A 115343-nucleotide genomic window follows, 5' to 3' on the forward strand; every position below is an offset into this window, starting at 1 on the left:
GGAAAGTCCGGGCTCCCACATGGTCAGGCTTGCTGGGTAATTCCCAGTGCGGGCAACCGTGAGGATAGTGCCACAGAAACATACCGCCTAATACTTTTTGTATGGTAAGGGTGCAAGGGTGTGGTAAGAGCGCACCAGCAACATTGAGAAGTGTTGGCTAGGTAAACCCCGGCTGGGAGCAAGGCTTAGTAGATTTTTGACCATTACTTAATCTACTTTTAAGCGCCGCTTGAGACTGTGAAGTAATTCCAGTCCTAGATAGATGATTGCCCATCTTAATTAAGATGAACAGAACCCGGCTTATGACCTGCTTTCTAATTGTTGTGATTATTCAAATCAGATGACATATATAATTAATACAAAGAGAATTAATCAAATAACTACTTTTTTAAAATCTTTAAATATTAAATCAAAAAGATTTTCGGAAATAATTAGAAATCAAAATCCTTCAGTAATTCAAGATTTTAATAAAGCATTTGTCCATTCCTCAGAGGACAAAATAATCAATTACGAAAAACTAGAATTTTTCGGAGATGCAGTCCTCAGATTAGCTGCTTCTGCTTTTATTGAACAAAAATATCCTCAAATGAGTGTAGGAGAAAGATCAGAGCTAAGAGCACAAATTGTAAGTGATGAATGGTTAACTAGATTAGGGGAAAAAATTGATATAGAGAAATTAATAATTAAAGGACCTAAAGCTCTTGGGGATGAAAATTCAAAAAATACTATTATTGGTGAATCAACAGAAGCTTTAATCGGTGCTCTTTACAAGTGCTTTAATTCAATTAAAGAAGTAAATCTTTGGTTAGATGATATTTGGGAAGAAGATTCAGAAATATTTTTAAAAGCTCCATATAAATTCAAATCTAAGACAGTATTGCAAGAGTGGTGTCAAAGTAAGGGTTTTGATTTGCCAGTCTACAAAATACTTGAAGTCTCTAAGAAAAATGGAGACCCTAAAAGGTTTTCTTGCGACATATTTATCGAAGGATTAAAAGAATCATCTGCATTCGGCAAATCCCATAAACAAGCTGAAACCAATGCAGCTAGAGTGTTGATAGAAAAATTTATAACTATAGGTAAAATCTAATTTTTATACTATTTCTAAATTCGTTAGCTGAAAAGTTATGAGTTTATCCCAATTACCCCCTTCAAACAGAACGGCTGCTCTTTTTTTTGTAACTCTTTGTACAAACCCTTTATATCCTCTGTATATAGAGTTAGTGTCTTTTACAACAACAAAAGCCCCAGGGAGTATAGGTTTAGTAGATAATTCCATAAAAAACTTTTTCTAATACAATATATGATAAATAAAAATGAATGGTTGACTGTTGGATTAATAACATCATGTCATGGAATTAATGGACAAGTAAAGGTTAAATCTTTAAGTGACTTTGAAGAAAGATTTTTAAAACCTGGAATAAGATGGTTGCAAAAAGAAAATGAACCTCCTTCAAAAATTGAACTTATATCTGGTTTCAAACAGCCTGGTAAAGAAACATTTATAGTTAAATTGCTAGGAATAAATACAAGAAATCATGCAGAGCAACTGAAAAAATTTAAGATTCTTGTCAAAACCGATAAACTACCAAAACTTAAAAAGGAAGAATTCCACTTGTTGGAACTTATAAATCTTGAAGTCAAGACTGTAGAAAATAATGAATCAAAAACAATTGGGAAAGTTATAGATTTAGAAAATGAGAAAAATAATTTACTTGTTATTGAACTTTTTAAAAATCAAAAAAAAGTTCTCATACCATTTGTTAAAGAAATAGTTCCATTAGTGGACATAAAAAATAATTTTCTAATCATCAATCCTCCAAATGGACTTTTAGAGTTATAAATTTAAAAAATAAAATTTTGTAAGAAACTTATCATTCCACAGTTACACTTTTAGCTAAATTTCTTGGTTGATCCACGTCAAGTCCTCTATGAGCTGCAATATGGTAACTCAATAATTGTAAAGGCACTATGTTAAGCAAAGGTGAAATCCATTCATTTGAGGGAGGAACTTTCATTAAATAATCAAAAATTTCAGTTCCATTACATTCAGGTGCAACTCCAATCAAATATGAATCTCTAGCTTTTGCTTCTTGAGCATTACTGATAACTTTATCGAAAACTTCACCAGGGGAAGCAATAGAAATTACAGGTACTTTTTTATCTAACAAAGCTATTGGACCATGTTTCATTTCACCAGCTGGATATCCAGCAGCATGTATGTAACTAATTTCTTTGAGTTTTAACGCTCCTTCAAGAGCAATAGGATAATTTATACCTCTCCCTAAAAAAATAACATCTTTTATATTAAAAAAATCATGTGCTAGCTTTTCTGAAGATTTATTATGTTGCTCTAAAAGATCTTCTATTAATGGAGGCAGTTTTATAAGTTCTGTTATTAAATTACTTATTTCATCTAAGTTTTGACTACCTTTAATTTCTGCAAATTTAATAGCTAATCCATAAAAAGAAAGTAATTGAGCAAAAAAAGTTTTTGTGGCTGCAACTCCCACTTCTATTCCTGCGCAAATATCAATTATATTTGAGACCTGCCTTCCTATAGAGCTCTCTTTTCTATTTGTTATTGCAATAAGATTGGGTTTAAAATTTAAATCTTCAATCGAAGACCGTCTTTTAATTTCCATATCGATAGCTGCAATTGTATCAGCAGTTTCTCCAGATTGAGTGACTCCAATAGTTAATGTATTTGGCAGCAATGGGGGGGGTGAATATCTGAATTCACTTGCGTAAAAGACATTTGTAGGAATACCTGAAAATTGTTCCAGTAAAAAGCTACCCACCATTGCGGCATGTTTACTTGTACCACAAGCGATAATTTCAATTCTTTCTATTGATTCAAAAAACTTTGTATCAAAAGGATAATTAATTTGATACTTGCCTTCTTCTAAGTTTTGAATTAAATAATTATCCAACCAGTTTTTTGCAGTCTGTGGCTGATCATATATCTCTTTTAACATATAGTGTTTAAAATTCATCTTATCCATTATTTGCTCTGAGACTTTTAGAGAAACTGGATTTCGATATTGTCTTTCATTATTTGCGTCATAAATTTCTATTCCAAGAGGAGTCAATAAAGCTATTTCATCATCCTCCATAGGCAAAATAATATTTGTAAAATTTGCAATAGCTGGAGTATCACTTGCACAAATAAATTCTCCTTCGCCCAAACCAATAATCAGAGGTGCTTGTCTCCTTGCGACTACCAGGGAGGTTGGAGCATCAGCCCATAAAACGGCTAAGGCATAAGATCCTTCCAGATCAGATATTACATTTCTCACAGCCACTAAAAGTGTTGAGCTGTTATTTTCAAGGTTGAGTTTACTTAATATATTTAATTCTCTTTTAATTAGATGAGGAATTACCTCTGTATCTGTATCAGAATTGAAAATAACGCCTTCTTTCTCTAATTTAATTTTTAAGTCTTGGAAATTTTCAATAATGCCATTTTGAACAACCGCTATAGTTCCTGAACCATCGATGTGAGGATGGGCATTTTTAAACTCAGGTTTTCCATGAGTTGCCCATCTAGTATGACCAATACCAACAGTTCCTGGAATATTGTCATTGTTAAGATTATTTATTAAGTTCTTAAGTTTTCCCTCTGCTTTTTTACAAGTAATAGAATTAGTTTCAGAATTTATTACTGCAATACCTGCAGAATCATATCCTCTATATTCAAGTTTCTCTAAGCCATTAATTAATAATGGTAAAGCTTTTTTATAACCTGTTACAGCAACTATTCCACACATACAAGATTTTTTTTTCAATTATATTTGAAAAAAAAAAAGTATTTTTAAAACATGGACTCTCTTAAAACTGCACTATATAAGTTAATATGCTAAGCCCATGCTCCTAGAAGTTTCATCTCCTAAATAAACACGAATACTTAAGAAATCAGTGGGACATGCGGTTTCGCATCTCTTGCAACCTACACAATCTTCAGTTCTTGGCGATGAGGCAATTTGGCCAGCTTTGCAGCCATCCCATGGAACCATCTCTAAAACATCAAGTGGGCAAGCCCTTACACATTGGGTACATCCAATGCAAGTGTCATAAATTTTAACTGCGTGTGACATGTAAAAATTGTCTTTTGAACCTCGTTTTATAATACTATTGTCTTACAAAGAAATTAAAAAAATTAAGATATGCTTCACTCTTGTTAACTCTAGGGCATAAAATCATAAAGATAATTAGTAATTTCCATAAACTATGTCACAAGAAATCCTCGAAAAAGTTTGTTCTATTGTTTCAGAACAATTAAGTGTTGAAGCAGGAGAAGTCAAATCAGATTCAAATTTCCAAAATGATTTAGGTGCAGATTCTCTTGATACCGTTGAATTAGTAATGGCTCTTGAAGAAGCATTTGATATTGAAATCCCTGATGAAGCAGCAGAAGGAATAGCAACTGTTGGCGATGCAGTAAAATTCATCGAAGAAAAAAAAGGGTAGTAAAGGATGCCAAATTTCCATCGAGTAGTTATTACCGGTATCGGAGCAGTAACTCCAATTGGTAATAACATTGATGAATATTTAGTTGGTCTTCAAAAAGGTACTAATGGAGTCTCGGATATTACGCTCTTTAATCCCGAACAACATCCTTGCAAATTTGCAGCAGAAGTAAAAAATCTTCAAGCTGAAAATTTTATTGAAGCTAAAGAATCCAAAAGATGGGATCGTTTTTCCCAGTTTGGAGTTATTGCTGCTAAGCAAGCCTTTAGTGATTCTGGACTTGAAATTACTGAAGCTAATTCTTCAAGAATTGGTGTAATTATAGGCTCTGGTGTTGGTGGCTTACTAACTATGGAAAGTCAAGCTCAAATTCTCAGTCATAAAGGACCTAAAAGAGTAAGTCCATTTACCGTCCCAATGATGATTCCAAATATGGCAACTGGATTAGCTGCTATTGCTTTGGGCGCAAAAGGACCAAGTTCCTCTGTTTCAACCGCCTGCGCTGCCGGTTCAAATGCAATTGGTGATTCTTTTAGATTACTTCAACTTGGAAAGGCAGATGCAATGATCTGTGGAGGAGCAGAAGCAAGCATTACGCCTCTCGGAGTAGCTGGTTTTGCCAGTGCCAAAGCTCTTTCTTGCAGAAATGAAAGTCCTCAAACTGCTAGCAGGCCTTTTGATGCAGAAAGAGATGGATTTGTTATTGGAGAGGGAGCTGGGATTCTTGTTCTAGAAACTTTAGAAAATGCACAAAAAAGAAATGCAAGGATTTATGCAGAAATAATTGGATATGGAACAACATGTGATGCTCATCACATTACTGCTCCATCGCCAGGGGGGGTAGGAGGCGCCAAAGCTATCAAACTAGCAATTGAAGACGCTTCTCTTAAACTTGAAGAAGTTGATTACATCAATGCTCATGGAACGAGTACATCAGCTAATGACAAAAATGAAACTTCTGCAATTAAATCTATTTTTAAAGACAGATCTTACCTCATTCCTGTAAGCTCTACTAAGTCGATGACTGGTCATCTCTTAGGAGGCTCAGGAGGTATAGAAGCTGTAGCTTGTATACTTTCTTTGACACATAATTTTATCCCTCCTACAATTAACTACGTCAATCCAGATCCTGAATGTGATCTTGATTATGTACCAAATAATGCAAGAGAAGCTCAAATAGGAGTTGCTCTTTCAAATTCTTTCGGATTTGGTGGTCACAATGTTTGCCTTGCTTTCAGCAAAATGAATTGAAGACAACCAATTCTGTATTTCCAACTTAACTTAATTTAAAACAATGGTCGCTGCATCTGTTTCATTAGAATCACTTTGTGTAAATAGTATAAGAATGCTTGCTGTAGATGCAGTAAATAAATCTAATAGTGGACATCCTGGATTGCCAATGGGTTGCGCTCCTATGGGTTATGCATTATGGCAAAACATACTTAATCACAACCCTAATAATCCAAAATGGTTCAACAGAGACCGTTTTGTATTATCGGCTGGTCATGGCTGTATGCTGTTATATTCTTTGCTTCATTTGACAGGATACAAATCAGTTACAATAGAAGATATCAAAGAATTTAGACAATGGGGATCTAAAACTCCTGGACACCCAGAAACATTTGAAACTGAAGGAGTTGAAGTTACAGCTGGGCCTCTTGGAGCTGGAATTTCTAATGCAGTTGGTCTAGCAATAGCTGAAACTCACTTGGCAGCTAAATTTAATAAGCCTGATTGTAACATCGTTGATCACTATACTTACGTCATAATGGGTGATGGCTGTAATCAAGAAGGTATCGCATCAGAGGCTTGCTCATTAGCTGGTCATTTGAAGCTTGGAAAATTAATTGCACTCTATGACGATAATCAAATCACAATTGATGGGAGAACAGATGTTTCCTTCACTGAAGATGTCTTAAAAAGATACGAGGCTTATGGATGGCATATACAACATGTCGAAGATGGTAATCATGATGTTAAAGGAATCACTGAAGCAATAGAAAAAGCAAAATTAATTAAAGACAAACCTTCAATTATAAAGATTTCTACAACAATAGGCTATGGATCGCCTAATAAATCAGACACTGCTGGAATTCATGGAGCAGCAGTTGGTGAAGAAGAAGCTGCATTAACTAGAGAGTTTCTAAATTGGGAATATCCTCCATTTGAGATACCAGATGAAGTATATACACATTTTAGAAAATCAATAGATAAAGGCGAAAACTTAGAGAAAGAGTGGGATTGTAGATTTGAAGAATATCAAAAAAAATATCCCTCTGAAGGAGCAGAGTTAAAAAGAATGTTAAAAGGCCAACTACCTGAGAATTGGGACTCAGATCTCCCTTCTTATTCACCTGATGATAAAGGGTTAGCCACCAGAAAGCATTCACAAATATGTTTAGGTGCTTTAGGTCCTAACCTACCTGAATTAATTGGCGGATCTGCAGATTTAACTCACTCTAATTACACAGATATCAAAGGGGAAACTGGATCATTCCAGCCACATAGCCCTGAAAAACGATATTTACATTTTGGAGTACGAGAGCATGCAATGGCAGCTGTACTTAATGGTATTGCCTATCATAATAGTGGTCTTATTCCTTATGGTGGAACCTTCCTTGTTTTCGCCGACTATATGAGAGGCTCAATGAGGCTTTCAGCACTCAGCGAATTAGGAGTGATCTATGTATTAACTCATGATTCAATTGGTGTAGGAGAAGACGGCCCAACACATCAACCTATCGAAACTATCCCTTCTCTTCGTGCAATGCCTAACATGCTAGTTTTCAGACCAGGAGATGGCAATGAGACGAGTGGAGCTTATAAGCTTGCTATTCTAAATCGTAAAAGACCTTCTGCCCTTTGTTTAAGTAGACAAGGTATGCACAATCAAGAAAATACTTCGATCGACAAAGTTGCTCTAGGAGGATATGTAGTTTCCGATTGCGAAGGCACACCAGATCTAATATTTATTGGTACTGGAAGCGAACTCAATCTTTGCATTGAAGCAAGCAAGCAAATTTCAAACTTAGGTAAAAAAATTAGAGTTGTTTCTATGCCTTGTGTCGAACTTTTCGAAGAGCAAGAAGAATCTTATAAAGAAAGTGTTTTACCTAGTTGCGTGAAAAAGAGAGTAGTAGTAGAAGCTGCCCATTCATTTGGTTGGCATAAATATACAGGTTTTGATGGGATTTGTATTACTATGGATAGGTTTGGTGCATCAGCACCAGGTGGTGAATGTATGAAAAATTTTGGATTTACAGTCGAAAACGTTGTCAATAAGACAAAGGAAATACTATAAGTATTAATTTATAACTAAACTGAAGTATTACATTCTTCAAGTTTATCCTTTAACTGATCAAGAGATTCATCAGAAATCTTTGAATTCATTGGACAATGTTTAGGTCCACACATTGAACAAAACTCAGCCTTTTTAAAGATTTCTTCAGGTAAAGTTTCATCATGGTACTGCTTTGCCCTTTCCGGATCTAATGAAAGTTCGAATTGTTTATTCCAATCAAAGTTATACCTTGCATGACTAAGTTCATCATCTCGATCACGAGCTCCAGCTCTATGTCTCGCTATATCGGCAGCGTGAGCAGCTATTTTATAAGCAATTAAACCTTCTCTGACATCTTCTGCATTTGGTAGACCTAGATGTTCTTTTGGGGTTACATAACATAACATAGAAGTTCCATACCACCCTGCCATTGCAGCCCCGATAGCACTTGATATATGGTCGTAACCAGGAGATATATCTGTCACTAATGGACCGAGCACATAAAAGGGGGCTTCTGAACATTCTTCCATTTGCTTTCGCACATTAAACTCAATTTGGTCCATAGGTACATGCCCAGGACCCTCAACCATGACTTGAACATTATGTTCCCATGCTCTTCGAGTAAGCTCGCCTAAAGTCTTCAATTCAGCTAGCTGAGCATCATCAGAAGCATCATGCAAGCATCCAGGCCTTAATGAATCTCCAAGAGAAAAAGTACAATCATATTTCTTAAAAATCTCACAAATGTCATCAAACCTTGTGTAAAGAGGATTTTGCTTAAAGTGATGTAACATCCATTGGGCTAAAATACCTCCCCCCCTACTAACAATTCCAGTAATTCTTCCTTTGACTTTTGGCAAATGCTCTATTAATAGCCCAGCATGAATAGTTTGATAATCTACGCCCTGCTGACAATGTTTTTCAATAATATGAAGAAAATCGTCTTCAGTTAATCTATCTATTGAACCATGAACACTTTCTAAAGCTTGATAAACAGGAACAGTTCCTATGGGAACAGGAGACTCGTGAATAATTGCTTGCCGCACTTCATCTAAATTTACTCCTCCTGTAGAAAGATCCATAACCGTATCAGCCCCATATTTAACCGCTAGTTTTAGCTTCTCTACTTCTTCATTGATATCACTTGCATTAGGGGAAGCACCAATATTGGCATTAACTTTGCATCTAGAAGCAATGCCTATAGACATTGGCTCAAGATTCAAATGATTTATATTAGCTGGAATAATTAATCTTCCTCTTGCTACTTCTTCCATTATCAAAGAAGAAGGAAGATTTTCTTTTTTAGCAACAAAATCCATTTCTTCAGTGATATGTCCGTTTCTCGCAAAATTCATCTGAGTTACATTATCTTTCCCAAGGCGAGGCTTAATCCAAGAACTTCTCATGATTTATAAATTTTTAAAAAGTGTATTACTAAAGTTTGATCAAATCTCCACTTCCCTGCATCAATATTAATGATTCAGGTTCAAAGGGTATGATCTCAGCTAAGTTAAAATTTCTTAGCACCCCTAGTATTAACCTTATTAATAGCTCTTTTCTAAAAAATAGTCATCTCATGTTGCGTAAAAATAAATAAATTGGTTTTATTTAACTTTTTGATAAGACTTTATCTTTTTGAAGATATTCTTCCTTTCCAATTGTCTGCTTATGCCCTTCTCCAAAATAATTACAATCCCCATTAAGCCAATAGGTAAATAAAAAATCTTCCTGGAATTGTCCCTAAATAACAATCCAATAGTGGATATAAGGATCATAAAAGGAGCCACAAAAGATAAAATGAATCTTTTATTAATTTTCATTTACCTATTGTCTTAATTTTTTCATTGTTTAATTTTACTATGGATTCTGTTATGACTTTAATTCCAACAGCAATAGCTCTTTCATCTGGATTGAATTTAGAACTATGAAGAGGAGCACAACTATTTGAACTAGAAACACCTAGCCTAAACATAGCTCCTGGAATCTCATTTAAGAATTCAGCAAAATCCTCAGCTCCTAATGATGGCTTTTGTAATTCGATAACATTTTCTTGACCTAAAACTTTAATTCCCGAATCTCTGAAGACTCTATTAATTTCAGAATTATTATTAACTGCTGGAGTTATTTCTCTAAAAACTACTTTTGCATCAGCTCCGCAACTATTAGCTAAAGAAATGATATTTTCATTAAGCCAATTACCAATATTCTTAAATACTTTAAGATTAGTGCATCTAACCGTACCAATTAAATTAACCTTTTCTGCAAGAACATTGAATGCATTACCGCCATTAATTTTCCCAAAAGTTATAACTACAGGATCTAAAGGATCTAACTTCCGTGTTATTGATTCTTGAATTCCCGAGATAACTTTAGATGCCGCCCAAATAGCATCAACTCCTTCATGAGGTCGAGCACCATGGCCTGATTTTCCTTTAATCTCTACCTTAATTTCTCCCGCAGCTGCAGTTAAACTCCCCTCTTTAATACCAATAGTCCCTACGGATAAATCAGGATACACATGCACTCCCAAAATATGGGTCAACCCATTAGTTGCACCATCCTTAATCATCCATCTAGCTCCACTTGCTATTTCTTCAGCAGGCTGAAAAATTATCCGAGTACCAAAATTTAATTTTAAATCCTTTATGATCTTTGCCACACCCAATCCAATCGATATATGCAAATCGTGACCACAAGCATGCATAACACCATCTACTTTTGAAGAAAAACTTAATTTAGTTTCTTCAAATATTGGCAACGCATCCATGTCCACCCTTAAACCTATAATACCCTTATCTAAGGGCCCAAAATCAGCTATAACTCCTGTCCTACCTATAGATTCTCTGACATTCCAACCAATATTCTTTAAAAAACCACTTATCAAGATCGCTGTTTGATTTTCAAGTCCACTTAATTCCGGATGTGCATGGATATGTCTTCTTAAGTTAATTAATTCATCACTAAACGAATCAATTTTTTTATAAAACTGATCTCTAATCATGACTTATTTTAAATTGATAAAGTTCATTAACTCTTTAATTGGTTGTGGAGGCCATCTTCTAATTTTTTTTAACCACTCTTCATCACTATATCTAGGATCTAATTCAGTTACCGCTATCCAATTACTCTCTGCGTTGCCAGATTGACCCTTGGACCAATTCAAAGCTGTTAAAGCTGCCCTAGCATCTGCAAAAGTTGGATAACGTCTAATTAATTTTTTTAATTCTTTTTCAGATTCATTAATATTACCCAACTGAAAATCTGCTAACGCCATACTTGACCTAGCCATAGCAAATCCAGGATTATATAAAGCAGCTTTTGAAAAAAAATCTCTTGCTTTTTCCCAATCTGATGTAGATCCCTCTACATTAGCCAAATTATATAATGCAGAAAAATTTGTACTATCTTGCGAAATAACGAAAACATAATCTTTTTTGGCTTGTGACCATAGACCCAATGCTTCCTCTGCTATTCCCCTGTTAATGTAAGGATCTATTTCACTAGGATTCAGACTTATCGCCTTATTTTGATCCTCTATTGATCCATCTACATCTCCTATAACAAGTCTTACATTTCCTCTATTACTGAAACCTGCAGCATCATCAGGATAAGAATCGAGATATTGATTCCATTTTTGTAAAGCGAGATTAAATTGCCCGCCTGAACTTAAATCTAACGCATTTTTAAACAAATCCTCTCTCAAAGATGATGAATAGCATGGCGCAATAAAAAAAATATTTGAAAAAACAAAAATTAATACAAAACAAACCTTAACTTTTTTAAAAGTTATCATTTTTTGAATCAATGTACTTCTTTCCTAAAGCAGTAAGCAATCTTCCTCTAGGAGTTCTCATGAGAAAACCAATTTTGATTAAGTATGGCTCAACTATAAATTCTAACATTGAAGAATCATCACCCAAGCCAGCTGCAATTGAATCAAGGCCAATTGGACTATTATTGTTTTGATTAAGAAAAGATAAATAGTGTCTATCTAGAGAATCCAAACCTTTTTCGTCTATTTGGTATGAATTTAAAGCTTTTTTTATTAAATTCGCAGAGATCATATTAGTTTTCTTGACAACTTGAGCATAATCTCTAATTCGTCTTAATAATCTTAAAGCAATTCTTGGAGTCCCTCGAGATATCTTTGCTAAATCATAAGATGCTTCATCATCTAAATTAAGGTTTATTAATCGGGAAAAATTAAAAATAATTTGTTTTAATTCATCATAAGTATAAAATTCAATTTTCTGAGATATACCAAATCTATCTCTTAGAGGGGCACTTATTGAGGATAATTTAGTAGTCGCGCCAATCAGAGTGAACCTAGGAAGATTTATAGTTCTGCAACGGGTTCCTCGATTAGATCCCATAGTTAAGTCGAGTCTAAAATCTTCCATTGCAGAATATAACAACTCTTCAGTTAGTCTATTTAAGCGATGTATCTCATCGATAAATAAAACTTCACCTTCTTTTAATCCAAGAAGTAAACCTACAATATCTCTAGGTCTTTCAATAGCTGGTGCAGTTGCTATCCTACATTTTGTATTCAATTCATTGGCTATCAAAAAAGCAAGAGTAGTCTTACCTAAACCAGGCTGTCCATATAAAAGAGTATGCTCCAAAGGTTCTTTTCTAAAAATTGAAGCATCTATGGCTATTCTTAAAGATGATTTTAGTTTTTCTTGGCCAATAAATTCTTTAAAAGTAAGAGGCCGAGCTAAGTTAAGATTTTTATTTCTCTTTTCTTCTGGAATGATTTTTGAATCAACTAACCTAAGCTCTTTTTTACGAAGAGAAAACTCATTATCGCCTATATTGGAAGAAATTATTGCCATAATGAAAGGTTAATTGCAATTGTTCTGAGTAGAAAGATTTTTTACAACAAAAATGGCAAAAAATTCAAACAAAGTTAAAAAAAATACTAATAAAGAAAATAATTTTAAACTTCTAGCTGAGAATAGATATGCAAAATTTCAATATGCAATATCTGAAACAATCGAAGCTGGAATTGAGCTTTTAGGGACTGAAGTAAAGTCCATTAGAAACGGAAAAGCAAATTTAAGAGATGGGTACTGTTCATTCAGAGATGGTGAGATCTTATTATTAAATGTTCACATTTCACCACATAAAAATGTGGGGTCTTTCTTTAATCATGATCCATTAAGAAATAGAAAGTTGCTATTACATAAAAAAGAAATAATAAAAATGAAATCCAATACTGAAAAAAAAGGAATGACTATTGTTCCACTATCTCTTTATTTAAAAGGCTCATGGATCAAACTAACTATTGGAGTCGGCAAAGGGAAAAAATTACATGACAAACGCCAAGATGAAAAACAAAAAAGTATAAACAAAGAAATTAACTCTGCACTAAAAAGATAAAAATATTACGCAGAATTATTGAAACTATTAATATAAACTGACTGAACTTGGAGGTGGGGAAGGATCTGGATCTGCAATTAGCATATGCTGTAATACAGTTTCAGGCCTCTCACTATCTCTCCAGCGAATTTTGTATGCAGGCATTTTTGTACCTCTACTTGTAGTTTGCTCTACTGGTTCAATAACCCATCCTCTTCTTGATCGACCTTGAGGATTTCTTTTTACTACTGCATCCGCGTGTTTGAAACGGAAACCAACACGTTCACCACTCATTTAAAAATTTCGTATTGGATTAATTTATTTATTTTACTTCATTCAAGGGTAATTTTTCAGTTTTTTTTGAAGTTATTTCTGGTTTTAACAATGGGAAAGGGATTACATCTCTAATTGATGCGCTGTTAGTAATTAACATAATTAGCCTATCAATGCCTATGCCTAATCCTCCAGTAGGAGGCATGCCAATCTCTAAAGCATTCAAGAAATCTTCATCTATACAGTGAGCCTCAAGATCTCCCTCATCTCTAAGAGATTGCTGTAATTGCATTCTTTCTCTTTGATCTACTGGATCTATTAACTCACTAAAGGCATTTGCTAGCTCTCTTCCAACAATGAATAATTCAAATCTCTGAACCATCTCTTTATTATCAAGATGAGGCCTAGCTAAAGGAGAAATTTCAACAGGATAATCAATAACAAAAGTGGGTTCTATAAGTTTTGATTCTACTTTTTGCTCGAAGACTTCATTTAAAAGTCTTCCCATAGTATTGACTTTATTGGATAATTCAACATTTATACTTTTAACGGCTTGTTTTGCTGCTTGAAAGTCTCCCCTGAAAGAATCAAAATCAATCCCTGTATATTTTTTGACAATATCTTTCATGGATATTCTTGACCAGGGTTTAGAAAAATCAATTTCTTTATTTTGATAATTTATAATTAGAGACCCACATGCATCAGCTACGACATCTTTAACCAATTCTTCTGTTAAATTCATCATATCGACATAGTCAGAAAAAGCTTGATAAATTTCAACTGAGGTGAATTCTGGATTATGCCTTGTACTTATACCCTCATTACGGAAGATTCTTCCCAATTCATATACTTTCTCAAATCCTCCAACAACCATCCTTTTTAAATGTAATTCTGTAGCTATTCTTAGATACAGCGGAATATCTAATGTATTATGATGAGTAATAAATGGTCTTGCTTCAGCACCACCAGCTTCAGATTGCAGAATTGGAGTCTCTATTTCTAAAAAATTTCTATTATCTAGCCATTTTCTTATAAAAGTTATACATTTTGCTCTTGTTTTAAATACATTTTTAGAGTGAGGATTCACTATTAAATCTAGATAACGTTGCCTATATCTTTTTTCAATATCAGTCAATCCATGCCATTTATCTGGTAAAGGTTGTAATGATTTGGATAACATTTCCCATTTTTCTACTTTAATTGAAAGCTCACCTTTATTAGTTTTTTTAATAGTTCCGTGGACGCCTATCCAATCACCAATATCTACTATTTCCTTGATATCTTCAAAAGAAAGTAATTTTTGTTTTTCTAAATTTAAATTAATAACCTTTTTTTCTAGATAAAGCTGAATCTGACCATCTTGATCGCTTATTGTGAAAAAGGCAATTTTACCCATTACCCTTTTTGCCATGACTCTACCAGCGAGAGAAACGCTAAAGTCTTCCTCTTGACCATTTTCTAAATAATCAAATTTTTGAATAAGAAATTTTGTAGTATTTGAAACTCTAAAACTCTGTGCGTAAGAAGCAAATCCTTTACTAGCGAGTGAATTAGCTTTTTGTAAGCGTGCTTCTTTTATTTCAGACAAAATTTATTTTAATATATTTGTTTTATTTAATAAAATTATCAAACTATGGCTCAACTTGCCAAAGATGTTGCAGTTTCGCCAACTCTCTGAGATGCGTAACCAATTCCCCTAACAGTTAATATTAATTCTGGATTTCTTGGATCTGGTTCTAATTTCCCTCTTAATCTAGCTACATATACATCTACAACTCTTAAATCTGCAGCTCTACGAGGAGGGTAACCCCATAGCTGTTCTAATATTTCTGCTCTAGGAACAACCTTTCCAGGCTCATCAAACAATAGTTCTAAGAGGCTAAATTCAGTGTAAGTTAAACTAATTCTTTCTCCCGCTCTAGAAACTTGTCTGCGATTAGTATCAACAACTAAACTTCCAAATTTCATAACTCCTTTTCCTGAAGGAACTTCTTTAGTTTCAGTAACCGATACAGTTGGGCCCATTCTTCTCAAGATGGTAGCTATTCTAGCCTCTAACTCTTTTGGGCTAAATGGTTTAGATAAGTAATCATCAGCACCTAAATCCAAACCTGCAACTCTCTCTGAAATAGCCTCTAAAGCGGTTAGGAATATTATTGGGACTACTGATTCAGCTCTAATTCTTCTACAAACAGCAAATCCATCCATTTTTGGAAGCATAACATCAAGAACTATCAAATCTGGGGAATCCCTGTGAAAAGACTCTAGAGCTTCTTCGCCGTTAGTGGCTGAATAAACTTGATATCCAGCTAGTTGAAGCCTCGTAACTAATACCTTCAAAACTGCTGGTTCATCATCAACAACTAAAATTCTTGCTTTTGACATAGTTAAAAAAGATTTCTCGATATTTCAAAGCAAAGAACTATTGCATTGAATGTTTATTCTAACAATTAAAAATATAACATTACGAACCCTCAAAGAGATATTCCTAAGGTTTACAAATATTTTAAATAATTTGAAGATAAAAATTTTTTTAAACACTTTTTCTTATTGAAAAAATTTATTACTGCAATTTTCTTCTTGAAAATTTAAACATTCTTAAAAATTGGGAGCAAATAAAAGGGGCAAAAAACCCTGTCAAAAAAACTTCAGCTAAGATATTTTTAACACTAGGAATCAACATTAAAAAATTACTATCTGAAAAATCTCTAAACAAAATTTGTAAAAAATAAAGAGTCCCACATAAGAAACTTCCAATAGAACAAATTAAACCATACCTAAAATGTCCCACCAAATTATCACTATGTAATTTAATTCTCCCAAACCAAAATCCACAAAAAATTAAGCCTGGTATCTGAGTAAAACTATTATCTAAAGTAAGAGAATCTAAAATTAGACCTAAAAACAAACCAAATATTAATCCATTGATTGATCCATTAATCATTGACCAAGGCAATAACCAAAATAACGGCCAATATGGCTGAACACCTAAAAATCCAAGCCAACTAGGGTGCCACAAAAAAATAATTGGGATAAGAATAAAGTTTATTATGGATAATTTTTTTAAAAAAAATTTATTCATTAAATATTTACTTTCAAAATTTGCACCCAATCAATTACATGAGGTTTTGCCAAAAGTGAAATTTTTGCCGTTTTTTTTGCTTTCAATGTCTCATCTACAGATTGGACAATACCAATAGGGATATTTGGAGGTAATAATGTACTAGCAGGAGATGATGATACAACATCTCCGACCTCAATATCAGCATCTTTTGAATAAAGTATTAGGCTAGGATAATCATCTCCTAAACCTACCAATAATCCATTCATTTGAATTCTATCCACCCAAACGCCTAACTTACTTTCTGGAGAAGTTATTAAAGTTACCGACGAAGTGAATAGAGAGGTCTCTTTTACTCTTCCTAATAATCCACCCGGACCAATCACAATATTTCCAATATCTACTCCATCCTTTGAACCTTTGTTCAAAATTATTTGTCTCCACCAACTACCTGTTTTTCTCGAAATAACTGCAGCTGAAATATGATATTCACTAGATGATCCTTGAAGAGATAAGATTTGCCGCAATCTTATATTATCTTTTTTAAGAAGATTTAACTTTATTAAATATTCTTGGTCTATACTCTCAAGAACAATATCTTTTTGATATTGACCAGGCCAAAAAGGCTTTGAAACAAAATAATAAAAATCTTTATAAAAAGATCCTTTTGATATCCTTACAAAAACCAAAAATAAAAAAATTACAAACAATAGCCAATTTCTCTTTTTATGCCACCAACGACTAGTAGAAATTCGTCGGATACCAAACATAACATTAATCTCTTATGGCATTCCTTATAAATTCTGGAGTGTCAACAACTCTTTTCAGTTTTTTAAAATCATCTAAAACCTCTCCACAACCATTTACTACGCAAAGCAGTGGGTTTTCTGCTATGTGAGTAAAAATTCCTGTTTCATCGCTCAATAAATCATTAATGCCTCTCACTAAAGCTCCACCTCCTGCAAGCATAATCCCCCTATCAACTATGTCTGCAGCAAGTTCCGGGGGGGTTCGCTCTAAAGTTCTTTTTACAGCTTCCACTATTTTGCTAAGTGTTTCAGCCATGGCTTCTCTAATTTCTCCTGATGTCAAAGTGACTGACCTAGGTAGACCAGATAAAAGATGTAGACCTCTAACCTCTAAAGTAGTTTTATCAAAATCGTCATCTGGAAATGCAGATCCAATTTTAATTTTGATATCTTCTGCAGTTCTCTCTCCAACAACTAAGTTGTGAACTTTTTTAAGATATAGTGCAATTGATTCATTTATTTCATCACCAGCAATTCGAACCGACTCACTCAATACAGTTCCACCTAAACTTAATACTGCAACTTCAGTAGTACCTCCACCAATATCGACAATCATAGTTCCAATTGGCTCTGTTACTGGCAATGATGCTCCTATTGCTGCTGCAACGGGTTCATCAATTAAATGAACTTCTCTAGCTCCGGCTAATCCAGCTTCTCTTACTGCTCTTCGCTCAACACTAGTAACTCCACTTGGAATACCAATCACTATTCTTGGGGCTACTATCCCCTTGCCTTCGTTACATTTTTGGATAAATGTTTTTATCATTTGTTCTGCAGCATCAAAATCTGCGATAACACCATCCCTTAGTGGTCTTACTGCTCTTATATTGCCAGGGGTCCTTCCAAGCATTAACTTTGCTTCTTGACCAACAGCTAATGGTATACCTTCTTCTAAATCCATAGCTACCACAGAAGGCTCTTGTAAAACAACGCCCTTTCCTGATACGTGTATAAGAGTATTGGCCGTTCCCAAATCTATGCCAATATCTCTAGAAAATTTAAATCTGTTAAAAATCACAATAAGAATTCCTTTTATAAATAATATATCTATTTTTTAGTAAGCTCTCATAATTCTGTCGTTTAGTTATGAATAGCACGCAAAACTTTGAGCAGAACCTGGAAATATGAGTAGTATAAAAAAAAAAAATTATGGAAATTAACACTATTAACCTTGTAGGCAGAGCAGGGCGAGAACCAGATGTCAGATATTTTGAATCTGGCAGTATCGTAGCAAATTTCACTCTTGCAGTTAACAGAAGAAGCAGAGATGAAGAGCCCGACTGGTTTAATTTAGAAATATGGGGTAAGCAAGCACAAATAGCCGCAGATTACGTTAAAAAAGGATCTTTAATTGGAATTACAGGAAGCTTTAAAATTGATAGTTGGAAAGATAAAAATACTGGGGAAGATAGATATAAGCCAGTTGTTAGGGTAGATAGATTAAACTTACTAGGCTCCCGAAAAGAGTCCGATAATAACCAATATTCTAATAGTAGTAATTCAAGTGAAATCCCTTTTTAAGCTCTCTTTTTTTTAAAAAATCTAATAAATATTCTTATAAAAAAATATAAGAAAATTAAAATTAAAATTGGCTTTAAAACATATTTGATTTGATCTAAGTAAGTTTCAATGATTGTATAATTTTCACCAAATAAATAACCTGCATAAGTTAGAAGTGCTACCCATATCAAGCTCCCACATGTAGTCCAAATCAAAAATTTTCTTAATGGCATAAGTTCTATACCAGCGGGAACTGAGATTAAAGTTCTTATACCTGGTACTAATCGACCCCAAAAAACTAAAGAAACCCCGTATTTATCAAACCACCTTTTACTTTTACTTAAATCATTAGAAGATATACCCAGATATTTTCCTTTTTTATTTAGAAAAGTTGAAAGTCTTTTTTCATTTACTAATCTACCTAAATAATACCAAGGCAATGACCCTAAAATAGTTCCAATTAATCCGGAAAAAACTAAAATATAGAAATTTAATTTTTGTTGATAAACGAAAAACCCTCCCAAGGGCATTATTATTTCCGAAGGAATTGGAGGTATTATGTTTTCTAAAAACATAGCCAAACAAATAGTAAGGTATGCAATTGTTGAATTCTTTTCAACAGCCAAACTAATATAGTCGGGTATTGAAGTAAGAAAATTTACAAAAATTAAACTCAAACTTAATATCTATAAAGCTCTGGTTTATAAGGTCCTTCAACAGAAACATTAATATAATCAGCTTGTTCCTTAGTTAATTTTGTTAATTTTGCGCCAATTTTATCAAGATGTAATCTAGCTACCATTTCGTCTAAATGTTTTGGTAAAACATAAACCTCATTTGTATATTTTTCTGACTTATTGAAAAGTTCAATTTGAGCTAATACTTGATTAGTAAAAGAATTACTCATAACAAAACTTGGATGTCCAGTAGCACATCCTAAGTTAACTAATCTACCTTCAGCTAAAAGAATTATTTTATTGCCACTCGGTAAAGTTATGTGATCAACCTGCGGCTTAATATTTTCCCATGGATAATCTTTCAATGAAGCCACATCAATTTCATTATCAAAATGGCCGATATTACATACTATGGCCTCATCTTTCATCTTGACAAGATTTTCGTTTGTTATTACCTGATAGTTCCCAGTTGCAGTAACAAATATATCTATATCTTCCACGACATCGTCTAGTGTAACTACGCTAAAACCTTCCATTGCTGCTTGAAGAGCACAAATTGGATCCACTTCAGCAACTTTTACAATTGCACCAAGTCCTCTTAAAGACTGGGCTGATCCTTTACCTACATCTCCAAAACCCATTACTAAAGCAACCTTCCCAGCAATCATCACATCAGTGGCACGCTTTATGCTGTCAACTAGAGATTCTCGACAGCCATATAAATTATCAAATTTGCTCTTAGTTACTGAATCATTAACGTTGATAGCAGGAAATGGTAAAGCATTTTGCTTTTGAAGTTGATAAAGTCTTGCAACTCCCGTTGTAGTTTCTTCAGTAACACCAATGATATTACTCTTAATTCTAGAATAAAAGTCACTATCATTTTTCAACTTGGACTTAATAGAATTGAATAAAGCAATTTCTTCTTCATTACCGGGATTATCTAAAACAGATAAATCTTTTTCTGCTTTACTACCAAGTATTAATAAGCCAGTTGCATCTCCCCCATCATCAAGAATCATGTTTGGAGAGTCTGAACCCCAATCAAGGATATAGTGGGTATACTGCCAGTATTCAACAAGAGTCTCACCTTTTTTTGCATATACAGAAATTCCTTGATCTGCTATGGCAGCAGCCGCATGATCTTGAGTTGAAAAAATATTACATGAAGCCCATTTTACTTCTGCACCAAGATCAACAAGAGTTTCTATTAATACTGCTGTCTGAATAGTCATATGAAGACTCCCAGCTATTTTCGCACCTTTGAGTGGCTTCTCAGATTGATATTTATCTCTAAGTGCCATTAATCCTGGCATTTCCGTTTCGGCAATCTTAATTTCTTTACGGCCAAAATCTGATAAGGAGATATCAGCAATAACGTAGTTTGGTGTAGAGGTTTTAACTGAATTGGCTATAACCATATCTAATAAATTGTTTTTCTATTAAACTATAGATGATTTTTGTACAATTTTGTGTTTGTTGAGAATTTAAAAGAAACTATAAATTTAGGAAAAAAACTCTCACACAAATTAAATCCCCAATCAATTGTTTTATTACAGGGTCCTATTGGGGCTGGGAAAACTTCATTTGTGCAAGGGATTGCTCAAGGCTTATCAATCTCTGAGGACATTACAAGCCCTACATTTGCTTTATCGCATCACTATAACTCTGGAAAAATCCCACTAATTCACCTTGATTTATACAGGTTAGAAAATGTTTCTTCAGCAAAAGAAGTTTTTTTTTCAGAAGAAGAAGAGGCAATACAAAGACGAGCTATTTTAGTTGTTGAATGGCCAGAATTGGTAGAACCAGTTATTAATAATTTTTGGAAAATAGAAATTAGTTACGCAAAAAATTATGGAAGACACTACGAAATAAGAGATCCCAAAAATTTATTAACCTTCTCATAATATGGCTGTTGCTCGATGGCGCCTTCACCAAGACAAGTTAATAATCCACAAACACCTGCGAACTTAATAAAATCTTCTATCTCTAGTTGCTTTGAAGGATAGCCAAAAGAAATTAATTTTGAAATTAAGCCTGCTAAAAAAGCATCGCCTGCACCAGTTGTATCAACAATTTTTTGTGAAGCAGGAATTTCGGTAATTCCCTGTAATCCATTGATATACCATACAACGGGATTTTTTCCATCAGTTATTACTACATCTGGTCTGTTAGACAATTGTTGAGATATTAACAAGGGATTTTCATCCTCAAAAAACAAAGTTGCTTCTTCCTTAGCAAGTTTTAAAACATTTGCATGATTTAAAAATTTCTTTATTAAATTAACTCTCGCGGCTTTACTAATTTCTGATGAAAAACTTGAATGATCCCAAAAGACCTCTCTCCAATTCAAATCAATGACTATTTTGACTTCAAATTTTTTAGCCTGTTCAAGAAGAAAAAAAATAGTCTCTGCCGATATTGGAGATGATAATAAAATCGTTCCCGTAACCAAATATTTTGTTTCTAGAAAAGATTTCTCCAAATTTAAAATTTCTTTTTCAATTAATTTCTTACTAAGAACTTCGTCTGCAAAGCATGCATGTGAACTTTCCTCAAAGCCTGAAAAAAAACGATCTCCAAATTGATCTCTATCTACATTAACCACGCGAGTAGATGAATCATTATCTAATTGCAAGAAATCTAAATTAACGTCCAATTTATTAAATTGCTTAATAAATTTTTTTCCATAATCATCACTACCCAAACATCCTATGAATGTTGAATCAATTTTTAATTTTCTTAATGCACAAGCAACATTAGCCGGCGCACCACCCAAAAAATCTGTAAATCCCTGATTTGACTTATTTCTTATTCTGTCTATTAAAGCCTCTCCAATACATATGACCTTTTTCTTTTTCATAAAATGAACGCTTTTTCTTAACTAAGAATAATTTATTAAAAACGAATAATTTTTTTTTGAATTAAAGTTTAATTAAAAGAATTTTCATAGTGTCTTTAAATAAATCTGAAATTTGGGAGTGGAAAAATTGGGAAATTTCTTGGTCTTTATCAAGAGAATCTACTTCTGAAAAAAATATTAAAATTTTATTAGTTCATGGGTTTGGGGCATCAAAAAACCATTGGAGATATAATCAAGATTTTCTTGGTAAACTTTCTAACTGCTACGCAATTGACTTATTAGGATTTGGGAAAAGCAGTCAGCCTAGTGCTTTATTAAATTATGAACCTTATAAAGAAAACTCAATTAAATATTCTTTTGACTTATGGGGTAATCAAATATCAACGTTTTGTGCAGAGGTAATAAAATCTCCTGTTTACTTGGTAGGAAATTCAATTGGTGGTGTTATTGCATTGAAAGCTGCTGAAATCCTCAAAGATAGTTGCAAAGGTGTCATTTTGATTGATTGTGCACAAAGAACTATGGATGATAAACGTTTACAAAAAAGTGATATCTTAATGAATCTACTTAGACCCATCCTTAAAACAATAGTCAGACAAAGAGTAATTAGTAATACACTTTTTACAAGAGCTGCTAATCCAAAAGTTATAAAGAAAATACTTGAACAAGCCTACCCTTCAGGAAAGAATATCGATAAAGAATTGATTGAAATACTTTATCAACCCTCACAAAGGGAAAACTCTAAAGAAGCATTTCGTGGTTTTATTAACTTATTTGATGACTATCTTGCTACTGACCTTTTTGATAAAGTTGATGCCCCCATTCAATTAATTTGGGGAGAAAAAGATCCTTGGGAATCTTTAAATGAAGCAAAAGAGTGGAAGAAAGAATTCAAAAATATTAAGAGATTAGATATTATTAATGGGGCTGGTCATTGTCCTCATGATGAAGAACCTGAAAAAACAAATAAATTAATAAATGAATTTATTCAAGAAACAAAATAAGCTTCGACATTATCACTAAGTCTTCTCAAGCCTCTTAATCCATCTCTTTCTAGGTTTCTTACTCGATCTCTGCTTATCCCTAGTACCCTTCCTATCCCTGTAAGAGACATTGGCTCATCGCCATCCATTCCGTATCTCATCCTTAAAACTCTACATTGCAGATCAGGTAATTGATGTAAAAGAGAATGCAAATCACCTCTCATACAATCCATCTCTATTTGTTCGTCTGGCAAATCCTCGCCCCCTGCCAGTAAATCTAACAAAACAGTGTCTTCACCATCACCAACTTTAGTTTCAAGACTGACTGGCTGCCCAGCTTTACACATTAAATCTTTAACGTCATCTTCGGGAAGCTCTACGTATTTCGCAAGCTCGCTTACAGTTGGAGTTCTAGACATTTCTTGACTGAGCTCTCTTTGACCTTTTTTTAACTTATTCAACATTTCAGTTATATGAATTGGCAGCCTTATTGCCCGACTTTTTTCAGCTATTGCTCTTGTAATACCTTGCCTAATCCACCAATATGCATATGTTGAAAACTTGTATCCTCTGGCCGGATCAAATTTTTCAACTCCCCTCACTAGTCCTATAGTTCCCTCCTGAATTAAGTCCAAAAGTTCCATATTTCTTTTTGTATATTTTTTTGCAACACTTACAACCAATCTTAAGTTAGCTGCAACCATCCTTTCTTTAGCTCTCTGTCCAGCTCTCAATCTTTTTTTTATTATTGACGTAGATAAGTCTAATTTATTTGATAAATCATCAATACTAGGCTTATCTCCTGTAAATTCAATAATTTCCAATTCTGCTCTTTCAACTTCCATGTACTCTTGAACTTGTCGACCTAGAGTAATTTCTTGCTCATGCGAGAGTAAAGGAACTCTTCCAATATCCCTTAAGTATGATCGAACAAGATCTACATCATTACTAGCTTTTATAGTTGCGATTGATGCTAATTTATTTTCACTTATTGTTTCAGAAGACATGAAGATTAAATGTTGTTTTGTAAACAATACCATTAAGAAATGTAAAGTTAAACAAAAAAATCCACATTTTTACAAAAATGAGAATAAATACCTAGTCAATTCAGACTAATGAAGAGCTTAATAGCCATTTTGCCGTACTGAGATAAATAAATACACCAGCAATATCAGTGACAGTTGTAATAAAAGGAGAAGACATTAAAGCTGGATCCAATTTCATTCTGTCAAACAACAAAGGGAGGATCGCTCCTGTTGTAGCAGCTAAAGTTGTTATAGATATTAAACTTATCCCCACCGCAGAGGCGATCAAAGGTCCTTCTCCTTGCCACCAAGCGAAGGGAAATACTACAAGCATCATTAAAACTCCTAAAAGAGCGCCTGTTATTGCCTCCTTAAATACTGCCTTAATTGCACCAAGAGACTTCAATTTTTGAGTACTTAAACCTCTAATGACAACCGTTGAACTTTGAGCTCCAACATTTCCCCCAGTGCCTATAAGAAGTGGAATAAATGCAGCTAATAAAACTATTTCCTTTAATATTTGGTCATTCATAGCTATAACTTTTGTCGTTAAACCATTTGCAAAAACCAAAATTAATAACCATAAAATTCTTCTTCGAGCAATCGTAAACAAACTACTTTGGAAATAATCATCTTCATCTCCAGGTTGTACTGCCCCTGCTGCATAAATATCTCTTGTAGCTTCTTGTTCTATAACATCAATTAAATCATCGACAGTTACTATCCCAACAAGTCTTTTTTCTCTATCAACAACCGGGAGTGCTAAAAAATCATATCTTTGTATTGCTCGAGCAACCTCTTCTTGATTCGTATTGGTAGAAATATTAACTACATCTCTTGTCATAACGTCTCCAATTGGCTTAGAAGGATCAGCAGTTACAAGGTCTCTTAAAGAAAGAATACCAGTTAAATGTCTTTCTTTATCTGTAACGTATAGGCTATAGATAGTTTCAGTAAATGGAGCTCTTTTTCTAACTATGGCAAGAGCCTCAGATGCTGTTTGCATCTCTTTAAGATCTATAAATTCAGTTGTCATTAATCTTCCAGCAGTTTCAGGCTCATATCCAAGTAATTCAGCTGTTACTTTTCTTTCACCAGGACTAAGAGCAGATAGAAATTTGCGTACAACTTTTGCAGGTAATTCATCAAAGAGTTGAACCCTATCATCAGGAGACATTTTTTCAACGATTTCTAAAACTTCTCCTGAACGAAGTCTTTCTAATAAAGTTTGCTGAACTACTGGATCTAAATATTCATAAACCTCAATTGCTTCATTTTTCTTTAATAATCGAAATGCTAATGCCTGCAATATTTGTGGAAGGCTTCCAATAGCATCTGCAATATCAACCGGTTGAGAAGGCTCTAAAAGCAGCTTTGCCTCATCATAATTTCCCGCGATAAGCAATTCTTCAAGTTGTATAGTAATGTTTTCTCGTGTACTTAAATCAGTAGATAAGGATGTAACTGTTTCAAGATTATTTTCCTTCATAAATATAATCCCTGTTCAAAGTAACAACACTATTATATGAAATCTAAGTAATTTTTCTACTTATCCAGAACCCGCAAAACATTGTGAATAAATTTACAATAATGATTAAATTAAAAAAAATTATAAATCTTATCCAATCCCCTTGATTAAAAATTTTGTACAAAAAATATATAAATCCGCTAAATGATGTAAAGCAAGAAAAAAAACCACTGAATAAAATTTTTTTTATTGAATTACTTAATCTTTTACTGATAAAAAAACCCACCATAAATGATCCAATTATTGAAATAATAAAGTTATTATTTATAAATAATCTCAGGAAAGTTGCCAAGTAGGCAGCCAAAAGAACATAAATAAAATTATTTATTTTCACTTCAAAAAAAATTGAATAAGAAAATAACCAAAACAAAAGAATAAGAAAGTAAAAATTATCACTTCAATGTAGTGGAAAAATAATCTTAAGAATTGTCTCTTTTTAAATAGGATAAATAGTTGATATATAAAGGAAGAAAATGTACTAAAACATCCTAAAAAACCGCTATAAAATAACACTAATATTTCGTTATTAATAAAATTTAATGCTATTAAAATTCCTAAAAAAAAAGATGATAAAAAATTTACTATTGAAGTATATTGAATATTAAAACCTATACTTTTTTTAAAATTATTCTTTATGGATATTCTCAGTATTAATCCTAAAGTGCTGCCAAGTAAAATAATAACTATTGAACTAAAATCCAAAATTTACATTTTGATCCAGCCTTTTAAAATCTTATTAGGATGATCTAAAAATTTATTAGAAGCTAATTCAACCCTAACCCAAGTTTCATTTTTGCTTACTTTCCAATGACGTAATACGGATAAAGTTGCACCTACATCAAGAACTAATAATTCCTTAGCATGAATTTGAGGATAAGAAAAAAGAGAAGCATTGGAACTCAATATAATTTCATTCGTATTTTGAAGGAATTTATTTTGATTTAAACTTTTTTGGATCCCACCAGCAGGTAATGTAATTGGAGCAATTAATGCAAAAGTAATTAAACAAAAATTCTTTAGAAGATTATTAATCATATATCTAAAGTTGCCATATCTAAGTTGCTACTATGAGTTTCAATAAATTCTCTTCTTGGTGCCACTTTATCTCCCATTAAAATATTAAATATTCTGTCAGCTTCAAGTGCATCTTCAATTTCAACCCTTTTCATCATCCTCGTTTGAGGATTCATAGTTGTATCCCATAATTGTTTAGGCATCATCTCACCTAATCCCTTAAACCTTTGGATATTATAATTTGCATTTTCTCCAAAACTAGCAATTGTATCCTTTAATTGATTCTCGTTATAACAGTAATTATGATTCTTACCTCTTTCAACTTTATATAGAGGGGGACAAGCAATGTATATAAAACCTTTCTCAACAAGTTCTCTTTGGTATCTATAAAAAAATGTCAATAATAAAGTTCTTATATGCGCACCATCAACATCAGCATCCGTCATAATTACGACTCTATGATATCTCAAAGAGCTCACGTCGAACTCCTCTCCTTTTATTCCTAATCCTAGAGCTGTTATTAATGACTGTATTTCTGTATTTTTATATATTTTAGTATCATCAGTTTTTTCAATATTAAGAATTTTACCCCTGAGAGGCAAAATAGCCTGAAAGTTTCTATCTCGTCCTTGTTTTGCGGAACCACCAGCTGAATCTCCCTCAACTATATAAATTTCTGATTCTGAGGGATCTCTAGAGCTACAATCTGCTAATTTACCAGGCAATGTAGAACTTTCTAAAACACTTTTTCTTCTTACTAATTCTCTAGCTCTTCTCGCAGCTTCTGCTGCATTAAATGATTGAATTGCTTTTTCAAGAATCAAGTCCAAGATTCCAGGATTGAATTCCATATATTTTGTAAGAGCCTCCCCAATGAGAGAATCCACAATTCCTCTTACCTCAGTATTTCCTAATTTTGTTTTTGTTTGTCCTTCAAATTCAGGATCTGGAACTTTTACCGATAAAACAACAGTCAAGCCCTCCCTAATATTTTCGCCAGCTAAATTTTTTTCAATATCTTTTCTTTTTCCTCTCTTTTTTGCAAGATTATTAAAAGTTCTAGTCAGAACTGTTTTAAGCCCTTCAATATGAGTTCCTCCATCAATAGTTCGAATATTATTTGCAAATCCTAAAATATTATCTGAATATACATCTGAACACCACTGTAAAGCTGCCTCTACATATACATTTTCTTTCTGTGAATCAACATAAATTATTTCAGGATGAATCGACTCTTTTTCTGCATTCATGTACTCCACATATTCTTTAATACCTCCTTGATATAAGTAAATTTCTTCTTTAAAAGAACCATCTGATGATTGATTTCTTTCGTCTCTAAAAACAATTTTTACACCACCGTTAAGATAAGCTAGTTCTCTTAACCTCGATGAGAGAAGAGCATATTCAAATTCAATTCCTCCAGAAAAAATCGTTTTGTCGGGTTTAAAGCAAATAGTTGTTCCTTTCTTAAATGGTTTATCAATCTGTTTTTTAGTTTGCAACTCACCCTTTGATACACCTTTTTCAAATCTTTGATTAAATTCGCTACCATCCCTGTAAACAGTCACATTGACCCATTCGCTTAAAGCATTAACTACAGAAATTCCTACTCCATGCAAACCCCCTGAAACTTTATAACCACCACTTCCAAATTTACCTCCTGCATGAAGAACAGTCAGTACAGTCTCTAAGGCACTTTTGCCAGTTCTTGGATGAATATCTGTTGGAATACCTCGTCCATTATCAGAAATTAAAGCAGAACCATCTGCTCGAAGAACTATTTCTATGTGATCACAATGTCCTGCAAGTGCTTCATCAACTGAGTTATCAACTACCTCATATACTAAATGATGTAATCCCCTAGGCCCTGTAGAGCCTATATACATGCCAGGTCGTTTACGAACTGGTTCTAACCCTTCTAAAACCTGAATTTGTTCCGCGCCATAATCATTTGAGATTTTATTAGATCTTTTGTCCTCACTCATTTAATATAAAAAAAATATTAAACTTTTAAAATGTTATTTTTAAAAGGTCTTTCATTAAACTTACCACTGCAATAAGATAAAGGCTCGAAGTCAATGAAAAATTTAATCACTTTCATTATATAGCTAATATTTTTTTCTTCAAAAATTCATATGTCTTCATATCCGCCTCGTGTAATAACTTTAATTGGGCCTACTGCAAGTGGCAAAACAGAATTAGCTATTGAAATTGCAGAATATTTTAAAACTCGTATACACAACATCGATTCAAGGCAAATTTATAAGTCAATGGATATTGGAACAGCCAAGCCATCTAAAAACCAGCAAAAACGAATAAAACATTTTTTAATAGATATTGAAGAGCCAATCCATCAAATTAATGTAAAACAATTTCAAGAAATTGCCCAAAAATCAATAAAAAGAGAAATTAGACAAAATAATCTCCCTTTTCTTGTTGGAGGGAGTGGGTTGTATATGAACTCAATAACAAAAGGTTTTTTTGCACCAGATGTCCCTCCTCAAAATAATTTGAGACAACAATTAGAAGAACTTGGTCAGAAAAAATGTTGGGAAATTTTAAAAAATTGTGATCCATTATCAACAAAAAAAATCAATTTTGCTGATCAAATTAGAACAATAAGAGCTATAGAAGTCTTCTACGTAACAGGTAAACCTTTGTCAACTCTTAAAGTTCAAAAACCACCTGACTGGAGAATATTAGAGCTTGGATTAGATAGAGATAATTTAAAAGAAAGAATTTTACAAAGAACAAAAAATATGTTTTCATCTGGAATTATTGAGGAGACGAACGATCTTATCTCTAAATACGGATTTGATTTGCCAATACTAGAAACCATTGGTTATCGGGAAGCTAAGGATGTTTTAAAAAACAATTCGACATTTGACAAAGCGATTGAGTTAACTACGACAAAAACGATCCAATTTGCCAAAAGACAAAAAACATGGTTTCGCAATAAAAATAATCCTCTTTGGCTGAATAACAAAAACCTACTAAAAGATGCAATAATTAAAATAGAGTCTTTTTTAAGCTAACTTTATAAAAATAGATTTTGTTCATCATCCAATCAATTTATTAAATTAACTGAATGCCACCACGCCCACGCTTTGATCGCCGAGCTCCCGTTAGAGAGCTACCAAATATAAATGAAAGAATAAAATACCCTCAATTGAGAGTCGTTGATTCAGATGGGAAACAATTAGGTGTTATAGATAGATTAAAAGCATTAGAAATAGCATCTCAAAGAGAACTTGATTTAGTTTTGGTGAGCGAAAAAGCAAATCCTCCTGTTTGTAGAATAATGGACTACGGAAAATATAAATTTGAACAAGAAAAGAAAGCTAAAGAAGCAAAGAAAAAGTCACATCAAACAGAAGTTAAAGAAGTAAAAATGAGGTACAAAATTGACAAGCATGATTATGATGTCCGCATAGGTCAAGCTACTAAATTTTTAAAATCGGGAGACAAAGTAAAATGTACCGTAATTTTTAGGGGTAGAGAAATTCAACACTCAAATTTAGCCGAAACACTTCTTTTAAAAATGGCTGATGATTTAGAAGAGCAATCAGAAGTTCAACAAAAACCAAAAAGAGAAGGGAGAAACATGATTATGTTTTTAAGCCCTCGAAAAACTCCTCTAATAAAAAAAGATGATGGGTGAAAACTATTATCAAAAAATATGACGAATGTTAAAGTGTCACTATGGATAAAATAAATTAGTCAGGGTTTTAAAAAGTGAGATTCCATATTCAACAAGAAAGTGATATCCCAGCATCGACTCAACTTTATAATCAAATTTGTTTTGCAATTGCTGCAAGACACTATCCTCCCGGACACAGACTTCCCAGTACAAGGCAACTTGCAATGCAGACTGGACTCCACCGAAATACTATAAGCAAAGTATATAGACAACTGGAAATAGATGGAGTAGTTGAAGCAATAGCTGGATCAGGGATTTATGTAAGAGATAATCTTACTAAAAGAGAATTTAAAAAATCAGTTTACTCAAAAGATAAAAAAAGTAAACCACCAGATCAAGAAGCAAAGAAGGTAATTGACAACTTGATCAATCTTGGATGCACTTTACAAGAAACGAGAGATATATTGACCAATGAAATTGATTGGCGTATAAAGTGCGGATCAAGAATCATAGTCAGTACTCCTAGAGAAGATATTGGCGCTTCTATGTTAATAGCAGAAGACCTTTCCACAACAGTTAATGTACCTGTTGAGGTTGTTCCCATGGAAGAATTAGAAAAAGTTTTGAGTAATTCAAATAGTGGTACGATTGTCACAAGCAGGTATTTTTTACAGCCTCTAGAAAAAGTTGCTAAACAGCATGGGGTTCGAGCTATTGCAGTCGACTTGAGCGACTTTCAAAAGGAATTAAAAATTCTCAAAGAATTAAATGCTGGAAGTTGTGTAGGTATTGTTAGCATAAGTCCTGGTTTATTGAGAGCAGCAGAAGTGATTATACACAGTATGCGAGGTAATGAATTAATGCTAATGACAGCAATCTCAGACAATAACAGTAGATTACTATCACTCTTAAAAGCTTCGAACCATATAGTGTGTGATGGACCTAGTTTATCAGTTGTAGAAAACACATTATTAAAAAATCGTTCTCAGTTAATGAGATTACCTCAAATAATATGTGCTAAAAATTATTTAAGTATAGAAACAATAAATCAATTAAAAAAAGAAATAGGAGTTATTAATTAGACAAAGATGCTAAGAACTTTAAAATCAGATATAGAAATTATCAGAGAGAGAGATCCTGCCGCTAGAGGAATAATAGAGATATTTCTTTGCTACCCGGGCTTTCAATCAATAGTTATTCATAGGTTTACGCATAAATTATGGAAATTAAATATTCCTTTGATTCCACGTTTGTTAAGTCATACCAATAGGCTAATAACAGGCATTGAAATACATCCTGGAGCTAAAATTGGTAAACGGGTTTTTATAGATCATGGAATGGGAGTTGTAATTGGAGAAACAGCGGAGATAGGAAATAATTGTCTTCTATATCAGGGGGTTACATTAGGAGGTACTGGCAAAAGTCATGGGAAAAGACACCCCACCTTAATGGAAAATGTTGTAGTTGGGGCAGGTGCAAAAGTTCTTGGATCTATTACAGTAGGCTCTAATACACGTATTGGTGCAGGTTCAGTAGTTGTTCGGAATGTTGAAGGGAATAGTACAGTGGTTGGCGTTCCTGGCAGAGTCGTACATCAAAGTGGTGTAAAAGTGAACCCATTAGCTCACTCTGCTTTGCCAGATGCAGAAGCTAATGTGATAAAAAATTTAATGGATAGAATAGACCTCCTTGAAAATCAAATTCTTAAATTACAAAAAACTCTTAAATGTTTAGTTAACTCAGAATCCATTGATATCTCTAAACTAGGTGACGCTCAAAATCTTAAAGATAAAGAAATTATAGAATTTATTGGAGATGATTAAGTCTTTATTTAATTTTTTTCATTAACGTCAGTTTTAGGTTGAAACATAAACATTGAATAAATAACATTTCTCCTCATATTAGTCATCATTTCTAGAAACATATCATATCCTTCATTTTTGTACTCTATTAGAGGATCTTTTTGGCCGTAACCTCTCAATCCAACTGATTCCCTTAAGGAATCCATTGATTGAAGATGTTCTCGCCATAAATTATCTATTTGCTGTAAGATGAAAAATCTTTCAGCTTCTCTCATTAATCCTGGACGAATCTTCTCTATTTGAGATTCCTTCAAATCATAAGATATTCGTAATTGTTCTTGCAAATAGTTTTTTAATTCTTCTATGGAAAGTAAATTAACATCTTCAACTTTAAGATCATCTAATAAATATATAAATTCCTTGACTTTAGAAATTAATTGATCAATATTCCATTCTTCAGGTGGAAGATCAGGATTAATATAAGCCTCTACAATTTCACTCATTGTTCTTTCTCCGTACCCTATTACTTGTCTCTTTAAATCAATTCCCTGTAAAACTCTTATTCTTTCGCTATATACAGCTTTTCTTTGATTATTCATTACCTCATCATATTCGAAAACTTGTTTTCTAATATCGTAATAATAAGTTTCTACTTTCTTTTGAGCACTTTCTAAAGACCTAGTAAGCATTCCTGATTCGATAGGCATATCTTCGTCAACTCTAAATGCATTCATTAAATTTGCTACCCTATCTCCTCCAAAAATTCTTAATAAATTATCTTCCAAAGATAAAAAGAATCTAGTACTTCCAAGATCACCTTGCCTTCCAGCTCTACCTCTAAGTTGGTTATCTACTCTTCTTGATTCATGCCTCTCAGTACCGATAACATGTAAACCGCCAGCCTCTCTCACTTTTTTCTCTTCATTAATCAAAACTTGTTCATATTCTTTCTTGACATCTGATAATGATTCTCTCAAAAGCTTTATCAAGTTATCTTTAGTTGGTGCTTTTTCTGCAGCTGTAGCTATTCTGTCATCTAGTTCTAAGATAGAAAGTTGTCTCTCTCCCCAATTTTCAACAAGTTTATTAGATAAAAGAGAAAGTTTTTTTTCAATTGCTTCATCTAGTTTGCAAGGGAATAGACTGGTTGAAGTGTCTGCAATATTCTTTTTCAGATTTGAGACCACCTTTGAAGAAAAACCGCCCTTAGATTTTGAAGTTCTTTGCTTAGGAATTGGAGGTTTATGCTCATTATCTGGCTTTACTAGCAAAGGAACTAAAATCTCTTTTAATTTAAGTCTTGCCATATAGTCACTGTTACCACCGAGGATTATATCTGTGCCCCTTCCAGCCATATTAGTCGCAATAGTAACAGCACCTGCTCTTCCTGCCTGAGCAACAATTTCCGCCTCACGTTCAACATTCTCTGGCTTAGCATTTAACAAATTATGCGGGATTTTTTCTTCCGATAAAAGTGAACTCAATAGCTCACTTTTTTCGACACTTGTTGTGCCAACTAAAACAGGTCTACCATCTTTATGAATTTGTGCAGTTTCTTTGGCAACGGCTTTCCATTTACCTATCTCGGTCTTAAATACTTGATCAGACCAATCTTGTCTCTTCCTTATTTGATTTGTCGGTATAACAGTTGATTCTAATTTATAAGTTTTTTCAAATTCGACTTCCTCAGTTTTTGCAGTTCCTGTCATACCTGCTAGACCAGGATATAGGAGAAAAAAATTCTGATAAGTAATGGATGCTAATGTTTGAGTTTCAGGCTGAATTTTAAGATTCTCTTTTGCTTCTATTGCTTGATGTTGTCCATCACTCCAACGCCTTCCTGGCATTACCCTACCAGTAAATTCATCGACTATCACAGCCTCATCATTTTTAATGATGTAATTTACATCCTTGATAAAAAGTTCTTTAGCTTTTAAAGCATTAGTTATGTAGTGTGCCCAAGGATCTTGAGGATTATATAGATCACTAACTCCCAAATAATCCTCACATTTAGCAAAACCCTGATCGGTTAAAATGCAGCTTCTTTGTTTTTCATCAACTTCATAATCCCCTTCTGGATCAATCCCATCTTTACTCAATTCTTTTGCTTTAATAAGAGATGATGATAATTCTGCAGCTTTTTGATATTTTTCTTGAGGTCTCTCAACCTGTCCTGATATGATGAGCGGTGTTCTTGCTTCGTCAATTAAAATTGAATCTACTTCATCAATAACACAATAATTAAATTTTCTTTGCACTACCTCATCAATATTAGTAGCCATATTATCTCTCAAATAATCAAATCCAAGCTCAGAATTAGTAGCATATGTAATGTCGCAATCATAATTTTTTTTCCTCTCCGAAGGACTCATATCTTGTTGAATCAAGCCAACTGATAAGCCCAAAAAACGATGTACTTGTCCCATCCATTCAGCGTCTCTACGCGCTAAATAGTCATTTACAGTAACGACATGAACTCCTTTACCAGTTAAAGCATTCAAATAGCAAGGCAAAGTTGCAACAAGTGTTTTCCCTTCACCTGTTTTCATCTCAGCTATTTGACACTCATGTAAAACCATTCCACCTATCAACTGAACGTCAAAATGCCTCATATCTAATACTCTTTTACCTGCTTCCCTCACAATCGCAAAAGCTTTAGGAAGAGCTTCCTGCAAAGCTTCTTTTTGTTTATTAATACTTTTTTCGTTAGAAATACTTGATTTTAGTTTACTAGTTTCGCTACGTAATGCTTCATCAGTAAATTGAGCTATTTCTTCTTCTAAAAAGTTTATTTCTTCTACTATTGGCTGATATCGCTTTAACTTTCGGGTATTCGGATCTCCCAACAAAAGTTTTAGCATGATTGTATTCCTTAAAAAATTATCCTATTACAAACATTATAAATTAGTGCGTTACAACTCAATGAGGAAATCCTATTTTTTTTATTTTTGTAGAAAATGTACATTATGGTATTGAAATAGAAATAACCAAAAATGCTTGATAATCATCAATATTTAATTTTTGAATAATTATGCGAGAATTTTTTTTAGTTAAACATTCGAAAGGAGCAATAGGGTTAAGATTTTTTGGATTGGGGCCAAATTTTAAGCCAAATAATGGATTACGAAAGCTACAATCTTTTCTGAATATTAATACTTTCTGGGCCCAAAATAGAACAATTAAGGATCTTAAGAAATGTCTATCTAATAGCGATGTAATCATAAGTATTTGGGTTGGTTCTGAAATAGTTGGTTTTGGCAGAGCTTTATCAGATGGGGTTTATCGAGGAGTACTTTGGGATATTGTCATAGATCAGAATTATCAAGGAAAAGGATACGGTAAATTAATTGTCCAAAGTCTTTTAAATTCAAAAAAAATAAGAAATACAAAAAAAGTATATTTAATGACTACAAATAAAAAATTATTTTATTCGCAAATAGAATTTAAAGAAGTTCACTCTCAAAACTTACTAATTCGTGAAATATGATTAATTCCTAAATGAAAAATATTTTGATCCTAAAAAGTTATTCAAAGAAGCTACAAAAGCTCCAAAAAACCAAGCAATCTTATAATTTTTAGTTATGAGATTAACCAAATAAATTACAAAAGACATTTCTATTGCCCCTAAAAAATAAATCAAACAAAAAATCGAAAAAGACTTGATTAGCGGTTGCTTTGATGCAGAGCTAAACACCCAAATTTTAGCAAAAATGAATGAAATTAAAATTCCCGCAGAATAACCTAAGAAGGATGCAAATACAATATTTTTATAAACAAAATATAAAAGTGAAAAAATAATAAAATTTAAAATGGACGCTAAAAATCCAGTAATTACAAATTTAATAATTTGAAAATTATTGGTTTTTATGAATTTATACAATAAAAAAATTTTTATATCATTATATCCTAATTCAAGATACAAACCTTGAGTAAAGCCATCTTATAAATGGCCCTAATATTGGGACTGGACCAAAAGTGGGTCCACAAAAATCAAAGTAATCTCGATGTTCCTTAATTAATCCATTTTTAGAAAAAATTAGTCTTGTTATACCTGGATAAATAAATTCTATACCCTTTATTTTCAACCCCATTGTCCATTCAACAAATCCATATTTTCCAGTAATAGAAATTGCATGAGTCTCTAAGTAAACATCATCACATCTTTTAACCAAGTTTTCTTGTGCTTCGATATAAGAATTTAAGCCTTTTTTTTCCTGAGTTGGATCAATGAAAATAACATCATCATTATAAAATTCTGCCCATTTTTGTTTTGATGGAGCATCTTGACCATAAGATTTAGTAAACAACTCTTTTAAATCTTTAACAGAAATCACTTTAGACATTTCACAACATTATTTTTACCTAATCTAAGGCAAATTGGCCTTTTCAGCGGATGAAGAGATACAAACTTTCGATATTATTACTTAACCGAAAGTATAATATTTGTTTAATTGCTCTATTTAAATTAACTAATTAAATTAATTCACTAATTAACCCTTTGTATGCTTTTATCTTAAATTAGGTAATTATGATGAAAAGAGAATCCAAAAAATATATTTGAACTTTAAATTAAAATAAATGACAAGATTTGGTTAATTAAGAAGATAAAGTGAAGTGAAAATTTTTCTATTAGATAAGTTAATTAACCATACAAAGAAATTATCTTTAAAAGGAAAAATTAAAAAAAAATTTAATAGCAAAGTTTAAAATTGAAAGTTTATAGTATAATTTACCAAGATATTTTAGTGTTCACACTAACAATGAATGGATAAATATATATTAGGTATTTCTTGCTTTTATCATGATAGTGCAGCTTCATTAATTCTGAATGGCGAAATAGTTGCTGCTGTACAAGAAGAAAGATTTTCTAGAAAAAAGCATGATGCAAGATTTCCTAAAAATGCCATAAGATATTGTCTGAAATCTCAGAATATTGGCCTTCGCGATATTGAATTTATTGTTTATTATGAAAAACCTCTTCTAACCTTTGAGCGCTTGTTAGAAACTTATCTTGGAGCGGCGCCAAGAGGTATAAGGTCATTTATAGCTGCTATGCAAGTATGGTTAAAAGAAAAATTATTTTTAAAATCTCAATTAAAAAAAGAGCTTGAATCTTTAAATAGAGAATTTTGCCCTCAAAAAAAGTTTTCTATTCCAAATCTTCTATTTTCAGAACATCATTACTCACACGCTGCTGCTGCATTTTATCCAAGTCCCTTTGAAGATGCAGCAATACTTTGCATGGATGGAGTGGGAGAGTGGGCTACAACATCTGCTTGGATTGGTGAAAGTAATAAAATCAATTCCCTTTGGGAAATCAGTTTTCCTCACTCTCTTGGTCTTCTTTATTCAGCCTTCACTTATTACTGCGGATTTAAAGTAAATTCTGGAGAATATAAATTAATGGGTTTAGCTCCTTATGGAAAACCAAAATATTCAAAACTTATAAAAGATCATCTAATTGAGATTAAACAAGATGGATCTTTTAAATTAAACATAAGTTACTTTAAATATCACCGTGGATTTGAAATGACAAGTAAAAAATTTCATAAATTATTTGGAGCAAAACCAAGACAAAAAGAGGAGGAATTAAATCAATTTCACATGGACTTAGCTTCTTCAATTCAAGAAGTAACAGAGGAAATAGTTATAAAACTAGCAAAATCTTTAAAAAAAGAAACGAATAAAAAAAATCTTTGCCTCGCTGGTGGAGTTGCTCTCAATTGTGTAGCTAATGGCAAGTTACTGAAAGAAAAAATATTTGAAAATATTTGGATTCAGCCAGCAAGTGGGGATGCAGGGTCTTCTATCGGTGCAGCTCTTATTGCGTGGCATCAACATTTAGATCAGCCGCGAGAAGTAAAAGAAAATGACTCCATGAAAGGTACATATCTAGGATGTGAATTTTCAAATAATGAAATCACAAAATATTTAAATGAGATTAATGCACCTTTTAAATCATTAAAGGATAAAGATTTATTTTTATTACTTGCAGATTTACTAAATAAAGGGAAAGTTATTGGTTGGTTTAATGGTCCTATGGAGTTCGGGCCAAGAGCCTTAGGTGGGAGGTCTATCATTGGAGATCCTCGCAACCAAAATATGCAAAGTGTGATGAACTTAAAAATAAAGTATAGAGAAAGTTTTCGTCCATTTGCGCCCTCAATTCTTGAAGAAGATCTTTCAACTCAATTTGAACTAAATCAAAAAAGTCCTTACATGTTATTAGTTTCACCGGTTAAAAAAGATTTATGCAAAGAGATGACATCAGAACAAAAAAAACTTTTTGGAATAGAAAAATTGAACATACCAAGATCATCGATTCCTGCAGTAACACATATAGATTTCTCAGCAAGAATACAAACTGTCAGCGAAAAAACAAATCCCCGTTACTATCAATTAATTAATGCCTTTAAGCAAAAAACAGGATGTCCTTCAGTTGTTAATACATCATTTAATGTTAGAGGAGAGCCAATTGTTTGTACGCCTCAAGATGCTTATAGATGTTTTATGAGAACAGAGATGGATGTACTTGTTCTCCAAAATCAAATTTTATTAAAATCTGAACAAAAAACTAAAGGTAATAATGAAAACTGGCAACAGGAGTTTGAATTAGATTAAAAATGAATAATTTAAGCAAAAAACAACTCCGTAACTTTGGATATCTAATTGGGTTTGGAATTCCCCTTATCATAGGATGGTTTATCCCAATAATTTGGGGCCATAGCTTTAGATTCTGGACCATATGGGTTGGAATAATATCAATACTTCTAGCTATTTTTAAGCCAGGCTTATTAGATTATCCATATAGATTTTGGATGAAGATAGGTCATGTTTTAGGATGGATAAATAGTCGTATTATTCTTGGAATAGTTTTCATATTTATATTGCAACCTATAGCAATGATTATGAAGCTAACAGGTTATGATCCTCTTCAAAAAAAGAGAGGCAAAAAATCATACAAAGAATATAAAACAAATCGCAAATGCAACCTTACAAAAATTTTTTAAGATGAAAGACTTTTTAGAACTAATAAATGATATTTGGGATTTTTTAAAGGTTCGAAAAAAATACTGGTTAGCTCCTCTAATCATTACTCTTATTCTGATGGGGGCACTCATTATTTTTACTCAAGGATCAGTTGTAGCTCCTTTTATATATTCCATTTTCTAATTAGTAAAGTTTTTATGGAAAGCAAAAAAATAAAATATTTAAGTATTGGCATTGTAATAGTATTTTTCTCATCATTAATTGCTATTTTTGATCAGCTTCTCTTGAATTACTCAAATAGAGATAAAAGAATAATATCAGAAACAGTTATACCCAAAAAACTCAAAAAATATTTCAAAGACAAAACTTATACAAAGCACAATATTGGCTTAATTATCAATGAAGGTTCTTTTGTGAGACAAGATTTAATAGATCATAGGCATCATGATGACACAGATCTTGACCACAAAATTACTTTAACGAACAACAAGTCCAATAATTCAATTTGGATTTTTGGAGATTCTTGGGGTGAGGGGTTGATAACTAATGAAATTAAGAACCGTACTTTAGAAAAAACGATTAATAAAAAAAGGGAAGGAAAATTAAGAATCTTTGGTCATGCTTCATGGTCCCCATTATTATTCAATTTAGTTTATAGGCATAGAAGAAACTTCTATAATGAAAAGCCAAATATAATTGTATTTTTTATTGATCAAACTGATATTGGAGATGATTTTTGTAGATATAGGCCATACACCATTCGTTCAAAAGAAAATGAATTAATAGGAGTATTAGATGAAAATAATGCAGGTGGTCACGCAGATGCGGGAGTAATTCTTGGCAACTACAAAGCATTTGGAGAAGAAAAATCAGGAATCGCTTATTCCTTAATTTGGATAGCCCAGAAATTTATTTCCCAAAAAACATCTATTCCAGGACTGAATAGTTGCAATTATTTTGATATTGTACCTTATCAGTTAGGTCAAAATAGCTCACCAAATGGTACTAATATTAATGATTATATTTCCTATTTTCGCTCAAACGTTATTGACTTAGTTAATGAAATTAATAATGATTTAGAAAATACAAAAATTGTATTTATCACTCATGACTGGGCACAACATAATTTAAAGGAAAATCACTCTGATTTTATGCCAAATAATATAAAAAATATCTTTGCAAGTATCGTAAAAGAAAATGACCTAAACATTCATCATTATCATCTGGATTTCAATACTTTTTATAGAAATTCCACTCTAAAAAAAACTTTTCAATATCCCAAAGATAAATTTAGTCATTTAAACGATTACAGTACATTAGGTAAATTTATTGGCAATAAAATTAATAGTTTTAATTAAATACACTACTTCCTGGGTAATTCGTAAATTTAAAACAAGTTTTATAAATTTTGAATTAATAGCTTATTAATACTTTAAAAAATTTTAAATTTTCTATGCTTTTTTTTAAGCAGTATCATTTCTCTACAATTATCAAAAACGTTTCTTTGGCAAATTTAACCAATTGAAAAAGTTCTCATATATTTTCTAAGTAAGCGGATGAAGAGATTCGAACTCTCGACATTCTCCTTGGCAAGGAGATGCTCTACCACTGAGCTACATCCGCAGAACAATATCATTTTATCTCAAAGGAGGGATCAATGATAGAAATAATTAATTTTTTCAACTAATTTAAATTTTTAATTAAAGATCCCATCTCAATTGCTTGCAAAGCATAATTCCAACCAAGATTATTCTTAATCCCAGCTCTTTCTAGGGCCTGCTGCATAGTATCGGTAGTTAAAACTCCAAAAATAATTGGAACATTATTTTCGTTTGCAACTTTTGAAATACCTTTGCTAGCCTCAGATATAACTACATCATAGTGAGAAGTTTCACCACGGATAACAGCTCCAAGAGCAATTACAACATCATAAGTCTTGTTTTTCATGAGCGTTTTTGCTGCAATTGGTAATTCAAATGAACCCGGAACCCATACTATATCTACTTGATTACTTAATTCAGAAGTATCTAAACCATGTCTTTTAAGACAATCAAGACAACCAGATAGAATTTTGTTTGTAATTAAATCATTAAATCTTGCTATTACAATCCCTACTTTTAAAGTAGATGCATTAGTAAAAGTACCCTCAAAAATAGACATTAAATTTCACTTTATTATATTAATAGACTCTCACGAAAAGGTACTAAGTTCAAACTAATGAAGAAACAATTCCCGTAACAAAAACCAAAACAATCCAAACAGCAGCGATGGAGTAAATTTTTCTCCGACTTTCTCTTTGTCCTTCTTCAGTAGAAGGTTGAGTCACATATAAAACAGGTACTCCTACTACCGCTATTAAAGAAGCGAATAATAGAGCATTTACGAAGAAAAAGTTAACAGCCTGCATAATTCAGTCTTAAGTTTAAAATTTATTATAAATAATATAATCTCATGAAAATGATTATTTTTTTAGAAAATTTACATACTTTTAGCTACTTTAGATGCAAAAAAAATTTTTCTACCTAATATCTATGTAAGAATTAAAAAAATATGCAAGAAGATACGATAATTCAAAAAAATTTATTTGCGATTGATAATGAAAATAATGAGCATAAAGAATTAACAAAATTTACAGAAGATTTATCTTGGGAAGATTTAAAAAAAGAATCGCAAAATAGGCCTCGACAGAGAAAAAATTCAACCAATTTAATAAATAAATTCAATCATGATTTAATTTCAAATAACAAAAATATCTGCATCAATGAAAAATCTTTTAGTTACAAAACAGTCTCAAAACTGAAATTAACTCCTGTAATGAAGCATTATGTAACTCTAAAAGAGAAAAATGAAGATAGGTTATTGCTATATAGACTGGGAGATTTTTTTGAATGTTTTTTTGAGGATGCTGTATTAGTATCTAATATTTTAGAAATAACACTAACCAGTAAAGATGCTGGCAAAGAAATCGGTAAGATCCCTATGGCAGGAGTTCCTCATCATGCAATGGAGAGATACTGTGCCGACTTAATTAAAAAAAATTATTCCGTGGTTATATGCGACCAATTAGAAAAAAGTTCTGGAAATTATGGGACCCCAATTAAAAGAGGAATAACAAGGATCATTACTCCTGGAACTGTAATTGAAGAAGGAATGTTGATAGCAAAAAAAAATAATTGGATTACTGCTATTTACTTATCGGAAGAAAAATCAAATGAATCTTATGAATGGGGTATATCAAAAGCAGATGTAAGTACAGGAGAATTAATAACTATGGAAGGTCAATCTCTATCAAAACTATTTGATGAAATAATTAATTTAGATTCTTCAGAAATTATTGTAGGAAGCAATGAAGTAAGAAATTTATTAATTAAAGGAAATGATCAAATCTCATATACTGTTTCACAAGAGACTACTTTCGGCATTAATGAAGCAAATTATTTAATAAAAAAATATTTCAACCTTGCAAGCCTTGAAGGAATAGGACTTAAAAATTTAAACAATGCGACTAGATCACTGGGAGGTTTGTTAAATTATTTAGAAAAAATTAATCCTTCCAATTTAGACAAGGATTCTTGTGTAAGGATCTCACTAGACTTTCCACAAATTCAATTTTGTCACAACAAATTAATTATCGATTATCAAACTAAAAAAAATTTAGAAATAAAAACTACACAACGAGAAAACAATTATGTAGGTTCACTACTATGGAGTATTGATAGAACATTTACCTGCATGGGTGCTAGGTGTTTAAGAAGATGGATAGATTCACCACTATTAAATGTTAATGAAATTTATAAAAGACAAAATATAATTTCAAACTTTGTTGAATCAAAACAATTACGTCTAGATACTCAAAATTTACTAAGGGCTATGGGGGATTTAGAGAGACTTGCAGGAAGAACTTGCGCGGGTCATGCAAGTCCTAGAGACTTAATTGCAATTGCAGAAGGTTTAAAAAAATTGCCTAGACTTAAATCCATAATTGAATTATTTAAATATGATTTACCAGATTGGACTTATAAATTAAAAAATATTGATGAAGAATTATTGAAATTAGCTGATACTATCAGTTTTAAATTAATAGAAAATCCTCCTCTTAATATAAGTGAAGGAGGCATAATCCACGATGGTGTTGACAATATATTAGATGGTCTACGCAACTTAATGGATGATTATTCTGAATGGCTAAATAAAGAGGAATTGAAAGAAAAGAAAATTAGCAAAATTTCTAACTTAAAAATACAATTTCATAAAAATTTTGGTTATTACATATCTATAAATAAATCAAAAGTTAATTTAGCTCCACAACATTGGATAAAAAGGCAAACACTAACTAATGAAGAAAGGTACATCACTTCAGAAATTAAAAATAAAGAAAACAAAATTTTCCAAATAAAAAATCGAGCTTCATCTAGGGAATATGAAATTTTTTGCGAATTAAGAAAGATTGTTTCTGAAAAAACAAAACAAATAAGATCAATTGCAAAATCTATAGCATCTCTTGATGCATTGCTTGGATTATCAATTACTTCGGTAGAAAACAATTTTATCAAACCTTCATTAATACCAATAAATGATTCACTGAAAAAAAATTGTACAAAAATTATTGCAGGAAGAAACCCTATAGTTGAGCAATTATTAAATAATAAAAAGTTTGTAGAAAATGATATTTATTTTAATCATAATCAGAGATTAATTATATTAACCGGTCCCAATGCAAGCGGAAAAAGTTGTTTTATAAGACAAATTGGTTTAATACAAATCCTTGCACAAATTGGTAGCTTTATTCCAGCTAATAATGCTGAAATAAAGATTTCAGATAGGATCTTTACGAGGATTGGGGCAGTTGATGATCAATCATCTGGACAATCAACATTTATGGTAGAAATGTCTGAAACTGCATCAATTTTAAATCAGGCAACTTCTAGCTCACTAGTTTTACTTGATGAAATAGGTAGAGGTACATCTACTTTTGATGGGCTTTCAATAGCTTGGTCCGTAAGTGAATATCTTGCCCAAAAAATTAAATGTAACACTATTTTTGCCACACACTATCATGAATTGAATTATTTAAAAAATTCAAATAAGAATATAGAAAATTTTCAAGTTTTAGTAGAGCAAAGCAACGATCAACTCATTTTTAGTCATAGGATTGTAAAAGGTGGTTCAAACAAAAGCTACGGTATAGAAGCAGCTAAATTAGCTGGAGTTCCAATAGAAGTAATAGAAAAAGCAAAATCAGTTTTAAATTCTTTAGAAAAAAATAATAAATTTAATACTGATATTGATTAGATATTGGAAATTTTTAAAAGATTAGTACTATTTAAATAGTTTCCCTCAACAATGCGTTAACCGCAGCAGCTGCCATAGCAGCACCTCCTCTAGTTGAATTCAAAACAATTCTTGGAAGATCAGTAGAAACTAGTTTGTTTTTGCTTTTTTCTACTCCAATAAATCCAACTGGCATTCCAACAATTAAACTAGGTAAATCTTTTGCATTTTCTAAAAGATCAATTAAATACGTTAAAGCTGTAGGCGAACTGCCAATTACTATAATAGGTGATTTAATCCCAGAATTTTTAACAGATAACTCCTTCCAACCTTCACTTAAGCCATAAGCAGTTTTAGTTAATTTTTTGTGATTATTATCCTGAAACCACCTTCTAGCCGTAAAAACTTTATTCCTATTGGTATTTTCTGCCATTGATTTTATAGCTGCTGCTGCCATATCGGTATCAGTTAAAATAGGAGCACCATTTTTTAGTGCCTCAATGCCCTTTTCGCATGCACCTTCACTAAACTCAAGAAGATTTTGAACAGAAAAATCTCCTGAAGTATGAACTAATCTCTCTAAAACTTTTTTCTCCAAATAATTTAGATCATTGGCTCCTAAATGAGATCTTATAAATTTGATGCTTTCCAAAAAAATTGGATGATCAATTACCATTAAATTTAATTTGTGTTAAAAGTAATCATAGTTAATATATGATTTTTATTGAGCAATTATGCCAATACAAATATTATGGGGTAATGATCTGAATGCTCAAAATACATTTATTCAAAAATTAATTGATAAGGAAGTATCCAAAGCATGGAAAGAAATAAACGTAACTAATTTAAATGGAGATGATAATGAGCAAGTAAATAAAGCTTTTGATGAAGTTCTCACTCCTCCTTTTGGAGATGGATGCAGAATAATAACATTGAAAAATAATCCAATTTTTACTACAAAAAATGAGGACCTAAGAACTAAATTTGAAAAAATTCATGACAATATACCTCAAAATAATTATTTAATTTTACAAAATACAAAAAAACCTGATTCAAGATTAAAGAGTACTAAATTTCTACAACAACTTATCAAAAATAATTTAGCCAAAGAAAAATCATTTTCTTTACCAGAAATCTGGGACTATGAGGGACAAAAAAGATTTTTAGAAGATGCAGCAAATGAAATGAATATCAAAATTGATAAAAATGCAGTTGAATTGATTATTGATTCTGTTGGAAATGATAGCTTTAAACTAATAAATGAATTAGCCAAAGCAAAAATATACCTTTCTGCAGTAGAAAGTGATTCGGATTCACAACTTTTTCTTAAAAGTATTGATGTAAAAAAAATATTTTGTGATCATCAATCCAACATTTTCAAAATCATTGATCTTCTCTTACAAAAAAATATTCATGAAAGCCTCATTGAAATAAATTACTCCTTACAGAAAGGAGAACCTGCTTTAAGACTAAATGCAGGTTTAATTAGTCAAATAAGAATTCATACCATTATAAAATTAGCAGTTAATTCAGAAAATGATAACGCAGAAAAGATTTTTAATCTTGCTGGCATTTCTAATCCAAAAAGAATATTTTTTATTCGAAGAAAAGTAAAAAATATATCGCAAGAATATTTAATTAATTTAATGAGTAACTTATTAGATATTGAATCATTACTAAAACAAGGTAATAATCCTATATATGTTTTTACGGAGAATTTAATTAATTTAAGTTAACCAAATTATAAGTTTAGAAATTTACATTATGATTCAAATATGGCTTTACTAATAAAAAAATTTGGCGGTACTTCTGTCGGTGATATAAAAAAAATTCAAAATATTGCAAGGAGCATTTGTCAAAGTAAAGAAGCAGGAAATGAGATTATCGTAGTTGTCTCTGCAATGGGGCAAACCACAGATGATTTAAATTGTTTAGCGGAATCAATTAGTAAAAATCCTAATCGAAGAGAATTGGATATGCTTCTCTCAACTGGAGAGCAAGTAACCATAGCTCTTCTCTCAATGGCATTAAACGAATATGGAATACCTGCAATTTCAATGACCGGTAGCCAGGTTGGCATTATTACTGAATCAATACATGGGAAAGCAAGAATTCTAGATATTAAAAAAGAAAGAATCCAAAATTACATAAATCAGGGTTTTGTAGTTGTAGTGGCTGGATTTCAGGGAACAACATTAAGTCATACGGGATCCATGGAAATTACAACTTTGGGTAGAGGTGGTTCAGATACCTCTGCAGTAGCTTTATCAACAGCTCTAGGAGCTGAAACTTGCGAAATTTATACAGACGTTCCAGGGGTTCTTACTACTGATCCAAGAATTGTTCCAAATGCAAAACTCTTAGATGAAATTAGCTGTGAGGAAATGCTGGAACTTGCAAGCGTCGGTGCTTCAGTTCTACATCCAAGAGCAGTAGAAATTGCTCGTAATTATGGAATTAAATTGTGCGTCAAATCAAGCCAAAGTGACTCAAGTGGGACTCTCCTAAAAAGTCAAATCCAACCTCTCCCGCTCAAAAGAGGAAGCTTAGAATTAACAAAAACAGTCAATAGTCTTGAAGTATTAGAAAACCAAGCAGTATTCAGTCTCTCAAATATTCCTGATAGGCCTGGGATTGCTGCACAAATATTTGAAAAACTATCAGAAGCAAGTATTAATGTAGATTTAATCATACAAGCAACAAATGATGGAAATAATAACGATATTACATTTACTGTTAGTGAATTTGAAGTTAAAAAAACTGCAGAACAATGTGAACTTATAACTAGTCAACTAGGCGGAGAATACAATCTAAAAACAAACATGACTAAATTAAGTATTCAAGGAGCAGGCATTATGGGTAGACCAAGTGTTTCAGCTGATTTATTTGATACTTTATCTCAAGCGAATATAAATGTCAGGTTAATAGCTACTAGTGAAATTAAAGTCAGCTGTGTAATTGAAATTAATAATATTCCAAAAGCTATTAGATTTGTTGCTGAGAAATTTAAGTTGTCCGATACACAAATATTTGTTAATCCAATCAACGAAAAACAAGATCAACCTGAAGTAAGAGGAATTGCATTAGATAAAAACCAAGTTCAAGTAAGTTTTCGTAAACTGCCTGATCGTCCAGGTGTAGCAGCATCGATATGTTTAGCATTAGCTGAAAATAATTTAGTTTTCGATACGATCGTGCAGTCTGAAAGATTTTCCTCTTTAAAAACTAAGGATATTAGCCTTACAATGAATAAGCAAGATAGAGAAAAAGCTAACTTAGTTTTTGAGGCCTTAACAAAAAAATTACCCGGATCATACATTGAAGATGGCCCTGCTATAGCCAAGGTAAGCACAGTAGGAGCGGGAATGGCATTTAAGGTTGGAACGGCTGGAAAAATATTTAGAGCATTGGCTGACCAAAATATCAATATTGAAATGATTGCCACTAGTGAAATTAGGACTTCATGTATTGTCTTAGAAAAAGATTGTGACAAAGCAGTTAATGCTATTCATAATTATTTCGAATTAGAAAAATAAGTTCTTTTTAATTATTTCTTGCCAATTTTTGTCTTAATTTTTTGATTCTATCCCTGAAATTTGCTGCTTCTTCAAAATTTAACTCTTTTGCAGCATCTTTCATTTTAATTTCTAACTTTTCTATTAAGTCAGGCAATTCTTCGAGCAAGCATTGATTATCACTGGAATTGAGAATTGCGTCAGTTTTGTTATTAACTATATTTATTAAATCTTTAGATAAACCACCAGCATCTAATTTTCTGGAAAGTTCTAGAAAAGATAATATTGAATTTTCTATTTTTTTGCCTGCAGGTTGTGGAGTAATACCATTGACTTGGTTATATTTATTTTGAATAGTTCTTCTTCTTTCAGTTTCAGATATTGCTCTTTTCATTGAATCTGTGAAGTTATCTGCATAAAGCAAGGCAACACCTTCTACGTGTCTTGCAGCTCTTCCTATTGTTTGAATCAAGGACCTTTCTGCCCTAAGAAAACCTTCTTTATCAGCATCTAGAATAGCGACTAAGGATACTTCAGGAAGATCTAGTCCCTCCCTCAATAAATTAACTCCTACCAAAACATCATATTCGCCTATTCTAAGGTCTTGAATAATTTCAATTCTTTCAATTGAATGGATTTCGGAATGCAAATATCTAACTCTTACTTTATTTTCAGATAAAAAATCAGTTAGATCTTCAGCCATTCTCTTAGTAAGTGTTGTCACCAAGACTCTTTGATTCTTTTCAGCTCTAATTCTTATTTCAGATAACAAATCTTCTATTTGGCCCTCACTAGGTCTTACATCAATTACAGGATCTAATACCCCAGTTGGTCTTATAACTTGCTCAATAAATTCACCATCACATTGATCTAATTCCCATTGACCGGGAGTTGCACTTATAAACAATGTCTGTTTTGATTTTTCCCAAAACTCTTCACATTTTAAAGGTCTATTATCTGCAGCACTTGGCAATCTAAAACCATGATCTATTAAAACTTTTTTTCTAGATTGATCACCGTTGTACATCGCATGAAGTTGAGGACATGTGACATGACTTTCATCAACTACCAATAACCAATCTTTGGGAAAGTAATCTATTAAGCATTCTGGCGGTGAACCTTCCTCCCTGCCTGATAAATGACGAGCATAATTTTCAACTCCATTACAATAACCAACCTCTTTAAGCATTTCTAAATCATATTTTGTGCGTTGTTCTAGGCGTTGAGCCTCTAATAATTTTCCTTCGTATGTAAATTTATCGACTTGAGTTTTTAATTCACTTCTAATTGCACTGATTGCACTCTCAAGTCTTTCTTTTGGAGTCACAAAATGCTTTGCTGGATAAACGCTAACTTGTTCCAAACTTTCAAGTATTTCTCCTGTAGTAGGGTCAACATATCTAATAGCTTCGACTTCATCACCAAATAATTCGATTCTTATTAATCTATCTTCATAAGCTGGACCGATTTCTAAAACATCACCTTTAATTCTGAATCTACCTCTAGTAATTTCAATATCATTTCTAGTATATTGATTTTCAACAAGAGACCTCAAAGAGGAACGTAGATTTATTGATTTTCCCACTTCAAATTTAACTGCAGCTTTTAAATACTCACTCGGTATACCAAGACCATAAATACAACTTATTGAGGCTACAACAATTACATCTTTTCTTTCAAATAATGAGCGTGTTGCAGAATGCCTAAGCATATCTATTTCTTCATTAATTGAAGCCGTTTTAGCTATATAAGTATCACTTACAGGTACATAAGCTTCAGGTTGATAATAATCGTAGTAAGAAATGAAGTACTCAACAGCATTTTTTGGAAAAAATTGCCTTAATTCATTACATAGTTGTGCAGCTAACGTTTTGTTATGAGCTAATACAAGTGCTGGTCTTCCTGTTTGTTGAATTACATTCGCAATGGTAAATGTTTTACCAGTTCCAGTAGCTCCTAAAAGAGTCTGAAACTCTTTACCAGTATTAACGCCTTTAACTAATTTTTTAATAGCTTCTGGTTGATCTCCATTTGGTTCGTAAGGAGCTTGAAGCTTATAGTTGTTCATCAAGCTGGTAGCTAAAGGATATTTCTATACTAAGAAATTTTTTCTCCAATTATTGAATTTTTCAAAGATTCTTTTAAGCCCCTAACAACCGCAATCATTGATATTAAATCATCTAATTTATTAACTACAGATCCAACGCCAACTGCTGAGGCTCCAGAGGATATTGCTAGTGGACAAGTTACTTGGCTTAATCCAGAGGCACTCATGATTGGTAAATTCAGAGATTGTTTTTTAAATTCTTGATGAATAGCATAGGTAGCTGCAAGAGTTGGTACTGATTTTTCAAAAAAGCCTTGAATTCCTGGAGAGTAAGGTATAGAACTGGTGCCACCTTCTGTTTGAATAATATCAACACCTTCTTCCACTAGCTTTACAGCAAGATCAACTTGTTTATCAATAGGCATAGTATGAGGAACAGTTACTGATAAAGGAACATTAGGCAATAAATCCCTCGTCTCTTTTGTAATATTTAAAACTTTTTTATCTGAAAAATTAATGCCTTTTTCATAAAAAGTATCGTAATTTCCTATCTCAATTAATGATGCTCCTGCTTTTACAGAATCTTGAAAAGATCGAGGCACTACTGAACTAACACAAACTGGTAGTGTTGAATTCTTAAGCGCTAAATCAACGAGTTCAGGTTTACAAGCAATATCGACAAGATCTGCACCTCCTAATGAAGCAGCCTCTACAATTATTTTCACAGATTGAACATCGAAATTATTCAATCCTGAAATAACTTTGAGTAAAGATTTGCTTCTTAACTCTTCTTTGATTTTTTGTGGCAAAAGATTAATCAGACTCATTTACTTAATGAATTTATTACCCGATTGTGACATTGTTTTAGTAAAACAGTGCATTTTTTAAAAAATATTATCTGAGCAACACAAAATGTCTGATAAAAAATTAACTCAGAAAAATTGGTCATCATGGCATCATCAGCTTCATAAGGAAATACTCACCAAAAAAATATTAATTCCCAAAGGATCCAATATTTTAATAAGTGTTTCCGGGGGACAAGACTCAATGGCCTTATTAACCCTAATTAATGACCTAAAAAAACTACATAATTGGTCTATTAGTGTTTGGCATGGTGATCATCAATGGCATAAAAAATCCTCACTATATGCTCTTGAATTAAAAAGTTATTGCGAAGATCAAAATATTTCATTCTCTTTTGATCAAGCAAATAAAGAAAATATTTCTTCAGAGGAAAAAGCACGAGAATGGAGATATAAAAAATTATGTGAAAGAGCCAAAACTTTATTAAATAAAAACCAACAAAAACATAATATTTATTTGTTAACAGGTCACACGAGTAGTGATAATGCAGAAACATTTATCCTCAATTTATCTAGAGGGAGCAATTTTGCCGGTCTGAGTAATATTGAGAGCAAAAGATTAATAGAAAATCAAATTTTTTTAATAAGGCCAATATTAATTTTCAGTAGAGAAGATACAAAACAATTTTGTAATGACATGAACATCCCAGTCTGGGAAGATCCTACAAATTCAGATCTTAAATTAAAAAGAAATTTAGTAAGAAAAAAAATTATTCCTACCTTAGAAGTTATCTATCCTGGTTGTTCTGAAAGGATAAATAATTTTTCCCAAAAAATGAGCAACTACAATAATGAACGTAATGATCTTAGTGAACTAGCATATCTTTATTGTAAAGATTTAAAAGGTATCAATAGGAATCTTTTAAATAGTATGTGTATTGAAGCGAGGTGCACAATCTTAAATAGATTTTTAAAAGAAATATCTGCAAAGCAGTGTAGTTCAAAAAATCTAACAAAATTAGCAACTTCTATTTATGAAAAAAATAAAGGTCAAATTAACTTGCAAGAGTTTTTAAAAATTGTTTGGAATAAAAACTATATAAATTTTGAAAAAAGTTAGGATGTAACAGCAGATCTTCTTCTTCTTGTTCTACCTTCAAATGAATCCTCTTTAGCAGTCTCAGTTGATGAATTCTGTGCAACTTTTGGACTTTTATGGGTATTTTGTGGGTTATTTGAACTATTCGTATAATTATTGTTTGATTTCTTATGGAAATTATTATTATTTCTATTTCTATTGGAAAAATTTTGCTCTTCTGTAATCTTTGGAATATAAGCACGAGTTCCACTTGGAGCAGGTTGAACTAAACACAAAATAAGTGGTTCAACTTGTAATTCTCTTCTCATTCTTCTAGATAAACCATTTTCAATTTCTCTTTGTACACCAATCCAATCTACTTCAAAATTATTCGGACCAGTTTGTCTTGATAATTGTTTCCATCTATTTTCTAAGACCCAGCTTATTTCTCGTTCTGTCCACATAGACATTTTTCTTGGCTCTGCAGTAGTAACAACTCCTCTTAAATTAACTCTAGGAGGCGCAACCATCTTTCCATCTGTACTAATAGGCGCTAAAACAGTTACCACCCCATCCCCAGCTAATTGCTGCCTTTCCTTTAATACTCGAGCATCTACTATCCCATTTCGTGAGTTATCAAGAAGTTCAACACCAGCTTTTACAGGATCACCCTTTTGAATAGAATTAGGTGTTAACTCAACTACATCTCCATTTTCAATAATTAAAATATTGTCCTTTGGAACCCCCATAGTTTGTGCACTCTTGCCATGACAAACAAGCATTCTATGTTCTCCATGCACAGGAACAAAAAACTTAGGTTTTGCGAGTGCCAACATTAACTTTTGATCTTCTTGAAAACCATGACCAGAAACATGAATATTCTCACCCTTTCCATAAACAACCTTTGCTCCGAGTTTCATTAATCTATCTATTGTATTAACAACAGAAATAGTATTACCAGGAATTGGGCTGGCTGAAAATATTACAGTATCAGTAGTCTTAAGACGAACATGCTGATGTTCACCACGAGATATTCTGCTTAACGCTGCGAGGGGTTCTCCTTGACTTCCAGTCATTAATAATAAGGTCTCTCTATCTGGCAAATCTCTAATTTGCTTGATAGGAACAAACAAATCATCTGGGCATTTCATATAACCAATATCTCTCGCCTTAGCAATAACATTGATCATCGATCTACCTAACAAACCGACCTTTCTTCCATGTTTCATGGCCAACTCTAAGATCATTGTCACTCTATGCACAGAACTAGCAAAAGTGGTAAGGATAACCCGTTCTTTTGCCTCCGCAATATGTTTTTCTAAAGAGGGATAGATAGTTTTCTCAGAAGGACAAAAACCTGGAACTTCGGCATTAGTCGAATCACTGAACATGCATAAAACTCCCTTCTCTCCATAATGCACCATTCTTTCAATATCAAATTGCTCTCCATCAACTGGCATATGATCAAACTTAAAATCTCCTGTGAAAATAATTGTGCCAACAGGTGTTGTAACTGCTAAAGAAAAACTATCACAAATAGAATGGGTATTTCGAATAAATTCAACAGAAAAATGTTGTCCAACTTTTACTACATCTCTTGGATTTACTGTCTGTATAGTTGTTCTATCTGATACCCCTGCTTCCTCCATTTTTCCTCTAAGCATTGACATTGCGAGTCTTGGGCCATAAATAATCGGAATATTAAAATGCTTTAGATGATGAGAAATACCTCCAATATGATCTTCATGACCGTGAGTAACAATCATTCCTTTTATTCTTCTTTGATTTTCTTTTAAAAAGGTTGTATCTGGCATAACAACATTTACGCCATGCATCCCATCAGATGGGAAAGCTAGACCTGCATCAACAAGCATCAATTCATCACCATATTCAAAAACACAAGTGTTTTTTCCTATTTCATGTAGTCCTCCAAGAGGTATTACGCGTAAAGCTGGAGTATTACTTTTAGATCTAGATGAATCATTAGTAGATCTATTTACAGTTGAATTTGTACTTGATTGCATAATTTTGAAATTTATGAAGGCCTGCTTGTAATCAAATAAGGTTTATTTAAATTTAATTATCAAGTTAAATATAATCCCTATTATAGGGATTTCAGGATAAAAGATAGTTGCTTTTTCATGTCATTGCTTAATGGTGACAAAGGACTTCTAGGATTACCTACATTCCATCCCGATAGCGCCAAAGCAGCCTTAATTGGGATTGGATTAGTAGTCATAAAGAGTGCTTTAAAAAGAGGCTGAAGTTTTTCATGAATAACAAGTGCATTGGAAATGTCTCCACTTTGAAAGGAATGAATCATCTCTTTCAATTGCAATCCAACCAAATGACTTGCAACACTTACTACTCCTACAGCACCTACAGATAACATTGGGAGCAACAATGAATCGTCGCCACTATATACAGAGAGTTCGGAGCCGCAAATAGCTCTTAGTTCTGTTACTTCTTCTATTCTACCGCTTGCAGCTTTAATACTGAGAATATTTGAGAAATCCATAAGTTTCTTCACAGTATCAGGTAATAAATTGCATCCTGTCCTTCCAGGAATGTTGTAGAGCATTAGAGGCAAATCCTTTGCAGAATTAGCGATACAACTGAAATGTTTATAAAGACCTTCTTGAGGTGGCTTATTGTAATAAGGAACAACGACCAAAGCACCGTCGGCACCAGAGTCGTAGGCTTTTTTTGTAGCTTCCACAGCCTCGCTTGTACAGTTACTACCAGTGCCAACTATTACTTTACAACTTGAATCCAAAGATCCTTTTACTGCAATAAATAAATCATGCTGTTCAGCCCATGAAAGAGTCGGAGATTCTCCAGTAGTACCACATAACACAACACCATCGGAACCGTTCTCAAAAAGATAATTTGAGAGTTTAATAGCTAGTTCATAATCTACATTTCCATTTTCATTAAATGGAGTAACCATTGCAGTCAATATTCTTCCAAATAGTGGGTTATTACACTCAGTTTTGCCTTTAATCATTTTTTTGGAATTAACAACTCAGCTATTTGAACAGCATTTAGTGCTGCTCCTTTTCTTATTTGATCTCCACATAACCATAATTCTAATCCATTAGGCTGACTTATATCAGTTCTTACCCTGCCAACAGCAACATTATCCCTTCCCATAACGTCATTTGGCATAGGAAATCTATTATTTTTGTAATCCTCAATAATTTCAATTCCAGGAGATTTTTTTAATTCTTCAAGAGCATTTTTAGGCTCAACTAGACCGGCAAATTCAATATTAATCGATTCAGAATGTGCTCTAAGTACTGGGACTCGAACGCATGTAGCAGAAAGCTTTAAATCAGTAATATTTAATATTTTCCTGGTCTCATTAACCATTTTCATCTCTTCTTCGCAGTAATTATTTGCAAGCATGGGTGAATTATGTAAAAACAAATTGAAAGCCAGTGAGTATGGCAAAACTTCACTTTTTTGAGGATTACCCTGAAGATATTGTTCAGTTAAAAGTTTTAGTTCCTCCATAGCCAATTGGCCTGCACCACTTACAGATTGATATGTTGAGACAACAACTCTTTGAATAGTCGAAAGTTTATTTAACGGAGCTAAAACTAATGTCAACAAAATCGTAGTGCAGTTTGGATTTGCTATTACACCATCATGATTGAGTGCGTCACTAGCATTAACTTCAGGAACTACAAGAGGTACATTCTTATCTAATCTGAAAGCACTGGAATTATCTATCAATAAAGCATTTTGTTCCATAATGGTAGACAACCATTTTTTTGAAATACTTCCGCCAGCTGAAGCTAAAACTAAATCAAGATTCAGAAATTCTTCCTTAGTTGTTTTTTTTGTAACTAATTCTTCACCTTTCCAAATAATTTTTTTTCCTTCTGAACGCTCTGATGAAAGCAAGACCAATTCTGATATTGGGAAATCACGTTGTTCAAGAATTTTGAGTAATTCAGATCCCACAGCACCTGAAGATCCTAAAACAGCAACTTTTAATGGCCTATTAGGCAAAAACGGAGATTGTCTCACACTTTAAAATGATTTTTATAAATAGATTGACTATTTTTTTTACTTTATCAAAAAAATAACTTTCAAGGAAATCACATAATGTGAAATAATTAAGTTTCGGCTTTTAGTAATAATTACAAAAAAATGGCTAAAGAAGCATTAATAGTCAAAACAACCCCTCTGCCTCAAAGTAGAATTGCATTTGAATTAGAAATACCATCTGAGACATGCAAAACTTGTGTGAATGAGACAATCAGTACTATCAGTCGTTCGGCTAAAATTCCGGGATTTAGACTTGGTAAAATTCCTAAACAAGTCTTAATCCAAAGAATTGGCATCACACAATTACATGCTTCTGCTCTAGAAAAAATTATTGATAAATCATGGCAAGAAGCATTAAAAATAAAATCTATAGAGCCACTAAGTGAACCAGAATTGGTAGATGGATTTGAATCTTTACTCGCAAAGTTTAGTCCTGAAAAATCACTTAAGGTTACTCTTCAAACTGATGTTGCCCCCGAATTAAAACTAAAAAAATCCAAAGGACTTAGTATTGAAATCTCAAAGACAAAGTTTGATCCTAAGTCAGTAGATGAAGCGCTAGAAAAATCGAGAAGTCAGTTTGCAAACATTATTCCAGTATCCAATAGAGCAGCAAAATTGGGAGATATTGCTGTAGTTAGTTTCAAAGGAAAATATAAAAATTCTGGTAAAGAGATTGATGGTGGGACAAGTGAATCAATGGATCTTGAGTTAGAAAAGAACAAAATGATTCCCGGTTTCGTTGAGGGAATCGTAAAGATGAAAATTGGAGATACTAAAACACTTAACCTTAAATTTCCTGAAGATTATTCTCATGAGGCTTCAAGAGGCCAAGAGGCAATCTTTGAAGTAAATCTTGAGGATCTTAAGGAAAAAGAACTACCTGAACTTAATGATGATTTTGCAAAACAGTCTGGCAACAAAGAATCATTACAAGAGCTCAAGAAAGATATTGAGAAGCAACTTAAAGACAATTTTGAAAAAACTCAAAAAGATATCAAAATTGAAGCTTTATTAAATGCCTTAACAAACGAATTGGTTGCTGAAATTCCAAAATCTATGATTGATATAGAAGTGAGGAATAATATTGAACAAACCGCTCAAAGATTTGCTCAACAAGGTCTTGATGTTAAATCTACTTTCACTCCGGAATTAGTAAAGTCATTAGCAGAGTCCACAAGGCCTCAAGCTGAAAAAAATGTTCAAAGAAATTTAGCTCTAAAAGCATTAGCTGAAAAAGAAAAAATAACAGTTGAAAAAGATGAAATTGATTTAAAAATGAAAGATTATGAAGATGCTATTTCTCAATCTTCAAAACAAATAGATATTAAAAAATTAACAGAAGTAATAAGTGACGATTTACTCAAAGAAAAATTAATAATTTGGCTTGAAGAAAATTCTGAAATAAAAGAAAAAACTACAAAAACTTCTAAAGCAACCAAAACCTCCATAACAACAAAAACAAAAAAAACTTCAACAAAAACAACAAAAGCCACAAAAACTCAAAATAAAAAAGAAAAAAAATAATTTATGAAATTTCCTACTAATTAAACAAAAACCCCTTAAATTACTTATAAGACTAAAACTAATTTGTGAACTCAGAAAAAAAACATTTAATCCAAAGCTCAATAAGTTCTTACGAAAGTAATAATAAAACTATTGCCGCTGTTCCTACCGTTATAGAACAATCAGGTAGAGGAGAAAGAGCTTTTGATATTTATTCAAGACTATTGAGGGAGAGAATAATTTTTTTAGGTACTGGAATTAATGATCAAGTATCTGACTCACTTGTTGCACAATTATTATTTCTTGAAGCTGAAGATCCCGAAAAAGACATCCAAATATATATCAATTCCCCTGGAGGCTCAGTAACTGCAGGAATGGCCATCTACGATACCATGCAACAAATATCCCCTGATGTAGTGACAATATGCTTTGGAGTAGCTGCAAGTATGGGGGCATTTCTACTTTCTGGAGGAGCAAAGGGGAAAAGATTGGCTTTACCTAATTCTAGGATTATGATTCATCAGCCTCTTGGAGGTGCACAAGGTCAAGCAGTAGAAATCGAAATACAAGCTAAAGAAATACTTTTTCTCAAGAAAACATTAAATTCGCTTCTAGCAGAACATACCGGTCAACCTTTAGATAAAATTAATGAAGATACAGAAAGAGATTACTTTTTATCTCCAATAGAAGCAGTTGAATATGGATTAATTGATAAAGTTATCAAAAAGTGACAAGGAATACTGATTTTTTAAGAATATGATGACGAATCGATATTTATAAGCAATCCTAGTGAATAGGGAATATTTAACACCTTTCACATTAAAACTTATAATCGATGGCTAAATTCGACGCCCATCTTAAATGTTCATTTTGCGGGAAATCACAAGACCAAGTAAGAAAGCTTATAGCTGGCCCTGGGGTTTATATCTGTGATGAGTGCATAGACCTTTGTAATGAAATTCTCGATGAAGAACTACTTGATAATCAAGCGTACGCAAACAACGCTCCGCAAGTTAAAAAGAAATTACCAAATGATAATCCAAAAAAATCTGTTCCTTTAGAATTAACCTCAATTCCTAAGCCATTAGAAATTAAAAATTTTTTAGATAATCAAGTTGTTGGACAAGAATCTGCAAAAAAAATATTATCAGTAGCCGTATACAATCACTACAAGCGATTAGCTTGGAAAGTTAAAGAAGAAAGTAAAAATAGCAATTCAACAGATTCACAAGCAACTAAATTACAAAAATCAAATATTTTACTCATCGGCCCGACTGGAAGTGGAAAAACATTATTGGCTCAAACTTTAGCAGAGTTTCTAGATGTTCCTTTTGCAGTAGCTGATGCAACGACTTTGACAGAAGCTGGATATGTTGGGGAGGATGTTGAAAATATACTTTTAAGACTTCTGCAGAAATCAGAAATGAATGTAGAACTAGCTCAAAAAGGAATAATTTACATTGATGAAATAGATAAAATTGCAAGAAAAAGCGAAAATCCTTCAATTACTAGAGATGTCTCTGGTGAAGGTGTACAGCAAGCATTATTAAAAATGCTTGAAGGAACAATTGCTAATGTGCCACCGCAAGGCGGAAGAAAACATCCTTATCATGACTGCATCCAAATCGATACAAGCCAAATATTATTTATTTGCGGGGGGGCTTTTATAGGTTTAGAGGATATCGTTCAAAAGCGTATGGGTAAACACTCCATAGGATTTACGACCAATTCAGATCATGACAAAGTTGATGCAAAAAAAATCGTAGACCCAAGAGATTCCTTGAAAAATTTAGAATTAGATGACTTAGTGAAATATGGCCTAATTCCAGAATTTATTGGAAGAATTCCAGTTTGTGCTGTATTAGATCGTCTTACTAAAGAAACTTTAGAATCTATTTTGACTCAACCAAGAGATGCATTAGTAAAGCAATTCAAAACTTTGCTCAGTATGGATAATGTTGAATTATCTTTTGAGCCTGATTCTGTTGAAGCGATAGCAAATGAAGCATATAAAAGAAAAACAGGTGCAAGAGCATTAAGATCAATAATTGAGGAACTAATGCTAGACATAATGTACACTTTGCCTTCTGAAGAAAATATAAAAGAATTCACAGTAACGAAAAAAATGGTAGAAAATTTGTTCTCATCTAAAATTGTTAAACTACCTTCAGGATCAAAAAGAATCATTAAAGAGTCTGCATAAAATTAGAGTTTAATTTTTTAAATTTAATCCCGAATTTTTATAATTAATGTAAAATAAATGCCAAATATACATAAGCCTTTTCATCAAAAATATAGACCAAACAACTTAGACGAACTGGTTGGGCAAAAATTTATATCCATTACACTCAAACAAGCACTATTAACAAAAAAAATTGCTCCTGCATATCTTTTTAATGGTCCAAGAGGCACTGGAAAAACATCAAGTGCAAGAATATTGGCAAAATCATTAAATTGTCAGACGTTCGATCAACCTACGATAAATCCTTGTGGTAAATGTGACTTATGTAGACAAATTACAGATGGGAACGCTCTAGATATTATAGAGATTGATGCAGCTTCAAATACAGGAGTTGAAAATATAAGAGAAATTATAGAAAGAGCGAGATTTGCACCAACTCAAGCAAGATGGAAAGTATACGTTATTGATGAATGTCATATGCTTTCAACGGCAGCTTCAAATGCTTTACTAAAAACTATTGAAGAACCGCCCTCAAGAGTTGTATTTATCCTTGCGACTACAAATCCTGAGAGAGTATTAAATACAATACAAAGTAGATGCCAAAAATTTGATTTTAGAAGAATAAGCCCCAGTGACATTTTTCAACATTTAGCAGAAATAGCCAAAAAAGAATCCATTGAATATGAAGTTCAAGCGTTAAAAATGATTGCAAAAAGATCTAATGGAGGTATGAGAGATGCACAAAGCCTCCTTGAACAACTAAATCTTTTACCAGAAGGTATAACAATTAATAATATCCAAAACCTGCTAGGAGAAGTATCAGAAATTGAATTAACAAATCTGATTAAATCCTTGATTGAAAATAATCCAGAGTCATTAATTATCACCTGCAACAAATTATATGATGCTGGAAATGAACCCCATCAAATAATTATCGGATTATTAAATATGACAAGAGATCTACTACTGCACACTACAAACAATAAATATTCAGATCTTTACTATACCTCTAATGAATTTCAAGAGGAATTGGATAAAATTTCAAAAATAATAAATAAATCAACAATAATTAATTGGCATAATAATTTAAGAAATATTGAATATCAAATCAAAACAAGCGATAATCCAAGGCTTTGGTTTGAAATACATCTAACTAGTCTTCTAGATAATCAAGAGATAAATAATTTTGAAAACAAGCTAGAAATTAAAAAGAATGTTAATGATGAGAAGCGTGAAAGCATAGAAAACATTGCAATGACTAATAAAGAAAATATTTCTAATGAAATTCAAAAACCAAGCATTAAAAAGGAGAAAAATCACGAGAAATTGATTGAAAAAAAAGACAAAAAATTAGAAGAATTTGACGTTCTTGAAAAAGAAAGTATGGAACATATTTCTGACAATACCCAAAATGATCCTGGACCAAATAATTTAAAAGATAAATGGGAAGTGATTCTTTCTAAATTAGAGTTACCATCTACAAGAATGTTACTTTCACAACAAGCCGAACTTGAAAGTTTTGATTCGGAGAAAATAACAATTGCATTATCTCCAAACTGGGAAAATATGATAAAAAGCAGAAAAGTTATAATTGAAAATACAGTAAAAAAGATATTTGGAGAAGAAATAGTACTTAATTTTTCAACCAAAAAATTAACTAAAAGTAACCCAAAAAACACTTTAGAAATAAACCAAAATGAAGTAAAGAATTTGAAACCAATAAAAAAAATAGAACCAACAACTAATTCGTCAATAACAATATCTAACGAGGAAAATTATGATAGTTCGAAAAACTTAGCAAATTTCTTTAATGGAGAAATTATAGAGCTTGATGAATAAATTACACTCCAGTATGAAGAGTTTTTCGCCAAAGTATCTTTTTGGGAAAAATAGACATCTTTATTGTTACCCAGGGGATTACTATAAACCAATGTGATAAATAAAAAACCGATATAAATACCATCCAAAAGTTGCTTGTTTGCAATACGGGTACCTCGCTTTTACAAGAAGAACCGTACCAAAAAGCAATTCCAGATAACATAAAAGCTGTGAATGAAATAGGCCAGTAAATTGGTGAATCTAATAAAGCAATACTGAGAACTAAATCAAAAATAGTAATGATTGGCAGTGCATATTGCAAGATGAAGAAGTAAGTTAAATCAAATTTTTGCAAATAATCAATTTTATTTGTAAGTAATTGATCCCCATAATCAAAGAATCTTTGCAACCCCCCCTCTGCCCATCTTTGTCTTTGCGCTAATAAAGCATTTAAATTCTCAACTGCTTCCTCCATGACTGGAGGATCCCATAAGATTCCAATTCTAGATTTTGATAATAATAGCCTTAAACTTAAGTCGAGATCATCTGTAACTGTGTCTTCATTAAAAGAACCACATGCCAATAATGTATCTTTCTTAATTAATTGACCATTTCCCCTTAATTCAGAAACTCCAGCAACTGATAATCTTCCATATTGAAAGATTGCGTCCATAGCCATCTCCATTGACTGACATGAAGTTAAAAAATTCTTACTTACATTTGTTACTGATTTTCTTAATTGAACTGCAGACCAATCACCATCTTCTACAAAACTAAATAATCTTATCAAAGAATCTTGTTTTAATTGAGCATCAGCATCCAAAACTAATAACCATTCACCATGCGTAAACTTCAAGGCATAATTTAAAGCTCCTGACTTTCCGCCTCCTGCGTTTGGAGAACGACTTACTACTTTTAGCTTTTCATATTGTCTAGATAATCGATCTAAAATTAAAGGAGTCTTATCAGAACTACCATCATCGATTATGTAAATATTTAATTGATTTGTTGGATAATCTAAATTAAATAATCTTTCAACCAATCTAGCTATGACATTCTCTTCATCTCTAGCTGCGACTAAAATATCAAGCACGGGTAACTTTTTTTTGCTAATTTTGCTGCTCAGAGTATTTGCAACTTTATTTCTTTTGAAATTCCTAGAAATAACTATTAAACCGTACAAAACAATCACAAAAGAAAGTGTCAATATAAGATGAAAGAAAATTTCGATATTATAAATATGAGGAATAAGAGCTACTAAAAAACAAGCGATAAGAAATATAAACGACTTCAATCTTCGATTTTTATAAAAACCCTTTCCCATAAAAGTAAATTTTTAATTATTTAATTTTCATTGAGACAATATCTCAATTTTTTTTAGTTTTGCATCTCGATAGTAATGATTCAATATTTGTTCATAAGAGAATCCTAATTTAGCCATTTCAATTGCTCCTGACTGAGATAAACCTACACCATGACCGAAGCCTCCTCCCCTCAAAAGCCATAAATCATCATTTAATTTATTAATCGTAAATAAATTACTAGGTATAAAATTGAATACACGTCGAATATCATCTTTGACTAAAACAATAGATTGATTAACTTTGTTCGTTTTTATTTCCAATTTTGTCACTCTGCCACTAGAACCACGTTCAATAGAATTTAAATCCAAAACATTTTCATTAATATTTATAAGTTTGTTTTTAATTAACTTTTCTTTAATTTCAAGACTAGAAATTTTTTTATTCCATCGGAAAAGAGAATGATTACTCCCATAAAACTGTTCTTTATCAAAATCTAAAAAATTATTTAAATCAGATTCACTTATAATTGGAAGTTTAAAAATTTTATTTAATGATTTAGAACCATCTATGATTGGATTGAAATAAGAATAATCTTGAATTTGCCAAGACTCGCCTGCAGTAGCAGATATGCCACCATTAGAACCATGGTAAAAAGCATTTATTGGTTGATTTCTATATGTGAGAATTAAATTTGAAGTTGCTTCTATAGCTTCTTGTACTTTTTTATTTTTAGTTTTAGAAGGCTTATAAACTTGGCATTGAGTGCTTATACATAAATGATATTTATCCATATTAAATCTATCAGAATTAAAGATTCCCCAAGTTCTGGCAATAACTGCTTGTGCTTTGAGAGCTTCTAGAGGAGAATTCGGTCCAATTTCATATGGCAAAACACCTGCCAAATAATCATCGAACTCAATTTTTTGTACTAACGTCCAAGTTCCATATGAATCTTTTATTAAATAAAAATCTTTGCCAAAATTAGTACCATTTATTTTTATTTCCTCTTCAGCATAAATATATATAGGTCCTTCGAGTTTTATAACATTATAGTCATCTCTAAGAACAGGTGTAATTTGAATATTTCTTATTTTTCTAAAAATCGTATTTTTTAATTCAAACTCTGGCAGATCATCTTCAAATGGAATCCATACTTCCCAATTTTTAGGGTAAGCAACAATTGTCTTAAACCCTTTATCTTTTAGTTTCTTTGCTTGTTTTTTGGCTGATTCATAGCTAGCAAAAGGACCAAAAACAATTCTTTCAATTTTTTTTGGATTTTTGTAGGGAATATCGACCCAGGTAATATTAATCTGTTTTGATTTATACTTAATACCGTTAGACGATATTAGGTTAAGAAAACCTTTATCAGTTGTAAATTCAATATTCTTTTTCTTAGAAAAACTATCATTTTTCCCACCAAGATATTGCTTTAAACCAATTAAAAATTTTCCTTTTTTAATTTCCTTATTTAATTCAACCTTTAGCAAATCTTCTGCTTTTACATTAGAACTAAATTTCGTGTTAATTATTAAAAGAGAAATACAGACTAAAAATAAATTTAAAAAGGCAAATTTAAATTTCATAAGTTAGAACTTTTCTTATCAATTAAAAACTTTAATTTGCGACAATGCGTATAAAGGTTTAGATTATCTAAATTAAACATATCTGACTTAAATGTCTAAACTAAAAACTCGTAAATCAGCTGCCAAAAGATTTAAAGCTACTGCGACGGGTAAATTTATGAGAAGAAGAGCTTTCCATAATCATTTACTTGATCATAAAAGCTCCAAGTTAAAAAGACATCTATCAACAAAAGCAGTAGTTGATGAAAGAGATGCTGATAATGTAAGATTAATGATTCCATACGCATAAATCTTTAACCAATTTTCATTAGATATTCATGGCACGCGTAAAAAGAGGCAACATAGCCAGAAAAAGAAGAAACAAAATCTTAAATCTTGCAAAAGGTTTTAGAGGCGGTAATAAAAATCTTTTCAGAACCGCCAATCAAAGAGTGATGAAAGCTCTTTGTAATGCTTACAGAGATAGAAGAAGAAGAAAAAGAGATTTTAGAAGACTTTGGATTTCTAGAATTAATGCATCTGCGAGAATAAATGGCACAAACTATAGCAAGTTAATAAATGGCATGAAAAATTCAGAAATTATCATTAACAGAAAAATGCTTGCTCAACTAGCCTTAAACGATCCTAAGTGTTTTGAAAAAATTGTTTCTTCCGTTAGTAGTTAGAAAAAAAGAATATAATTTTAAAAAGTAATAATAAGTAATGGAAATTTCTTCCTTTCAATCCTATTTAATAATTCTTTTTGTTGTATTAATAATAATTTCTATTTTTGTATTCAGACAATTTCTAAAAACAAGAAATGAAGAATTAAATTTAATAAAATTCGAGCAGAAAGGTCTAGATTCTCTCACTAAAGCTACAGAATTATATGAATTTGGATCGATTCAGATAAAAAAAAGACTATATTTTGAAGCAACTAAAACTCTTTTAAAAGCAATTGAAAGTTATGAAAATGAACCTGATGAAGCTAAAGCCATAATAAATAACGCTTTAGGGTTTTCTTATGCTGCTCAAAATGAATTTCAAAAAGCAATTAAACACTATAACTCTGCAATAAAATCACTCCCAGAATATCCTATAGCCCTAAATAACCTCGCATCAGCACAACAGCGTTTACTTGAATACGACTTGGCATATGCAACTTATCAAAAGGTTTTGGTAATAGATCCAAACAACAAAACAGCAATTAAAAAAAGTAAGGAGTTAGAAAAAAGAAATAATTACAAACCTTATAAAGGTATTAAAGATAAGGGATTCTAAATATGAAAAATTATTCATCTCTACTAATTGGGGGGAAACAATTTTCCAGTAGATTAATGGTAGGTACTGGCAAATACAAATCTACTCAAGATATGGTAGAAAGTTTGTCAAATTCTGAAACAGAAATCATAACCGTAGCTGTTAGAAGAATTCAAAATGATCAGACCGGAGAAAATTTACTCGAAAAAATAAACTGGAAAAAATACTGGATGCTTCCTAATACAGCTGGTTGTGTTAATTCCGATGAGGCAGTCAGAATAGCAATTTTGGGAAGAGAACTTGCAAAATTGTCTGGTCAAGAAGAAAATAATTTTGTGAAGTTAGAAGTAATTCCTGACAAAAAGTATTTGCTACCAGATCCAATAGAAACACTTAAAGCAGCCGAAATTTTAATTAAAAAGGGTTTTTCTGTACTTCCCTATATCAATGCAGATCCTATTCTTGCAAAAAGATTGGAAGAAATAGGATGTGCAACTGTTATGCCATTAGGCTCGCCTATTGGCTCCGGGCAAGGTTTATTAAATTTATCAAACATAGAGATAATTATTGAGAATGCAAAAGTTCCAGTAATAATTGACGCAGGAATTGGGGTGCCAAGTGAAGCTTCTCAAGCTATGGAACTTGGAGCTGATGGTGTCTTAATCAATAGTGCAATAGCACAAGCTGAAAATCCTCCTCTAATGGCTCAAGCAATCAATTATGGTGTAAAAGCTGGCAGGCAATCTTTTCTGGCAGGCAGAATAAAAAAACAAGACTTTGCTGTAGCAAGTTCACCGGAAAAAAACATCTCTAATTCTCTAAATTGAGCAAAGTTTAAAAAGAGAGTAAAACTTATTATTTGATTTTATTTATCGTATTAAGAAAAAAGATTTGAAACTATTTACAATGTTTTTTCGCAAATTGGAAGCACACTGTAGTAATTTAATAAATATATTATGAATCTATTAATTCTGGAGTTCTGAGTGAAAGTTATTGTTCTAGGTGGAGATGGTTTTTGCGGTTGGCCTTGTGCGGTGAATTTAGCAGATCAAAATCATGAAGTAATTATTGTCGACAATTTAAGTCGTAGAAAAATTGATATTGACCTAGAGGTAGAATCTCTAACTCCAATTGCTTCGATCACAGAACGACTTTCTGCATGGGAGGAGATTGGAGGTAAGCCTATGAAATTTATAAACATGGATATCTCTAAACAATATCAAAAATTACTCAATTTGCTCATTAATGAAAAACCTGATTCTGTGATCCATTTTGCGGAACAAAGAGCAGCGCCTTACTCGATGAAATCAAGTTTTACCAAAAGATATACAGTAGATAATAATGTTAATGGTACTCACAACCTTCTTGCTGCAATAGTAGAAAGTAATTTAGATATTCATGTTATACATTTAGGAACAATGGGAGTTTACGGATATGGATCACATAGAGGTGCAACAATTCCAGAAGGTTATCTAAAAGTTGAAGTTCCACAACCAGATGGAAGCCGCTTTGAAGAAGAAATATTACACCCTGCAAGTCCAGGTAGTGTTTACCATATGACTAAAACTTTAGATCAATTATTATTTCTTTACTACAACAAAAATGATCTTGTAAGGATTACTGATCTACATCAAGGAATTGTTTGGGGAACAAATACAGAAGCAACTTTAAAAGATCCTAGATTAACAAACCGATTTGACTATGACGGAGATTATGGAACTGTTCTAAACAGATTTCTAATGCAAGCTGCAATTGGATATCCATTAAGTGTTCATGGTACAGGAGGTCAAACAAGAGCCTTTATACATATAAAAGACTCTGTAAAATGTGTACAAATTGCTCTTGAAAATCCTCCAAAACCTGGAGAGAGAGTTAAAATCTTTAATCAAATGACTGAGAGTCATCAAGTTGGAGAACTAGCTAAAAAAGTTGCGTCTCTGACAGGTGCTAAAATCAATTATTTACCAAATCCAAGGAATGAAGCAGTAGAAAATGATCTAATTGTTGATAACAAATGCTTTATAGAATTAGGTTTAAACCCAACAACTCTTGATAATGGTTTATTAGAAGAAGTTGTTGAAGTTGCTAAAAAATACTCCAATAGATGTGATCTTAAGCGCATACCCTGTGTTTCATCCTGGACTAAAAAACAAGCTGAGGCTATAAAGACTAATTAAAATTTCTGAAATAATAACCTTAAGAAAGTGAAAATTGCATTGTTTACTGAAACTTTTTTACCTAAAGTTGACGGCATAGTCACAAGACTGACAAAAACGATTGAATTTTTAATAAAAAATGGCGATGAAGTTATAATTTTTTGTCCAGAGGGTTGTCCAGAATCATATATGGGTGCAACTGTAGTTGGAGTCGCGGCAATGCCATTACCTTTATACCCAGAGTTGAAGCTTGGTTTACCTGGTCCTGCAGTTTCAGATAAGTTAGAAAAATTTAATCCAGATTTGATACATGTTGTTAATCCAGCTGTACTTGGCTTAGGTGGCATATGGTTGGCGAAAACTAATAACATTCCTTTAATTGCTAGTTACCATACTCATCTTCCAAAATATCTGGAACATTACGGTATGGGTATGTTAGAGCCACTATTGTGGGAATTACTCAAAGCAGCTCATAATCAAGCCTTGTTAAACTTATGTACTTCTACCGCTATGGTAAATGAGTTAAAAGATAAAGGTATTCAAAGGACTGCTCTGTGGCAAAGGGGAGTAGATACTTACAGTTTCCGACCAGATTTGAGAAGTGAGAAAATGAGAGAAAAATTATTTGGTAAATTTAAAGACGCTAATTACTTATTAATTTATGTAGGAAGATTATCAGCAGAAAAACAAATTGAGAGAATTAAACCAGTATTAGAAAGTATCCCTAATGCTTGCCTAGCACTTGTAGGTGACGGACCATATAGAAACCAGCTTGAAAAAATATTCGAAAATACCAAGACTAATTTCATAGGATATTTATCTGGCGATGAACTTGCTAGCGCCTATGCCTCTGGAGATATATTTTTATTTCCATCTAGTACAGAAACACTTGGGTTAGTTTTACTAGAAGCAATGGCGGCAGGATGTCCAGTGATCGGAGCCAACAAGGGGGGGATTCCAGATATTATTAGCGATGGAATTAATGGTTGTTTATATGATCCTGATGAAAAAGATAATGGGGAACAAAGTTTGATCGAAGCGACAAAAAAAATTCTAGAGAATGAAGATAAAAGAGAAGTTATGAGGAAAGAAGCACGAAACGAAGCACAAAAATGGGATTGGAATCAAGCAACGTTACAACTGCAAAATTATTATTCAGATACTCTCAAAGAAATAGAGTGAAGGTAATCTTAATTATGCTACGTGTGGAGGCGTAGGACTACTATACGAACTTAAAGGAAGTATTAGAGTAGCGATATTTTGATTCTTTTCAGGCCTTTTTTTCTTTGAGAATTTTTTACCAAAAGGCACTCTAATGACATTAGTTCCCTCAATGGAACAAATATTTGGGTTATCTCCTGAAAAATTATTGACAAAATTTGGTAATTCTAAGTTTTTAACTGGCAGATGCCTAACATTACCAGATTTAAAATCTTTGGTCATAGCTTCAAATACCCCAAAAAATTTGATGCTCGAATATTTTAATAAAAAAATTTAAAAAAATTCTATAAGAAAATATTAAATTTTTATTCACATTGATAATAACTAAGTAAATACAAGGACGCTAGTCCTTTAAGCACATTTTTTTTCTTCGAAGGTTTCTGCTTGATTTACATTGCAAGAACAAATTAAATTGCGATCGCCATATGCATTATTAATCCTAGAAACTGAAGACCAAAACTTGATAGATGTTGGAGTTTTATAAGGAAAAGAAGCTTTTTCCTTTGAGTAAGGATAATCCCAATCATCAGAAATTAACTCTTTAAGCGTATGGGGAGCATTGCTTATTACATTATTGTTCTTTAATTCAATATTTTTTTCTATTTCGCTGATTTCTTCTCCAATCAATAGCATAGCCTCACAAAATCTATCCAGTTCAACCAAACTTTCACTTTCAGTGGGCTCTATCATTATGGTCTCTGGCACTGGCCAACTTATAGTTGGGGCATGAAAACTATAGTCAATTAATCGTTTAGCTAAATCATTAACACTCAAACCAGTTTTGGATTTTAAATCTCTAAAATCTAAAATACATTCATGTGCGACAAAATTATTTTTTCCTTTATAAAGAATCTTGAATTTATGCTTTAAAGAATGCGCAATATAATTTGCAGATAAAATTGCATGCGCAGTTGCTTTCCTTAAACCACTAAGACCAGCCATTTTTATGTACATCCAACTTATTGGAAGAATACTTGCACTCCCATGATTAGCAGAAGATACGTAATTAGAACTATTAGATAAATTATTATCCATTAAAGAATGAGTAGGAAGAAATGGGCTTAAAATTTCTGAAGCAGCAACTGGTCCTACACCTGGACCACCACCTCCATGGGGAATGCAGAATGTTTTATGTAAATTCAAATGACAAACATCAACACCATAATTACCTGGCTTGCATAATCCAACCTGAGCGTTCAAATTCGCTCCATCTAAATAGACAAATCCTCCAACAGAGTGAATTAAGTCACATATCTTTCTGATTTGTAATTCAAAAACTCCATGAGTAGATGGATAAGTCAACATAAGAGCCCCTATTTGGTTATCAAATTTCTTGACCTTGATCGACAAATCTTGGAAATCAATATTTCCTTCGTCATCACATTCAACAGTTAACACATCAAAACCTGCCATAACTGCACTAGCAGGGTTTGTTCCATGAGCACTTTTAGGAATTAAACATTTTTTTCTTAACAGTTCACCTTTTGATTCAAAATAAGAATTTATTGCCAATAAACCTGCAAACTCTCCTTGAGAGCCTGCATTTGGTTGAAAAGAAACTGATTTTAAACCAACAATATCACTTATCCATTTTTCTAGGTCAGAAATGATTTTTGAATAGCCTTTAGTTTGATCTGGTGGGGAAAAAGGATGAATAGAAGATAAATTAGCCCAAGAAACTGGATTTAATTCTGCTGCAGAATTTAACTTCATGGTACAGCTTCCCAATGGCATCATCCCATCTACCAAAGAAAAATCTTTTTCTGCAAGTCGGAATATATATCTCATTAATTCAGTTTCACTTTGGTAATTTGTGAATATATCTTGCTTCATCCATGCACTAGATCTCAAAGCTAAACTTTCAAGATTAAATACTTTATCAAATTTTATATGCTCTAAATCTTCTACTTTTTCTATAAGGTTTGCTATGAAAGTCAAAATATCTTTGATTTCTTTTTCATTACTAAGCTCATCTAAAGAGATCCCAAAGCCAGTTGAATTTTCAATAGTTGATCCCAGCGGCAAAATTCTTAAGTTATAGCCATTTTTTAAAGCTTCATTATGGATCCTCTGGGAGTGCTCAGAATAAACATCAACACTATCAAATCTAATCCCATCAGGAATATCAAAACCTAAAGAAGCTAAACTTGATTCTAAATTTATTCTCAACTCCACTAATCTCTTAGCAATTTGCGTTAATCCAGAGGGTCCATGATAAATAGCATAAAAAGAAGAAATTATGGCTAACAAAGATTGAGCAGTACAAATATTACTAGTGGCCTTTTCCCTTCTAATATGTTGCTCTCTTGTTTGCAAAGCTAGTCTTAGAGACTTTTCTCCATTTTTAGATAGAGTTTGCCCAACAATTCTTCCGGGTATCAACCTTTTATATTTTTCGCTACAAGCAAAATATGCTGCATGGGGGCCACCAAAACCCATTGGAACTCCAAATCTTTGCATACTGCCCACTGCTACATCAACACCAAATTCAGAAATTGGTTTAATCAAAACTTGTGCCAGTGGATCAAGACATGTCGTAACAATAATTTCTGATCTATGTGCTTGGGATATTAAGAATGTCGGATCATATAATTCCCCATTTTTACCAGGTAATTGCAACAACATTCCAAAAACATCATCATGATTAGGAAGATTACTTTGAGTAAAGCGTTTTAAGGATATTCCCAAAGGTTTTGCTCTGGTTTGTAGAACATTAAAAGTATGATCAAAAACATTTGATTCCACTAAGTACACTTTTGAAGATTTATTTTTTCTTGCGGAAAAACTCATGGCCATAGCTTCTGCAGCAGCAGTACCCTCATCTAACAAAGATGCATTGGCGACAGGGAATCCTGTTAGTTCACAAACAATAGTCTGAAAATTAAATAGAGCTTCTAATCTTCCTTGTGCAATTTCTGCTTGATATGGAGTATAAGACGTGTACCACCTTGGATTTTCAAGAACATGTCTTTGGATTACTTTAGGCATGTGATTGTCATAATAACCAAGGCCTATTAGTGATCTCATTTTAGTATTTTTATTCGCAATCTCTTCTAATTCATTTAAAGCCTCAATTTCTGAACAACCTTGGGGCAATATTTCTGAAGATTTATCTTTAAGCTGAATATCTTCAGGAATAACTTGATTTATAAATTGATCAATATTATTAAAACCAAGCTTGTTCAACATAATTCTTTCATCATTATCTCCTAAGCCAAGATGCCTATCTATAAACAAATCAGACCCAAATTTGGATGTCATATTAAAATATTTTTCTTTAAAATAGCTCTTTTTAAAAAGTTTGCCTTATTTTGGTACAACCTTTGTTTGATATTCCTCAGAAGTCATCAAATCAGCAATTGATGCTTTTGATTCTGGTTTCAAAATGACTAACCAACCGTCTCCAATCGGATCATTCTGTAAAAGCTCAGGGTTCTCAATAACACTTTCATTTACAGATACTATTTCCCCTGAAAAAGGCAGATAGACTTCCTCAACCGCCTTAACTGATTCTATTGTTCCAAAAGTCTCGCCTTTCTCTAAAGTCGCCCCTTGATCAGCTAATTCAACAAAAACAATATCTCCTAATTGATCTATAGCGAATTCACTAACTCCAATTTTTAATAATCCATTTTCTTCCAAGACATATTCATGAGTATCAGCATAGTTGAGGTTGTCTGGAAACTTGTAAGACATGATTAAGTAGATAAAGGAAATAGAGAATCCTTTGAAATTAATTTTTCCTCTAATAATTCAGATAATAATCGAATTAATGCAATTTTGATGTGAGCTATGTGAGAACCACCTTGAACAAAAATATTGTAAGGATCTCTTAGAGGGGCATCAGCAGAAAATTCACTTGTACTACCTTCAATAAATGTACCTCCTGCCATTAATAATTTTGAATCATATCCATCCATTGATGATGGAACAACATTCAGAAAAGAATCTACTGGTGAAGAATTTTGAAAAGATTGACAAACTTTTTGTACCAAATCAGGATTATTCAATCTTACTGACTGAATAAGATCAGATCTATAAGTTGCTGGCTCTGGTAAAACCTTAAATCCCAAATTTTTAAAGACTGCTGCAACCATATCAGCCCCTTTTAGTGATTCGTGAACAATTTGTGGTGCTAAAAACAAACCCTGCAAAATTAATCTTCCTAGTCCAAAATTTATTCCTGCAGAAGAACCAATACCTGGTGAGGTTAATCTAGAACATGCCATCTCAACCAACTCTGCATCTCCTGCAACATAACCACCAGTAGGAACAATTGTTCCTCCCAAATTTTTAATCAATGATCCAGCAATTATATTTGCCCCTTTAGAAATTGGTTCACTATCTTCAACAAGCTCCCCATAACAGTTATCAACAAAACAAATACAGTTAGGATCAAGAGAATGAATAAGACTACAAATTTTCTCTATCTGATGATTCGTAAGAGACTTTCTCCAACTATATCCACAACTTTTTTGTATGAATACTAATTTGCATGAATTTTCTTTAAAAGAATGAACAATTTTTTCTTCAAAAGAATCAAAATTATCGCAGATATTTATTTGCTTATATTCAATCTCAAAATCTTTAAGTGAGCCTTTTCCTCCTCCCCTTATTCCTATAACTTCTTCTAACGTGTCATATGGTTGTCCTGTAAGAGATAACATTACATCTCCAGGTCTAAGAATTCCAAATAAGACAGAACTTATTGCATGCGTTCCACTTACAAATTGCATCCTCACAGCTGCCTTTTCAGCAACAAACAATCTTGCAAAAACCGCATCAATTTTTTCTCTAGATATATCATCATGACCACTACCAGAAGATTGATTGAAATGACTAGTAGAAACTTTTTCTTCCTTAAAAATTGTCAAAATATTTTCCAATTTCTGGAAAACCTGATTGGACCTTTCTTGGAAAACTTTACTTAAACTCTCTTCGACAGAAAGAATAGCGTTTTCAGCCAGTTTTAAGTTATTGTTTAGCGTCATTTATTATGAAAATTCATGTTATTTTCAGAAGCTATATTTCTTAATTCTGCGAGGAAAGCATTAGGTCCCCTACCCTGAAAATAAGAAAGTTTTTTTGAAGCCTCATATAAATCAAGAAGTTCTCCATCTAATTCTTCTGCTGTATAATCTCTAATTCCTGCTATTACCTCAGCAAAACGTTCTCTACGGGCAGATTTATGGACAGCATAGGCTTCCATTACATGAATTTTACATGATCTCCAAGCCTTATTCTGACAAAAATGCACTGAAAGAGCATCACTTAAAGCAGAGGCTTCTTCATCTTCTATGTACCAGTCAAAAGATGAAGGTAGAGATTTTAATCCTGAAAATATTTCGAATAACTCCCCGGCCGACAATGGATTACCAGAATCATTTTTTAAGGGTAATGCAGACTCTTCCAAAGATTTCCATAACTCTGGGTAATCACTTTCAAAACGATCCCTGATTTTTTCAATACCTTGATCAAGAATCGTATTAACTTGAGCTAAAGCAAGAAAAACTTCAGGCCCTGGCGAAGATAACTTCCCATTCCTAAGATTAGAAATTTGCGAATTATGAACTTTACCTAAATCAAGAACTTCAGAAAGTAATGGCAAAACTCTGTGAGACCATCCATTCCGTTCATGCCAGAGGTGTATCAAATGAGCCATAGCCCTTCGACCTCTAGATAATTTATCGCGATATCCGAGACTCACAGATAATTAAACTTATCAATAGTATAGTATGATAATATTACATATCGGTAATTTTGAAAATAGTATTTCAATATCATGAATTCAGTAATTTTCCAAGAAACAGCAAAATTAAAAAAACCTGTTCCAGCTGAAAAAGTTATAGAACTTTCAGAAAAATTACTGGAACCTTCCAGTCATTCAAAAAGATATCCTCCAAGACTACATCAAACGTGGGGAACAATAGTTTTTATGGTTTCAATTCATATTCTTTCTCTTGTAGCTATACAACCAAAATTTTGGAGTCTCCCTGCAGTCACTTCATTATTATTTTTTTACTGGGTAACTGCTTGTTTAGGAGTTACTCTTGGATATCACAGATTGTTATCACATAGATCATTCATTGTTCCAAGATGGTTAGAAAGATTTTTTGCTACCTGTGGAGCTATAAGTTGCCAGCATGGTCCAATAGATTGGGTAGGTTTACATAGGCATCACCACTCTTTTTCAGATACTGAAGTAGATCATCACAATAGTAAAAAGGGGTTTTGGTGGAGTCATATGGGTTGGATGTTTAAAGACGTTGAAGCACTAAAAGCTGTTCCAAAACTAAGTGCAGATTTAATCAAGGATCCATACTATAGATTTCTAAATAAATATTTTTTATTCTTACAAATTCCTATTGGACTTTCTTTGTACGCAATAGGTCAAAAATTAGGAGTTGGAGGATGGCCTCTAGTCCTTTGGGGAATTCCATTGAGGCTTGTGGTTGTTTATCACGTAACTTGGCTAGTCAACTCCGCGACGCATTGTTGGGGTAAAGCACCATTTGAAAGTGGTGATTCATCTAAAAACAATGCGTGGGTTGCTGCATTAACATTTGGAGAAGGTTGGCATAATAACCATCATGCATTTCCCAATTCGGCAAAACAAGGATTATTTAGAGGTCAGATAGACATAACATGGGAACATATTAAGATTCTTGCGAAATTTGGTCTTGCAAAAAAAGTAAAGTTACCCTCTAGGTCTTATTATTAACTATATTGTTCAATATTTTCATGGCTAAAAGAGTACAAGTCGCATTAACTGAATCAATCGCATCACTAGGTAAAGAAGGAGATCTAGTTGAAGTAGCACCTGGATACGCAAGAAATTTTCTATTACCTTATAACAAGGCAATGAATGTAACACCAGCAGTCCTTAAACAAATTGAAAGGAAGAAAGAAAAAGAAAAAATCGCTGCTGATAAATTAAAGCAAGAAGCTTTAGATTTCCAAACTGCATTATCTACAATAGGTAGGTTCACTATCAAAAAACAGGTTGGAGAAGATGGAGTCCTTTTTGGAACTGTTACCAACGGGGATGTTGCCGAAGCGATAGAAGCGGCAACTAAAAAAGAAATTGATAGAAGAAACATTACTGTTCCTGATATTCATAATTTAGGTTCCTTTACTGCAAAAATAAAATTACATCCAGAAGTAAATGCAGAAGTAAATATTGAAGTAACAAGTTAATCAATTTGTTGCATTATTTTGAAAAGTAGCCAGAGTATATATCTAAGCAATTAAAGATATGGTTTCCGTACCTTTTCCAAATAATGGGCAAAATAAAAATTTTAAAAAGGATTTTAATAGTGAAAATTCTGGATTAGTACCTCCTCAAAACGTTCAAGCAGAGGAAGCAGTTCTTGGTGGCATACTTCTTGATCCAGATGCGATCGGAAGAATTGCAGACTTAATTAAACCTGAAGCTTTTTATATAAATGCCCATCAAGAGATTTATAGAACAGCATTAATGTTGCACACCCAGGGTAAACCAACTGATTTAACATCAATGAGTGCTTGGTTAGCAGATAATGGATCATTAGAAAAAATTGGAGGAAACAGCAAACTGGTAGAACTAGTTGAAAATGTTTCCTCTACAGCTTCCATAGAACAAGTTGCTAATTTAATTAACGACAAATTCATGAGAAGGCAACTTATCAGATCTGGAAATGAAGTGGTTCAACTAGGTTTTGATCAAACTCAAGATACTAATGAAGTTCTAGATAAAGCAGAGCAAAAAATATTTGAAATCAGTCAAGAAAAACCTTCAAAAGGCCTGACTCAAGCAGCTGAAATCCTTACAAGTACTTTCAATGAAATAGAGTCAAGATCATTAGGTACTTCAGTAGCTGGTATTCCGGTAAATTTCTACGACCTTGATGCGATGACTCAAGGTTTTCAAAGAAGTGATTTAATAATTGTTGCTGGAAGACCTTCAATGGGGAAAACTTCAATAGTTCTTAATCTGGCTAAAAATGTTGCACAATCTCAAGATTTACCTGTGTGTGTATTTAGCCTTGAAATGAGTAAAGAACAGTTGACATATAGATTACTCTCTATGGAAGTTGGAATCGAGAGTGGCAGGCTAAGAACAGGAAGATTACAGCAAGATGAATGGCCATTACTTGGAGAAGGTATCAATTCATTAGGTCAATTACCAATATTTATAGATGACAAGCCTAACTTAAGTGTTTTAGAGATGAGATCTCTTTGCAGAAGATTAATAGCTGAACAAAAAAAAGAACTTGGATTAATTGTGATTGATTACCTCCAGTTGATGGAAGGATCAACCCCTGATAATAGAGTGCAAGAACTTTCACGAATAACTAGAGGTCTTAAAAGCATGGCCAGAGAATTAAAAGTACCAGTAGTAGCTCTATCTCAGCTTAGTAGAGGGGTAGAATCTAGAACAAATAAAAGACCAATGTTAAGCGATCTAAGAGAATCAGGATCTATTGAACAAGACGCAGATTTAGTATTAATGATTTATAGAGATGAATACTATAATCCAGAGACTGAAGATAAAGGAATTACAGAAATCATTGTCACTAAACATAGAAATGGACCTGTAGGAACTGTTAAATTATTATTTGAACCTCAATTTACGAGATTTAGAAATTTAGCTAATTAAATCGATCCTCAAATGCAAGATCATCACTCAACAAATGAATCTTTTGACGTCATCGTTATTGGAGGAGGACATGCAGGATGCGAAGCAGCTATAACAACTGCAAAATTAGGATTTTCTACAGCCTTATTTACAATCAATTTAGATAGGATTGCCTGGCAACCTTGCAACCCTGCTGTTGGCGGCCCGGCAAAAAGTCAATTGGTACATGAAGTTGATGCATTAGGTGGAATTATTGGTAAATTAGCTGATGAGACGGCTATACAAAAAAGAATATTAAATGCAAGTAGAGGTCCAGCTGTATGGGCATTAAGAGCTCAGACAGATAAAAGAGAATACTCAAAAAAGATGATTGAAATACTACAAAATACAGATAATTTATCTTTAAAAGAAGCAATGATTACTGAACTAGATATCGCAAAAACTGAAGAAATTGGATTGAACTCAAAAAAAATCTTAAAAAAAAGAATAAAAGGTGTAAGGACTTTCTTTGGTAGTTATTATTCAGCAAGATCAGTTATCATCACAGCTGGTACGTTCTTAGAAGGAAGAATATGGATAGGAAATAAATCAATGTCAGCTGGTAGATCGGGCGAACAAGCAGCAAAAGGTCTTACTCAAAATTTGCACGAAATTGGTATCAAAACAGAACGTTTAAAAACAGGAACTCCAGCAAGAGTTGATAAAAGAAGTATCATTTTTGATGAATTAGATATTCAACCAAGTACTGCAGCAGATAAATATTTTTCGTTTGACCCAGATATAAAAAATAATATGCCCCAAGTTAGTTGTCACATCACAAGAACAACTACCAAAACACATCAACTAATTAGAGACAATTTACATTTAACTCCTATTTACGGCGGTTTTATTGATAGTAAGGGGCCAAGATATTGTCCATCAATTGAAGATAAAATCGTCAAATTTGCTGATAAAGAATCACATCAAATTTTCTTAGAACCAGAAGGAATTAATACCCCTGAAATATATGTACAAGGATTTTCTACAGGTTTACCCGAAAATATTCAATTAGAACTTTTAAGGACCTTGCCTGGATTAGGTGAATGTAAAATGTTGCGACCAGCATATGCTGTAGAGTATGACTATATACCTGCAACACAGCTTCAAACATCACTCGAAACGAAAGAAATTGAATATTTATTTAGCGCCGGACAAATTAATGGCACTACTGGTTATGAAGAAGCAGCAGCACAAGGATTAGTCGCAGGAGTCAATGCGACAAGAAAACTAAACAAAAAAGACCCAATAATCTTCACTAGAGAAAGCAGTTATATAGGAACAATGATCAATGATTTAATTACCAAAGATCTCAAAGAACCATACAGAGTTCTCACTAGTAGGAGTGAATATAGGTTAACTCTTAGAGGAGATAATGCAGATAGGAGATTAACACCATTAGGCTATCAAATAGGGTTAATTAATGAGAAAAGATGGTCGGCCTATCAAGAAAAAATGAAACTCCTCAAGGAAGAGAAATTTAGATTAAATAACACTCGTTTAAAAAATACCGATGAAATATCAAAAAAAATAGAATTAGAAACGGGATCAAAAATCAAAGGCTCAACAACTTTGAAAGAACTCTTAAAAAGACCAAACTTTCATTATTCAGATCTAATTAAATATAATTTGAATGAGAGAAATCTAGGTTCTTCAATACAGGAAGGTGTTGAAATAGATATTAAATACGAGGGTTACCTTAAAAGACAAAAAAACAACATTGAACAAATAAATCGTCAAAGCTGTAAATCTCTGCCTCAAGAAATAAATTATGAAAAGATAGATACATTATCTTTAGAAGCTAGAGAAAATTTGAATAAGATAAAGCCAAAAAATTTTGGTGATGCTTCGAAAATTCCTGGAGTAAGCAAGGCTGATTTAACTGCATTACTTGTTTGGCTAAAAATAAGAGAAATAAAACAAGAAAAGGCAAATATTTTTGTCGAAAAAAAGTTATCATCTTAAAAGCATTCCGTCTGAGCACTGAATAATAAACTTTTTAACTCACCAAAAATTTTATGGGAAGAAAAAGCCTCTACTTTTTTAGTGAAAAATTCATTACCAAAAATATCTGGTCCATGGAAATTAATGCTGCTTGGGGATGGAAGTCCCACTAGACATTTACAACTTTTAACTAATCAAGAGACGAAAATTAAATTAATTTCAATGCGATTAGATCCTCTATTCATTGAAGAAGGTCCTAAAGAATTAAATCAACTAAATGGACCTTTAATTAGAAGACAAGTTTGGATTAAAAACAATAATAAAAACCTAGCATGGGCTGAAAGTTGGTGGAATGCAGAACAAGTGAATGAAAATTTAAAAGCCAAAGAAGAACCAATTTGGAAGAATTTGACACAAGACAGATCAGAATTGTTTAGAGAAGTTGACCGAATTTCACTTGTTAATTCAAATTGGTTAGAGGATCAATTTTGTTTTAAAGGTCCATTCTGGTCAAGAAATTATAGATTTTTTCGAGACAAAAAGCCCCTAACAATTATTAGAGAAGTATTCAATCCACATTTAGAAACTTTATTAGGCTATTCAGGAATTAAAGAATTTACGAAACTATACTCTTCTTCTTCTTGATCTTGGAAGATTTCTTGATTTTGATTGAACTTGTTGGTTTGATTGATCTATCGAAATATTATTCTCTTTTTCTGAAGCTCTTTGCCATCTTTCAACTTTGAAATCCATTTCATCTGGCCAATCTTCGTCATTACTATATTTCGCATAAGGTAATTTTTTTTGCTCAGTTGTCTGTAAATTTTTTGGTTGCCTTAGAGATATTGCTTCTAAAGGTCTTTTTGATTGCTGTTTAGCAGATTCATAAGAATTTGATTCTCTGGAAAATGTCTTAATGTCGCTTTTATCATCGTAAAAATTCTCATCATTCCAATCATCATTATCTTCATCAAAAAATAAATCCACTTTTTCAGATACCCATCTTCCTACTTTTTTAACACTCTTACTTGTTATTCCTTGAAAATCTGAATTCCTTCTTTTTCCTGGCCTAGCACCAGATACTCCATCAACAAATTGTCTTCCAGTTTCGAAAATTTTATCGACCTGTTTATCAACAATATTTTTATCAAAACTATTTCTAAGATTTCTAATTCTCCTTGAATCCATAAATTATTATGCTTTTTAAAATATAAATTACATTAAAAAAATAAATAATTCCAAATATAGAAACAAAAACACATCTTATATTTTTAATCAAACAAAATTAAACACTTTTTATTCCATGATCCATTAAAGAAATTTACACAACATTTTTTACAGGCAATATTCTTTATCCTTTTCCTGTAGAAAAATTTCTCACCACAATTTTGGCAAGTTCCTATATATTTTAATTCTCTCCTTTCAATAGGAAATGAATGCCTCACAGAAATTTGAAAATTCTTCTCTTTCTCATTAATTTCATTCATCTTTTCTAAGAAATTTGGACCATGTATCTCATTTTTTTTTAATATCCTATCTACCCATGCGTGAATCATTTCATGACATAAAGTACTATTTATTTCACTAGGAGATAATTTACTCAAAATAGGTTTCGATAAGATAATTTCAGAATTGACAAGACCGTTAATTCGTTTTCTTTTATAAAAACCAGCAGTAGTTTTTAATCTATTATCACTCCATCTAACCTTTACTAAAGGTTGATTATTAACCGCTAGAGAATTTTCAAAATATTGGCTATTAAATTTATGAAATAAAGGTAAAAGAGGAATTACAGGCATTATGGATTAAAATTAGTATTATTTTGACAAAAAAAGCCATCAAAAACGATTTCTTTTCTTAAAGTAATAAAAAACTCAAATCAACATGGATGCAACACTAGTTAAAGATATCGGAATTAAAGCATTATTAGTTGGCGGAGCTGTACTAGTTTCTTTTTGGACTTTTAATGCAGTCAAATTAGTTATAAGCGCTAGAGGAATTAATCCATTAGTAAGAAAGTTTTTTGATCAAATAGCTGCTGGCAGAATTGATGCAGCGTATGGTTTGACTACAAAAACTTATAAAACTCATGTGAAGCGCCAAGACTTTCTGAAATTTTTAGCTAGTTTAAACCTCAATAAATACAGAAATTTAAAATCAGGAAGACCTAGAGTCCAAGAAGATCAAATCATAATAACTTTGAATTTAAAATCAGAAGATAAACAAGATGAGCTGCCATTAGATTTTACATTCGCAAAAACAGACAATGATTGGAAAATAGACAGAATAGCAAAAGTGAATTAATAATTTCTTGTGAGGCAAAAAGAATTGTTTAAAGAAGAGATTATACATCAATTAGAATTACACCCAAGTAGATTAGATAAAGAAAAAATCATCTCAGAAGCAATGGAACAAGGTCTAGATGATTTTTTTGAGGGAATCCGCATGGCACTTGATCCATTGGTAACTTTTGGTGTAAAAATTGTTCCTGAAAAAGAGAATGAAAAAAGTCAAAATTTTTTATGGAAAGATTTTAGAGAATTAGCAAACAAGCTTATTCAAAGAGAACTTACTGGTCACGCTGCTCGCGATGCAATTATTATGGCTATGGAATCTGCCACAAAAGAAGAGTGGAATGGATTTTATAGACGAGTTTTAATTAAAGATCTTAGATGCGGTGTATCTGAAAAAACAATCAACAAGATAGCCAAGAAATTTCCAAAATATGCGATTCCTATTTTTTCTTGTCCTTTAGCTCACGACAGTGCAAATCATGAAAAAAAAATGATAGGAAAAAAGCAAATTGAAATCAAATTAGATGGTGTTCGCGTCTTAACAATAATTAGACAAAATAAAGTAGAAATGTTTTCTCGTAATGGAAAACAATTCCATAATTTTGGTCATATTATCTCAGAAATAGAAAAAGTCCTAAAAGAAGATCCTGCACCTCATGACTTAGTCCTAGATGGTGAAGTAATGAGTGCTAACTTTCAAGATTTAATGAAACAGGTTCATAGAAAAGATGGTAAACAAACAAAAGACGCAGTTCTTCACCTATTTGACTTATGTCCCCTTGAAAAATTCCAAAAAGGGAGTTGGAACACTAGTCAAACAGCAAGAAGTTTACTAGTAAAAGAATGGGTAGCAAAACATTCTATGCTTCTAAGACATATAAAAACACTTGAATGGGAAAATGTAGATCTCGACACCATTGAGGGACAGAAAAGATTTGTAGAGCTGAATAAATCTGCCGTGGAAGGTGGATATGAAGGAGTAATGATTAAAGATCCTAATGCTATTTATGAATGTAAAAGAACACACAGTTGGTTAAAAGCAAAACCTTTCATTGAAGTCACTTTAAAGGTTGTATCGGTTGAGGAAGGCACAGGTCGCAATAAAGGTAGACTAGGGGCTGTCCTAGTAGAAGGGGAAGATGATGGCCATGAATACAGTCTTAGTTGTGGAAGCGGATTTAGTGATATCCAACGTGAAGAATATTGGTCAAAACGGAATCAACTTATTGGTCAACTTGTAGAAATCAGAGCTGATGCTAAAACGAAATCCAAGGATGCGGTGGCTTTTAGTCTTAGGTTTCCAAGATTCAAATGCTTTAGAGGATTTAAAGCTGGAGAAAAAGTTTAAATTTTAAAAAATAATATTCAACAAAGTAGTCAATGAAAAATGTGGTTTTTAAGTAAAAAAACTAAAAATCTTGGCTATAAAATGTCAGAATAATTATAAGGACTTTTTGAGAGACTTATGACGAAGAAAACAGTTTTCAACTTTATCAAAACGCCTTGTGGACAGGCAAAATATATCGAATTAGAAGCCAACAAAACTTTACTAGGTAAATTAAGGCTTTTATGGTTTATCTTAATTGCATCTATTAGAGATTGGAATATTAAAGAGTAAATTCTTAGGAGTTTTCAAAATATTCCCTGGAGTATTTAGCTGAGAAATATACAACTAAAAAAGTTGAAATAATTCCAACAATAGTCATATATAAATTATTTGGTGATTGCACATTTTTTAGCTCCTGGATATTTTTTGCCAAACTACCTATGGAGCAATAAAGAAAAGTTCCTGGAATTATTCCAAGAAGACCAAGAGCGAAATCTCGAAATTTAACATTATTTAAACCATAAAAATAATTAAGAATACTGAAGGGAAATATCGGCGATAATCTAGCTAAAAAAATTAATTTAAGTCCGCCTTTTTCTACTACTTTTTCCATAACACTTAATTTTGGATAACGGCTAAAAAGATTTTTTAGCTTTTTTGAAAAAAAACTTTTTGATACAAAAAAAGCAACTGATGCTCCTATGGAAGCGGAGAAAAAAACTATAATTGATCCTAAATATGAGCCATATAAAAAACCTGATAATAAAGATAACCAAGAAGCTGGAAGTATTAATAAAACAATTAAAATATAAATGCAAACAAACGAAAATATCCCAATTCCAGTATTAAAAAAAAAAGACAAATTATAAATATTTTCAAGAAATATATTCATTCTCAATTCAAAAGTTCGAGTTTTTTAGTAATTCTCTCCATTTGTACCGAACCCTCATTTAATTTAAATCTACATTCATCAACAATATCTTTTGGAGCCTTATCCACGAAATTTTTATTAGATAATCTCTTATTTAAATTATCTAACTCAATAGTCACCTTTTTTAAATCCTTGTTTAACCTTTCCTTTAATGCATCTATATTTACAAAATCCTGAAAAGGTAAGTAAACCTCTAAATCACTAATTATCCCAGAAAAAGATTTAGCAAACTCTTTTTTATCAACATCATTAGGTTTAAAAATAAATACTTCAGAAGATTTAGTTAAGGTTTGAATATCATCAACTAAAATTTTTAAAAAATCAATCAATTCATCATTATCTGAAATTAAGTAAACAGGAACTTTTTCTGATGGCTTGAGGCCTAATTCAGCTCTCAAATTTCTAATCAATCTAATAATTTCAAAGAGTTGCTGAAAGGAATTATCAAGCTTATTATCAACAAATTTATTTTCTTGGGTTGGCCATTTTTGAAGAGATAATAATTCTTCATCTGGTTGAAGTTGCAGTACATGCCAAAGTTCTTCAGTAATGTGCGGCATAAAAGGATGAATCATCACCAAAATATCATTGAGCACTTTTATTAAAACCTTTTCAGATATTTTTCTATTAATAGTCTCTTTATTATTAAACCTTTGTTTAGCAAATTCTACATACCAGTCACAAAAATCATTCCACGTAAATTCATATAGTAGTTTCGCAGATTCTCCCAATTTATATTCTTTCAACAAAGCAGTGACCTTTGTATTTACCTTATTCAGTTTAGATAAAATCCACTTATCACATAACTCTAAAGAAGTTTCATCACTGTCATTAAGCGAATAATTATTGTTAGAAGTTTTATTAATTAATGCAAATTTAGTTGCATTCCATAATTTATTCGCAAAATTTCTTGAAGCTTCAACAGTTGAAGATGTATCTTTTTTTCGATCAAAATCAAGCCGAATATCTTGTCCAGCTCCTGCAACTTCTCGAATCAAAGCAAATCGCAAAGCATCAGAACCATATTTATCAATTAATAGTATTGGATCAATACCATTTCCTGAACTTTTACTCATTTTTTTATTATTTTCATCTCGAACTAGACCATGAATATAAACATCCTTAAAAGGAATATTATTCGTAAAAGTATTCCCCATCATTGTCATTCTGGCCACCCAGAAGAAAATAATATCAAAACCCGTTACAAGGACACTATTTGGATACCATTTTTTAAAATCGGGGTCATTTGTATTTGGCCAACCAAGGGTTGAGAAAGGCCATAAACCACTTGAAAACCAAGTATCCAAAACATCTTTATCACGAACCAATTTAATATTTAATCCAAATTGTTTATTAGCTTTGATTAAGGCATCCTCTTCATTTCTTGCAACGACATATGGAGTATTTTGTTCTATTGTGTCTTGAGAGTCATTTAAAACGTACCATGCTGGTATTTGGTGACCCCACCATAATTGCCTACTGATACACCAATCATTGATATTCTCTAACCAATCCTTATAAACTTTCTCCCAGCGTGAGGGAATAAACAATGGTTTTTTAGAATCAATTTCATTAAGACATCCTTGAGATATTTCATCCATTTTCAAAAACCATTGTGTTGATAATAAAGGTTCAATTGGCACCTTACCTCTATCAGAAAAAGGAACAGTATGTTTATAGTCCTCTATCTTTGTCAAAAGGTCTAAGTTATCCAATTCTTTGATGATTTTCTTTCTAGCCTCATATCTATCTAAATTTTGAAATTTGCCTGCATTAATATTTAAAGTTCCATCCTTGTTCATTACATTAATCTGCTTTAAGTTATGCCTTTTTCCTATTGCAAAATCATTTGGATCGTGGGCTGGAGTAACCTTGACACATCCTGTACCAAAATCTTTATCAACATGTGAATCAGCGATAATAGGTATTTCTCTATCAACGAAAGGGACTTTTACTTTGACGCCAATAAATTCTTTATATCTATTATCATCAGGATTAACTGCCACAGCAGTATCGCCCAAAAGAGTTTCTGGCCTTGTTGTTGCAACCTCTAAGTACTTATCCAACTGTTCGCCACTTTCAGAAATTAAATGGTATTTAAAATACCATAAATGACCATTTACTTCTTGCATTTCAACTTCAAGATCACTTACGGCAGATTGAGATTCAGGACACCAATTTACTAAATATTCACCTCTATAAATTAAATTCTTTTTATAAAGAATATTAAAAGCCTCAACAACTGCCTCATTTAATTTTTGATCCAGAGTAAATCTTTCTCGAGTCCAGTCAACTGAATATCCTATCCTTTTTAATTGAGAAACTATTCTGCCACCACTTTGTTCTTTCCAGTTCCATGCTCTTTTAAGAAATTCATCTCTTCCAACATTCTCGCTTGTTTTACCCTCGCTTTTTAATTGTTTTTCGAGAATAGTTTGAACAGCTATTGAAGCATGATCAGTACCTGGTAAACACAAAACATTCTTACCTAAAAGTCTTTGAAAACGAACTACAACATCTATCAAAGCTGTATTAAATGCATGTCCCATATGCAAAGATCCAGTTACATTTGGCGGGGGTATAACAATACAAAAAGGTTCTCCTTCATCCTCAGGGTTAGGACTAAACGCCTTTAAACTTTCCCATTTTTCCTGCCACTTTTTCTCTACTTCAAAAGGTGAATAATTCTCTAAAGATAATTGATCATTCATCTCTGTCATATGCAAATTTTATTTCAATAAACTTTTTGTTTATTTTATCTTGATAGCAGCCAATTAATGAAAATAATATTAGTTTGCAAAAAAAAGGCAAATTCATTCTACAAAAGTTTGAAGCCAGAACCGCAGGAACAACGTTTTGCATTTTTTGGTGTTGAAATAAGAAATCCACCACCGCTTAAATCACCGTAATAATCTAATTTTAAATCTTTCAGTAAATTAAACTTTTTTACATCCGCGTATAAAGTAACTCCTTCAGTTCTTGAAATAGGGGATCCATTACATGTACCTGGCCTTAATTTAATATGCATCCATCCTTCAGAACAATTTGTATCCTCAACCAAATCAATTGACATTTCTCCAGGAGAACCTCCAAAAGAACATTGCCTAGATAATTCGGAAGCAGCGCTTTGACTGATTGAAAGATTGACGATCTCAGTAATTAGAAAAATAATAAATGGGCGATCCAGGGTTCGAACCAGGGACATCCTGCTTGTAAGGCAGGCGCTCTACCGCTGAGCTAATCGCCCTCATAATAAATCATTCTAATGGATGAAGTTGAAATATTTATACTAAGTATTTAAATATTTCATGATTAAGGCAAAATTGAATTAATAAAATATATACTATGTCCTCAAACGATAGATATAACTTGCAAAAAAATTCCGATTTAAAGACTTTAGAGAGCTTTAAAATTTTAATATCTAATGTCAAATCATTGAAAGATAAAACTTGGGGATGCCCATGGCAGAAAATACAGTCTCATAAATCATTAATCCCATTTTTAAATGAAGAAAGTAGTGAATTTATAGATGCAATATATGAAAAAAATGCGGATAACATCTGTGAAGAGTTAGGCGATCTTTTATTACAAGTAATGCTGCATTCTGAAATCGGTTACGAAAACAAAGAATTTGAACTAAATGATGTTATAAAAAATCTGAACAAGAAAATTATTAATAGACATCCATATATTTTTAACAAAAAAGAAAAAGTATCTCTAGAAAAATCGCAACAGATTTGGGAAAATATTAAAAATTCAGAAAAAGAAGCAACTCATATTGAATCATCGATTAGTAAAAATTTAAATTTGAAAATCAAAAATTTACCGCCAACTTTTGGAACAGATAAAATCACAAACGTTGTTAAAAAATATGGTTTTAAATGGGAGAGTACCGATCAGATTTTTGAAAAGTTAGAAGAAGAGATTAATGAATTAAAGGAAGCAATAAAAAGTAAAAATGATTCAGACATAAAAAATGAATATGGGGATATTTACTTTACCCTTCTGAATCTCTCAAACTTTTTAAAAATAAATCCTGAATCAGCTCTTCAAAAAACTAATAAAAAATTTTTAGAGAGATTCTCAATCATTGAACATTATGCGAGAGATAATATTAAAAAACAAACCCCTAAAGATTTTCAACGGCTTTGGCAAATAGCCAAGCAAAAACTTAAAAGAAAAAATTCTTAAAAAAAAATGACTCATATTTCAACATGGATAGATGAATATCATAAAGGCTCAAGATTCGGCCTAAATGGAGAAATCTTAATTAAACAAAACTCAAAATATCAAGAAATTATTGTTATTGAAAATGAATATTATGGCAGAGCTCTAATGCTAGATGGTTGTTGGATGACATCATTAAAAGACGAGAAATATTATCATGAGTGTCTTGTGCATCCAGCATTAAGTAGCATTGACGAAAAATCTAATGTACTAATTATTGGTGGGGGAGACGGCGGTACAGCAAGAGAATGCGTTAAATACTCTCAAATATCAAAAATTGATCTGGTAGAGATTGATGAGGAAGTAATCAAAATATCTAAAAAATTTTTAAAAGAAATTGGGGGCGAAGCATGGAATGACAAAAGATTAAAGATTCATATTGATGATGGTGTTCAATGGGTAAAAAAAACAAGAGCTAATTTTTACGACGTTATATTTATAGATTGTTCAGATCCCTCAGAATTTTCAGATTTATTATTTTCAGATTCGTTTTATAGAGAATGCAAAAGAATTCTTAAAAAAAATGGTATCTTAGCAACGCAAAGCGAATCACCTGAATCCTTCAAAAATATTCACATAAGTATTTTGAAAACCCTGAAAAAAATATTTAGAGTCTCTGAAACTATGTATTCTTTTGTGCCTATATACCCTAGTGGCATTTGGAGTTGGACATTCGCCTCTGAAGAAGTTCTAAATCTATCACAGCAAAATTACAATGAAGCCCTGAGAATAGAAAAAGGTTGTGAAATTTGGAATTTAAATTTTCAAAATGCAGCATTCAAAATGATGCCAAATAAAATAGTGAAAGAGCTCAATTCATAGAATGATAAAAAATTTATTTGATAACGAAAATGCGATTTTTATGGGAGCAAAAAGAAACCCTGACGATTGCTCAATTGGTATATTTGGAGTCAATTATGATGGAACATGTTCATTCAAACCAGGCGCTAGATTTGGTCCAGAAGCAATAAGACAAGTCAGTTCTTGTTTAGAAACATATTGTCCAAATCTAAATAAAGACTTAGAGGATATTTTGTATGTTGATTTTGGGTCAATACTAATTGATAAAAATGACTCAAAGTCAGTTATTGAATCGGTCAAATCAGCAACAAATTTTTTAATTAATAAACGCCTTAGTCCTATTATGCTTGGAGGTGAACACTCTATTACCACAGGTGCTATTGAAGCATTAGTAGAAAAATATCCAGATTTGATATTGGTTCAACTAGATGCTCATGCAGATTTAAGAGAATCATATATAGGAAATAAACATAGTCATGCTTGTACAATGAAAAGATGCTTAGAGGTGCTACCTGAAAAGAAAATTTTGCAAGTAGGAATAAGAAGTGGGACTAAAGAAGAATTTCAAATTATGCATAATAACAATCAATTAGTTAACTTTTGCCCAGGCGGAAATGCACAAAATTTAAGACAAGCTCTTCTACCCTACTCTAAGTGTCCAATTTATTTAACAATAGACTTAGATTGGTTTGATCCCAGTTTATTATCAGGGACGGGAACTCCAGAACCAGGAGGATTTTTTTGGAATGATTTTGAAGAAATCCTGAAAACTTTAAGAGACTTTAGAATTGTGGCTTCAGACATTGTGGAATTATCTCCAGAAATTGATACAAGCGGAGTTAGCAGCATAGTTGCAGCCAAAATACTTAGAAGCTTAATTTTGTCATTAGAAAATATGCAATAAAAAATTTCTAAACTAAAGTGTAAAAATAGTAAATTAAAATTTAATATTTCATGGATTTGCTTAAAAGTCCTCTGTATTCAAAATATGTTCAATCCAATGCAAAATTAGTGAATTTTGCAGGTTGGGAAATGCCGATATCATTTTCAGGATTACTCAAAGAGCATGAATCAGTTAGATCTTCAGCAGGATTGTTTGATATTTCTCATATGGGTGTAATTTCTATCAAGGGCATCAATCCAAAGGATTATATTCAAAAATTTTTTCCTACAAATTTACACTCCTTTTCAGAAGGTCAGGGACTTTATACAGTAATGCTCAATGAAAAAGGAGGAATAATAGATGACTTAATAATTTATGACCTTGGTATACAAGAAAATGATATATCAGAAGTATTGTTAATAGTAAATGCAAGTAGATATGACGAAGATTTTCAGTGGATAAAAAATAATTTAAATAATTATGAAATTTCGATAACAAACTTTAAAAAAGACAAAGTACTGTTAGCACTTCAAGGGAAAAACTCATTCGATCTATTTGAAGAATGGGTTGAATCATCGATATCAAATATTCCTAACTTTGGATGCGAATATAAAATTTTTGAACATATTTCGCCTAAAGAAAAAATCTTCGTTTCGAAGACAGGATATACAGGGGAAAATGGTCTAGAAATACTTTTATCTAAAAAAGCAGCAATTAATTTATGGGATTTCTCAATTTCCAAAAATGTTGCACCTTGTGGTTTAGGAGCTAGAGATACTCTTAGACTTGAAGCAGGCATGCATCTTTATGGCCAAGACATAAATGAAGAAACTACTCCATATGAAGCAGGGTTAGGATGGCTAGTAAATCTAGAAAATAATCACGAATTCTTTGGAAGAAGATTTCTTGAAGAGCAGTCAAGATTAGGTATTCAAAAAAAGCTAGTTGGTCTCTCTATAGAAGGTAAAGCAATAGGAAGAAAAGGTTGCGCAGTACTAAAAGGTGAAGAGAATATTGGAACTATCACTAGCGGCAGTTGGTCTCCAACTAAACAACAAGCTATAGCTTTTGCATACATTAATACTTCGCATGCCTTAATAAATAATGAAGTTCAAATACTAATAAGAGGCAAAAAATTCAAAGGGGTTATAACAAAAAGAGCGTTTTATAAAAAGAATTATTAACTAAATTTACCCTCAAAGAATTATTATAAGTTATTGATAAATAAATCATACTTAGATGAGAAACAAAATTTGTGAAGAACTCAATAATACAGATATTGGTAAATTAGTTAATCTATGCGGATGGGTAGATAGAAGAAGAGATCATGGTGGTGTAATTTTTATTGATTTAAGAGACCATAGTGGATTCTTACAAATAACTATTAACCCCGATGATGGAGCAAATCTATTTAAACAGGCAGAAACTCTAAGGAATGAGACGGTAATAATGGTTAGCGGAATTATTAACGAAAGGCCAAAAGATTCAATAAATAAAAATTTAAGTACTGGAGAGTTAGAGCTTAAGGTTAAAGATTTACAAATTCTCAACCAAATTAAACAAAACCTACCTTTTCCAGTATCTATACATGATTATGAAAATACAAAAGAGGAACTCAGATTAAAATATAGATACCTTGATTTAAGAAGGGGCAAATTACTAGAAAATTTAAAAACAAGACATAAAATTATTAAAGTTGCTAGAGAATTTCTTGATAATTTAGGATTTACAGAAGTAGAAACTCCATTACTTACAAAATCAACTCCAGAAGGAGCTCGCGATTTTCTTGTTCCTGCTCGTCTTTCAAATGGAGATTTTTTTGCTCTACCTCAATCCCCACAACTATTTAAACAACTTTTAATGGTTGGAGGCTTAGATAAGTATTATCAAATCGCAAAATGTTTCCGTGATGAAGACTTAAGGGCAGATAGGCAGCCAGAGTTTACGCAATTAGATATTGAGATGAGCTTTATTAGTGAAGAAGAAATAATCTCTTTTAATGAAAGTCTTATAAAAAAAATATGGAAAGAAGTTTTAAATATTGATTTTGATAATGATTTTCCAAGAATGTCATGGCAAGCAGCAATGGATAATTACGGCACTGATAGACCAGACACTAGATATCAAATGTTATTAAAAGATTTAGGAGAAGTATTAGGAGATATTGGCTTTAATATTTTCACCAAGGCAATTAAGTCTGGAGGTTCTATAAAATCCATAACAATCAAAGGAGGTAATCTAAGTATTAGCAACGTAAGAATTAAACCCGGAGGTGATGTCTTCCAAGTAGCTCAAGATGCAGGAGCTGGTGGTTTGGCCTTTATAAGAGTCAAAGGAGAAGAGCTTGAGACTATTGGGGCAATTAAAAATAATCTAAATGAAGAGCATATAGCTGATATTTTAAGAATCACCGAAGCGCAAGATGGAGACTTAATCCTCTTGGGTGCTGGAGATAAAAGAATTGTCAACCAGTCATTAGATAGAGTGAGACAATACATCGCAAAAGACTTAAATCTCATAGATAAAAGTAAATGGAATTTCTTATGGGTAACTGATTTCCCGATGTTTGAGAGAAATGAAGAGGAAAATAGATATGAAGCTTTACATCATCCTTTTTGTTCTCCAAAAAATATAAAATCTAAAGATCCTGAAAACTTGCAAAAAGAAATCGAGAACTCCATAGCAAATGCTTATGACTTAGTTCTTAATGGCTTGGAATTAGGAGGTGGCTCTTTACGTATTCATGAAGCGAACTTACAAAGAGAGGTTTTGAAAACAGTAGGACTTACTGCTAAAGAGATTAATGAAAAATTTGGATTTTTAATAGAAGCCTTAGAAATGGGTGCTCCTCCTCATGGTGGAATAGCGTTTGGATTAGATCGTATTACCATGCTGATCATAGGTGCAGATTCAATCAGAGAAACCATTGCTTTTCCAAAAAATCAACAAGCAAAATGTCTTCTCACAAATGCGCCTTCAAATGTCTCAGAATCACAATTAAAAGAATTAGATATTGAAATAACAATTGATGAATAAGAATATATATGGATGTTCTAAAAGTTTTTTGTTTAAATAAAATATAATGAGGCAGTGCTTAATTAAAAATATTTAATGTCAAAATTTGTTTTTGTCACCGGAGGAGTAGTTTCTAGCATTGGTAAAGGAATTGTAGCTGCAAGCTTAGGTAGATTATTAAAGTCTAGAGGGTATAGTGTTTCAATATTAAAACTAGATCCATATCTAAATGTTGATCCAGGGACAATGAGTCCTTTTCAACATGGAGAAGTATTTGTAACCGAAGATGGGGCTGAAACCGATCTAGATTTAGGTCATTACGAAAGATTTACTGATACTGCAATGACTAGGTTGAATAGTGTAACAACGGGATCTATTTATCAAGCAGTTATTAATAAAGAAAGAAGAGGCAGTTATAACGGTGGAACTGTGCAAGTAATACCTCACATAACGGGAGAAATTAGAGAAAGGATTCATAGAGTAGCCGCTAACAGCAATGCAGATATTATTATTACTGAAATTGGTGGAACAGTTGGTGATATTGAATCTTTACCTTTTTTAGAGGCAATAAGAGAATTCAGAAATGATGTCAATAGGAATGATGTTGCATACATACACGTAACATTACTTCCCTACATCAAAACATCTGGCGAAATAAAAACTAAGCCAACACAACATTCAGTAAAAGAATTAAGGTCAATTGGAATTCAGCCAGATTTACTTGTATGCCGGAGTGATAAATCAATAAATGAGGGCCTTAAAAAGAAACTTAGTGGATTTTGTGGAGTCAATATTACTTCAGTAATAGAAGCTTTAGACGCAGATAGTATTTATTCTGTGCCTCTTGCTTTAAAAAAAGAGGGTTTGTGCAAAGAAACTTTGAAGTATCTTGAACTAGAAGACAAAGAATGTGATTTGAAAAATTGGGAAGCACTAATTCACAATCTAAGAAATCCTGGAGATCCAATAAAAGTTGCTCTTGTAGGCAAATATATTGAACTTGGAGATGCATATTTATCTGTAGTTGAAGCTTTAAGACATGCATGCATTGAGAACAAGGCTTTATTAGATTTACATTGGGTAAGCGCTGAAATGATAGAAAAAGATTCAGCAGAAACTTACTTAAATGAAGTTGATGCAATTGTCGTACCTGGAGGATTTGGAAATAGAGGAGTTAATGGCAAAATTTCAGCTATAAAATTCGCAAGAGAAAAGAAGATTCCATTTTTAGGCCTGTGCCTTGGTATGCAATGTGCAGTTATAGAATGGGCTAGGAATGTAGCTAATCTTCCAGATGCATCTAGTTCTGAACTAGACCCAAATACTCCCAATCCAGTGATACATTTATTACCAGAACAGGAAGATGTAGTTGATTTAGGTGGGACAATGAGACTTGGAGTTTATCCATGTCGATTGACAAACAATACAACTGGGAAAAACTTATATAATGAAGATGTTATTTATGAGAGACATCGCCATAGATACGAATTTAATAATTACTACAAACAAAGTTTTTTAAATTCCGGATACAAAATTAGTGGTACATCACCAGATGGCAGATTAGTTGAGTTAATTGAGTTAGAAAATCATCCTTACTTCTTAGCATGTCAATATCATCCTGAGTTTTTATCAAGGCCTGGCAAACCTCATCCTTTATTTCAAGGTTTAATACAAGCCTCTCAAGAAAAGTTAACTCAATCAAATTAATATTCTTTATTTTTTTGAATGAAAAAATGACAAATTTTTTACCCTTAGTCGAACAATTTCATTCATTACAAGGTGAAGGTTATCACGCTGGAAAAAGTGCTTTTTTTGTGAGGTTAGCAGGTTGTAAAGTTGGATGTTCGTGGTGCGATACCAAGAATTCATGGGATGAGAAGAAATACCCCTCTATATCAATTGAAAAAATAATAGATCGCATAAAAATTGCTAGAGAGAAAGGAGCATCTTTTTGCGTTATTACAGGAGGAGAACCTTTACAACATAACTTGGATAATTTTTGCAAAGCCATAAAAAAAATGACGATAGGAGAAGGGCAAAACTCAATGAAGATTCATATTGAGACAAGTGGAGTTAATTCCATATCAGGAAGCTATGACTGGATTACTTTATCTCCTAAAAGACACTCACCTCCAAAAAATTATTTTTTAAAAAACTGTAATGAAATTAAAATAATCATAAATGAAATAAAAGATATTGAATTTGCTATTCAAATAAAAAAAGAAACTTTAAAACAACATCCACTCTCTAAAATCGAAGATGGCTTAAAAAAAGAAGATAAAGTTTTTTATTTACAGCCAGCATGGAATAATGCGAATGGGTTTTCTCTTGCTATTGATTTCGTCAAAAATAATCCCGATTGGAAATTGAGCCTTCAAACTCACAAATACTTAAAAATTAAATGAAATTATATGATTCTTAAAAACAAATCGATAGTAGTTTTATTATCTGGAGGTTTAGATTCTTCTACAGTAACTGGTATCGCAAAAAAATCAGAAGCTAAAATTTTTGGCCTTTCATTTGACTACGGTCAACGTCATAAAAAAGAATTAAATTCTGCGTCAATAATTGCAAAACACTTTGATATCGAAGAATTTAAAATTATTAAGCTTGACTTATCTTTATGGGGAGGCTCTTCATTAACTGATACTCAAAAAAATATTCCAATAGAAGGAGTACAAACTAATAAAATTCCTAATACTTATGTTCCTGGGAGAAATACTATATTTATTTCCGTTGCACTAAGTTACGCCGAAGCAATAAATGCTGATTTTATAGGATTAGGAGTTAATGCACTGGATTATTCTGGTTATCCAGATTGCAGACCTGACTACATTAAAAAATTTCAAGAATTAGCAGATTTAGCCAATAAAAGAGGAAGAGAAAATAACCCAATAAAACTTTGGACACCACTATTAGATCTAAATAAAGAGGAAATTATTAAATTAGCTTTTGACAATCATGTCCCTTTAGATAAAACATGGAGTTGTTATTCAGGAAATTCAAAACCATGCGGTAAGTGTGATAGCTGCAGAATTAGAAATGCCGCTTATGAAAAATGGCTCAATAACAATAATAAAAAATGAAAATAAAAAAAATAATTCTAGAAAATTGGATAGATCCAGCACTGATTACGCATCACATAACAAAAAAATTCGGAGATAAAGGATTAGCTTGGCTAGATAGTGATGGTAAAGAAAATGGAGAATGGTCAATAATAGGAATTAAACCTAAAAAAATAATTCAATCAAGAGATATTAACAACTTAGACAAAACTAATAATCCCTTTAACAATTTAAAAAATATTGAAAAAGGATTTTGGATCGGATGGTTAAGTTATGAAGCTGGAATTTACATAGAACCAAAAAACCCATGGCGAAAATCTGATATGGCAACTTTATGGATTGCATCATATGATCCAATAATTAAATGTAATCTAATAAAAAAAGAAATAATTATCGAAGGCACAAACTCATCTGAACTGATGAATTATAGAAATATAATCAACAATATTAAAAGTATTGAAGAAGAAAATATTATTAAAACGAATTTGAATTTTGATTTTTCAAAAATTAATTTAGACGAAATGGCCGAAAAATTTCAGAAAAATATTTTAAAATTGAAAAAATTAATTTCACTAGGGGATTTATTTCAAGCGAATCTAACAACTAAATGCGAAATTGAATCTTCTAAAAACTATAATCCTCTAGATATTTATTTAAAAATAAGAAGGAAATTAAGGGCTCCCTTTGGAGGAATAATAATTAATGATAATAATAATTTTAAAGAGGCGGTATTATCTACCTCGCCAGAAAGATTTATAAAAATAGATAATAAAAATTTTGTAGAATCAAGACCTATCAAAGGAACTAGATCCAGAGATAAGGATTTGAATCAAGACTCACTTAATGCTATCGATTTAATAACGAACGAAAAAGATAGAGCCGAAAATATTATGATTGTGGACCTAATAAGAAATGATTTAAGTAAAGTTTGCGAAACAGGAAGTATTATTGTGCCAGAAATATTAAAACTTGAAAGTTTCTTAAAAGTTCATCATCTAACTTCAGTAATCAGAGGCAAATTAAAAAAAGACAAGAACTGGATTGATTTACTAAAAGCTTGTTGGCCTGGGGGCTCTATAACTGGAGCACCTAAATTAAGATCATGCCAAAGACTTTTTGAATTAGAAGAATGTGAACGTGGACCATACTGTGGCTCATTTTTGAAGCTTGACTGGAATGGAGAGTTTGACAGCAATATACTAATAAGATCATTTTTAATTAAAGACAAAAAAATCAATATATATGCTGGTTGCGGAATAGTTATTGACTCAAAGCCTGAAGAGGAAACTAATGAACTAAAGTGGAAACTTTTACCATTAATTGATTCACTAAAATGATTGAAACATTAGGCTGGCACAAGGATCAATGGTTAGATATTGATAGAATATTTATCGCTGCTAATAATAGAGGATTAAAATTTGCTGATGGTATATTTGAAACCATTTTGATAAAGGAAAACAAACCTATTCTTTTTGATGAACATCTGAAAAGGTTAGAAAAAAGTAGCAAAATTTTAAATATTAATTTCAAACTTAATAAATTAACTTTGAGACAAATCATTCATGATGGAATTAGGAAGTTATCCCTTAAGAATGATCAATTTGCTTCAGTAAGAATAAACTATAGTCGAGGAACTAATGAAGGTCGAAAACTAACAATTGATAGCACTTTAGATACAAAAGATTTAGATAATTTATGGCTTGAGTTCTATAGAATAAAACCAAATTTTAATCCGATAAGCGTTTTTATTAGTCAAACGGAAAAAATAAATGAATTCAGTCTTATAAGTAAATGCAAAACATTTTCATATAATCAGGCAATACAAGTTTTGACAGAAGCTAATGAAAAATCATTTGATGATTCTATCCTGTTGAATACGTCAGGTGAACTTTGTTGTGGAAGTACATTTAATCTTCTAATTAAAAGAAATAATCAATGGATAACACCTAGAAAAGAGAGCGGCTGTTTAGAGGGGATTATGGTTTCTAAAGCTTTAAAATTGAAAATTGTAAAAGAAGAATTAATTCCTCCAGAATTTCAGAATGATGACATAATAGTTGCTATTAATAGCTTATCTTGCAGACAAATTAATCAAGTTAATGATTTAAAGCTTAATCCTAAATTCGATCCAATTTATTTTTGGGATTTATTATATAGTTGAACTTTATTAATATCTGGTAAATAGACATCAGATACTTTAGTTATATTGTTATTAACCTTAAATTCAACAATTTTTCCAATAATGATAATTGATGGAGCTAAAAATTCTTTATCTTTGATTTTATCTGCGAGATTATCTAATTTCTCAATAAAACATTTTTGATTTTTCAAAGTAGCTTCCTGGATCACAGCACATTTTGTATGCTTACATAAGCCGCCTAAAATTAATTCCTCTACAATAAATTCAATATTTTTTATACCCATAAAAATAACTAAGCTATCTGAAGATTTAGCTAAATCTCTCCAATTGACGCTCTTTTGAGCCTTATCAACATGCTCATGGCCAGTTACGAAAGTTACAGAACTCGCAGCATCTCTATGGGTAAGTGGAATGCCAAAATATGTGGGTGCAGCTATACCAGAAGTAATACCAGGCACTATTTCAACTGAAACTCCATTTTTTTCTAAAAACGATACTTCTTCGCCACCCCTAGAAAAGACAAATGGATCTCCCCCTTTAAGCCTTACAACATTTTTGCCTTCTTTTGCCAATTTCAAAATAAGATCATTAGTTTCAGCCTGAGGTACAGAACACTTCCCAGCTCTTTTACCTACATGGAAAATTTCTGTATTTTTTCCCGCCTCTTTTGTTATTTCATCAGGTATTAAAGCATCATGAACTAATGCATCACAATTTTTTAATAGGCGTAAAGCTTTAAGAGTTAAAAGCTCAGGGTCACCAGGACCTGCTCCAACTAAATAAACAATGCCGGGCACAATAATCTCCATTAACAAGTATGGTAGTAGAAGTAAATCGGAATGAAGGTAAATATTGTGAAAAAAAGTTTATTAAAACCAAATAAAAAATTTACTCTCCTTAGTGCGTTTATCACTCTTCTAAATGATCGTTTAAGTGAAAGTATACTGTTACCTATATTACCCTCTTTTGTTTTACTTTTTGACTCCAAAGCAAGTACATATGGTTTATTATCATGCACTTACCAATTAGCTCAATTTACAGCTTCTCCTTTTATAGGACTTATGAGTGATAGATATGGAAGAAGACCTGTCACTCTTTTTTGTATTACTGGTTCAGTAATAGGAATATCAATATTATCTTTTACGGTTCTTTTTAATTGGTCAAATTCAATAGCCTCTATCCCATTATTTTTATTATTTTTAGCGAGATTAATTGACGGTTTAAGTGGAGGGACTGCAGCTACTGCAACAACAATTCTTGCAGATATTTCAAGCCCTGAAAAAAGAGCAAAAACATTTGGTCTGATTGGTGTAGCTTTTGGTTTAAGTTTTTTCTTAGGGAATATTTTTGTTGTAATTTTTGCAAAAAATACAAATAATAATTTTATTATTCCAGTTTTGATAGCCTCAATCATTCCAATAATAAATTTCCTCCTTGTATTTTTTTACTTACCAGAAACCAAGCCTAATAGTGACTCAAATAAATCAAAAACTATTTTAAAAAACCCTTTAAAAGAGCTATTCACGGTTTTCAAAGAAGAAAAGATTAAAAAATTATCATTAGCTTTTTTTATTTACTTTATTGCTTTTACTGGGTTGACCAATATCCTTATATTTTTCCTTCAAGAATCTTTAAACTGGACGACCAAAGCATCAAGTGGAACTCTTGTTGTAGTAGGAATCATTGCAATTATCGTTCAGGGAGGATTAATTGGACCTCTGGTAAAGCAATTTGGCGAAATGCGATTAACACTTATCGGATCAGGCTTCATTCTTGTGGCATGTACTCTTTTAATAACTTCTCCAAAAGCAAATGCGACAATTAATATTTATTCAGCTGTTTCATTTTTAGCCATTGGGGCAGGGTTAATTACGCCCACCTTAAGAGCACTGATATCAAGGAAATTAGACGTTGATAAACAAGGGTCAATTTTAAGTAATCTTCAAGGTCTACAGAGTCTTGGAGGAGTTTTAGGAATTGCAATGGCAGGAAGGGTTTATGATAGTTTTGGTCCTAAATCACCTTTTATAGCAGGTTCCGTTATCTTACTTTTCATGATATACCTTATTGCAGAGGGTAAAAGTAATAATTCTTTTAACAATCAAGAATCAAAAGTACTTTAATGAAAAACCAAGCTGATGTTTTTATTAATAGAGAATTAAGTTGGATTGAATTCAATAAAAGAGTACTCCTAACTGGTATGGAAAAAGAGTACAAAATCCTAGATAAAGTAAAATTTTGTTCAATTTTTAGTAATAATCTAGATGAATTTTTTATGGTAAGAGTAGCTTCATTAAAAGCTCAAGTTGAAGCAGGTATTACAAAAAAAAGTATTGATGGACTTACCCCTAAAGATCAATTAACGAAAATAAATAAAGAAGTAAAGAATTTAACTAACCTACAAGAAAACTATTTAAATAATGAATTAAATAATGAACTAAAAGAAAAAGGTATAGTTTTAAAAAAATATAAGGACCTAAGTGAAAATGAAAGAAATTGGTGTAATAACTACTTTACTTCATCTATTTTCCCTTTATTAACTCCATTAGTTGTTGATCCAGCACATCCATTTCCTTTTATAAGTAATTTAAGTCTAAATTTGGCAGCTCTAATAAGAGATGGGGAAGATTCTAAAAATCAGTTTGTAAGAGTAAAAATACCAACAAAAAATATAAATAGATTTATACAAATTCCCAATGAAATTATTCAAAATTGTGATGAAAGTACTTATTTTTTCATAAGTGTTGAAGATTTAATTGGAAATAATATAAATACTTTATTTAACGAAATGGAATGTATAAATTACTCTTTTTTTAGAGTGACTAGGGATGCAGATTTAGAATTAAAAGAACTTGAAGCTGATGATCTTCTTTTAGCAGTTGAACAAAGTTTGCAAAAGAGAAGATTAGGTGGAGACGTAGTTAGATTAGAAGTTGCATCGGATATGCCAGAAAAAATTCTGAAATTACTCATTGAAAGTATCTCAATACAAAAAGAGTATGTTTACTTTTGCAAAAGTTTTTTAGGTCTTGACGATTTAAATCAGCTTACAAAAATTAATAGAGATGATTTAAAAGAAAACCTACTAATTGGGAAAACTCACCCGAAATTAAAAAATTTAGACTTACCTTCAAACAAAAACCTCAATTCTATTTTTCATATACTTAGAAAAAAAAATATTCTGCTTCATCATCCATACGATTTATTTAGAACTTCAGTTGAAGAATTTATAAACAAAGCAGCTGATGATCCACTTGTAATGGCTATAAAAATTACTTTATATCGAGTTTCCAAGGATTCGCCCATCATTGCAGCTTTAATGAGAGCTGCAGAGAATGGGAAAGAAGTAATGACTCTTGTTGAATTAAAAGCAAGATTTGATGAAGACAATAATATTCAATGGGCAAAACAACTTGAACAAGCTGGAATTCATGTTGTATATGGAATTATAGGATTTAAAACACATACAAAAATAGCTTTAGTAGTAAGAAAAGAAAAAGGACGATTAAGGAATTATTTCCATATTGGAACAGGAAATTATAACTCTAATACTTCAAAGTTTTATACAGATTTAGGATTACTTTCAACTGATCCTGATATTGCATCAGATTTACTTGAGTTATTTAACTACTTATCAGGTTTTTCTAAACAAAGAAGTTATAAAAAGTTATTAGTTTCACCCTCAACAATGAGAAAGAAATTTATATTTCTGATTAAGAGAGAAATTAAAAATGCAGAGGCAGGCAAAAAAGCCGCAATAATTGCAAAAATGAATTCTTTAGTAGACCCAGAAATAATTCAACTTCTTTATTTAGCTTCAGACTCAGGTGTAAAAATAAACCTTATCATAAGAGGAATTTGTTGCTTGTATCCCCAAAGAAAAAATTTAAGTGAAAATATTAAAGTTATAAGCATTATTGGCCATTTTCTTGAACACTCAAGAATTTTTTGGTTTTGTAATAACGATGATAATGAGGTTTTTATTGGAAGTGCAGATTGGATGAGAAGAAATCTTGATAGAAGAATAGAAGCTGTTACTCCGATAGAAGATTATGAATTGAAATCTAAAATATACTCGCTCTTGCAAACATATATTAAAGATGATTACTTTGCTTGGATAATGAAAGAAGATGGTTCTTATTGGAAACATGAATTAGATTCATCGGACAATCGTTCACAAATTGAACTTATAGAAAAACAAAATTAATATTGATTTTTACAACATTTAAAAAAATACTTAATATTTTAAATTTTTTTTAATTTTTATAAAATCATTTCATATCAATGGATTTCAAGAAATAAGCATTAAAAAAGAAATTTTTGTCTTTAAAATTTCAACGTAAAAGTAGTTTTTATTTCGATTTCAGTGCTAGCTTTTTAAAAAATCCATTAATTTAGGAGGCCAGGGTGATGGGGATCCCTCTGGAATCTGCGAAAAGCTCTTCAGATAATAATTTTGATGAGCCAAGATTACCAAACACTGCGGGCAAGTCTCGCAAATCGAAATCCAGTCTTACAGCAAAACAAAGCCAAAAAAAATCTGGCAGACTTGCTTCAGATTCTATTGGCTATTACTTAAGTAGCATTGGAAGAGTACCTCTTTTGACTCCAGCAGAGGAAATAGAGTTAGCTCATCATGTTCAGAACATGAAAAAGTTACTACAAATTCCTGAAACTGATAGAACACAACGAAATCTTTATCAAATTAAGATTGGCAAAAGATCCAGAGATAGAATGATGGCAGCTAATCTAAGGCTTGTTGTCTCTGTTGCAAAAAAATACCAAAACCAAGGGCTTGAATTATTAGACCTTGTCCAGGAAGGAGCTATTGGCCTTGAAAGAGCTGTAGATAAATTTGATCCTGCTATGGGATATAAATTCTCAACTTATGCTTACTGGTGGATTAGGCAAGGAATGACAAGGGCTATTGACAACAGTGCAAGAACAATCCGTTTGCCTATTCACATAAGTGAAAAACTATCCAAAATGAGAAGAGTCTCTAGAGAATTATCACATAAATTTGGTAGACAACCTAGCAGATTGGAAATGGCAACTGAAATGGGAATTGATCAAAAAGATTTAGAAGATTTAATTTCTCAAAGTGCTCCTTGCGCTTCCTTAGATGCTCATGCAAGAGGCGAAGAAGATAGAAGTACCCTTGGCGAACTAATACCTGATCCAAACGGTGAAGAGCCTATGGAAGGCATGGATAGGACTATTCAAAAAGAGCATTTAGGAACTTGGCTTTCTCAATTAAATGAAAGAGAACAAAAAATAATGAAGCTCAGATTTGGCCTAGATGGTGAAGAACCATTAACACTTGCAGAAATAGGAAGACAAATTAATGTTTCACGAGAAAGAGTAAGGCAGCTAGAAGCTAAAGCAATATTAAAACTTAGAGTAATGACAACTCATCAAAAAGCAGCTTAACCAAATTGATAAAATTTACCATAATTTTATTATATTTATTTTCAATTTTTTTAATATCAATAGTTTTTAAAAAATATAATGAAGATAGCAAAGAAATCGTCAGAAAAATAATACATATTGGAATAGGACCTTTAATTCCAATTGCTCAATTTTTAAAAATTAATCAAAACTCTGCTCTAATTTTTACAGGAATTGTTTCATTTATGGTTTTCATCAATTATACCTATAAATTATTTCCAACAATTGAGGATGTTGAGAGAAAGAGTTATGGAACATTATTTTATTGTCTAAGTTTATTTATTTTGATTTATCTTTTCTGGGATAAAGATCCATATGCATTAATTACTGGATTTTTCATAATGACTTTTGGTGATGGATTAGCTGGGTTAATAGGAAAAAGCTTTAACTCAAAGAGTTGGATTTTTTTTAAACAAAAAAAATCTTTATATGGCACTATGACAATGTTTTTAACAAGTTTGATAGTAGTTTTCTCAATAGGATACGCCCAACAAAATAGTTTAAATTTAAATTATTTTACAATAGCTTTTTATGCAACTTTACTCGAACAATTTAGTGTTTTAGGAATAGATAATTTCATTGTTCCAATTTCTTCAGCATTATTTTTTAATTTTTTTATAACTAGCTAAGTGAACTATATAAAATAGCGAGTAATTCTTTTGTTGTTTTTATATCTATGCATGCATCTGTAATGCTTCTGCCAAACTGGAGATCCTCTTTTTTTGAAAGTTTTTGATTTCCCTCCTTCAAATGACTTTCAAGCATAACTCCTAAAATATTTTTTTCACCATTGCTAATTTGAAAAGCTATATTTTTTAAAACTTCCGACTGTTTTCGGAAATCTTTATTGGAATTACCATGACTACAATCAATCATCACTTTATGGGGAAGATTAGATTGCTTCAATTCAGAGGAAATTCTTTTAACATTTTCACTTTCAAAATTTGGGCCTTTTGAACCGCCTCTTAAAACTATATGTCCATCGGGATTACCTGTTGTATTAACAATAGAAGCCATTCCATTTTCATTTATACCTAAGAAATGATGAGATTTTGAAGCTGACTGCATTGCATTTATTGCAGTAGTAAAAGAACCATCTGTACCATTTTTAAAACCTATAGGCATTGATAATCCTGACGCCATTTCTCGATGAGTCTGACTTTCAGTAGTCCGCGCGCCAATGGCTGTCCAACTTATTAAATCGGCGATATATTGAGGAACAATTGGATCTAGTAATTCTGTAGCAGAAGGAATTCCACGAGTTGCTAAATATGAAAGCAAACTTCTTGCTCTTCTTAAGCCAGTATTAATATCATAAGAATTATCTAGATGAGGATCATTTATCAATCCCTTCCAACCAATAGTTGTTCTTGGTTTCTCAAAATATACTCTCATGATTATTTCTAATTTATCTTTATAAATTTCTCGAAAGTTTTGAATATATTTTGAATATTCTTTCGCCGCCTCTAGATCATGAATTGAACATGGACCCACAATGACTAAAAGCTTCCGATCATTATGATGCAAAATATTTTGTATCGATCTTCTTGTTTTAGATACTGTATTAGCAGAGGCGTGATCTAAAGGTATATCATTATGTAATCTGCTTGGAGGTATTAATGGACGTGTCTCAACAACATGTAAATCTGATGTCTTTTCTAAAGCAGAATTTTTTGATGATGTCGTCATTGATTAATTAAGAAGTTTGAATATTTAAAAAAGCATTTATGAATACTCTCCTTTTCAATATTAAAAATAACAATAGATTAGGCATTAAACCTTACTAATGAAGAATTTGGAAACATTGCTAAAAGATTACGAAGATCACGTAGCTGAAAGAGCTACCAAAGGTATACCTCCTTTACCTTTAAATGCAGAGCAAACAAATTGTATTACAAAATTACTAGAACAAGATAGTACTTACGATTCTTCTTATTTGCTTGATTTGCTAATAAATAGAGTCCCACCAGGAGTTGATGAGGCTGCTTATGTAAAAGCAAGCTGGCTTACAGCTATTGTTAATTCAGAAAAATATTGCAAATTAATTAATCCTGAAAAAGCAATTGAAATACTAGGGACAATGATTGGCGGATATAATGTCAATTCCCTAGTTGAAATACTTAAAGGTACAAGTAGTCTACTAGCTAAAAAAGCGGCAGAAGTTTTAAAAAATATTATTCTTGTTTACGACTCAGCTAATGAAATTTTTGAATTATCTCAAAAAAATATTTATGCAAAAGAGGTTATAAATAGTTGGGCAAATGCAGAATGGTTCAAAAATAAAAAAGTTTTGGAGCAAGAGATTACTTGTTTAGTATTTAAAGTTGACGGGGAGACAAACACAGACGACTTATCTCCAGCTGTACATGCAACAACACGCCCAGATATTCCAATGCACGCATTGGCTATGTTGGAATTTAAAAAACCTGATGGACTAAAGATTCTTGATAATTTAAAAAAAGAAAATTTACCAATAGCTTATGTTGGAGATGTTGTTGGAACAGGAAGTTCTAGAAAATCCGCTATTAATTCACTCATTTGGCATATAGGAGAAGATATCCCTTTTATTCCAAACAAAAAAACAGGTGGAATAATAATTGGTAGCAAAATAGCCCCAATTTTCTTTAATACTGCACAAGATTCAGGAGCTTTACCTATAGAAGCTGACGTATCTCATATGAAAACAGGAGATGTTATAAAAATATATCCTTACAAAGGCATTATTAAAAAAGTTCAAAAAGATTCAAATACTGAAGAATTAATAAGCAAATTCGACTTGTATCCATCAACTCTTACTGATGAAATTCAAGCTGGCGGAAGAATTAATCTTATGATTGGAAGATCTCTTACGGACAAAATTAGAAACAAATTAGATTATCAAACAAGTGAAATATTTATCCGGCCACAAAATCCAACAAAAAGTAATTCTGGCTTTACTCAAGCTCAAAAAATAGTAGGGAAAGCATGTGGTTTAGATGGAGTTAGGCCAGGAACGACTTGTGAACCAATTATGACCACAGTTGGCAGTCAAGACACAACTGGACCAATGACTAGAGATGAGCTCAAAGAACTAGCTTGTTTAGGATTTACAGCAGATTTAGTAATGCAAAGTTTTTGTCATACAGCTGCATATCCTAAACCAGTAGATCTAGTTACGCATAAAGAATTACCTGATTTTATATCTCAAAGAGGTGGAGTAGCTCTCAAGCCTGGAGACGGCATAATTCATAGTTGGCTTAACCGAATGCTTCTCCCTGATACTGTTGGCACAGGGGGAGATAGTCATACGAGATTCCCTCTTGGCATTTCATTTCCTGGAGGCTCAGGCATCGTTGCCTTTGCCGCTGCAATAGGATCTATGCCATTAAATATGCCGGAATCTGTGCTGGTTAAATTTAAGGGAGAATTATTACCAGGAATTACTCTTAGAGATTTAGTAAATGCAATCCCTCTCTTCGCAATTAAAAAGGGACTCTTAACTGTTGAAAAAGCTAATAAAAAAAATATATTTAACGGAAAAATTATGGAAATTGAGGGTTTACCTAACCTAAAACTTGAGCAAGCTTTTGAACTTACTGATGCTACTGCAGAACGTTCGTGCGCTGGTAGCACCATACTTTTATCCCAAGAAACTATTCAAGAATACTTAAGAAGCAATATTTGCCTGCTAGAAAAAATGATTGAGAGCAATTATGAAGATTCAAAATCGATTTCAAGAAGAATAAGTGATATGAAAAATTGGTTAAAAAAACCATCATTAATTCAACCAGATTTAAACGCTCAGTATGAAGAAATCATTGAAATTGATTTAGCAAAAGTAACACAACCTATAGTTGCTTGCCCTAATGATCCAGATAATGTAAAAGAAATCACTGATGTTGCAAATACAAATATTGACGAGGTTTTTATAGGTTCTTGCATGACAAATATTGGCCATTACAGAGCAGCTGCGAAAGTTCTTGAAGGTGTACAAAATTTAAAAGCTAAATTATGGATTTGTCCACCTACAAAAATGGATGAAGAAACTCTAAAAGCTGAAGGTTACTATAAAATATTTGAAAATTGTGGTGCAAGGTTAGAGTTGCCAGGGTGTTCTTTATGCATGGGAAATCAAGCCAGAGTGGATGAAGGATCTATAGTTTTTTCTACTAGCACAAGAAATTTCGACAATAGACTTGGAAAAAATGCGCAAGTATTTTTAGGGAGTGCAGAATTAGCAGCAGTTTGCGCACTTCTTGGAAAAATACCCGAAGTAGAAGAATATCAGGATATTACTAAAAATAAAATTAATCCATATTCAGATGAACTTTATCGTTATCTTCAATTTGATGAAATACACGATTTCAGCTTGTCAAAGTAATCATGGACTATGCCAAACCTCATAAAAGAAAATATTCAAAAAACAGGTAATAATTCTTCTCGTAGCATCAAAAAATTATTAAAACAAAGATCGCTAGTCGTTGCATTTTCGCTCTTATTAACAGGTTTAGGAGCCTCAATTACAAGCATATCTTTTAAAACTGGAATCTACTTTATTAATAATTGGAGATTAGCATTATTAGACCAATTCCCGTCTATTGCAGTCTTACCTTTTTTTGGAGCTCTAGGAGGAGCCATTGCAGGATATTTGATCAAAAATTTAGCGCCTGCTGCGAAAGGTTCAGGTGTGAGTCAAATCATGGGGTTCTTAAGGCATAAAAAAGTTCCTATGAATATAAAAGTAGGATTAGTAAAGCTCGTATCAGGAATTATTGCAATTGGTAGTGGATTCCCTTTAGGTCCAGAAGGTCCATCAGTTCAAATGGGAGGATCAGTAGCTTGGCAAATGGCCAAATGGCTTAAAGCCCCTACAGCCTTCAGAAGAGTAATAGTAGCAGCAGGTGGCGGGGCTGGAATAGCTGCAGTATTTAGCGCCCCATTAGGAGGATTTGTCTATGCAATAGAAGAGTTATTAAACTCTGCTAGACCAGTAATTTTGCTATTAGTAGTAATCACAACTTTCATTGCAGATTCATCTGCTGATATTATTCAAGCCTTAGGTTTAGATCCTAAAGCTGGAGGTTTTGATTTTAACCTCGGATTTTTAATCCAAAAAGAATATGACCCATCAGTTTTTTTCTTGCCTATAGATTTTATTTACCTAGTTTTACTAGGAATAATTATTGGAATCTTTGCAGAATTGTACAGCAGATATGTTTTGTTAATGCAAAATCTTGGGAAAAAGTGGTATAAAAATAAATTTGTTTTAAAAATGAGTATTTGTGGACTTATTTTAGGAAGCATCTATTCTTGTTTACCCAGTACTTTTCATAATTTAGATGAATTACAGAAAATAATAGCTGAACAAAATATAAGTATTGAAATCGCTTTGTTGGCAGTTTTAGTATTATTTATTACGACAGGTTTAGCTGCTGCATCTGGAGCTCCAGGAGGTTTATTCTATCCAATGCTTACTTTAGGAGGGTCAATCGGACTAATAATGGGTAGCTGGATAGAAATTGCAACAGGACATGCGCCTAGTACATACATTTTTGCAGGAATGGGAGCTTTCGTAGCAGGATGTTCTCGAACACCAATAACAGCAATGTTTTTAGCTTTTGCTTTAACAAAAAATTTATTAATAATGAAACCTGTCTTAATCAGCTGCATTGCCAGTTTCTTAATAGCAAGAGCTTTTAATGAAGAATCAATTTATGAAAGACAAATACAAATAGAATTAGAAGACTAAGAAACTATCTTCAATCAAAAACAGCAGTTTTCCTGTTATAAACAAATACTTGATGATTTAAATGTAATCTAACTGCTCTTGCTAAAGCTATTCTTTCAATATCTCTTCCTTTCCTAATCAAATCATCAACTTCATCCCTATGACTTACATTAACTGTGCATTGCTCTATTATGGGACCTTCATCAAGATCTTCACTAACATAGTGAGCAGTAGCACCTATTAATTTAACACCTCTCTTCCATGCTCGATGATATGGTTGCCCGCCCTTAAATGCAGGCAAGAAAGAATGATGAATATTTATTATTGAAGAAAACTTTTTTAAAAAAGAGTCACTCAAAATTTGCATATATTTGGCTAATACAACAAGATTAATTTCATATTCTTTTAGTAAATTTAAAAATTGATCTTCAACAATAGATTTATCAATATTAAAGGTATCAATATGGACAAATTTTGCATTAAAGTCATTCGCAATATTTTCAAGATCAGAATGATTTGAAATTATTAACGGGACGTTCATTTTGAGTTCACCATTTCTTACTCGCCAAAGTAAATCAATCAAACAATGATTTTGTTTACTTACGAAAATAGCAACATTTGGAATTTCATCAGAATAATTTACGTTAAATTTTCCATTTACTTCATTTGCAATTTTTTCAAATTCTTTATAAATTTCGTCTCTGTTAAAAGATGCATTTTTGCTATTCCATTCAATTCGACTAAGAAACAAACCTGCATCTTGATCTGTATGATGATCAGAATGTTTTATGTTGCCACCGTAATTTGAAATCCAACTTGTAAGTAAACTTACAAGGCCAGGGCGATCGGGACAAACAATTTTGAATATAATTGAAGGATGTTCCAAAAATCTTTAACTATTAAGTCAAATAATAAAGTATATCTAATATATCAATGAAAAGCTTAAAAGAAAATTTTCAAAAAGCACACATAGTTATTATTGGATCAGGAATTATTGGAAAATTTAACGCCTTAGAACTATCAGAATTAGGTTTCCAAGTAACGATAATAGATCCAACTCAACTCCAAAATAGTAGCAATGCAGCTTTAGGCTTACTAATGGGTAATATGTATCAAAAAAGAAGAGGTAGAAGCTGGGATCTCAGAAAACAAAGTATGGAATTATGGCCACAATGGATTACATTACTGCAAAAATTTAATAATGAATTAAATATCGAAAAACCATTAATAAAACTGACTACTAATGAAGAAAAGTTTAAAAAATTAGAGAAATTTATTTATGAAAATAATGATCTAAACTTACAAATTCTAGAAAGAGACTCAATATTTATCAATAATATAAATAAAGCATTCCAAACAAAAAATATAAAAGGTATGATTTCCTTCAAAGATGGAAGAATAAATGCTTTCTCGTTAATGAAAACATTAGATAAATATCTAAAAAATAAAAAAGTAAATTTTTTAGAAGAAGAAATAATAGAAATCAGAAAATCAAAAAATCAATGGATTTCTAGGACAAGAAATAATGAAAACATCAAATCTGACATGGTTATTTTGTGTAATTCACTAAAAGCGATTGATTTAATAGATAGCCTTTCTCACAACATCAAATTAAAGCCAGTTTTAGGTCAAGCTATGGAAATTGATATAAATGATGCAGAAGTTGATTTATTATCTCTGCCAAAACAATTTAATATAAATGGTAAAAATATAATTCCAAAATCAAAAAATAAGCTAATTATTGGATCAACTGATGAATATAGTACTATGCCAGAAGAAAATACATTCCAAAAACTCACAAATTTTCTAGATAAAAAACCAAATTGGCTGATGAAAGGAAAAATTGCTAGAAAATGGTTCGGAATAAGGTCAAGACCAGATGGTGAACCTTCACCAATAATGAAAAATCTTGGAGATGGACTAATTATATGTACAGGTTTTTATAAAAATGGAATTTTACTGGCTCCGGCTTGTTCTAAATGGGTTGCTAATGAAATTAATAGTTACCTTTCCTAATCTTTCGTTTCTGTAAAGTCTGCATCAATTACATCATCTCCTCCTTTTTCGTTTGAATCATTCTGATCAGGACCAACCCCCGCGCCAGGTGATGGTGGCTGATTGCCAGGTTGCTGATAAACAGATGAACCAACTGCATAAAGTTCTTGCTGAAGTTCTTCAAGAAGTTTTTTCATTGATTCATAATCTTCTTTTGAAGTTGCCTCTTTTAAAGCATTACTTTTTTCTTCAACTTTAGACTTTGCTGCAGCATCAACTTTGTCCCCTAACTCACTAAGTTGCTTTTCTGTCTGATATACAAGTGTTTCAGCTTGATTTTTTAAATCAATTTTTTCTCTTTTTTCTTTATCTACAGATGCATTTGATTCAGCATCTTTTACCATTTTTTCTACTTCATTATCGGATAGGGTTGAAGCACCAGTGATAGAGATACTTTGCTCTTTTCCACTACCTTTATCTTTAGCAGTAACGCTAAGAATACCATTTGCATCAATATCAAATGTAACTTCAATTTGCGGAACGCCTCTTGGTGCTGACGGTATACCATCCAATCTAAAAGTTCCTAGGCTTTTGTTATCAGAAGCCATTTCTCTTTCACCCTGTAAAACGTGTATTTCAACATTTGTTTGACCGTCTACAGCAGTTGAATATGTTTCAGATTTCTTTGTAGGTACTGTAGTATTTCGATTTATCATTTTTGTCATTACTCCCCCCAAAGTCTCTACCCCTAAAGAAAGTGGAGTAACATCAAGCAATAATATATCTTTTACCTCTCCTGCTAAAACACCTCCCTGAATTGCTGCTCCAACAGCTACTACTTCATCAGGATTAACGGTTTGATTTGGTTCCTTACCAATTATTTTTTTTACTAAATCTAAAACAGCAGGAATTCTAGATGAGCCTCCCACCATTACAACTTCATCAATTTCACTAGTAGAAATTTTTGCATCACTTATAGCTCTCTCAACTGGGGTCTTACACCTATCAATTAAGGAGGCTGCTAATTCCTCAAACTTTGCTCTAGTAAGGTTCAAATCCAAATGCTTTGGGCCTTCAGGTGTCGCTGTAATAAAAGGTAAATTTATTTCACTTTGCGTAGCATTTGAAAGCTCAATTTTTGCTTTTTCTGCTGCTTCAGTCAATCTTTGCAAAGCTTGCTTATCTTGTCTAAGGTCAATTCCCTCATTTGATTTAAAATTACTAGCTAAGTGATCTACGATACATCTATCAAAATCGTCACCACCTAAATGTGTATCTCCAGATGTAGATAGAACTTCAGTTACTCCATCACCAGCTTCAATAACTGAAACGTCAAAGGTGCCTCCCCCTAAATCAAAAACAAGGATTTTTTCATTTTCTTTATCCAAACCATATGCTAAAGCTGCAGCAGTTGGCTCATTAACAATTCTAAGAACTTCTAAACCTGCAATCTTTCCTGCATCTTTTGTAGCCTGTCTTTGAGAATCATTGAAATAAGCTGGAACTGTTATTACAGCCTGTGTAACTTTTTCACCAAGGTATTTACCCGCATCATCTGCTAACTTTCTTAAAACCTGAGAACTTACCTCTTCAGGAGAAAACTGCTTATCCAAAATAGGACATTTTAATTTAACACTAGAACCAGATTTCTCAACAGAGTAACTAACTTCTTTAGATTCTGCATTAACTTCATCTACTCGTCTACCAACAAAACGCTTTGCGGAATAAAACGTATTTTCAGGATTCATAACCGCTTGTCTTTTTGCGATTTGTCCAACAAGCTGATCTTGATTTTTTGTATATGCAACAACTGATGGAGTAGTTCTGAAACCCTCTGCATTTGCTATTACAGTAGGTTTACCACCTTCCATTACAGCCACACAACTATTAGTTGTTCCTAAATCGATTCCTACAACCTTACCCATGGGTAAATTCTCATATTTGTTATTCTCCATAATCGGTCATCGGCGTCATTATTGTTACTCAAAGACGGGGTGTGGTTCCCGAACAGATCGTTATTTTTTAAAGCAAAATTCCAAACATGATTTCAAGTAAGACATCTTTTATTGCGTTAATTGGCAATCCAGTCAGCCATTCTTTATCACCAATTATGCAAAATGCTGCCCTTCAATATTTAGGCTTAGATCTAATTTATATTGCTATACCTTGTAAAGATCAAGATTTAGAATTAGTTCTAAATTCTTTTAAAAAAATTAATTGCAAAGGCTTAAATATCACAATTCCACATAAAGAAAAAGTATTTGATCTTTGTAGTGAAATTTCCCCTATTGCTAACCAATTAAAAGCAATTAATACACTGAAATTAAATTCTGAAAAAGAATGGAGCGGAACTAATACAGATGTAGAAGGATTTATTTATCCATTAAAAACATTAAACTTAGTAAAAAAGAAATCAATGGTTCTTGGCTCAGGAGGGGCAGCAAGATCTGTTATTCAAGGTTTAATAAATCTAAATCTTTCAACTATTTCAGTAGTTTCACGTAACAAAACATCACTAAATAAATTAATTAAAAATTTTGAAAATCAAATTAAAATTAAAGGTTTTTTAAATAATGATAATCAGGCTCAAAATTTAATTGAAGAAGCAGATTTAATTGTGAATACAACACCAGTAGGAATGAATTCATCTAAATATGCAATGAACATTTTGCCATATGGAGAGACTTTTTGGAGATCTCTTAAATCCAAAACAATTGTTTACGATTTAATCTATAATCCTTCTCCGTCTCCTCTATTAAAATTTAGCGTCAAAAAAGGATGCTTTACTATTGATGGTATGCAAATGCTCGTCGCTCAAGGAATGAAATCATTATCATTTTGGACAAATGGTTTGGAAGTGCCTTTTCAGGTTATGAATGACGCACTAAAAACATATCTTTAAAAAAAGTGATCCTATTTTTCAAGAAATTGCCCATTGTAATGTATCGTAAATAATGAACAGACGCTCATCAAATCAATATTATGAGCCAAAGACCTAGTCTGAAACTATGAACGATCAACAATCTTATTACGAAACGATGTACATTCTCCGCCCAGATATTGCGGAAGATGAAGTAACTAATCACATTGATAAATACAATAAGCTTTTAGAAGAATCTGGCGGTACTATCCTTGATAGTCAAATGAGAGGTAAAAGAAGGTTAGCTTATCAAATAGCAAAACATAGAGAAGGTATTTATGTGCAACTAAGTCATCAAGGCGATGGACAACATATTTTCAAGATTGAAAAAGCAATGAGACTTAGTGAAGATGTTATTAGATACATGACCGTTAAACAAGAAGGGCCTTTACCAAGCCCAAGACCTTCGAATAAGAGTACATCTCAGTCAGAGAAAAAAGATGATCCAGATGACAATATTGAATCTAAAGAAAAAGAAAAAGTAGTAACTGCAGATTCTGCAAGTTCAGGAGAAGACGATACTGAAATCAAAAAAAATGCAAAATCTTAAATGTTAATTTTTTGTTTTTGAATTTAACTCAGCCCATATTTTATTAGACATACCCCACATATAAATAAAACCCTCTGCTAAAGAATGATTGAAAACATCATCTTTGCTATAGGTTGCCAAATCTTCCCTGTAAAGTGAATTATTTTCAGACATCCTACCAATAACAATTGCGTTCCCTTTATGAAGTCTAATCTTTACCCTTCCATTAACTGAATTTTGAGTCGATGATATAAATACATCTAAACTCTCTTTAAGAGGTCCAAACCAAAAACCTTGATAGACTAATTGACCCCATTTTTTTTCCACTATTCCTTTAAAATCCACAACATCTGGATTTAATGTTATGCTCTCCAATTCTTTGTGAGCTTTAATTAAAAGT

At 32.2% G+C, this 115343-nt stretch carries 109 protein-coding genes, 2 tRNA genes, 1 other RNA gene and 1 riboswitch (2 of these 113 running past the window's edge); of the genes, 60 read left to right on the forward strand and 52 right to left on the reverse strand.

The genetic code is table 11. The features are described from left to right. Together rnpB and HA149_RS08910 are read left to right on the forward strand one after the other, a co-directional pair. Positions 1 to 319, forward strand: an RNA gene (gene rnpB / locus HA149_RS08905) — RNase P RNA component class A (it extends 61 nt beyond the left edge of the window). A gap of 21 nt (positions 320 to 340) precedes the next feature. Beyond that, positions 341 to 1090: a ribonuclease III family protein gene (locus tag HA149_RS08910; protein ID WP_209114947.1), complete on the forward strand. Its 750-nt coding sequence runs from the start codon at positions 341 to 343 to the stop codon at positions 1088 to 1090. Between the two features lie 3 nt (positions 1091 to 1093). On the opposite strand, the gene HA149_RS08915 is transcribed toward HA149_RS08910, so the two are convergent. Further along, positions 1094 to 1279, reverse strand: coding sequence for an NAD(P)H dehydrogenase subunit NdhS (locus HA149_RS08915; protein WP_209114950.1), 186 nt, complete (start codon positions 1277 to 1279; stop codon positions 1094 to 1096). Between the two features lie 24 nt (positions 1280 to 1303). Here HA149_RS08915 and rimM point away from each other — a divergent pair, with 24 nt between their 5' ends. Next, a complete protein-coding gene (gene rimM, locus HA149_RS08920; RefSeq protein WP_209114952.1) occupies positions 1304 to 1843 on the forward strand; it encodes a ribosome maturation factor RimM in 540 nt (179 codons plus the stop codon). A gap of 31 nt (positions 1844 to 1874) precedes the next feature. Here the strand turns inward: rimM and glmS are convergent, their stop codons facing one another. Beyond that, complete coding sequence (gene glmS / locus HA149_RS08925; RefSeq protein ID WP_209115378.1) at positions 1875 to 3770, reverse strand: glutamine--fructose-6-phosphate transaminase (isomerizing); 1896 nt, start codon at positions 3768 to 3770, stop codon at positions 1875 to 1877. Positions 3771 to 3851: 81 nt separating this feature from the next. Continuing rightward, positions 3852 to 4097, reverse strand: a complete 246-nt coding sequence (psaC, locus tag HA149_RS08930) for a photosystem I iron-sulfur center protein PsaC (RefSeq protein ID WP_007099573.1) — start codon at positions 4095 to 4097, stop codon at positions 3852 to 3854. 133 nt (positions 4098 to 4230) lie between these two features. On the opposite strand from psaC, the gene acpP reads away from it, so the two are divergent. The 3 genes from acpP to tkt are packed head-to-tail and all read left to right on the forward strand — an operon-like array spanning position 4231 to position 7771. Beyond that, positions 4231 to 4470 carry an acyl carrier protein gene (gene acpP / locus HA149_RS08935; protein WP_002808065.1) on the forward strand — a complete coding sequence of 80 codons (240 nt, stop codon included), beginning with the start codon at positions 4231 to 4233 and terminating at the stop codon, positions 4468 to 4470. A gap of 6 nt (positions 4471 to 4476) precedes the next feature. Next, positions 4477 to 5721 (forward strand): beta-ketoacyl-ACP synthase II, encoded by a 1245-nt coding sequence (gene fabF, locus HA149_RS08940; RefSeq protein WP_209114954.1) that lies wholly within the window; start codon positions 4477 to 4479, stop codon positions 5719 to 5721. A gap of 43 nt (positions 5722 to 5764) precedes the next feature. Next, entirely contained in the window at positions 5765 to 7771 is a 2007-nt protein-coding gene (gene tkt / locus HA149_RS08945) for a transketolase (protein ID WP_209114956.1), read from the forward strand. Positions 7772 to 7785: 14 nt separating this feature from the next. On the opposite strand, the gene thiC is transcribed toward tkt, so the two are convergent. The 4 genes from thiC to ruvB form a co-directional block, all read right to left on the reverse strand. Further along, entirely contained in the window at positions 7786 to 9156 is a 1371-nt protein-coding gene (gene thiC / locus HA149_RS08950) for a phosphomethylpyrimidine synthase ThiC (RefSeq protein WP_209114958.1), read from the reverse strand. A 35-nt stretch (positions 9157 to 9191) separates the two neighbouring features. Continuing rightward, positions 9192 to 9291: riboswitch (TPP riboswitch) on the reverse strand. A gap of 275 nt (positions 9292 to 9566) precedes the next feature. Then, complete coding sequence (locus tag HA149_RS08960; protein ID WP_209114962.1) at positions 9567 to 10751, reverse strand: amidohydrolase; 1185 nt, start codon at positions 10749 to 10751, stop codon at positions 9567 to 9569. A gap of 3 nt (positions 10752 to 10754) precedes the next feature. Continuing rightward, the gene (locus HA149_RS08965; RefSeq protein ID WP_209114964.1) at positions 10755 to 11543 is read right to left on the reverse strand and encodes a tetratricopeptide repeat protein; all 789 of its coding nucleotides are present in this window, start codon (positions 11541 to 11543) and stop codon (positions 10755 to 10757) included. Beyond that, the gene (ruvB, locus tag HA149_RS08970) at positions 11530 to 12588 is read right to left on the reverse strand and encodes a Holliday junction branch migration DNA helicase RuvB (protein ID WP_209114966.1); all 1059 of its coding nucleotides are present in this window, start codon (positions 12586 to 12588) and stop codon (positions 11530 to 11532) included. The genes HA149_RS08965 and ruvB overlap by 14 nt, the downstream gene beginning before the upstream one ends. 52 nt (positions 12589 to 12640) lie before the next feature. Here ruvB and smpB point away from each other — a divergent pair, with 52 nt between their 5' ends. Then, complete coding sequence (smpB, locus tag HA149_RS08975) at positions 12641 to 13135, forward strand: SsrA-binding protein SmpB (RefSeq protein ID WP_209114969.1); 495 nt, start codon at positions 12641 to 12643, stop codon at positions 13133 to 13135. A 27-nt stretch (positions 13136 to 13162) separates the two neighbouring features. Here smpB and HA149_RS08980 read toward each other — a convergent pair whose 3' ends face one another. The 6 genes from HA149_RS08980 to HA149_RS09005 all read right to left on the reverse strand — a co-directional run bounded on the left by HA149_RS08980 (position 13163) and on the right by HA149_RS09005 (position 18275). Continuing rightward, positions 13163 to 13408 (reverse strand): hypothetical protein, encoded by a 246-nt coding sequence (locus tag HA149_RS08980; protein WP_209114991.1) that lies wholly within the window; start codon positions 13406 to 13408, stop codon positions 13163 to 13165. Positions 13409 to 13436: 28 nt separating this feature from the next. Beyond that, positions 13437 to 14975, reverse strand: a complete 1539-nt coding sequence (gene lysS, locus HA149_RS08985) for a lysine--tRNA ligase (RefSeq protein WP_209114993.1) — start codon at positions 14973 to 14975, stop codon at positions 13437 to 13439. A gap of 50 nt (positions 14976 to 15025) precedes the next feature. After that, a complete protein-coding gene (gene rpaB / locus HA149_RS08990; RefSeq protein ID WP_075536992.1) occupies positions 15026 to 15772 on the reverse strand; it encodes a response regulator transcription factor RpaB in 747 nt (248 codons plus the stop codon). A 178-nt stretch (positions 15773 to 15950) separates the two neighbouring features. Next, complete coding sequence (locus tag HA149_RS08995; RefSeq protein WP_209114995.1) at positions 15951 to 16469, reverse strand: hypothetical protein; 519 nt, start codon at positions 16467 to 16469, stop codon at positions 15951 to 15953. Continuing rightward, on the reverse strand, positions 16469 to 17218 hold the full coding sequence (gene mreC, locus HA149_RS09000) for a rod shape-determining protein MreC (RefSeq protein WP_209114998.1): 750 nt from the start codon (positions 17216 to 17218) through the stop codon (positions 16469 to 16471). Before mreC ends, HA149_RS08995 begins: the two co-directional genes overlap by 1 nt. A gap of 4 nt (positions 17219 to 17222) precedes the next feature. Then, on the reverse strand, positions 17223 to 18275 hold the full coding sequence (locus HA149_RS09005; protein ID WP_348535644.1) for a rod shape-determining protein: 1053 nt from the start codon (positions 18273 to 18275) through the stop codon (positions 17223 to 17225). A gap of 131 nt (positions 18276 to 18406) precedes the next feature. On the opposite strand from HA149_RS09005, the gene HA149_RS09010 reads away from it, so the two are divergent. Next, positions 18407 to 18778: a single-stranded DNA-binding protein gene (locus tag HA149_RS09010; RefSeq protein ID WP_209115001.1), complete on the forward strand. Its 372-nt coding sequence runs from the start codon at positions 18407 to 18409 to the stop codon at positions 18776 to 18778. Here HA149_RS09010 and HA149_RS09015 read toward each other — a convergent pair. Both HA149_RS09015 and ahcY read right to left on the reverse strand, forming a co-directional pair. Then, positions 18775 to 19434, reverse strand: coding sequence for a DedA family protein (locus HA149_RS09015; RefSeq protein WP_209115004.1), 660 nt, complete (start codon positions 19432 to 19434; stop codon positions 18775 to 18777). The two genes, HA149_RS09010 and HA149_RS09015, sit on opposite strands and share 4 nt — an antisense overlap. 2 nt (positions 19435 to 19436) lie before the next feature. After that, positions 19437 to 20855: an adenosylhomocysteinase gene (gene ahcY / locus HA149_RS09020; protein ID WP_209115013.1), complete on the reverse strand. Its 1419-nt coding sequence runs from the start codon at positions 20853 to 20855 to the stop codon at positions 19437 to 19439. Between the two features lie 51 nt (positions 20856 to 20906). Here ahcY and tsaE point away from each other — a divergent pair, with 51 nt between their 5' ends. Beyond that, positions 20907 to 21344 carry a tRNA (adenosine(37)-N6)-threonylcarbamoyltransferase complex ATPase subunit type 1 TsaE gene (gene tsaE / locus HA149_RS09025; protein ID WP_209115030.1) on the forward strand — a complete coding sequence of 146 codons (438 nt, stop codon included), beginning with the start codon at positions 20907 to 20909 and terminating at the stop codon, positions 21342 to 21344. Here tsaE and HA149_RS09030 read toward each other — a convergent pair. Continuing rightward, positions 21302 to 22300: a carbohydrate kinase family protein gene (locus HA149_RS09030; protein WP_209115032.1), complete on the reverse strand. Its 999-nt coding sequence runs from the start codon at positions 22298 to 22300 to the stop codon at positions 21302 to 21304. The two genes, tsaE and HA149_RS09030, sit on opposite strands and share 43 nt — an antisense overlap. An 89-nt stretch (positions 22301 to 22389) precedes the next feature. Between HA149_RS09030 and HA149_RS09035 the strand changes: the two genes are divergently transcribed. After that, positions 22390 to 23304, forward strand: a complete 915-nt coding sequence (locus tag HA149_RS09035) for an alpha/beta fold hydrolase (protein WP_209115040.1) — start codon at positions 22390 to 22392, stop codon at positions 23302 to 23304. Here HA149_RS09035 and HA149_RS09040 read toward each other — a convergent pair. The 6 genes from HA149_RS09040 to gyrB form a co-directional block, all read right to left on the reverse strand. Next, positions 23289 to 24290 (reverse strand): RpoD/SigA family RNA polymerase sigma factor, encoded by a 1002-nt coding sequence (locus tag HA149_RS09040; RefSeq protein ID WP_209115046.1) that lies wholly within the window; start codon positions 24288 to 24290, stop codon positions 23289 to 23291. The genes HA149_RS09035 and HA149_RS09040 overlap by 16 nt on opposite strands. Before the next feature lie 100 nt (positions 24291 to 24390). Next, entirely contained in the window at positions 24391 to 25797 is a 1407-nt protein-coding gene (gene mgtE / locus HA149_RS09045) for a magnesium transporter (RefSeq protein WP_209115048.1), read from the reverse strand. Positions 25798 to 25840: 43 nt separating this feature from the next. Continuing rightward, on the reverse strand, positions 25841 to 26170 hold the full coding sequence (locus tag HA149_RS09050; protein WP_209115055.1) for a CrcB family protein: 330 nt from the start codon (positions 26168 to 26170) through the stop codon (positions 25841 to 25843). Beyond that, on the reverse strand, positions 26167 to 26538 hold the full coding sequence (locus HA149_RS09055; protein ID WP_209115062.1) for a CrcB family protein: 372 nt from the start codon (positions 26536 to 26538) through the stop codon (positions 26167 to 26169). The genes HA149_RS09050 and HA149_RS09055 overlap by 4 nt, the downstream gene beginning before the upstream one ends. A gap of 3 nt (positions 26539 to 26541) precedes the next feature. Continuing rightward, positions 26542 to 26871 (reverse strand): hypothetical protein, encoded by a 330-nt coding sequence (locus HA149_RS09060; RefSeq protein ID WP_209115064.1) that lies wholly within the window; start codon positions 26869 to 26871, stop codon positions 26542 to 26544. Next, on the reverse strand, positions 26868 to 28835 hold the full coding sequence (gene gyrB, locus HA149_RS09065) for a DNA topoisomerase (ATP-hydrolyzing) subunit B (protein WP_209115066.1): 1968 nt from the start codon (positions 28833 to 28835) through the stop codon (positions 26868 to 26870). The genes HA149_RS09060 and gyrB overlap by 4 nt, the downstream gene beginning before the upstream one ends. A 150-nt stretch (positions 28836 to 28985) precedes the next feature. Between gyrB and miaA the strand changes: the two genes are divergently transcribed. From miaA to cysE, 4 genes are all read left to right on the forward strand, one after another. After that, positions 28986 to 29885, forward strand: a complete 900-nt coding sequence (gene miaA / locus HA149_RS09070; RefSeq protein ID WP_209115068.1) for a tRNA (adenosine(37)-N6)-dimethylallyltransferase MiaA — start codon at positions 28986 to 28988, stop codon at positions 29883 to 29885. Between the two features lie 53 nt (positions 29886 to 29938). After that, on the forward strand, positions 29939 to 30511 hold the full coding sequence (gene infC, locus HA149_RS09075; RefSeq protein WP_209115070.1) for a translation initiation factor IF-3: 573 nt from the start codon (positions 29939 to 29941) through the stop codon (positions 30509 to 30511). Between the two features lie 74 nt (positions 30512 to 30585). Next, a complete protein-coding gene (locus HA149_RS09080) occupies positions 30586 to 31572 on the forward strand; it encodes a GntR family transcriptional regulator (RefSeq protein WP_209115072.1) in 987 nt (328 codons plus the stop codon). 6 nt (positions 31573 to 31578) lie between these two features. Further along, positions 31579 to 32313: a serine O-acetyltransferase gene (gene cysE, locus HA149_RS09085; RefSeq protein WP_209115079.1), complete on the forward strand. Its 735-nt coding sequence runs from the start codon at positions 31579 to 31581 to the stop codon at positions 32311 to 32313. 8 nt (positions 32314 to 32321) lie between these two features. Here the strand turns inward: cysE and secA are convergent, their stop codons facing one another. After that, positions 32322 to 35153, reverse strand: a complete 2832-nt coding sequence (gene secA, locus HA149_RS09090; RefSeq protein WP_209115081.1) for a preprotein translocase subunit SecA — start codon at positions 35151 to 35153, stop codon at positions 32322 to 32324. Positions 35154 to 35323: 170 nt separating this feature from the next. On the opposite strand from secA, the gene HA149_RS09095 reads away from it, so the two are divergent. Further along, on the forward strand, positions 35324 to 35779 hold the full coding sequence (locus HA149_RS09095) for a GNAT family N-acetyltransferase (RefSeq protein WP_209115083.1): 456 nt from the start codon (positions 35324 to 35326) through the stop codon (positions 35777 to 35779). Here the strand turns inward: HA149_RS09095 and HA149_RS09100 are convergent, their stop codons facing one another. Both HA149_RS09100 and HA149_RS09105 read right to left on the reverse strand, forming a co-directional pair. Beyond that, entirely contained in the window at positions 35780 to 36214 is a 435-nt protein-coding gene (locus tag HA149_RS09100; protein ID WP_348535645.1) for a GtrA family protein, read from the reverse strand. Then, complete coding sequence (locus HA149_RS09105; protein ID WP_209115088.1) at positions 36204 to 36635, reverse strand: nuclear transport factor 2 family protein; 432 nt, start codon at positions 36633 to 36635, stop codon at positions 36204 to 36206. Before HA149_RS09105 ends, HA149_RS09100 begins: the two co-directional genes overlap by 11 nt. Positions 36636 to 37056: 421 nt before the next feature. Here HA149_RS09105 and HA149_RS09110 point away from each other — a divergent pair, with 421 nt between their 5' ends. Genes HA149_RS09110 through HA149_RS09125 form a run of 4 tightly spaced genes read left to right on the forward strand, consistent with a single transcriptional unit; the run spans position 37057 to position 40640 of the window. Further along, positions 37057 to 38913 (forward strand): carbamoyltransferase family protein, encoded by a 1857-nt coding sequence (locus HA149_RS09110; protein ID WP_209115090.1) that lies wholly within the window; start codon positions 37057 to 37059, stop codon positions 38911 to 38913. Positions 38914 to 38915: 2 nt separating this feature from the next. Beyond that, entirely contained in the window at positions 38916 to 39302 is a 387-nt protein-coding gene (locus tag HA149_RS09115; RefSeq protein WP_209115092.1) for an SxtJ family membrane protein, read from the forward strand. 1 nt (position 39303) lies between these two features. Continuing rightward, on the forward strand, positions 39304 to 39465 hold the full coding sequence (locus tag HA149_RS09120) for a DUF5989 family protein (protein WP_209115094.1): 162 nt from the start codon (positions 39304 to 39306) through the stop codon (positions 39463 to 39465). 14 nt (positions 39466 to 39479) lie between these two features. Then, positions 39480 to 40640: a hypothetical protein gene (locus HA149_RS09125; protein ID WP_209115096.1), complete on the forward strand. Its 1161-nt coding sequence runs from the start codon at positions 39480 to 39482 to the stop codon at positions 40638 to 40640. Positions 40641 to 40833: 193 nt separating this feature from the next. On the opposite strand, the gene HA149_RS09130 is transcribed toward HA149_RS09125, so the two are convergent. The 3 genes from HA149_RS09130 to psbZ form a co-directional block, all read right to left on the reverse strand. Continuing rightward, positions 40834 to 40905 (reverse strand) — tRNA-Gly (locus tag HA149_RS09130). 60 nt (positions 40906 to 40965) lie between these two features. Beyond that, positions 40966 to 41442, reverse strand: coding sequence for a 6,7-dimethyl-8-ribityllumazine synthase (gene ribH, locus HA149_RS09135; RefSeq protein ID WP_209115098.1), 477 nt, complete (start codon positions 41440 to 41442; stop codon positions 40966 to 40968). 49 nt (positions 41443 to 41491) lie between these two features. Next, positions 41492 to 41689, reverse strand: a complete 198-nt coding sequence (psbZ, locus tag HA149_RS09140; RefSeq protein ID WP_209115106.1) for a photosystem II reaction center protein PsbZ — start codon at positions 41687 to 41689, stop codon at positions 41492 to 41494. 143 nt (positions 41690 to 41832) lie between these two features. On the opposite strand from psbZ, the gene mutS reads away from it, so the two are divergent. Then, a complete protein-coding gene (gene mutS / locus HA149_RS09145) occupies positions 41833 to 44574 on the forward strand; it encodes a DNA mismatch repair protein MutS (RefSeq protein ID WP_209115108.1) in 2742 nt (913 codons plus the stop codon). Positions 44575 to 44605: 31 nt separating this feature from the next. Here the strand turns inward: mutS and HA149_RS09150 are convergent, their stop codons facing one another. Next, positions 44606 to 45229 (reverse strand): precorrin-8X methylmutase, encoded by a 624-nt coding sequence (locus HA149_RS09150; RefSeq protein ID WP_209115110.1) that lies wholly within the window; start codon positions 45227 to 45229, stop codon positions 44606 to 44608. 58 nt (positions 45230 to 45287) lie between these two features. On the opposite strand from HA149_RS09150, the gene holA reads away from it, so the two are divergent. Both holA and HA149_RS09160 read left to right on the forward strand, forming a co-directional pair. After that, a complete protein-coding gene (holA, locus tag HA149_RS09155; protein WP_209115112.1) occupies positions 45288 to 46289 on the forward strand; it encodes a DNA polymerase III subunit delta in 1002 nt (333 codons plus the stop codon). A gap of 39 nt (positions 46290 to 46328) precedes the next feature. Next, positions 46329 to 48089, forward strand: a complete 1761-nt coding sequence (locus HA149_RS09160; protein WP_209115114.1) for an aspartate kinase — start codon at positions 46329 to 46331, stop codon at positions 48087 to 48089. Between the two features lie 7 nt (positions 48090 to 48096). On the opposite strand, the gene uvrB is transcribed toward HA149_RS09160, so the two are convergent. After that, positions 48097 to 50136 (reverse strand): excinuclease ABC subunit UvrB, encoded by a 2040-nt coding sequence (gene uvrB, locus HA149_RS09165; protein ID WP_209115116.1) that lies wholly within the window; start codon positions 50134 to 50136, stop codon positions 48097 to 48099. A 29-nt stretch (positions 50137 to 50165) separates the two neighbouring features. Beyond that, complete coding sequence (locus HA149_RS09170) at positions 50166 to 50942, reverse strand: DUF561 domain-containing protein (RefSeq protein WP_209115119.1); 777 nt, start codon at positions 50940 to 50942, stop codon at positions 50166 to 50168. 85 nt (positions 50943 to 51027) lie between these two features. Here HA149_RS09170 and tilS point away from each other — a divergent pair, with 85 nt between their 5' ends. Further along, positions 51028 to 52038: a tRNA lysidine(34) synthetase TilS gene (gene tilS / locus HA149_RS09175; RefSeq protein WP_209115121.1), complete on the forward strand. Its 1011-nt coding sequence runs from the start codon at positions 51028 to 51030 to the stop codon at positions 52036 to 52038. Here the strand turns inward: tilS and HA149_RS09180 are convergent. The 3 genes from HA149_RS09180 to HA149_RS09190 form a co-directional block, all read right to left on the reverse strand. Next, positions 52035 to 54020, reverse strand: a complete 1986-nt coding sequence (locus HA149_RS09180; protein WP_209115124.1) for a ribonuclease J — start codon at positions 54018 to 54020, stop codon at positions 52035 to 52037. The two genes, tilS and HA149_RS09180, sit on opposite strands and share 4 nt — an antisense overlap. Before the next feature lie 80 nt (positions 54021 to 54100). Beyond that, entirely contained in the window at positions 54101 to 55003 is a 903-nt protein-coding gene (gene dapA, locus HA149_RS09185) for a 4-hydroxy-tetrahydrodipicolinate synthase (protein ID WP_209115131.1), read from the reverse strand. Beyond that, the gene (locus tag HA149_RS09190) at positions 55000 to 56031 is read right to left on the reverse strand and encodes an aspartate-semialdehyde dehydrogenase (RefSeq protein ID WP_209115133.1); all 1032 of its coding nucleotides are present in this window, start codon (positions 56029 to 56031) and stop codon (positions 55000 to 55002) included. The genes dapA and HA149_RS09190 overlap by 4 nt, the downstream gene beginning before the upstream one ends. Before the next feature lie 123 nt (positions 56032 to 56154). Here HA149_RS09190 and tig point away from each other — a divergent pair, with 123 nt between their 5' ends. The 4 genes from tig (at position 56155) to HA149_RS09210 (ending at position 61579) form a co-directional block, all read left to right on the forward strand. Next, entirely contained in the window at positions 56155 to 57579 is a 1425-nt protein-coding gene (gene tig, locus HA149_RS09195) for a trigger factor (protein ID WP_209115135.1), read from the forward strand. A 65-nt stretch (positions 57580 to 57644) separates the two neighbouring features. Continuing rightward, positions 57645 to 58289, forward strand: coding sequence for an ATP-dependent Clp endopeptidase proteolytic subunit ClpP (clpP, locus tag HA149_RS09200; RefSeq protein ID WP_432421771.1), 645 nt, complete (start codon positions 57645 to 57647; stop codon positions 58287 to 58289). Positions 58290 to 58393: 104 nt separating this feature from the next. Continuing rightward, on the forward strand, positions 58394 to 59761 hold the full coding sequence (gene clpX, locus HA149_RS09205) for an ATP-dependent protease ATP-binding subunit ClpX (RefSeq protein WP_209115137.1): 1368 nt from the start codon (positions 58394 to 58396) through the stop codon (positions 59759 to 59761). A gap of 57 nt (positions 59762 to 59818) precedes the next feature. Then, positions 59819 to 61579: a DNA polymerase III subunit gamma/tau gene (locus tag HA149_RS09210; RefSeq protein ID WP_209115139.1), complete on the forward strand. Its 1761-nt coding sequence runs from the start codon at positions 59819 to 59821 to the stop codon at positions 61577 to 61579. A gap of 1 nt (position 61580) precedes the next feature. On the opposite strand, the gene HA149_RS09215 is transcribed toward HA149_RS09210, so the two are convergent. Then, positions 61581 to 62882, reverse strand: coding sequence for a glycosyltransferase family 2 protein (locus tag HA149_RS09215; RefSeq protein ID WP_209115141.1), 1302 nt, complete (start codon positions 62880 to 62882; stop codon positions 61581 to 61583). Between the two features lie 27 nt (positions 62883 to 62909). Then, the gene (locus HA149_RS09220; RefSeq protein WP_209115143.1) at positions 62910 to 64448 is read right to left on the reverse strand and encodes a SpoIID/LytB domain-containing protein; all 1539 of its coding nucleotides are present in this window, start codon (positions 64446 to 64448) and stop codon (positions 62910 to 62912) included. 91 nt (positions 64449 to 64539) lie between these two features. Between HA149_RS09220 and rpmI the strand changes: the two genes are divergently transcribed. The 6 genes from rpmI to HA149_RS09250 all read left to right on the forward strand — a co-directional run bounded on the left by rpmI (position 64540) and on the right by HA149_RS09250 (position 69025). After that, positions 64540 to 64737: a 50S ribosomal protein L35 gene (gene rpmI / locus HA149_RS09225; RefSeq protein ID WP_011819271.1), complete on the forward strand. Its 198-nt coding sequence runs from the start codon at positions 64540 to 64542 to the stop codon at positions 64735 to 64737. Positions 64738 to 64765: 28 nt separating this feature from the next. Further along, on the forward strand, positions 64766 to 65113 hold the full coding sequence (gene rplT, locus HA149_RS09230) for a 50S ribosomal protein L20 (RefSeq protein WP_209115145.1): 348 nt from the start codon (positions 64766 to 64768) through the stop codon (positions 65111 to 65113). A 37-nt stretch (positions 65114 to 65150) separates the two neighbouring features. After that, positions 65151 to 65708, forward strand: a complete 558-nt coding sequence (locus tag HA149_RS09235) for a tetratricopeptide repeat protein (protein ID WP_209115151.1) — start codon at positions 65151 to 65153, stop codon at positions 65706 to 65708. Positions 65709 to 65710: 2 nt separating this feature from the next. Beyond that, a complete protein-coding gene (locus HA149_RS09240; RefSeq protein ID WP_209115158.1) occupies positions 65711 to 66514 on the forward strand; it encodes a thiazole synthase in 804 nt (267 codons plus the stop codon). Between the two features lie 156 nt (positions 66515 to 66670). Beyond that, positions 66671 to 67864 carry an NAD-dependent epimerase/dehydratase family protein gene (locus HA149_RS09245; protein WP_209115165.1) on the forward strand — a complete coding sequence of 398 codons (1194 nt, stop codon included), beginning with the start codon at positions 66671 to 66673 and terminating at the stop codon, positions 67862 to 67864. 27 nt (positions 67865 to 67891) lie between these two features. Continuing rightward, complete coding sequence (locus HA149_RS09250; RefSeq protein WP_209115168.1) at positions 67892 to 69025, forward strand: glycosyltransferase family 4 protein; 1134 nt, start codon at positions 67892 to 67894, stop codon at positions 69023 to 69025. A 12-nt stretch (positions 69026 to 69037) separates the two neighbouring features. Here HA149_RS09250 and HA149_RS09255 read toward each other — a convergent pair whose 3' ends face one another. From HA149_RS09255 to HA149_RS09275, 5 genes are all read right to left on the reverse strand, one after another. Beyond that, complete coding sequence (locus HA149_RS09255) at positions 69038 to 69286, reverse strand: hypothetical protein (protein ID WP_209115170.1); 249 nt, start codon at positions 69284 to 69286, stop codon at positions 69038 to 69040. Positions 69287 to 69415: 129 nt separating this feature from the next. After that, positions 69416 to 72325 (reverse strand): aminomethyl-transferring glycine dehydrogenase, encoded by a 2910-nt coding sequence (gcvP, locus tag HA149_RS09260; RefSeq protein ID WP_209115177.1) that lies wholly within the window; start codon positions 72323 to 72325, stop codon positions 69416 to 69418. A gap of 45 nt (positions 72326 to 72370) precedes the next feature. Beyond that, positions 72371 to 72760, reverse strand: coding sequence for a glycine cleavage system protein GcvH (gene gcvH / locus HA149_RS09265; protein WP_209115184.1), 390 nt, complete (start codon positions 72758 to 72760; stop codon positions 72371 to 72373). A 2-nt stretch (positions 72761 to 72762) separates the two neighbouring features. Next, entirely contained in the window at positions 72763 to 74055 is a 1293-nt protein-coding gene (locus HA149_RS09270; protein WP_209115185.1) for an aminotransferase class I/II-fold pyridoxal phosphate-dependent enzyme, read from the reverse strand. Continuing rightward, a complete protein-coding gene (locus HA149_RS09275; RefSeq protein WP_209115187.1) occupies positions 74052 to 74771 on the reverse strand; it encodes a hypothetical protein in 720 nt (239 codons plus the stop codon). The genes HA149_RS09270 and HA149_RS09275 overlap by 4 nt, the downstream gene beginning before the upstream one ends. Positions 74772 to 74846: 75 nt before the next feature. On the opposite strand from HA149_RS09275, the gene HA149_RS09280 reads away from it, so the two are divergent. Genes HA149_RS09280 through HA149_RS09300 form a run of 5 tightly spaced genes read left to right on the forward strand, consistent with a single transcriptional unit; the run spans position 74847 to position 80306 of the window. Then, positions 74847 to 75785, forward strand: a complete 939-nt coding sequence (locus tag HA149_RS09280; RefSeq protein ID WP_209115194.1) for an acyl-CoA desaturase — start codon at positions 74847 to 74849, stop codon at positions 75783 to 75785. Between the two features lie 20 nt (positions 75786 to 75805). Next, entirely contained in the window at positions 75806 to 76261 is a 456-nt protein-coding gene (rplI, locus tag HA149_RS09285) for a 50S ribosomal protein L9 (RefSeq protein WP_209115196.1), read from the forward strand. A gap of 58 nt (positions 76262 to 76319) precedes the next feature. Beyond that, positions 76320 to 77702, forward strand: a complete 1383-nt coding sequence (gene dnaB, locus HA149_RS09290; protein ID WP_209115199.1) for a replicative DNA helicase — start codon at positions 76320 to 76322, stop codon at positions 77700 to 77702. A gap of 12 nt (positions 77703 to 77714) precedes the next feature. Beyond that, entirely contained in the window at positions 77715 to 79682 is a 1968-nt protein-coding gene (gene mnmG, locus HA149_RS09295; RefSeq protein ID WP_209115203.1) for a tRNA uridine-5-carboxymethylaminomethyl(34) synthesis enzyme MnmG, read from the forward strand. 48 nt (positions 79683 to 79730) lie between these two features. Then, positions 79731 to 80306, forward strand: a complete 576-nt coding sequence (locus HA149_RS09300; protein WP_209115390.1) for a chorismate lyase — start codon at positions 79731 to 79733, stop codon at positions 80304 to 80306. On the opposite strand, the gene HA149_RS09305 is transcribed toward HA149_RS09300, so the two are convergent. Further along, complete coding sequence (locus tag HA149_RS09305; RefSeq protein WP_209115207.1) at positions 80286 to 80849, reverse strand: RNA helicase; 564 nt, start codon at positions 80847 to 80849, stop codon at positions 80286 to 80288. The two genes, HA149_RS09300 and HA149_RS09305, sit on opposite strands and share 21 nt — an antisense overlap. Positions 80850 to 80932: 83 nt before the next feature. After that, a complete protein-coding gene (locus HA149_RS09310) occupies positions 80933 to 81460 on the reverse strand; it encodes a SprT family zinc-dependent metalloprotease (protein WP_209115209.1) in 528 nt (175 codons plus the stop codon). 85 nt (positions 81461 to 81545) lie between these two features. Here HA149_RS09310 and HA149_RS09315 point away from each other — a divergent pair, with 85 nt between their 5' ends. The 3 genes from HA149_RS09315 to HA149_RS09325 all read left to right on the forward strand — a co-directional run bounded on the left by HA149_RS09315 (position 81546) and on the right by HA149_RS09325 (position 83573). Then, positions 81546 to 81965, forward strand: coding sequence for a hypothetical protein (locus tag HA149_RS09315; RefSeq protein ID WP_011819289.1), 420 nt, complete (start codon positions 81546 to 81548; stop codon positions 81963 to 81965). A gap of 24 nt (positions 81966 to 81989) precedes the next feature. After that, positions 81990 to 83303 carry an ATP-dependent DNA ligase gene (locus HA149_RS09320; protein ID WP_209115394.1) on the forward strand — a complete coding sequence of 438 codons (1314 nt, stop codon included), beginning with the start codon at positions 81990 to 81992 and terminating at the stop codon, positions 83301 to 83303. A gap of 117 nt (positions 83304 to 83420) precedes the next feature. Next, positions 83421 to 83573, forward strand: a complete 153-nt coding sequence (locus HA149_RS09325; protein WP_179852428.1) for a hypothetical protein — start codon at positions 83421 to 83423, stop codon at positions 83571 to 83573. Positions 83574 to 83577: 4 nt separating this feature from the next. Here the strand turns inward: HA149_RS09325 and HA149_RS09330 are convergent, their stop codons facing one another. The 4 genes from HA149_RS09330 to HA149_RS09345 form a co-directional block, all read right to left on the reverse strand. Continuing rightward, positions 83578 to 84174 (reverse strand): TVP38/TMEM64 family protein, encoded by a 597-nt coding sequence (locus HA149_RS09330; RefSeq protein WP_209115213.1) that lies wholly within the window; start codon positions 84172 to 84174, stop codon positions 83578 to 83580. A gap of 2 nt (positions 84175 to 84176) precedes the next feature. Continuing rightward, positions 84177 to 86933: a valine--tRNA ligase gene (locus HA149_RS09335; RefSeq protein ID WP_209115222.1), complete on the reverse strand. Its 2757-nt coding sequence runs from the start codon at positions 86931 to 86933 to the stop codon at positions 84177 to 84179. A 98-nt stretch (positions 86934 to 87031) separates the two neighbouring features. Further along, positions 87032 to 87418 carry an AIR synthase gene (locus HA149_RS09340; RefSeq protein ID WP_209115224.1) on the reverse strand — a complete coding sequence of 129 codons (387 nt, stop codon included), beginning with the start codon at positions 87416 to 87418 and terminating at the stop codon, positions 87032 to 87034. Continuing rightward, positions 87389 to 87460 (reverse strand) — tRNA-Val (locus HA149_RS09345). Before HA149_RS09345 ends, HA149_RS09340 begins: the two co-directional genes overlap by 30 nt. Positions 87461 to 87558: 98 nt before the next feature. On the opposite strand from HA149_RS09345, the gene mazG reads away from it, so the two are divergent. The 10 genes from mazG (at position 87559) to HA149_RS09395 (ending at position 98365) form a co-directional block, all read left to right on the forward strand. After that, entirely contained in the window at positions 87559 to 88404 is an 846-nt protein-coding gene (gene mazG / locus HA149_RS09350) for a nucleoside triphosphate pyrophosphohydrolase (RefSeq protein ID WP_209115226.1), read from the forward strand. Positions 88405 to 88410: 6 nt separating this feature from the next. Further along, positions 88411 to 89262, forward strand: a complete 852-nt coding sequence (speE, locus tag HA149_RS09355; RefSeq protein ID WP_209115228.1) for a polyamine aminopropyltransferase — start codon at positions 88411 to 88413, stop codon at positions 89260 to 89262. Between the two features lies 1 nt (position 89263). Then, complete coding sequence (speB, locus tag HA149_RS09360) at positions 89264 to 90145, forward strand: agmatinase (protein WP_209115231.1); 882 nt, start codon at positions 89264 to 89266, stop codon at positions 90143 to 90145. Positions 90146 to 90195: 50 nt separating this feature from the next. Further along, positions 90196 to 91308 (forward strand): glycine cleavage system aminomethyltransferase GcvT, encoded by a 1113-nt coding sequence (gene gcvT, locus HA149_RS09365; RefSeq protein ID WP_209115233.1) that lies wholly within the window; start codon positions 90196 to 90198, stop codon positions 91306 to 91308. A gap of 55 nt (positions 91309 to 91363) precedes the next feature. Beyond that, positions 91364 to 93160: an aspartate--tRNA ligase gene (gene aspS, locus HA149_RS09370; RefSeq protein ID WP_209115235.1), complete on the forward strand. Its 1797-nt coding sequence runs from the start codon at positions 91364 to 91366 to the stop codon at positions 93158 to 93160. Positions 93161 to 93235: 75 nt separating this feature from the next. Then, complete coding sequence (locus tag HA149_RS09375; RefSeq protein ID WP_209115237.1) at positions 93236 to 94846, forward strand: CTP synthase; 1611 nt, start codon at positions 93236 to 93238, stop codon at positions 94844 to 94846. 26 nt (positions 94847 to 94872) lie between these two features. Continuing rightward, positions 94873 to 95544: a 7-carboxy-7-deazaguanine synthase QueE gene (locus HA149_RS09380; protein ID WP_209115239.1), complete on the forward strand. Its 672-nt coding sequence runs from the start codon at positions 94873 to 94875 to the stop codon at positions 95542 to 95544. 6 nt (positions 95545 to 95550) lie between these two features. Beyond that, the gene (queC, locus tag HA149_RS09385) at positions 95551 to 96225 is read left to right on the forward strand and encodes a 7-cyano-7-deazaguanine synthase QueC (protein WP_209115241.1); all 675 of its coding nucleotides are present in this window, start codon (positions 95551 to 95553) and stop codon (positions 96223 to 96225) included. After that, positions 96222 to 97541, forward strand: a complete 1320-nt coding sequence (locus HA149_RS09390) for an anthranilate synthase component I family protein (RefSeq protein WP_209115243.1) — start codon at positions 96222 to 96224, stop codon at positions 97539 to 97541. The genes queC and HA149_RS09390 overlap by 4 nt, the downstream gene beginning before the upstream one ends. After that, positions 97538 to 98365: an aminotransferase class IV gene (locus HA149_RS09395; RefSeq protein ID WP_209115245.1), complete on the forward strand. Its 828-nt coding sequence runs from the start codon at positions 97538 to 97540 to the stop codon at positions 98363 to 98365. The genes HA149_RS09390 and HA149_RS09395 overlap by 4 nt, the downstream gene beginning before the upstream one ends. Here the strand turns inward: HA149_RS09395 and cobA are convergent. After that, positions 98338 to 99141 carry a uroporphyrinogen-III C-methyltransferase gene (cobA, locus tag HA149_RS09400; protein ID WP_209115397.1) on the reverse strand — a complete coding sequence of 268 codons (804 nt, stop codon included), beginning with the start codon at positions 99139 to 99141 and terminating at the stop codon, positions 98338 to 98340. The two genes, HA149_RS09395 and cobA, sit on opposite strands and share 28 nt — an antisense overlap. A gap of 57 nt (positions 99142 to 99198) precedes the next feature. Between cobA and HA149_RS09405 the strand changes: the two genes are divergently transcribed. From HA149_RS09405 to HA149_RS09420, 4 genes are all read left to right on the forward strand, one after another. After that, a complete protein-coding gene (locus tag HA149_RS09405; RefSeq protein WP_209115247.1) occupies positions 99199 to 100467 on the forward strand; it encodes an MFS transporter in 1269 nt (422 codons plus the stop codon). Continuing rightward, positions 100467 to 102551 carry a polyphosphate kinase 1 gene (gene ppk1 / locus HA149_RS09410; RefSeq protein ID WP_209115249.1) on the forward strand — a complete coding sequence of 695 codons (2085 nt, stop codon included), beginning with the start codon at positions 100467 to 100469 and terminating at the stop codon, positions 102549 to 102551. The genes HA149_RS09405 and ppk1 overlap by 1 nt, the downstream gene beginning before the upstream one ends. 203 nt (positions 102552 to 102754) lie before the next feature. Then, complete coding sequence (locus tag HA149_RS09415) at positions 102755 to 103774, forward strand: RpoD/SigA family RNA polymerase sigma factor (protein WP_209115399.1); 1020 nt, start codon at positions 102755 to 102757, stop codon at positions 103772 to 103774. A 5-nt stretch (positions 103775 to 103779) separates the two neighbouring features. Further along, complete coding sequence (locus tag HA149_RS09420) at positions 103780 to 104421, forward strand: diacylglycerol/polyprenol kinase family protein (RefSeq protein WP_209115251.1); 642 nt, start codon at positions 103780 to 103782, stop codon at positions 104419 to 104421. Here the strand turns inward: HA149_RS09420 and HA149_RS09425 are convergent. Next, the gene (locus HA149_RS09425) at positions 104414 to 105481 is read right to left on the reverse strand and encodes a 3-deoxy-7-phosphoheptulonate synthase (RefSeq protein ID WP_209115257.1); all 1068 of its coding nucleotides are present in this window, start codon (positions 105479 to 105481) and stop codon (positions 104414 to 104416) included. The genes HA149_RS09420 and HA149_RS09425 overlap by 8 nt on opposite strands. Before the next feature lie 97 nt (positions 105482 to 105578). Between HA149_RS09425 and acnB the strand changes: the two genes are divergently transcribed. Continuing rightward, positions 105579 to 108152, forward strand: coding sequence for a bifunctional aconitate hydratase 2/2-methylisocitrate dehydratase (gene acnB, locus HA149_RS09430; RefSeq protein WP_209115259.1), 2574 nt, complete (start codon positions 105579 to 105581; stop codon positions 108150 to 108152). A gap of 9 nt (positions 108153 to 108161) precedes the next feature. Further along, a complete protein-coding gene (locus tag HA149_RS09435; protein WP_209115266.1) occupies positions 108162 to 109520 on the forward strand; it encodes a ClC family H(+)/Cl(-) exchange transporter in 1359 nt (452 codons plus the stop codon). A gap of 10 nt (positions 109521 to 109530) precedes the next feature. On the opposite strand, the gene purU is transcribed toward HA149_RS09435, so the two are convergent. Next, the gene (gene purU / locus HA149_RS09440; protein WP_209115268.1) at positions 109531 to 110385 is read right to left on the reverse strand and encodes a formyltetrahydrofolate deformylase; all 855 of its coding nucleotides are present in this window, start codon (positions 110383 to 110385) and stop codon (positions 109531 to 109533) included. Positions 110386 to 110432: 47 nt separating this feature from the next. Between purU and HA149_RS09445 the strand changes: the two genes are divergently transcribed. Further along, positions 110433 to 111515 carry an FAD-dependent oxidoreductase gene (locus HA149_RS09445; protein ID WP_209115274.1) on the forward strand — a complete coding sequence of 361 codons (1083 nt, stop codon included), beginning with the start codon at positions 110433 to 110435 and terminating at the stop codon, positions 111513 to 111515. Here HA149_RS09445 and dnaK read toward each other — a convergent pair. Continuing rightward, positions 111512 to 113419 carry a molecular chaperone DnaK gene (gene dnaK, locus HA149_RS09450; RefSeq protein ID WP_209115406.1) on the reverse strand — a complete coding sequence of 636 codons (1908 nt, stop codon included), beginning with the start codon at positions 113417 to 113419 and terminating at the stop codon, positions 111512 to 111514. The two genes, HA149_RS09445 and dnaK, sit on opposite strands and share 4 nt — an antisense overlap. A 116-nt stretch (positions 113420 to 113535) precedes the next feature. Here dnaK and HA149_RS09455 point away from each other — a divergent pair, with 116 nt between their 5' ends. After that, on the forward strand, positions 113536 to 114396 hold the full coding sequence (locus tag HA149_RS09455) for a shikimate dehydrogenase (protein WP_209115276.1): 861 nt from the start codon (positions 113536 to 113538) through the stop codon (positions 114394 to 114396). Between the two features lie 106 nt (positions 114397 to 114502). Next, positions 114503 to 114964 (forward strand): 30S ribosomal protein S6, encoded by a 462-nt coding sequence (gene rpsF, locus HA149_RS09460; RefSeq protein WP_209115278.1) that lies wholly within the window; start codon positions 114503 to 114505, stop codon positions 114962 to 114964. A 3-nt stretch (positions 114965 to 114967) separates the two neighbouring features. Here the strand turns inward: rpsF and HA149_RS09465 are convergent, their stop codons facing one another. After that, on the reverse strand, positions 114968 to 115343 hold the end of the coding sequence (locus HA149_RS09465; protein ID WP_209115280.1) for an argininosuccinate synthase. It continues 839 nt past the right edge of the window; the window shows 376 of its 1215 coding nt (coding positions 840-1215); its start codon lies off the right edge, out of view; its stop codon occupies positions 114968 to 114970.

The sequence above is a fragment of the Prochlorococcus marinus XMU1406 genome, assembly GCF_017696055.1.
Classification (GTDB): domain Bacteria; phylum Cyanobacteriota; class Cyanobacteriia; order PCC-6307; family Cyanobiaceae; genus Prochlorococcus_A; species Prochlorococcus_A marinus_W.

Bases quoted from the DNA above. Each gene is read 5' to 3' on its own strand.
- tig (WP_209115135.1), top strand. From the start codon at position 56,155: ATGGCTAAAGAAGCATTAATAGTCAAAACAACCCCTCTGCCTCAAAGT.
- HA149_RS09150 (WP_209115110.1), bottom strand. From the start codon at position 45,229: ATGGTAATTGATCATCCAATTTTTTTGGAAAGCATCAAATTTATAAGA.
- HA149_RS09330 (WP_209115213.1), bottom strand. From the start codon at position 84,174: ATGAATATATTTCTTGAAAATATTTATAATTTGTCTTTTTTTTTTAAT.
- fabF (WP_209114954.1), top strand. From the start codon at position 4,477: ATGCCAAATTTCCATCGAGTAGTTATTACCGGTATCGGAGCAGTAACT.
- HA149_RS08960 (WP_209114962.1), bottom strand. From the start codon at position 10,751: ATGATTAGAGATCAGTTTTATAAAAAAATTGATTCGTTTAGTGATGAA.
- HA149_RS08910 (WP_209114947.1), top strand. From the start codon at position 341: ATGACATATATAATTAATACAAAGAGAATTAATCAAATAACTACTTTT.
- speE (WP_209115228.1), top strand. From the start codon at position 88,411: ATGACTCATATTTCAACATGGATAGATGAATATCATAAAGGCTCAAGA.
- HA149_RS08980 (WP_209114991.1), bottom strand. From the start codon at position 13,408: ATGAGTGGTGAACGTGTTGGTTTCCGTTTCAAACACGCGGATGCAGTA.
- HA149_RS09010 (WP_209115001.1), top strand. From the start codon at position 18,407: ATGGAAATTAACACTATTAACCTTGTAGGCAGAGCAGGGCGAGAACCA.
- HA149_RS09305 (WP_209115207.1), bottom strand. From the start codon at position 80,849: ATGGATTCAAGGAGAATTAGAAATCTTAGAAATAGTTTTGATAAAAAT.
- psaC (WP_007099573.1), bottom strand. From the start codon at position 4,097: ATGTCACACGCAGTTAAAATTTATGACACTTGCATTGGATGTACCCAA.
- HA149_RS08995 (WP_209114995.1), bottom strand. From the start codon at position 16,469: ATGAATAAATTTTTTTTAAAAAAATTATCCATAATAAACTTTATTCTT.
- HA149_RS09335 (WP_209115222.1), bottom strand. From the start codon at position 86,933: ATGACAGAGATGAATGATCAATTATCTTTAGAGAATTATTCACCTTTT.
- HA149_RS09240 (WP_209115158.1), top strand. From the start codon at position 65,711: ATGAAAAATTATTCATCTCTACTAATTGGGGGGAAACAATTTTCCAGT.
- HA149_RS09380 (WP_209115239.1), top strand. From the start codon at position 94,873: ATGACAAATTTTTTACCCTTAGTCGAACAATTTCATTCATTACAAGGT.
- uvrB (WP_209115116.1), bottom strand. From the start codon at position 50,136: ATGAACAACTATAAGCTTCAAGCTCCTTACGAACCAAATGGAGATCAA.
- HA149_RS09215 (WP_209115141.1), bottom strand. From the start codon at position 62,882: ATGGGAAAGGGTTTTTATAAAAATCGAAGATTGAAGTCGTTTATATTT.
- ribH (WP_209115098.1), bottom strand. From the start codon at position 41,442: ATGTCTATTTTTGAGGGTACTTTTACTAATGCATCTACTTTAAAAGTA.
- HA149_RS09280 (WP_209115194.1), top strand. From the start codon at position 74,847: ATGAATTCAGTAATTTTCCAAGAAACAGCAAAATTAAAAAAACCTGTT.
- ahcY (WP_209115013.1), bottom strand. From the start codon at position 20,855: ATGGTTATAGCCAATTCAGTTAAAACCTCTACACCAAACTACGTTATT.
- HA149_RS09435 (WP_209115266.1), top strand. From the start codon at position 108,162: ATGCCAAACCTCATAAAAGAAAATATTCAAAAAACAGGTAATAATTCT.
- HA149_RS09270 (WP_209115185.1), bottom strand. From the start codon at position 74,055: ATGACGCTAAACAATAACTTAAAACTGGCTGAAAACGCTATTCTTTCT.
- thiC (WP_209114958.1), bottom strand. From the start codon at position 9,156: ATGAGAAGTTCTTGGATTAAGCCTCGCCTTGGGAAAGATAATGTAACT.
- acpP (WP_002808065.1), top strand. From the start codon at position 4,231: ATGTCACAAGAAATCCTCGAAAAAGTTTGTTCTATTGTTTCAGAACAA.
- cysE (WP_209115079.1), top strand. From the start codon at position 31,579: ATGCTAAGAACTTTAAAATCAGATATAGAAATTATCAGAGAGAGAGAT.
- psbZ (WP_209115106.1), bottom strand. From the start codon at position 41,689: ATGCAGGCTGTTAACTTTTTCTTCGTAAATGCTCTATTATTCGCTTCT.
- rplT (WP_209115145.1), top strand. From the start codon at position 64,766: ATGGCACGCGTAAAAAGAGGCAACATAGCCAGAAAAAGAAGAAACAAA.
- HA149_RS09060 (WP_209115064.1), bottom strand. From the start codon at position 26,871: ATGATTAATAATCTTCTAAAGAATTTTTGTTTAATTACTTTTGCATTA.
- HA149_RS09120 (WP_209115094.1), top strand. From the start codon at position 39,304: ATGAAAGACTTTTTAGAACTAATAAATGATATTTGGGATTTTTTAAAG.
- HA149_RS09325 (WP_179852428.1), top strand. From the start codon at position 83,421: ATGACGAAGAAAACAGTTTTCAACTTTATCAAAACGCCTTGTGGACAG.
- HA149_RS09375 (WP_209115237.1), top strand. From the start codon at position 93,236: ATGTCAAAATTTGTTTTTGTCACCGGAGGAGTAGTTTCTAGCATTGGT.
- HA149_RS09455 (WP_209115276.1), top strand. From the start codon at position 113,536: ATGATTTCAAGTAAGACATCTTTTATTGCGTTAATTGGCAATCCAGTC.
- HA149_RS09390 (WP_209115243.1), top strand. From the start codon at position 96,222: ATGAAAATAAAAAAAATAATTCTAGAAAATTGGATAGATCCAGCACTG.
- infC (WP_209115070.1), top strand. From the start codon at position 29,939: ATGCCACCACGCCCACGCTTTGATCGCCGAGCTCCCGTTAGAGAGCTA.
- HA149_RS09340 (WP_209115224.1), bottom strand. From the start codon at position 87,418: ATGTCCCTGGTTCGAACCCTGGATCGCCCATTTATTATTTTTCTAATT.
- HA149_RS09030 (WP_209115032.1), bottom strand. From the start codon at position 22,300: ATGAAAAAGAAAAAGGTCATATGTATTGGAGAGGCTTTAATAGACAGA.
- HA149_RS09310 (WP_209115209.1), bottom strand. From the start codon at position 81,460: ATGCCTGTAATTCCTCTTTTACCTTTATTTCATAAATTTAATAGCCAA.
- acnB (WP_209115259.1), top strand. From the start codon at position 105,579: ATGAAGAATTTGGAAACATTGCTAAAAGATTACGAAGATCACGTAGCT.
- rpmI (WP_011819271.1), top strand. From the start codon at position 64,540: ATGTCTAAACTAAAAACTCGTAAATCAGCTGCCAAAAGATTTAAAGCT.
- HA149_RS09115 (WP_209115092.1), top strand. From the start codon at position 38,916: ATGAATAATTTAAGCAAAAAACAACTCCGTAACTTTGGATATCTAATT.
- mreC (WP_209114998.1), bottom strand. From the start codon at position 17,218: ATGTTTGGTATCCGACGAATTTCTACTAGTCGTTGGTGGCATAAAAAG.
- rpaB (WP_075536992.1), bottom strand. From the start codon at position 15,772: ATGTCAAAAGCAAGAATTTTAGTTGTTGATGATGAACCAGCAGTTTTG.
- mnmG (WP_209115203.1), top strand. From the start codon at position 77,715: ATGCAAGATCATCACTCAACAAATGAATCTTTTGACGTCATCGTTATT.
- speB (WP_209115231.1), top strand. From the start codon at position 89,264: ATGATAAAAAATTTATTTGATAACGAAAATGCGATTTTTATGGGAGCA.
- mutS (WP_209115108.1), top strand. From the start codon at position 41,833: ATGCAAGAAGATACGATAATTCAAAAAAATTTATTTGCGATTGATAAT.
- HA149_RS09425 (WP_209115257.1), bottom strand. From the start codon at position 105,481: ATGACGACATCATCAAAAAATTCTGCTTTAGAAAAGACATCAGATTTA.
- mgtE (WP_209115048.1), bottom strand. From the start codon at position 25,797: ATGAAGGAAAATAATCTTGAAACAGTTACATCCTTATCTACTGATTTA.
- HA149_RS09220 (WP_209115143.1), bottom strand. From the start codon at position 64,448: ATGAAATTTAAATTTGCCTTTTTAAATTTATTTTTAGTCTGTATTTCT.
- mazG (WP_209115226.1), top strand. From the start codon at position 87,559: ATGTCCTCAAACGATAGATATAACTTGCAAAAAAATTCCGATTTAAAG.
- HA149_RS09210 (WP_209115139.1), top strand. From the start codon at position 59,819: ATGCCAAATATACATAAGCCTTTTCATCAAAAATATAGACCAAACAAC.
- HA149_RS09170 (WP_209115119.1), bottom strand. From the start codon at position 50,942: ATGAGTCTGATTAATCTTTTGCCACAAAAAATCAAAGAAGAGTTAAGA.
- dnaK (WP_209115406.1), bottom strand. From the start codon at position 113,419: ATGGGTAAGGTTGTAGGAATCGATTTAGGAACAACTAATAGTTGTGTG.
- ruvB (WP_209114966.1), bottom strand. From the start codon at position 12,588: ATGGCAATAATTTCTTCCAATATAGGCGATAATGAGTTTTCTCTTCGT.
- HA149_RS09395 (WP_209115245.1), top strand. From the start codon at position 97,538: ATGATTGAAACATTAGGCTGGCACAAGGATCAATGGTTAGATATTGAT.
- HA149_RS09095 (WP_209115083.1), top strand. From the start codon at position 35,324: ATGCGAGAATTTTTTTTAGTTAAACATTCGAAAGGAGCAATAGGGTTA.
- HA149_RS09235 (WP_209115151.1), top strand. From the start codon at position 65,151: ATGGAAATTTCTTCCTTTCAATCCTATTTAATAATTCTTTTTGTTGTA.
- holA (WP_209115112.1), top strand. From the start codon at position 45,288: ATGCCAATACAAATATTATGGGGTAATGATCTGAATGCTCAAAATACA.
- gyrB (WP_209115066.1), bottom strand. From the start codon at position 28,835: ATGAGTGAGGACAAAAGATCTAATAAAATCTCAAATGATTATGGCGCG.
- HA149_RS09415 (WP_209115399.1), top strand. From the start codon at position 102,755: ATGGGGATCCCTCTGGAATCTGCGAAAAGCTCTTCAGATAATAATTTT.
- rpsF (WP_209115278.1), top strand. From the start codon at position 114,503: ATGAACGATCAACAATCTTATTACGAAACGATGTACATTCTCCGCCCA.
- HA149_RS09110 (WP_209115090.1), top strand. From the start codon at position 37,057: ATGGATAAATATATATTAGGTATTTCTTGCTTTTATCATGATAGTGCA.
- aspS (WP_209115235.1), top strand. From the start codon at position 91,364: ATGAGAAACAAAATTTGTGAAGAACTCAATAATACAGATATTGGTAAA.
- HA149_RS09180 (WP_209115124.1), bottom strand. From the start codon at position 54,020: ATGCAATCAAGTACAAATTCAACTGTAAATAGATCTACTAATGATTCA.
- secA (WP_209115081.1), bottom strand. From the start codon at position 35,153: ATGCTAAAACTTTTGTTGGGAGATCCGAATACCCGAAAGTTAAAGCGA.
- gcvT (WP_209115233.1), top strand. From the start codon at position 90,196: ATGGATTTGCTTAAAAGTCCTCTGTATTCAAAATATGTTCAATCCAAT.
- dnaB (WP_209115199.1), top strand. From the start codon at position 76,320: ATGGTTTCCGTACCTTTTCCAAATAATGGGCAAAATAAAAATTTTAAA.
- glmS (WP_209115378.1), bottom strand. From the start codon at position 3,770: ATGTGTGGAATAGTTGCTGTAACAGGTTATAAAAAAGCTTTACCATTA.
- clpX (WP_209115137.1), top strand. From the start codon at position 58,394: ATGGCTAAATTCGACGCCCATCTTAAATGTTCATTTTGCGGGAAATCA.
- tilS (WP_209115121.1), top strand. From the start codon at position 51,028: ATGTCTGATAAAAAATTAACTCAGAAAAATTGGTCATCATGGCATCAT.
- HA149_RS09255 (WP_209115170.1), bottom strand. From the start codon at position 69,286: ATGACCAAAGATTTTAAATCTGGTAATGTTAGGCATCTGCCAGTTAAA.
- dapA (WP_209115131.1), bottom strand. From the start codon at position 55,003: ATGATTAAAGGCAAAACTGAGTGTAATAACCCACTATTTGGAAGAATA.
- gcvP (WP_209115177.1), bottom strand. From the start codon at position 72,325: ATGACATCCAAATTTGGGTCTGATTTGTTTATAGATAGGCATCTTGGC.
- rimM (WP_209114952.1), top strand. From the start codon at position 1,304: ATGATAAATAAAAATGAATGGTTGACTGTTGGATTAATAACATCATGT.
- tkt (WP_209114956.1), top strand. From the start codon at position 5,765: ATGGTCGCTGCATCTGTTTCATTAGAATCACTTTGTGTAAATAGTATA.
- HA149_RS09160 (WP_209115114.1), top strand. From the start codon at position 46,329: ATGGCTTTACTAATAAAAAAATTTGGCGGTACTTCTGTCGGTGATATA.
- HA149_RS08965 (WP_209114964.1), bottom strand. From the start codon at position 11,543: ATGATAACTTTTAAAAAAGTTAAGGTTTGTTTTGTATTAATTTTTGTT.
- HA149_RS08915 (WP_209114950.1), bottom strand. From the start codon at position 1,279: ATGGAATTATCTACTAAACCTATACTCCCTGGGGCTTTTGTTGTTGTA.
- rplI (WP_209115196.1), top strand. From the start codon at position 75,806: ATGGCTAAAAGAGTACAAGTCGCATTAACTGAATCAATCGCATCACTA.
- HA149_RS09445 (WP_209115274.1), top strand. From the start codon at position 110,433: ATGAAAAGCTTAAAAGAAAATTTTCAAAAAGCACACATAGTTATTATT.
- HA149_RS09105 (WP_209115088.1), bottom strand. From the start codon at position 36,635: ATGTCTAAAGTGATTTCTGTTAAAGATTTAAAAGAGTTGTTTACTAAA.
- queC (WP_209115241.1), top strand. From the start codon at position 95,551: ATGATTCTTAAAAACAAATCGATAGTAGTTTTATTATCTGGAGGTTTA.
- smpB (WP_209114969.1), top strand. From the start codon at position 12,641: ATGGCAAAAAATTCAAACAAAGTTAAAAAAAATACTAATAAAGAAAAT.
- HA149_RS09125 (WP_209115096.1), top strand. From the start codon at position 39,480: ATGGAAAGCAAAAAAATAAAATATTTAAGTATTGGCATTGTAATAGTA.
- miaA (WP_209115068.1), top strand. From the start codon at position 28,986: ATGTCTTCATATCCGCCTCGTGTAATAACTTTAATTGGGCCTACTGCA.
- HA149_RS09315 (WP_011819289.1), top strand. From the start codon at position 81,546: ATGGATGCAACACTAGTTAAAGATATCGGAATTAAAGCATTATTAGTT.
- gcvH (WP_209115184.1), bottom strand. From the start codon at position 72,760: ATGTCTTACAAGTTTCCAGACAACCTCAACTATGCTGATACTCATGAA.
- HA149_RS09040 (WP_209115046.1), bottom strand. From the start codon at position 24,290: ATGTCTTCTGAAACAATAAGTGAAAATAAATTAGCATCAATCGCAACT.
- ppk1 (WP_209115249.1), top strand. From the start codon at position 100,467: ATGAAAAACCAAGCTGATGTTTTTATTAATAGAGAATTAAGTTGGATT.